This window comes from Kineococcus rugosus (genome assembly GCF_050871975.1).
In the GTDB taxonomy this organism is placed as follows: Bacteria; Actinomycetota; Actinomycetes; order Actinomycetales; family Kineococcaceae; genus Kineococcus.
The window spans coordinates 57,672-158,656 of record NZ_JBJLSJ010000006.1; the positions used below are offsets into that span (position 1 = coordinate 57,672).

The 100,985-nt window shown below is 75.5% G+C and carries 106 protein-coding genes (1 of these 106 only partly in view); 57 read left to right on the forward strand and 49 right to left on the reverse strand.

Annotated elements, in window-relative coordinates:
• The 6 genes from ACRYM6_RS04555 to rplI all read left to right on the forward strand — a co-directional run.
• A protein-coding gene (locus ACRYM6_RS04555) for a transglycosylase domain-containing protein (protein WP_432541498.1) crosses the window boundary here: on the forward strand, positions 1 to 298 show its final stretch. 2,015 nt of this gene lie to the left of the window's left edge; only the last 298 of its 2,313 coding nucleotides appear in the window; its start codon lies beyond the left edge, outside the window; its stop codon occupies positions 296 to 298.
• A gap of 14 nt (positions 299 to 312) precedes the next feature.
• Entirely contained in the window at positions 313 to 1,734 is a 1,422-nt protein-coding gene (locus tag ACRYM6_RS04560) for a glycosyltransferase 87 family protein (protein ID WP_432541499.1), read from the forward strand.
• 218 nt (positions 1,735 to 1,952) lie between these two features.
• Complete coding sequence (gene rpsF / locus ACRYM6_RS04565; RefSeq protein ID WP_106215020.1) at positions 1,953 to 2,249, forward strand: 30S ribosomal protein S6; 297 nt, start codon at positions 1,953 to 1,955, stop codon at positions 2,247 to 2,249.
• Positions 2,249 to 2,833, forward strand: coding sequence for a single-stranded DNA-binding protein (locus ACRYM6_RS04570; RefSeq protein WP_432541500.1), 585 nt, complete (start codon positions 2,249 to 2,251; stop codon positions 2,831 to 2,833). Before rpsF ends, ACRYM6_RS04570 begins: the two co-directional genes overlap by 1 nt.
• A 63-nt stretch (positions 2,834 to 2,896) precedes the next feature.
• Positions 2,897 to 3,133 carry a 30S ribosomal protein S18 gene (rpsR, locus tag ACRYM6_RS04575; protein WP_012085900.1) on the forward strand — a complete coding sequence of 79 codons (237 nt, stop codon included), beginning with the start codon at positions 2,897 to 2,899 and terminating at the stop codon, positions 3,131 to 3,133.
• Between the two features lie 14 nt (positions 3,134 to 3,147).
• Entirely contained in the window at positions 3,148 to 3,600 is a 453-nt protein-coding gene (gene rplI, locus ACRYM6_RS04580) for a 50S ribosomal protein L9 (RefSeq protein ID WP_432541501.1), read from the forward strand.
• 105 nt (positions 3,601 to 3,705) lie between these two features.
• Here the strand turns inward: rplI and ACRYM6_RS04585 are convergent, their stop codons facing one another.
• On the reverse strand, positions 3,706 to 4,260 hold the full coding sequence (locus tag ACRYM6_RS04585) for a M15 family metallopeptidase (RefSeq protein WP_432541502.1): 555 nt from the start codon (positions 4,258 to 4,260) through the stop codon (positions 3,706 to 3,708).
• Between the two features lie 87 nt (positions 4,261 to 4,347).
• Between ACRYM6_RS04585 and ACRYM6_RS04590 the strand changes: the two genes are divergently transcribed.
• Genes ACRYM6_RS04590 through ACRYM6_RS04600 form a run of 3 tightly spaced genes read left to right on the forward strand, consistent with a single transcriptional unit; the run spans position 4,348 to position 7,092 of the window.
• Entirely contained in the window at positions 4,348 to 5,022 is a 675-nt protein-coding gene (locus ACRYM6_RS04590) for a response regulator transcription factor (RefSeq protein WP_432541503.1), read from the forward strand.
• A gap of 29 nt (positions 5,023 to 5,051) precedes the next feature.
• Entirely contained in the window at positions 5,052 to 6,098 is a 1,047-nt protein-coding gene (locus tag ACRYM6_RS04595) for a sensor histidine kinase (RefSeq protein ID WP_432541504.1), read from the forward strand.
• Positions 6,099 to 6,138: 40 nt separating this feature from the next.
• Positions 6,139 to 7,092 (forward strand): ABC transporter substrate-binding protein, encoded by a 954-nt coding sequence (locus ACRYM6_RS04600; RefSeq protein ID WP_432541505.1) that lies wholly within the window; start codon positions 6,139 to 6,141, stop codon positions 7,090 to 7,092.
• Between the two features lie 3 nt (positions 7,093 to 7,095).
• Here the strand turns inward: ACRYM6_RS04600 and ACRYM6_RS04605 are convergent, their stop codons facing one another.
• The gene (locus ACRYM6_RS04605) at positions 7,096 to 8,217 is read right to left on the reverse strand and encodes a serine hydrolase domain-containing protein (RefSeq protein WP_432541507.1); all 1,122 of its coding nucleotides are present in this window, start codon (positions 8,215 to 8,217) and stop codon (positions 7,096 to 7,098) included.
• Positions 8,218 to 8,325: 108 nt separating this feature from the next.
• The gene (locus ACRYM6_RS04610; RefSeq protein ID WP_432541509.1) at positions 8,326 to 9,618 is read right to left on the reverse strand and encodes an MATE family efflux transporter; all 1,293 of its coding nucleotides are present in this window, start codon (positions 9,616 to 9,618) and stop codon (positions 8,326 to 8,328) included.
• 558 nt (positions 9,619 to 10,176) lie between these two features.
• Here ACRYM6_RS04610 and dnaB point away from each other — a divergent pair.
• Positions 10,177 to 12,864: a replicative DNA helicase gene (gene dnaB / locus ACRYM6_RS04615; RefSeq protein ID WP_432541618.1), complete on the forward strand. Its 2,688-nt coding sequence runs from the start codon at positions 10,177 to 10,179 to the stop codon at positions 12,862 to 12,864.
• Here the strand turns inward: dnaB and ACRYM6_RS04620 are convergent.
• Positions 12,834 to 13,628 carry a putative protein N(5)-glutamine methyltransferase gene (locus ACRYM6_RS04620; protein WP_432541510.1) on the reverse strand — a complete coding sequence of 265 codons (795 nt, stop codon included), beginning with the start codon at positions 13,626 to 13,628 and terminating at the stop codon, positions 12,834 to 12,836. The genes dnaB and ACRYM6_RS04620 overlap by 31 nt on opposite strands.
• A 113-nt stretch (positions 13,629 to 13,741) precedes the next feature.
• Between ACRYM6_RS04620 and ACRYM6_RS04625 the strand changes: the two genes are divergently transcribed.
• Positions 13,742 to 14,752: an LLM class flavin-dependent oxidoreductase gene (locus tag ACRYM6_RS04625; protein WP_432541511.1), complete on the forward strand. Its 1,011-nt coding sequence runs from the start codon at positions 13,742 to 13,744 to the stop codon at positions 14,750 to 14,752.
• Here the strand turns inward: ACRYM6_RS04625 and ACRYM6_RS04630 are convergent.
• On the reverse strand, positions 14,721 to 15,320 hold the full coding sequence (locus tag ACRYM6_RS04630; protein ID WP_432541512.1) for an HDIG domain-containing metalloprotein: 600 nt from the start codon (positions 15,318 to 15,320) through the stop codon (positions 14,721 to 14,723). The two genes, ACRYM6_RS04625 and ACRYM6_RS04630, sit on opposite strands and share 32 nt — an antisense overlap.
• Before the next feature lie 224 nt (positions 15,321 to 15,544).
• On the opposite strand from ACRYM6_RS04630, the gene ACRYM6_RS04635 reads away from it, so the two are divergent.
• The 3 genes from ACRYM6_RS04635 to glpX all read left to right on the forward strand — a co-directional run bounded on the left by ACRYM6_RS04635 (position 15,545) and on the right by glpX (position 18,080).
• On the forward strand, positions 15,545 to 15,955 hold the full coding sequence (locus tag ACRYM6_RS04635) for a VOC family protein (RefSeq protein ID WP_432541514.1): 411 nt from the start codon (positions 15,545 to 15,547) through the stop codon (positions 15,953 to 15,955).
• Between the two features lie 55 nt (positions 15,956 to 16,010).
• Positions 16,011 to 17,039 (forward strand): zinc-dependent alcohol dehydrogenase family protein, encoded by a 1,029-nt coding sequence (locus tag ACRYM6_RS04640; RefSeq protein ID WP_432541515.1) that lies wholly within the window; start codon positions 16,011 to 16,013, stop codon positions 17,037 to 17,039.
• 69 nt (positions 17,040 to 17,108) lie between these two features.
• The gene (gene glpX / locus ACRYM6_RS04645) at positions 17,109 to 18,080 is read left to right on the forward strand and encodes a class II fructose-bisphosphatase (RefSeq protein ID WP_432541517.1); all 972 of its coding nucleotides are present in this window, start codon (positions 17,109 to 17,111) and stop codon (positions 18,078 to 18,080) included.
• Positions 18,081 to 18,125: 45 nt separating this feature from the next.
• Here the strand turns inward: glpX and ACRYM6_RS04650 are convergent, their stop codons facing one another.
• The 3 genes from ACRYM6_RS04650 to ACRYM6_RS04660 are packed head-to-tail and all read right to left on the reverse strand — an operon-like array spanning position 18,126 to position 21,161.
• Positions 18,126 to 19,262, reverse strand: coding sequence for a class I SAM-dependent methyltransferase (locus ACRYM6_RS04650; RefSeq protein ID WP_432541518.1), 1,137 nt, complete (start codon positions 19,260 to 19,262; stop codon positions 18,126 to 18,128).
• Between the two features lie 35 nt (positions 19,263 to 19,297).
• Positions 19,298 to 20,395: a winged helix DNA-binding domain-containing protein gene (locus tag ACRYM6_RS04655; protein ID WP_432541519.1), complete on the reverse strand. Its 1,098-nt coding sequence runs from the start codon at positions 20,393 to 20,395 to the stop codon at positions 19,298 to 19,300.
• Between the two features lie 10 nt (positions 20,396 to 20,405).
• Positions 20,406 to 21,161 carry a sulfite exporter TauE/SafE family protein gene (locus tag ACRYM6_RS04660; protein WP_432541520.1) on the reverse strand — a complete coding sequence of 252 codons (756 nt, stop codon included), beginning with the start codon at positions 21,159 to 21,161 and terminating at the stop codon, positions 20,406 to 20,408.
• A gap of 18 nt (positions 21,162 to 21,179) precedes the next feature.
• On the opposite strand from ACRYM6_RS04660, the gene ACRYM6_RS04665 reads away from it, so the two are divergent.
• From ACRYM6_RS04665 to ACRYM6_RS04680, 4 genes are all read left to right on the forward strand, one after another.
• On the forward strand, positions 21,180 to 22,583 hold the full coding sequence (locus tag ACRYM6_RS04665; protein ID WP_432541521.1) for a DNA polymerase IV: 1,404 nt from the start codon (positions 21,180 to 21,182) through the stop codon (positions 22,581 to 22,583).
• The gene (locus ACRYM6_RS04670) at positions 22,580 to 23,410 is read left to right on the forward strand and encodes a DNA-3-methyladenine glycosylase family protein (protein WP_432541523.1); all 831 of its coding nucleotides are present in this window, start codon (positions 22,580 to 22,582) and stop codon (positions 23,408 to 23,410) included. Before ACRYM6_RS04665 ends, ACRYM6_RS04670 begins: the two co-directional genes overlap by 4 nt.
• Positions 23,411 to 23,482: 72 nt before the next feature.
• On the forward strand, positions 23,483 to 24,217 hold the full coding sequence (locus tag ACRYM6_RS04675) for an SDR family oxidoreductase (protein ID WP_432541524.1): 735 nt from the start codon (positions 23,483 to 23,485) through the stop codon (positions 24,215 to 24,217).
• Entirely contained in the window at positions 24,217 to 24,381 is a 165-nt protein-coding gene (locus ACRYM6_RS04680; protein WP_432541526.1) for a hypothetical protein, read from the forward strand. Before ACRYM6_RS04675 ends, ACRYM6_RS04680 begins: the two co-directional genes overlap by 1 nt.
• A gap of 12 nt (positions 24,382 to 24,393) precedes the next feature.
• On the opposite strand, the gene ACRYM6_RS04685 is transcribed toward ACRYM6_RS04680, so the two are convergent.
• A complete protein-coding gene (locus ACRYM6_RS04685) occupies positions 24,394 to 25,989 on the reverse strand; it encodes a GAF domain-containing protein (RefSeq protein WP_432541527.1) in 1,596 nt (531 codons plus the stop codon).
• Positions 25,990 to 26,186: 197 nt separating this feature from the next.
• Between ACRYM6_RS04685 and ACRYM6_RS04690 the strand changes: the two genes are divergently transcribed.
• Entirely contained in the window at positions 26,187 to 26,705 is a 519-nt protein-coding gene (locus ACRYM6_RS04690) for a MarR family winged helix-turn-helix transcriptional regulator (RefSeq protein ID WP_432541528.1), read from the forward strand.
• A 21-nt stretch (positions 26,706 to 26,726) separates the two neighbouring features.
• Here the strand turns inward: ACRYM6_RS04690 and ACRYM6_RS04695 are convergent, their stop codons facing one another.
• Positions 26,727 to 27,638: a LysR family transcriptional regulator gene (locus tag ACRYM6_RS04695; RefSeq protein ID WP_432541529.1), complete on the reverse strand. Its 912-nt coding sequence runs from the start codon at positions 27,636 to 27,638 to the stop codon at positions 26,727 to 26,729.
• Between the two features lie 72 nt (positions 27,639 to 27,710).
• Here ACRYM6_RS04695 and ACRYM6_RS04700 point away from each other — a divergent pair, with 72 nt between their 5' ends.
• From ACRYM6_RS04700 to ACRYM6_RS04710, 3 genes are read left to right on the forward strand one after another with little or no spacing between them, the layout of a single operon-like run.
• Positions 27,711 to 28,961 carry an MFS transporter gene (locus tag ACRYM6_RS04700; RefSeq protein ID WP_432541530.1) on the forward strand — a complete coding sequence of 417 codons (1,251 nt, stop codon included), beginning with the start codon at positions 27,711 to 27,713 and terminating at the stop codon, positions 28,959 to 28,961.
• Positions 28,958 to 29,836: a Sir2 family NAD-dependent protein deacetylase gene (locus ACRYM6_RS04705; protein WP_432541531.1), complete on the forward strand. Its 879-nt coding sequence runs from the start codon at positions 28,958 to 28,960 to the stop codon at positions 29,834 to 29,836. Before ACRYM6_RS04700 ends, ACRYM6_RS04705 begins: the two co-directional genes overlap by 4 nt.
• A 13-nt stretch (positions 29,837 to 29,849) precedes the next feature.
• Complete coding sequence (locus ACRYM6_RS04710; protein ID WP_432541532.1) at positions 29,850 to 30,023, forward strand: I78 family peptidase inhibitor; 174 nt, start codon at positions 29,850 to 29,852, stop codon at positions 30,021 to 30,023.
• On the opposite strand, the gene ACRYM6_RS04715 is transcribed toward ACRYM6_RS04710, so the two are convergent.
• The 5 genes from ACRYM6_RS04715 to ACRYM6_RS04735 are packed head-to-tail and all read right to left on the reverse strand — an operon-like array spanning position 30,010 to position 33,716.
• Positions 30,010 to 30,882 carry an aminoglycoside phosphotransferase family protein gene (locus ACRYM6_RS04715; protein WP_432541533.1) on the reverse strand — a complete coding sequence of 291 codons (873 nt, stop codon included), beginning with the start codon at positions 30,880 to 30,882 and terminating at the stop codon, positions 30,010 to 30,012. The two genes, ACRYM6_RS04710 and ACRYM6_RS04715, sit on opposite strands and share 14 nt — an antisense overlap.
• A gap of 34 nt (positions 30,883 to 30,916) precedes the next feature.
• Entirely contained in the window at positions 30,917 to 31,705 is a 789-nt protein-coding gene (locus ACRYM6_RS04720) for a helix-turn-helix domain-containing protein (RefSeq protein ID WP_432541534.1), read from the reverse strand.
• A gap of 15 nt (positions 31,706 to 31,720) precedes the next feature.
• The gene (locus ACRYM6_RS04725; protein ID WP_432541535.1) at positions 31,721 to 32,494 is read right to left on the reverse strand and encodes an ABC transporter permease; all 774 of its coding nucleotides are present in this window, start codon (positions 32,492 to 32,494) and stop codon (positions 31,721 to 31,723) included.
• Positions 32,491 to 33,321: an ABC transporter ATP-binding protein gene (locus tag ACRYM6_RS04730; protein ID WP_432541537.1), complete on the reverse strand. Its 831-nt coding sequence runs from the start codon at positions 33,319 to 33,321 to the stop codon at positions 32,491 to 32,493. The genes ACRYM6_RS04725 and ACRYM6_RS04730 overlap by 4 nt, the downstream gene beginning before the upstream one ends.
• Entirely contained in the window at positions 33,318 to 33,716 is a 399-nt protein-coding gene (locus tag ACRYM6_RS04735) for a DUF1048 domain-containing protein (RefSeq protein ID WP_432541538.1), read from the reverse strand. The genes ACRYM6_RS04730 and ACRYM6_RS04735 overlap by 4 nt, the downstream gene beginning before the upstream one ends.
• 130 nt (positions 33,717 to 33,846) lie before the next feature.
• Here ACRYM6_RS04735 and ACRYM6_RS04740 point away from each other — a divergent pair, with 130 nt between their 5' ends.
• Together ACRYM6_RS04740 and rlmC are read left to right on the forward strand one after the other, a co-directional pair.
• Positions 33,847 to 34,329: a GNAT family N-acetyltransferase gene (locus ACRYM6_RS04740; protein ID WP_432541539.1), complete on the forward strand. Its 483-nt coding sequence runs from the start codon at positions 33,847 to 33,849 to the stop codon at positions 34,327 to 34,329.
• A 49-nt stretch (positions 34,330 to 34,378) separates the two neighbouring features.
• Positions 34,379 to 35,545 (forward strand): 23S rRNA (uracil(747)-C(5))-methyltransferase RlmC, encoded by a 1,167-nt coding sequence (rlmC, locus tag ACRYM6_RS04745; RefSeq protein ID WP_432541540.1) that lies wholly within the window; start codon positions 34,379 to 34,381, stop codon positions 35,543 to 35,545.
• Here the strand turns inward: rlmC and ACRYM6_RS04750 are convergent.
• From ACRYM6_RS04750 to ACRYM6_RS04760, 3 genes are all read right to left on the reverse strand, one after another.
• A complete protein-coding gene (locus ACRYM6_RS04750) occupies positions 35,499 to 36,137 on the reverse strand; it encodes an acyl-CoA-like ligand-binding transcription factor (protein WP_432541541.1) in 639 nt (212 codons plus the stop codon). The two genes, rlmC and ACRYM6_RS04750, sit on opposite strands and share 47 nt — an antisense overlap.
• Before the next feature lie 63 nt (positions 36,138 to 36,200).
• The gene (locus ACRYM6_RS04755) at positions 36,201 to 37,739 is read right to left on the reverse strand and encodes a chemotaxis protein CheW (protein WP_432541543.1); all 1,539 of its coding nucleotides are present in this window, start codon (positions 37,737 to 37,739) and stop codon (positions 36,201 to 36,203) included.
• The gene (locus ACRYM6_RS04760; protein WP_432541544.1) at positions 37,736 to 39,796 is read right to left on the reverse strand and encodes a methyl-accepting chemotaxis protein; all 2,061 of its coding nucleotides are present in this window, start codon (positions 39,794 to 39,796) and stop codon (positions 37,736 to 37,738) included. The genes ACRYM6_RS04755 and ACRYM6_RS04760 overlap by 4 nt, the downstream gene beginning before the upstream one ends.
• A gap of 62 nt (positions 39,797 to 39,858) precedes the next feature.
• Between ACRYM6_RS04760 and ACRYM6_RS04765 the strand changes: the two genes are divergently transcribed.
• Positions 39,859 to 40,425, forward strand: a complete 567-nt coding sequence (locus ACRYM6_RS04765) for an NYN domain-containing protein (RefSeq protein ID WP_432541545.1) — start codon at positions 39,859 to 39,861, stop codon at positions 40,423 to 40,425.
• Here the strand turns inward: ACRYM6_RS04765 and ACRYM6_RS04770 are convergent.
• Positions 40,385 to 41,917 (reverse strand): ATP-dependent DNA ligase, encoded by a 1,533-nt coding sequence (locus tag ACRYM6_RS04770; protein WP_432541546.1) that lies wholly within the window; start codon positions 41,915 to 41,917, stop codon positions 40,385 to 40,387. The genes ACRYM6_RS04765 and ACRYM6_RS04770 overlap by 41 nt on opposite strands.
• Before the next feature lie 234 nt (positions 41,918 to 42,151).
• Between ACRYM6_RS04770 and ACRYM6_RS04775 the strand changes: the two genes are divergently transcribed.
• Positions 42,152 to 43,471, forward strand: coding sequence for a reverse transcriptase family protein (locus tag ACRYM6_RS04775; RefSeq protein ID WP_432541547.1), 1,320 nt, complete (start codon positions 42,152 to 42,154; stop codon positions 43,469 to 43,471).
• On the opposite strand, the gene ACRYM6_RS04780 is transcribed toward ACRYM6_RS04775, so the two are convergent.
• The 3 genes from ACRYM6_RS04780 to ACRYM6_RS04790 form a co-directional block, all read right to left on the reverse strand.
• Positions 43,416 to 43,772: a DUF3817 domain-containing protein gene (locus tag ACRYM6_RS04780; RefSeq protein WP_432541548.1), complete on the reverse strand. Its 357-nt coding sequence runs from the start codon at positions 43,770 to 43,772 to the stop codon at positions 43,416 to 43,418. The genes ACRYM6_RS04775 and ACRYM6_RS04780 overlap by 56 nt on opposite strands.
• Positions 43,773 to 43,880: 108 nt before the next feature.
• Entirely contained in the window at positions 43,881 to 44,834 is a 954-nt protein-coding gene (locus ACRYM6_RS04785; protein ID WP_432541549.1) for a cation diffusion facilitator family transporter, read from the reverse strand.
• On the reverse strand, positions 44,819 to 45,142 hold the full coding sequence (locus ACRYM6_RS04790; RefSeq protein ID WP_432541551.1) for an ArsR/SmtB family transcription factor: 324 nt from the start codon (positions 45,140 to 45,142) through the stop codon (positions 44,819 to 44,821). Before ACRYM6_RS04790 ends, ACRYM6_RS04785 begins: the two co-directional genes overlap by 16 nt.
• A 38-nt stretch (positions 45,143 to 45,180) precedes the next feature.
• Here ACRYM6_RS04790 and ACRYM6_RS04795 point away from each other — a divergent pair, with 38 nt between their 5' ends.
• On the forward strand, positions 45,181 to 45,996 hold the full coding sequence (locus ACRYM6_RS04795; protein ID WP_432541553.1) for an alpha/beta hydrolase: 816 nt from the start codon (positions 45,181 to 45,183) through the stop codon (positions 45,994 to 45,996).
• 42 nt (positions 45,997 to 46,038) lie between these two features.
• Here ACRYM6_RS04795 and ACRYM6_RS04800 read toward each other — a convergent pair whose 3' ends face one another.
• The gene (locus ACRYM6_RS04800; RefSeq protein WP_432541555.1) at positions 46,039 to 46,596 is read right to left on the reverse strand and encodes a Clp protease N-terminal domain-containing protein; all 558 of its coding nucleotides are present in this window, start codon (positions 46,594 to 46,596) and stop codon (positions 46,039 to 46,041) included.
• An 11-nt stretch (positions 46,597 to 46,607) separates the two neighbouring features.
• A complete protein-coding gene (locus tag ACRYM6_RS04805; RefSeq protein WP_432541556.1) occupies positions 46,608 to 46,829 on the reverse strand; it encodes an RNA polymerase sigma factor sigma-70 region 4 domain-containing protein in 222 nt (73 codons plus the stop codon).
• An 81-nt stretch (positions 46,830 to 46,910) separates the two neighbouring features.
• On the opposite strand from ACRYM6_RS04805, the gene ACRYM6_RS04810 reads away from it, so the two are divergent.
• The 3 genes from ACRYM6_RS04810 (at position 46,911) to ACRYM6_RS04820 (ending at position 49,268) form a co-directional block, all read left to right on the forward strand.
• On the forward strand, positions 46,911 to 47,420 hold the full coding sequence (locus tag ACRYM6_RS04810) for a putative immunity protein (protein WP_432541557.1): 510 nt from the start codon (positions 46,911 to 46,913) through the stop codon (positions 47,418 to 47,420).
• A 271-nt stretch (positions 47,421 to 47,691) separates the two neighbouring features.
• A complete protein-coding gene (gene hflX / locus ACRYM6_RS04815) occupies positions 47,692 to 48,834 on the forward strand; it encodes a GTPase HflX (protein ID WP_432541558.1) in 1,143 nt (380 codons plus the stop codon).
• A 65-nt stretch (positions 48,835 to 48,899) separates the two neighbouring features.
• Entirely contained in the window at positions 48,900 to 49,268 is a 369-nt protein-coding gene (locus ACRYM6_RS04820) for a hypothetical protein (RefSeq protein ID WP_432541559.1), read from the forward strand.
• A 53-nt stretch (positions 49,269 to 49,321) separates the two neighbouring features.
• Here ACRYM6_RS04820 and ACRYM6_RS04825 read toward each other — a convergent pair whose 3' ends face one another.
• Positions 49,322 to 50,830 carry a SulP family inorganic anion transporter gene (locus ACRYM6_RS04825; RefSeq protein ID WP_432541560.1) on the reverse strand — a complete coding sequence of 503 codons (1,509 nt, stop codon included), beginning with the start codon at positions 50,828 to 50,830 and terminating at the stop codon, positions 49,322 to 49,324.
• A 277-nt stretch (positions 50,831 to 51,107) separates the two neighbouring features.
• Between ACRYM6_RS04825 and ACRYM6_RS04830 the strand changes: the two genes are divergently transcribed.
• The gene (locus ACRYM6_RS04830) at positions 51,108 to 52,259 is read left to right on the forward strand and encodes an acyltransferase family protein (RefSeq protein ID WP_432541562.1); all 1,152 of its coding nucleotides are present in this window, start codon (positions 51,108 to 51,110) and stop codon (positions 52,257 to 52,259) included.
• Here ACRYM6_RS04830 and ACRYM6_RS04835 read toward each other — a convergent pair.
• Positions 52,195 to 53,226 carry a helix-turn-helix transcriptional regulator gene (locus ACRYM6_RS04835; protein WP_432541563.1) on the reverse strand — a complete coding sequence of 344 codons (1,032 nt, stop codon included), beginning with the start codon at positions 53,224 to 53,226 and terminating at the stop codon, positions 52,195 to 52,197. The two genes, ACRYM6_RS04830 and ACRYM6_RS04835, sit on opposite strands and share 65 nt — an antisense overlap.
• Before the next feature lie 61 nt (positions 53,227 to 53,287).
• Here ACRYM6_RS04835 and ACRYM6_RS04840 point away from each other — a divergent pair, with 61 nt between their 5' ends.
• Complete coding sequence (locus ACRYM6_RS04840; RefSeq protein ID WP_432541564.1) at positions 53,288 to 54,229, forward strand: SDR family oxidoreductase; 942 nt, start codon at positions 53,288 to 53,290, stop codon at positions 54,227 to 54,229.
• Positions 54,230 to 54,425: 196 nt separating this feature from the next.
• Here the strand turns inward: ACRYM6_RS04840 and ACRYM6_RS04845 are convergent, their stop codons facing one another.
• Both ACRYM6_RS04845 and ACRYM6_RS04850 read right to left on the reverse strand, forming a co-directional pair.
• Positions 54,426 to 54,989 carry a helix-turn-helix domain-containing protein gene (locus ACRYM6_RS04845; protein WP_432541565.1) on the reverse strand — a complete coding sequence of 188 codons (564 nt, stop codon included), beginning with the start codon at positions 54,987 to 54,989 and terminating at the stop codon, positions 54,426 to 54,428.
• The gene (locus ACRYM6_RS04850; RefSeq protein ID WP_432541567.1) at positions 54,986 to 55,144 is read right to left on the reverse strand and encodes a hypothetical protein; all 159 of its coding nucleotides are present in this window, start codon (positions 55,142 to 55,144) and stop codon (positions 54,986 to 54,988) included. The genes ACRYM6_RS04845 and ACRYM6_RS04850 overlap by 4 nt, the downstream gene beginning before the upstream one ends.
• On the opposite strand from ACRYM6_RS04850, the gene ACRYM6_RS04855 reads away from it, so the two are divergent.
• The 3 genes from ACRYM6_RS04855 to ACRYM6_RS04865 are packed head-to-tail and all read left to right on the forward strand — an operon-like array spanning position 55,128 to position 57,728.
• Entirely contained in the window at positions 55,128 to 56,240 is a 1,113-nt protein-coding gene (locus ACRYM6_RS04855; protein ID WP_432541568.1) for a xanthine dehydrogenase family protein molybdopterin-binding subunit, read from the forward strand. The genes ACRYM6_RS04850 and ACRYM6_RS04855 overlap by 17 nt on opposite strands.
• Positions 56,233 to 57,399 (forward strand): XdhC family protein, encoded by a 1,167-nt coding sequence (locus tag ACRYM6_RS04860; protein ID WP_432541569.1) that lies wholly within the window; start codon positions 56,233 to 56,235, stop codon positions 57,397 to 57,399. The genes ACRYM6_RS04855 and ACRYM6_RS04860 overlap by 8 nt, the downstream gene beginning before the upstream one ends.
• A gap of 50 nt (positions 57,400 to 57,449) precedes the next feature.
• Complete coding sequence (locus ACRYM6_RS04865; RefSeq protein WP_432541571.1) at positions 57,450 to 57,728, forward strand: hypothetical protein; 279 nt, start codon at positions 57,450 to 57,452, stop codon at positions 57,726 to 57,728.
• Positions 57,729 to 57,756: 28 nt separating this feature from the next.
• Here the strand turns inward: ACRYM6_RS04865 and ACRYM6_RS04870 are convergent, their stop codons facing one another.
• Positions 57,757 to 58,812: an acetamidase/formamidase family protein gene (locus ACRYM6_RS04870; RefSeq protein WP_432541572.1), complete on the reverse strand. Its 1,056-nt coding sequence runs from the start codon at positions 58,810 to 58,812 to the stop codon at positions 57,757 to 57,759.
• A 152-nt stretch (positions 58,813 to 58,964) separates the two neighbouring features.
• Between ACRYM6_RS04870 and ACRYM6_RS04875 the strand changes: the two genes are divergently transcribed.
• From ACRYM6_RS04875 to ACRYM6_RS04915, 9 genes are all read left to right on the forward strand, one after another.
• A complete protein-coding gene (locus ACRYM6_RS04875; RefSeq protein ID WP_432541619.1) occupies positions 58,965 to 60,167 on the forward strand; it encodes a pyridoxal-phosphate-dependent aminotransferase family protein in 1,203 nt (400 codons plus the stop codon).
• On the forward strand, positions 60,164 to 61,408 hold the full coding sequence (locus tag ACRYM6_RS04880; protein ID WP_432541573.1) for an allantoate amidohydrolase: 1,245 nt from the start codon (positions 60,164 to 60,166) through the stop codon (positions 61,406 to 61,408). The genes ACRYM6_RS04875 and ACRYM6_RS04880 overlap by 4 nt, the downstream gene beginning before the upstream one ends.
• Positions 61,409 to 61,437: 29 nt before the next feature.
• Positions 61,438 to 62,262: a MurR/RpiR family transcriptional regulator gene (locus tag ACRYM6_RS04885; protein ID WP_432541574.1), complete on the forward strand. Its 825-nt coding sequence runs from the start codon at positions 61,438 to 61,440 to the stop codon at positions 62,260 to 62,262.
• Between the two features lie 114 nt (positions 62,263 to 62,376).
• Positions 62,377 to 64,026, forward strand: a complete 1,650-nt coding sequence (locus tag ACRYM6_RS04890; protein WP_432541575.1) for an AtzH-like domain-containing protein — start codon at positions 62,377 to 62,379, stop codon at positions 64,024 to 64,026.
• Between the two features lie 86 nt (positions 64,027 to 64,112).
• Positions 64,113 to 64,790 carry a DUF1275 family protein gene (locus ACRYM6_RS04895; RefSeq protein ID WP_432541620.1) on the forward strand — a complete coding sequence of 226 codons (678 nt, stop codon included), beginning with the start codon at positions 64,113 to 64,115 and terminating at the stop codon, positions 64,788 to 64,790.
• 132 nt (positions 64,791 to 64,922) lie between these two features.
• A complete protein-coding gene (locus ACRYM6_RS04900) occupies positions 64,923 to 65,927 on the forward strand; it encodes a LacI family DNA-binding transcriptional regulator (RefSeq protein ID WP_432541576.1) in 1,005 nt (334 codons plus the stop codon).
• Positions 65,928 to 66,116: 189 nt separating this feature from the next.
• Positions 66,117 to 67,436, forward strand: coding sequence for a histidinol dehydrogenase (gene hisD, locus ACRYM6_RS04905; protein ID WP_432541578.1), 1,320 nt, complete (start codon positions 66,117 to 66,119; stop codon positions 67,434 to 67,436).
• A 38-nt stretch (positions 67,437 to 67,474) separates the two neighbouring features.
• Positions 67,475 to 68,827, forward strand: a complete 1,353-nt coding sequence (locus tag ACRYM6_RS04910; RefSeq protein ID WP_432541579.1) for an MFS transporter — start codon at positions 67,475 to 67,477, stop codon at positions 68,825 to 68,827.
• Positions 68,824 to 69,597: an SDR family NAD(P)-dependent oxidoreductase gene (locus ACRYM6_RS04915; protein ID WP_432541580.1), complete on the forward strand. Its 774-nt coding sequence runs from the start codon at positions 68,824 to 68,826 to the stop codon at positions 69,595 to 69,597. Before ACRYM6_RS04910 ends, ACRYM6_RS04915 begins: the two co-directional genes overlap by 4 nt.
• A gap of 18 nt (positions 69,598 to 69,615) precedes the next feature.
• Here ACRYM6_RS04915 and ACRYM6_RS04920 read toward each other — a convergent pair whose 3' ends face one another.
• Genes ACRYM6_RS04920 through ACRYM6_RS04940 form a run of 5 tightly spaced genes read right to left on the reverse strand, consistent with a single transcriptional unit; the run spans position 69,616 to position 74,926 of the window.
• Entirely contained in the window at positions 69,616 to 70,647 is a 1,032-nt protein-coding gene (locus tag ACRYM6_RS04920; protein ID WP_432541581.1) for a Gfo/Idh/MocA family protein, read from the reverse strand.
• A gap of 2 nt (positions 70,648 to 70,649) precedes the next feature.
• Entirely contained in the window at positions 70,650 to 71,687 is a 1,038-nt protein-coding gene (locus tag ACRYM6_RS04925) for a Gfo/Idh/MocA family protein (protein WP_432541582.1), read from the reverse strand.
• A 13-nt stretch (positions 71,688 to 71,700) separates the two neighbouring features.
• Positions 71,701 to 73,035 carry an ABC transporter substrate-binding protein gene (locus ACRYM6_RS04930; protein ID WP_432541583.1) on the reverse strand — a complete coding sequence of 445 codons (1,335 nt, stop codon included), beginning with the start codon at positions 73,033 to 73,035 and terminating at the stop codon, positions 71,701 to 71,703.
• Between the two features lie 48 nt (positions 73,036 to 73,083).
• Entirely contained in the window at positions 73,084 to 73,974 is an 891-nt protein-coding gene (locus ACRYM6_RS04935; RefSeq protein WP_432541584.1) for a carbohydrate ABC transporter permease, read from the reverse strand.
• A 13-nt stretch (positions 73,975 to 73,987) separates the two neighbouring features.
• The gene (locus ACRYM6_RS04940; protein ID WP_432541585.1) at positions 73,988 to 74,926 is read right to left on the reverse strand and encodes a carbohydrate ABC transporter permease; all 939 of its coding nucleotides are present in this window, start codon (positions 74,924 to 74,926) and stop codon (positions 73,988 to 73,990) included.
• A gap of 242 nt (positions 74,927 to 75,168) precedes the next feature.
• On the opposite strand from ACRYM6_RS04940, the gene ACRYM6_RS04945 reads away from it, so the two are divergent.
• The 3 genes from ACRYM6_RS04945 to ACRYM6_RS04955 all read left to right on the forward strand — a co-directional run bounded on the left by ACRYM6_RS04945 (position 75,169) and on the right by ACRYM6_RS04955 (position 78,019).
• The gene (locus ACRYM6_RS04945) at positions 75,169 to 76,356 is read left to right on the forward strand and encodes an ROK family protein (RefSeq protein WP_432541587.1); all 1,188 of its coding nucleotides are present in this window, start codon (positions 75,169 to 75,171) and stop codon (positions 76,354 to 76,356) included.
• Positions 76,357 to 76,404: 48 nt separating this feature from the next.
• Positions 76,405 to 77,463, forward strand: coding sequence for an ROK family protein (locus ACRYM6_RS04950; RefSeq protein WP_432541588.1), 1,059 nt, complete (start codon positions 76,405 to 76,407; stop codon positions 77,461 to 77,463).
• 139 nt (positions 77,464 to 77,602) lie between these two features.
• Positions 77,603 to 78,019, forward strand: a complete 417-nt coding sequence (locus ACRYM6_RS04955) for a VOC family protein (protein ID WP_432541589.1) — start codon at positions 77,603 to 77,605, stop codon at positions 78,017 to 78,019.
• A gap of 283 nt (positions 78,020 to 78,302) precedes the next feature.
• Here ACRYM6_RS04955 and ACRYM6_RS04960 read toward each other — a convergent pair whose 3' ends face one another.
• Positions 78,303 to 78,614 (reverse strand): DUF4193 domain-containing protein, encoded by a 312-nt coding sequence (locus tag ACRYM6_RS04960; RefSeq protein WP_432541590.1) that lies wholly within the window; start codon positions 78,612 to 78,614, stop codon positions 78,303 to 78,305.
• A 207-nt stretch (positions 78,615 to 78,821) separates the two neighbouring features.
• On the opposite strand from ACRYM6_RS04960, the gene ACRYM6_RS04965 reads away from it, so the two are divergent.
• Positions 78,822 to 79,076, forward strand: coding sequence for a type B 50S ribosomal protein L31 (locus ACRYM6_RS04965; RefSeq protein ID WP_432541591.1), 255 nt, complete (start codon positions 78,822 to 78,824; stop codon positions 79,074 to 79,076).
• 134 nt (positions 79,077 to 79,210) lie between these two features.
• Here ACRYM6_RS04965 and ACRYM6_RS04970 read toward each other — a convergent pair whose 3' ends face one another.
• The 8 genes from ACRYM6_RS04970 to ACRYM6_RS05005 all read right to left on the reverse strand — a co-directional run bounded on the left by ACRYM6_RS04970 (position 79,211) and on the right by ACRYM6_RS05005 (position 87,223).
• The gene (locus ACRYM6_RS04970; RefSeq protein ID WP_432541621.1) at positions 79,211 to 79,639 is read right to left on the reverse strand and encodes a DUF1801 domain-containing protein; all 429 of its coding nucleotides are present in this window, start codon (positions 79,637 to 79,639) and stop codon (positions 79,211 to 79,213) included.
• A gap of 151 nt (positions 79,640 to 79,790) precedes the next feature.
• The gene (locus ACRYM6_RS04975; protein WP_432541592.1) at positions 79,791 to 80,459 is read right to left on the reverse strand and encodes an urease accessory protein UreD; all 669 of its coding nucleotides are present in this window, start codon (positions 80,457 to 80,459) and stop codon (positions 79,791 to 79,793) included.
• The gene (gene ureG, locus ACRYM6_RS04980) at positions 80,456 to 81,193 is read right to left on the reverse strand and encodes an urease accessory protein UreG (protein ID WP_432541593.1); all 738 of its coding nucleotides are present in this window, start codon (positions 81,191 to 81,193) and stop codon (positions 80,456 to 80,458) included. Before ureG ends, ACRYM6_RS04975 begins: the two co-directional genes overlap by 4 nt.
• Positions 81,186 to 81,845: an urease accessory protein UreF gene (locus ACRYM6_RS04985; protein WP_432541594.1), complete on the reverse strand. Its 660-nt coding sequence runs from the start codon at positions 81,843 to 81,845 to the stop codon at positions 81,186 to 81,188. The genes ureG and ACRYM6_RS04985 overlap by 8 nt, the downstream gene beginning before the upstream one ends.
• Entirely contained in the window at positions 81,845 to 83,542 is a 1,698-nt protein-coding gene (locus tag ACRYM6_RS04990; protein WP_432541595.1) for an urease subunit alpha, read from the reverse strand. The genes ACRYM6_RS04985 and ACRYM6_RS04990 overlap by 1 nt, the downstream gene beginning before the upstream one ends.
• On the reverse strand, positions 83,535 to 84,194 hold the full coding sequence (locus ACRYM6_RS04995) for an urease subunit gamma (protein WP_432541596.1): 660 nt from the start codon (positions 84,192 to 84,194) through the stop codon (positions 83,535 to 83,537). The genes ACRYM6_RS04990 and ACRYM6_RS04995 overlap by 8 nt, the downstream gene beginning before the upstream one ends.
• A gap of 55 nt (positions 84,195 to 84,249) precedes the next feature.
• Positions 84,250 to 85,935, reverse strand: coding sequence for a purine-cytosine permease family protein (locus tag ACRYM6_RS05000; RefSeq protein WP_432541597.1), 1,686 nt, complete (start codon positions 85,933 to 85,935; stop codon positions 84,250 to 84,252).
• Between the two features lie 178 nt (positions 85,936 to 86,113).
• The gene (locus ACRYM6_RS05005; RefSeq protein ID WP_432541598.1) at positions 86,114 to 87,223 is read right to left on the reverse strand and encodes a substrate-binding domain-containing protein; all 1,110 of its coding nucleotides are present in this window, start codon (positions 87,221 to 87,223) and stop codon (positions 86,114 to 86,116) included.
• 33 nt (positions 87,224 to 87,256) lie between these two features.
• Between ACRYM6_RS05005 and ACRYM6_RS05010 the strand changes: the two genes are divergently transcribed.
• A complete protein-coding gene (locus ACRYM6_RS05010) occupies positions 87,257 to 87,628 on the forward strand; it encodes a MarR family winged helix-turn-helix transcriptional regulator (protein WP_432541600.1) in 372 nt (123 codons plus the stop codon).
• On the opposite strand, the gene ACRYM6_RS05015 is transcribed toward ACRYM6_RS05010, so the two are convergent.
• Together ACRYM6_RS05015 and ACRYM6_RS05020 are read right to left on the reverse strand one after the other, a co-directional pair.
• The gene (locus ACRYM6_RS05015) at positions 87,615 to 88,631 is read right to left on the reverse strand and encodes a serine hydrolase domain-containing protein (protein ID WP_432541602.1); all 1,017 of its coding nucleotides are present in this window, start codon (positions 88,629 to 88,631) and stop codon (positions 87,615 to 87,617) included. The genes ACRYM6_RS05010 and ACRYM6_RS05015 overlap by 14 nt on opposite strands.
• Positions 88,624 to 89,073 (reverse strand): PH domain-containing protein, encoded by a 450-nt coding sequence (locus ACRYM6_RS05020; protein ID WP_432541603.1) that lies wholly within the window; start codon positions 89,071 to 89,073, stop codon positions 88,624 to 88,626. The genes ACRYM6_RS05015 and ACRYM6_RS05020 overlap by 8 nt, the downstream gene beginning before the upstream one ends.
• 112 nt (positions 89,074 to 89,185) lie before the next feature.
• On the opposite strand from ACRYM6_RS05020, the gene ACRYM6_RS05025 reads away from it, so the two are divergent.
• From ACRYM6_RS05025 to ACRYM6_RS05035, 3 genes are all read left to right on the forward strand, one after another.
• The gene (locus tag ACRYM6_RS05025; RefSeq protein ID WP_432541605.1) at positions 89,186 to 90,394 is read left to right on the forward strand and encodes an NAD(P)/FAD-dependent oxidoreductase; all 1,209 of its coding nucleotides are present in this window, start codon (positions 89,186 to 89,188) and stop codon (positions 90,392 to 90,394) included.
• A gap of 102 nt (positions 90,395 to 90,496) precedes the next feature.
• Complete coding sequence (locus tag ACRYM6_RS05030; RefSeq protein ID WP_432512914.1) at positions 90,497 to 90,709, forward strand: hypothetical protein; 213 nt, start codon at positions 90,497 to 90,499, stop codon at positions 90,707 to 90,709.
• 33 nt (positions 90,710 to 90,742) lie between these two features.
• A complete protein-coding gene (locus ACRYM6_RS05035) occupies positions 90,743 to 90,889 on the forward strand; it encodes an antitoxin (protein WP_432512916.1) in 147 nt (48 codons plus the stop codon).
• A 69-nt stretch (positions 90,890 to 90,958) separates the two neighbouring features.
• Here ACRYM6_RS05035 and ACRYM6_RS05040 read toward each other — a convergent pair whose 3' ends face one another.
• Positions 90,959 to 92,143, reverse strand: coding sequence for a zinc-dependent alcohol dehydrogenase (locus tag ACRYM6_RS05040; RefSeq protein ID WP_432541606.1), 1,185 nt, complete (start codon positions 92,141 to 92,143; stop codon positions 90,959 to 90,961).
• Positions 92,143 to 92,652: a hypothetical protein gene (locus ACRYM6_RS05045; RefSeq protein WP_432541607.1), complete on the reverse strand. Its 510-nt coding sequence runs from the start codon at positions 92,650 to 92,652 to the stop codon at positions 92,143 to 92,145. Before ACRYM6_RS05045 ends, ACRYM6_RS05040 begins: the two co-directional genes overlap by 1 nt.
• A 126-nt stretch (positions 92,653 to 92,778) precedes the next feature.
• Between ACRYM6_RS05045 and ACRYM6_RS05050 the strand changes: the two genes are divergently transcribed.
• The 4 genes from ACRYM6_RS05050 to ACRYM6_RS05065 all read left to right on the forward strand — a co-directional run bounded on the left by ACRYM6_RS05050 (position 92,779) and on the right by ACRYM6_RS05065 (position 96,413).
• Positions 92,779 to 93,234, forward strand: a complete 456-nt coding sequence (locus ACRYM6_RS05050; protein WP_432541609.1) for a hypothetical protein — start codon at positions 92,779 to 92,781, stop codon at positions 93,232 to 93,234.
• Positions 93,235 to 93,288: 54 nt separating this feature from the next.
• A complete protein-coding gene (locus ACRYM6_RS05055; protein ID WP_432541611.1) occupies positions 93,289 to 94,413 on the forward strand; it encodes an FAD-dependent oxidoreductase in 1,125 nt (374 codons plus the stop codon).
• Positions 94,414 to 94,419: 6 nt separating this feature from the next.
• Entirely contained in the window at positions 94,420 to 95,601 is a 1,182-nt protein-coding gene (locus ACRYM6_RS05060; protein ID WP_432541612.1) for an alpha/beta fold hydrolase, read from the forward strand.
• Positions 95,602 to 95,705: 104 nt separating this feature from the next.
• Entirely contained in the window at positions 95,706 to 96,413 is a 708-nt protein-coding gene (locus ACRYM6_RS05065; protein WP_432541614.1) for a haloacid dehalogenase type II, read from the forward strand.
• 34 nt (positions 96,414 to 96,447) lie between these two features.
• On the opposite strand, the gene ACRYM6_RS05070 is transcribed toward ACRYM6_RS05065, so the two are convergent.
• Together ACRYM6_RS05070 and ACRYM6_RS05075 are read right to left on the reverse strand one after the other, a co-directional pair.
• Positions 96,448 to 97,176, reverse strand: coding sequence for a hypothetical protein (locus ACRYM6_RS05070; protein WP_432541615.1), 729 nt, complete (start codon positions 97,174 to 97,176; stop codon positions 96,448 to 96,450).
• 67 nt (positions 97,177 to 97,243) lie between these two features.
• Positions 97,244 to 99,379 carry a RecQ family ATP-dependent DNA helicase gene (locus tag ACRYM6_RS05075; protein ID WP_432541616.1) on the reverse strand — a complete coding sequence of 712 codons (2,136 nt, stop codon included), beginning with the start codon at positions 99,377 to 99,379 and terminating at the stop codon, positions 97,244 to 97,246.
• 207 nt (positions 99,380 to 99,586) lie between these two features.
• Here ACRYM6_RS05075 and ACRYM6_RS05080 point away from each other — a divergent pair, with 207 nt between their 5' ends.
• The gene (locus ACRYM6_RS05080) at positions 99,587 to 100,969 is read left to right on the forward strand and encodes a GAF domain-containing protein (RefSeq protein WP_432541617.1); all 1,383 of its coding nucleotides are present in this window, start codon (positions 99,587 to 99,589) and stop codon (positions 100,967 to 100,969) included.
• Positions 100,970 to 100,985 lie beyond the last annotated feature (16 nt).

Consider the following 100,985-nt stretch of genomic DNA (forward strand, 5'->3'; position numbering starts at 1 on the left):
GTCCACCTCGACCTCGACGGCCACCTCGACGGCGACGGACACCCCCACCGGCACCCCCACGGACACGCCCACCGACACCCCCACGGACACGCCCACCGGCACCCCGACGGACACCCCGACGGGCACGCCCACCGGACCGGCCACCCCGTCGTCGACGGCGGGTTCCTCGGCGGGCTCGACGGCCACCTCCACCCGCGGGTCCGCGGGCGGTGCCGCCGGCGGCGACCCGGACCTGCAGGACGCCGGGTCCGGCGAGGACGGCGCCGGGGCGGCGGCGGGCGCGGCGGCCACCGGGTAGGGGAAGCTGACGGGGTGAGCACGCAGACCCCGGACCCCGCGGACGTGCCGGCCCCCGCACCGTCGGTGCCGCCGACGAGGGTCGACCCCCTCGCCCGCGCCGGCAGCGAGGTCCTCGGCGGCCCGGCGGGCCGGCGCCTAGGCGGCGACGGCCCCTGGTGGGTGCGCGCGCTGCCCGTCTCGGTGCTGCTGGCCGCGGTGGCGTTCGCGGTCGGGGCGGTCACCAAGCACCACTGCCGGGCGCAGGGCTGGAACAGCCCCGACCAGTTCGTGCACGCCTGCTACTCCGACCTGCCGGTCGTCTACACGTCCTCGGGGCTGGCCTCCGGGCTCGGCCCGTACGCCGACGGCGTCTCCCTGGACCAGCCGCCCGTCACCGCCGTGCTGGCCTGGCTGGTGGCGCGGGTGGTGCCGCACGAGGTGACGGTCGCCGCCCAGCGCGCCTACTTCGACGTCGCGGCGGTGCTGCTGCTGCTGGCCGCGCTGACCGTCGTGGTGGCGGTGCGGGCGATGACGGGCCGCCGGCGCGGCTGGGACACCGTGCTGCTGGCCGTCAGCCCCGTCCTGGTGCTGACGAGCCTGCTGTCGTTCGACCTGGTCGCGGTGGCGCTGGCGACGGCGGGGCTGGCGTGCTGGGCCCGTCGCCGGCCCGTCGCCGCCGGGGTGCTGCTGGGGCTCGCGGTCGCGGCGCGCACGTACCCGGTGCTGCTGCTCGTCGCGATCGTGCTGCTGGCGGTGCGCTCGGGCCGGCGCCGCGCCGCGGGGGTGACGGTCGCGGTCGCGGCGGGCGCCTGGGCCGCGGTGAACGTGCCGTTCGCGCTGGCCGACGCCGACGCCTGGGCCGGGTTCGCCGGGGCCTTCCTCGCCCAGCGGGCCGGGTACGGGTCGCCGTGGGTGCTGCCGCAGCTGGTGCAGCAGGCCGTCGGCGCGAGCGGCGCCACCGGGCTGCCCGGGGGCGCCGTCGTGGTCCTGACCCTCGGGGCGTGGGTGGTGTGGACGCTGCTGGTGGCGGTGTTCGTGCTGTGGGCCCCGCGCCGGCCCCGGCTGGTGCAGGTCGCGTTCCTGCTGGTCGCGGGCTGCTGCGTGCTGGGCGCGGCCTTCCCGCCGCAGGCCTCGCTGTGGCTGCTGCCGCTGGCGGTGCTGGCGGTGCCCCGCTGGCGCGACCACCTCCTCTGGTGGGCGGCCGAGGCCGCCTACTTCGGGGCCGTGTGGGCGTTCATCGCGGGGCAGGCGAACACCGACCGGGCGCTGCCGCCGGAGCTGTACGCCCTCGTCCTGCTGGCCCGGCTGGCAGCGGTGGCCTGGCTGGTGGTGCAGGTGGTGCGCGACGTGCGGCACCCGGTCGACGACCCGGTCCGCGCGACCCGCGGCCTGGACGACCCCTCCGGAGGGGACTTCGACCGGGCCCCGGACGCCCTGGTCGTGCGGGTGGCGTGACGTCCCGGTCCCCCCGGGGGCGCGCGGGAGCGCCCGCTGTGGACGGCGGCCGGGCCGTGTCGGACCCGACCGGCACAGTGGACGTCGAAGGGCCGGTAGACTCGTGTGGTTCCCCGACCGTCCCGTGGCCCGGCCACGGGCGCGAGCGGGGGAGACACGCACCGAGACCCTCCTGCCACGGAGAGACCGTGGCCGCCTGAGACCGAAGGAGGTGGGGAATGAGCGCGCGTCAGTACGAGCTCATGGTGATCCTCGACGCGGAGCTGGAAGAGCGGACGGTCGCCCCGTCCCTCGAGCGCTTCCTCAACGTGGTTCGCCAGGGTGGTGGCGAGGTCGGCAAGGTCGACATCTGGGGCCGCCGCCGGCTCTCCTACGACATCAAGAAGAAGTCCGAGGGCATCTACGCCGTCGTCGAGCTCACCACCGAGCCGGCCGTGGCGCAGGAGCTCGACCGTCAGCTGAACCTCAACGAGAGCGTTCTGCGGACCAAGCTGCTGCGAGCCGAGGCTGCCTGATGGCGGGTGAGACCGTCATCACGCTGATCGGGAACCTCACGAACGACCCCGAGCTGCGCTTCACCCCCTCCGGGGCGGCGGTGGCCAACTTCACGGTCGCCTCGACCCCCCGCACGTTCGACCGCCAGTCGAACGAGTGGAAGGACGGCGAGACGCTGTTCATGCGCTGCGCGATCTGGCGCGAGGCGGCCGAGAACGTCGCCGAGTCCCTCACGCGCGGCAGCCGGGTCATCGTGACCGGGCGCCTGCAGTCGCGCACCTTCGACACGAAGGAGGGCGAGAAGCGCACCGTCATCGAGATGCAGGTCGACGAGGTCGGCCCGTCGCTGCGCTACGCCACCGCGAAGGTCAACAAGACCTCCCGCGGCGGTAGCGGTGGGGGCGGCGGCTTCGGCGGCGGCGGCGGTGGCGGGTTCTCCGGCGGCGGCAACGGCGGCGGCAACGCCGGCGGTGGCGGCGGCTGGGGCGGCGGCTCCGGCGGCGGCGCCCCGCAGCAGCAGGACGACCCCTGGGCCACCGGCCCGTCCGCCGGAGGTGGCTCCGGCGGCTGGGGTGGCGCGTCGAACGACGACCCGCCCTTCTAGTCGAAACACACCATTCCATCCCAGGTCTCGAAGCCTGGGCTCTCACGAGAGGGGAGCACCACGATGGCCAAGGTGCCCGTGCGCAAGCCCAAGAAGAAGCAGAACCCGCTGAAGGCCGCCAAGATCGAGGCGGTCGACTACAAGGACACGGCGCTCCTGCGCAAGTTCATCTCCGACCGCGGCAAGATCCGCGCGCGTCGGGTGACGGGCGTGTCCGTCCAGGAGCAGCGTCAGATCGCCAAGGCGATCAAGAACGCTCGCGAGATGGCGCTGCTGCCCTACAGCAGCTCCGCGCGCTGAGAAGGGGTCGCGAGATGAAGCTCATCCTCACCCACGAGGTCACCGGCCTCGGAACCCCCGGCGACGTCGTCGAGGTCAAGGACGGCTACGGCCGCAACTTCCTCCTCCCGCGCAACCTGGCCACCCCGTGGTCCAAGGGCGGGGAGAAGCAGATCGAGACGATCCGCAAGGCCCGCAAGGCCCGCGAGATCGCCTCCGTCGACGACGCCAAGGCCGTCAAGCAGTCGCTGGAGTCCCGCACGGTGGCCTTCGCCGCCCGCGCGGGCCGCGGTGGCCGCCTGTTCGGTGCCGTCACCCCGGCCGACGTCGCCCAGGCGGTCTCGGCCGCCGGTGGCCCGTCGATCGACAAGCGCAAGGTCGAGCTCCCGCAGCCGATCAAGACGACGGGGACCCACAAGGCCCTCGTCCGCCTGCACGCGGACGTCTCCGCGACGGTGACCATCGACGTCGTCGAGGCCACCGCCTGAGGCGGGTCCTGCCGCACGAACCGGAGGCCGGTCGCACCCACGGGTGCGGCCGGCCTCCGGCGTTCCGGGCCCCCGCCCCGTCAGCCCACCCCGTCAGCCCTCCCGTCAGCCCGCGGCGTCCGCCCGCAGCGGCGGGCACGTCCCGCCCGGGACGGTGAGCAGCTCGTAGTGCCAGACCTCGTTGGCGTACACCTGGCACAACCCGAACCGCGCCCCGTGCTCGGCCATCCAGTAGGCCGCGCCGGTGGGACCCACGTCCACGGCCTCGCCCCGCACGTGCCGGGACGCGTCGGGGGTGGCCACCCAGCGGGCGGCCTCCTCACGGCTGCCGTACCGCTGCACGGCGTCCCGCAGCAGCTCGGCCTGGTACTCCCGGCTGCGCCAGCCGCTCGTCACCAGCACCTCCACGCCGTCGGCCGCCGCCGCCGCGCCGGCCGCCCCCAGCGCCTCGCGCAGGGCCGGGTCCAGGCGGGCGACCGCGGGGTGACCGGTGTCGCCGACGGTCACCCGCGCGTCCCCCACGCGGCCGTCGTCCGGGGCCCCACCACCGTGCAGGACCGCGACGGCGACCCCCGCGGCGAGCAGTCCGGCCGGCAGCGCCCACAGCGCCCGGGTCACCGGGCGCACCGGGGGACGGGGAAGGGTCTTCTCGCTGAGCACGCGGCCCAGTGCACCGGCCCGGGGTTTCCGCGGGCGTCTGCGTTTCCGCAGACACCGACGAAACACCCGCCCCCGTACGGTGGGGGAGTGCGCGTGCTGGTCGTGGAGGACGAGACGTACCTCGCGGAGGCCCTCCGCGACGGGCTGCGGCTGGAGGCCATCGCGGCCGACCTCGCCGGCGACGGCGGCCACGCGCTGGAACTGCTCGCCCGCAACGCCTACGACGTCGTCGTCCTCGACCGGGACCTGCCCGTCCTGCCCGGCGACGAGGTCGCCCGCCGGATCGCCGCCGCGGGCACCGGACCCCGCGTCCTCATGCTCACCGCGGCCGACCGCCTCGACGACAAGGTCAGCGGGTTCGAGGTGGGCGCCGACGACTACCTCGTGAAGCCGTTCGCGATGCGCGAGCTCGTCGTCCGGTTGCGGGCGCTGGCCCGGCGCTCGCAGGAGGGCCGGCCGCCGGTGCTGGAGGGCCACGGCGTGCGGCTGGACCCGTTCCGGCGCGAGGTGTCCCGCGAGGGCCGCCACGTGGCCCTGACCCGCAAGCAGTTCGCCGTGCTGGAGGTGCTCATGGGCGCCGGTGGCGGGGTGGTCAGCGCCGAGACCCTGCTGGAACGGGTGTGGGACGAGCACGCCGACCCCTTCACCAACGCGGTGCGGATCACGATGTCCACCCTGCGCAAGCGCCTGGGGGAACCCGCCGTGCTGCACACCGTCCCCGGCGTCGGCTACCGGTTCGGGGACGCGGGGCCCACCCCGTGACGCCGCGCCGGCCCGGCCTGAGCATCCGCGTGAAACTCACCCTGAGCTACGCCGGGTTCCTCGTCGTCGCGGGGCTGGTCACCGGGCTGGTCGGGCTGGTGGTGCTGCGGTACGTCCCCGACACCCACCTCCAGGTCACCCGCGGCGGCGGTTTCGCACCCAGCCGGTCGGACCTGCTGGCCGCGGCCGCACCGCTGTTCGCCGCCGGCCTGGGGGTGCTGGCCCTGGTCGGCCTGCTCGGCGGGTGGGTCCTGGCGGGCCGGGTCCTGCGACCGCTGGAGCAGATCTCCCGGGCGGTGCGGCGGGCGGGGGAGGGGTCGCTGTCGCACCGCGTCGCGCTGCCCGGGCGCCGGGACGAGCTGCGCGACCTGGCCGACGGCCTGGACGACGTGCTGGACCGGCTGGAGCGGGCGTTCGGGGAGCAGCGCCGGTTCACGGCCAACGCCTCGCACGAGCTGCGGACCCCGGTGGCGACCGTGCGCGCGATGCTGGAGGTGGCGCGGGCCGACCCCGGCGGCCGGGACGTCGAGGCCCTGCTGGCCCGCCTGGCCGAGGTCAACGACCGCCAGGCCGCCACCCTGGAGGCGGTGCTGCAGCTCGCCCACGCCGAACGGGCCCTGGAGCGGACCGTGCCCTGCGACCTGGTCGAACTGCTCGAGGACGCCCTCGGGGAGCTCCCGGCCGACGCCGTCGTCGACCTCGACGTGCCCGCGACGCCCGTCCTGGTGCCGGGGGACCCCGTGCTGCTGGAGCACCTCGTGGGCAACCTCGTGCGCAACGCGGGCCTGCACGGCTGGGGCGACGAGGTCCGCGCCGGGGTGCGGCGCGAGGGCCCCCGCGCCGTGCTGGAGATCTCCAACGCCGGTCCCGAGCTGGACCCGGACTCGGTGGCCGCGCTCGCCGAACCCTTCGTCCGCGGTGCCGGGCGCAGCCGCGGCGCCGGGGGCAGCGGCCTGGGCCTGGCGATCGTGGGGTCGGTGGCCCGCACCCACTCCGGCACCGTGCGGCTGACCCCGCGGGCGGGCGGCGGGCTGACCGTCCGGGTCGTCCTCCCCGCCGCGCCGCCGCCGAGTTAGGTTAGGGTGACCTGTCCTCGTCGTCAGCGGAAGGTCCGTCGTGCCGTTCTCCCGTCGTCAGCTGGTCCTGGGGGCCGTCGGCGCCCTCGCCACCACCTCGGCCTGCAGCGGCGGCGCCGAACCCGGGGCCGCGCCGGGCACCGGGCCGGGCGGCGGGTCGGCCCCCGCGCCGCAGCGCGTGGTCGCGCTGGGCTGGGGGGACGCCGAGACCGCGCTGGCCCTGGGGGTCCAGCCCGTCGGAGCCTCGGACTGGCTGGCGTTCGGCGGGGAGGGCGTCGGCCCGTGGGCCGCGGGCCTGTACGACGCGCCGCCGCAGCTCATCGGCACCCTCGAACCGTCCTACGAGGCGATCGCCGCGCTGGAACCCGACCTCATCCTCGACGTGAAGAGCTCCGGGGACCGCGAGCGGTACGACACGCTGTCCGGCATCGCGACCACGGTCGGCGTCCCGGCCGGGTCGGAGAACTACCTGACCTCCCAGCAGGACCAGGTGACCGTCATCGCCGAGGCGCTCGGCCGGGCCGAGGAGGGGCAGCGGCTGCTCGCCGGGATCGACGAGGCGTTCGCCGCCGCGGCCGCCGCGCACCCGCAGTGGGAGGGCGCGACGTTCACCGCCGCCTCCCGCACCACCCGGGGCTGGGGCGCCTACGTCGCCGGCAGCGAGCGGGTGCGGTTCGCCGAGCGGCTGGGGTTCGTGCAGAACCCGGCCGTCGCCGCGCTCCCGGTCGGCGAGACCGGTTTCAGCGTCCAGATCTCCGCCGAGCAGCTCGAGGTGGTCGACGCCGACGTCGTGGTGGTCTTCCCCATCGGCGTCCCGGAGCAGGAGGTCCTGGCCGACCCGGTCCTGGCCTCGGTGCCCGCCGCCGCGGCCGGCCGCCTGCTCGTGTTCGAGCGCGACCTGGCCGCGGCCTACTCCCTCAGCTCCGTGCTGTCGACGCGGTGGGCGCTGGACCGGGTCGTCACCCGGCTGGAGGGGCTCGGCGACCTGCCCTGACGCTCAGGGCCGGGTGCGGGCGAAGATCGTCGAGACGGCCCCCATCACCGCGTCCGCGCCGGCCTGGTCGACGGGCAGGGAGGTGACCGCCACGGTGACCGCCCGCCCGTCGTCGGTGGCCCACCCCCGCGTCTCGCACCCGAAGATGTCCCCGCCGTGCCCCCACCCCTGGCCGCCGCCGGGGAGCGGGAAGCTCATGAGGCCCAGGCCGTACCCGGCGCCGGGGAACTCCTCGGCGGGCACCGTGGTGCGCATCTGGTCCAGCAGCGCGGCGTCGAGCAGGTCGCCGCGCAGCAGGGCCACCGCGAACCGGTTGAGGTCGCTGGGGGAGGCGATCACCGCACCGGCCGCCCACGCCGTGGACGGGTCGAACTCGGTGAACTCCGTGCGGTTCCCGGCGGCGTCGACGAGGTACCCCTCGGGGTGCTCGCCGCGGTAACCGAGTTCACCGACCGCGGGGACGTACGTGTGCTGCAACCCCAGCGGGTCGATGACGCGGCGGTGGACCTCCTCCGACCACGGGCGGCCGGTGACCGCCTGCAGCAGCAGCCCCGCGACGGTGTAGTTCGTGTTCGAGTAGGACCACTTCGCGCCCGGCGCGAACTCCGCCGGCATCGCCAGCGCGTCGTCGAGCAGGTCGCGCGGGTCGGCGTAGCGGTAGCGGAACGCGGCGGGGTCGTCGGCCCACCGCGCCGTGTAGTTCGGCAGGCCGCTGGTGTGCTGCAGGACCTGCCGGACGGAGATCTGCCGCCCGTCGATCCCGTCGCCGCGCAACAGGTTCGGCAGGTGCTCCTCGACCTCGCCGTCGAGGTCAACCCTGCCCTCGCCGACGAGCTGCAGCAGCGCGACGGCCGTGAACGTCTTGGTGTTGCTGCCGATCCGCACCTCCCCGTCCACGGGGACGCGTTCCCCGGCGACGTAGTTGCGGACCGTCCCGTCGGCGTCGCGCAGCGAGGCCAGCGCCCCGGGGAAACCCCGGGCGACCAGCGCGTCCAGCGCGCCGGACACCTCGTCGCGGGGCTGGGCGGCGGCGGTGCTCACGACACCGCTCGAGACGGTCCCGGCGGCGGCCAGCCCGGCGAGGCCGGCCAGCGCGGTGCGGCGGGTGGGGGTCGAGGTGGGCACGGGGTTTCTCCTCCACGGGTTGCCTGCGGTGTGCTCCGACCCTCCCGCGGGCGCGCCGCGACCACGAGGGAGCGACCCCGCCGGACCGGGGTGGGGTTCCCCCCACCCTCAGCGCAGGCTCGCCCCGGTCACCACCCAGGCGTCGTCGCGCTCGCGGCGGACCAGCGTCACCAGCCGCGCCAGGGTGTAGACCCCGGCGAAGGCGATCCACAGCCACACCAGCCCGGCGATCCCGGACGGCGCGAACCACAGCACCGCCAGGGCGGCCGGCGCGTAGCAGAGCAGCGTCACGACCCCGGCCCGGGCCAGGTAGCGCCCGTCGCCGGCGCCGATGAGGACGCCGTCGAGGACGAACACCCAGCCCGCGGCGGGCAGGCACACCGCGAGCACCACCAGCGCCGCCGTCAGGTGGGCGCGCACGTCGGCGCCGGGGGCGAAGAACCCCGCGATCAGCGGGCTGCCGAACCCGATGAGCAGCCCGAGCACGACCCCGACCCCCACGCCCCACTGCGCCATGCGGCGGACCGTGACGCGCACCCCGCCGACGTCCCCGGCGCCCAGGGACCGCCCGACGAGGGCCTGCGCGGCGATGGCCAGGGCGTCCAGCGCCAGCGCGGTCGTCGTCCAGACGGTGTTCGCGACCTGGTGCGCGGCGATGCCCGCGTCGCCCTGGGCGGCGGCGACGTACGTCGTGAGCAGCGCCGCGACGCGCAGGGTGACGGTCCGCACGAGCAGCGGCACCCCGTCGAGGGCGTTGCGCAGGACCCCGAGGGGGTGGGGGCGCACGCGGGCGCCGGTCCGCAGCACCCCGCGTGCGACGACGACGGCCAGGACGAGCGCCATGAGCAGCTGCGTGGCGGCCGTCCCGACGGCCGACCCGGCGATGCCCCAGCCGGCGCCGTGCACGAGGACGACGTTCAGCACGGCGTTCAGGACGGCCCCGCCGGCCGCCACGACCAGCGGGGTCCGGGTGTCCTGCAGCCCGCGCAGGACCCCCGTGGCGGCCAGCACGACGAGCATCCCGGGCAGCCCCGGCAGGCTCCAGCGCAGGTAGGTCAGCGCGTGCGGGCGGGCGGCGTCGCTGACCCCGAGCAGGTCCACGAGCGGTCCGGCGGCGGCCCACGTCCCGGCGGCCACGAGGACGCCGAGGCCCAGGGCCAGCCACATCCCGTCGACGCCCTGGCTCAGCGCCCCCCGCAGGTCCCCGGCGCCGACGCGGCGGGCGACGGCCGCGGTGGTGCCGTAGGCGAGGAAGACGAAGACGCTGACGGCGGTCGTCAGGACGGCCCCGGCGATCCCCAGACCGGCCAGGGGGAGGGTGCCCAGCCGGCCGACGATGGCGGAGTCGGCGAGGAGGAACAGCGGCTCGGCGACCAGGGCGCCCAGGGCCGGGACGGCCAACCGGAGGATCTCGGCATCACGCGGGGTGACCTTGAGTGCGCTCGACAGAGCGTTACCAAACCGCAACAGGACCGGCTTCCTCTCATCCGAACGGGTCTTTTCGTCTCCACACCTGGTGGACAACCTGTGGGTAGACATCGTCGCAGGTCAGGGGCGTGGACCGGGTCCGCCGGGGCCGGTCCGGGTCCCGATCCACCGGGTTGTCCCCAGCCTTGTCCACCCCCTGTGCACAACGGTCCCCACCTCATCCACAGGCTGTCCACCGGCCTGTGCACAGGGCGGTTTGACCTGCCCCTCGGTCGTCGGACAGTGTGCCCGCAGGACGTGTCGGAGCCGTCCTCTAGACCTGGGTCGAGGGATCGTCACGGGGGCGACTCCGGGGGGAAGAGGGGCAGTTCACCAGTGACCACCTACGACGAGCCCCCGGCCGACTTCGGACCCCCCGACGACGGCGACCGCTTCCCCGGCGGCGGCGGGGGTGGCGGCGGTCGCGGCGGCAAGCGCGGCCGCGGCGGGGACCGCGGCGGCGACCGCGGCGAGCCCCCGTCCTTCGACCGGATGCCGCCGCAGGACATCGCCGCCGAGCAGGGCGTCCTCGGCGGCATGATGCTGTCCAAGGACGCGATCGCCGACGTCGTCGAGGTCATCAAGAGCCAGGACTTCTACCGCCCGGCCCACGAGCTGATCTACGACGCGATCCTCGACCTGTACTCCCGCGGCGAACCGGCCGACCCCGTCACCGTCTCCGCCGAGCTGACCAACAAGGGCGAGCTCAGCCGCGTCGGCGGCACCCCCTACCTGCACGACCTCATCTCCACCGTCCCCACCGCCGCCAACGCCGCCTTCTACGCCCGCATCGTCGGCGAGCGCGCCGTCCTGCGCCGCCTCGTCGAGGCCGGCACCCGCATCGTGCAGATGGGCTACGGCGCCGACGGCATGGACGTCGAGGCGGTCGTCAACAGCGCCCAGGCCGAGATGTACGCCGTCACCGAGAAGCGCACCAAGGAGGACTACGCCGTCCTCGGCGACGTCATCGAGGGCACCATCGACGAGATCGAGGCCAGCTCCCACCGCGGCGAGGGCATGGTCGGCGTCCCCACCGGCTTCGCCGACCTCGACAGCCTCACCAACGGCCTGCACCCCGGGCAGATGATCGTCATCGCCGCCCGCCCGGCGGTCGGGAAGGCGCTCGCCCTCGACACCCCGCTGCCCACCCCCACGGGCTGGACGACGATGGGCGAGGTCGCCGTCGGTGACGAGCTGATCGGCGCCGACGGCGAGCCGACCCGCGTCGTCGCCGCCACCGAGGTCATGCACGGCCGCCCCTGCTACGAGGTGCGCTTCTCCGACGGCAGCGCGATCGTCGCCGACGCCCAGCACCAGTGGGCCGTCGACCGCGACGGCCGTCCGCAGGTCGTCACCACCGAGGACCTCCTGACCGCTTCCTCCGCCGGGAACTCCCCGCTGATCGCGCCGGTCCTCGGCCGGGGGGAGTTCCACGAGGTCCGCGAGGTGCGCCCGGTCGACTCCGTCCCGGTCCGCTGCGTCGAGGTCTCCAGCGAGGACCACCTCTACCTCGCCGGGCCCTCGCGCGTCCCCACCCACAACTCCACCCTCGGGCTCGACATCGCCCGCGCCGCCTCCATCAAGCACGGCCTCGCGTCGGTCATCTTCTCCCTGGAGATGGGCCGCAACGAGATCGCGATGCGCCTGCTGTCCGCCGAGGCGCGCGTCCCGCTGCAGAAGATGCGCAAGGGCACCATGGACGACGCCGACTGGACCCGCTTCGCGCGGACCATGGGGTCCATCAACGAGGCGCCCCTCTACATCGACGACTCGCCGAACATGTCGCTCATGGAGATCCGCTCCAAGTGCCGGCGCCTGAAGCAGCGCGCCGACCTCAAGCTCGTCATCGTCGACTACCTCCAGCTCATGACGTCCGGCAAGCGCGTCGAGAGCCGCCAGCAGGAGGTCTCGGAGTTCTCCCGCGCGCTGAAGCTGCTGGCGAAGGAGATCGAGGTCCCCGTCATCGCGCTGTCGCAGCTGAACCGCGGTCCGGAGCAGCGCACCGACAAGCGGCCGATGGTCTCGGACCTGCGCGAGTCCGGGTGCCTCACCGGCGAGACCCGCGTGCTGCGGGCCGACACCGGCGCGGAGACCACCCTGCAGGAACTGCTCGACCAGCAGGCCCGCGACGTCCCCGTGTGGGCCCTGGACGAGTCCCTGCGCTACGTCCGCCGCCACCTCACCCACGTCTTCCCCACCGGGCGCAAACCCGTGTTCCGCCTCCGGACGGCGTCCGGCAAGGAGGTCCGCGCCACGGGCAACCACCCGTTCCTCACCCTCGACGGCTGGAAGCCCCTCGACGCGCTGCGCTCCGGGCAGCAGGTCGCCGTCCCGCGCCACGTCCCGGCGCCCGAACGCCTCACCGCGTGCGACGACGACCGGGTCGTCTCGCTGGCGCGGGCGCTCGCGGACGGGGCAGCGTCCGGCGCGTCGGTGCCCCTGGAGGTGCCCGGGCTGCCCAAGCGGCAGGTCGCGCTGTTCCTGTCCCACCTGTGGGCCGGGCTCGGTGCCGTCGCACCCGCGGACGGTGCGGTGCGGCTCGGGCCGGCGCCCCGTCGCCTCCTCGACGACGCCGCCCGGTTGCTGCTGCGGTTCGGGATCACCGTCGCCGTGCGCCCCGAGGACGGCGCGGACGGCGCCACCTTGGAGATCACCGGCCGTGACGACATCCGCCGCTTCCTGCGGGAGGTCGGTGTCCACGGTCGGTTCGGTGCCGAGTCCGAGGCCCTGGCGGCCGAGGTGGCAGGGCGTGGCCGTGAGGCCCTCGCCGACCCCGTCCGGCTCGCCGACGAGCTGCGGGGTTCCTTCACCGCCCACGCCGGCGGCGGCCTGGCCACCGTCGTCGAAGTCCTGCGCGACGCCGACCTCGACGTGCACGCCGTCAACGACGTCCTGTGGGACGAGGTCGTCGCCATCGAGCCCGACGGCGAGGAGCAGGTGTACGACGCGACGGTCGTCGGTGGCCACAACTTCGTCGCCAACGGCATCGCCGTCCACAACTCCATCGAACAGGACGCCGACATGGTGATCCTGCTGCACCGCGAGGACATGTACGAGAAGGAGTCCCCCCGCGCGGGGGAGGCGGACTTCATCGTCGCCAAGCACCGCAACGGCCCGACCGACACCATCACCGTCGCGTTCCAGGGGCACTACTCGCGGTTCGTGGACATGGCGACCTGAGGTCCGGCCACCAGCACGTGCCCGGTCTCGGCGTCCCAGTCGCCGGGGTCGCCGTCGAGGGTGGTGGTCTCCACTCGCACGCACAGGCCGTGGCGGGTGGCGAGCTCGACGGCGGGCCCGGTCTGGTCCTCGTCGAGCTCGACGAACACCCGCCCGCGCGGGGACAGCCAGGTCCCGGCCGCGGCGAGGACGCGGCGCAGCACCGCGAGCCCGTCGGCGCCGCCGTCGAGGGTGGAGCGGTCCTCGTGCTCGCGCATCTCCACGGGCAGGTGCGCGATCCGCCCGCTCGGGACGTAGGGGACGTTCGCGACCACGACGTCGAGGCGCCCGCGCAGCTGCGGGGGCAGGGCGGTGAACAGGTCGCCCTCGTGGACGTGGGCGCCGGGCAGGTTGCGGCGGGCGCAGGCCACCGCGGCGGGGTCGAGGTCGGCGGCGTGCACGGTCAGCCCCGGCACCCGGTCGCTCAGCGCGCCGATCAGCGCCCCGGTCCCGCAGCACAGGTCCAGGGCCACGTCGCCGGGCCGGGCGTGGGCGGCGGCGACGTCGACGAGGAACCCGCTGCGGTGCCGGGGGACGAACACGCCCGGGGCGATCGCGTAGCGGCGACCGCCGAACCCCGCCCAGCCCAGGACGTCCTCGAGCCGCTCCCCGGCGGTGCGCCGGGCCACGAGCGCCTCGAGGTCCCCGCCGGCGGCGCGCAGCAGACCGGCCTCACGCTCGGCGAAGACGCAGCCCGCGGCCCGCAGCCGGTCGACCAGATCCACGCGGGGGAGTCTGGCAGCCCCCGTCCGGCCCACCCCGGGCCCCGGGCCCGGAACATCCCGGGCACCGCCGGGGTTGGCCCCTGACGGAAGCTCCGCCTCGGAAAGGTCACCTCATGTCGCTCGTGCTCTCGGTCCTCGACCTCGCCCCGATCGCCCCGGGGCAGTCGGCGGGCGACAGCATCGCCGCGAGCGTCGCCCTGGCCCGGGCGGCGGAGGAGCACGGCTACCGGCGCGTCTGGTACGCCGAGCACCACAACATGCCGCACATCGCGTCCTCGGCCCCGGCGGTGCTCATCGCGCACGTCGGCGCGCACACGAGTTCCATCCGCCTCGGGGCGGGGGGCGTCATGCTGCCCAACCACTCCCCGCTGTCCATCGCCGAGCAGTTCGGCACGCTGGAGGCGATGTACCCCGGCCGCATCGACCTGGGCCTGGGCCGCGCGCCCGGTTCGGACGAGGCGACGACGTTCGCGCTGCGGCGGGACCCGTCGCAGTCGGCGCAGTTCCCGGAGGACGTCGCCGAGCTGCGCGACTACCTGGCCGGGCGCTCGCGCGTCCCCGGGGTGCAGGCCACTCCCGGTGGGGGGGCGAACGTCCCGCTGTACGTCCTGGGTTCCTCGACGTTCGGAGCGCACCTGGCGGCTCGTCTGGGGTTGCCGTACGCGTTCGCGTCGCACTTCGCCCCGCAGCAGCTGCGCGCGGCGGTCGTGTCGTACCGCAACGAGTTCCGGCCCTCGGCGCAGCTCGCCGAGCCGTACGTCATCGCGGGCGTGAACGTCGTCGCGGCCGACACCACCGAGCAGGCGCGGGAATCCTTCACGCAGGTTCAGCGGCGTTTCGCGACGTCGTTGTTCGGTCGTGGCCGGACGTTCACCGAGGCGGAGGTCGACATCCTCATGGAAACCGCCGCGGGCCAGCACGTGCAGCAGATGCAGCACTACTCGGCCGTGGGGACGCCCGGGGAGGTCCGTTCCTACCTGGAGGAGTTCCAGCGCGAGGCCGGGGCGGACGAGCTGATCGTCGCCCACCAGGCGCTGTCGACGGACGCGCGCCTGCGGTCGGTGCGGTTGCTCGCCGAGGCGGTCGAGTCCCTCAGTGCTTCTGCGGCAGCGGGATCGCGTTGACCTGACGCGCGGGTCCGAGGCGGGCCTGCACGCGCGCGACCGCGGCCCGCAGGAAGGGTTCGCGTTCGCGGCGGGCCCGCCGTTCGGCCTCAGGGGCTTCGCGGTGGCGGGCGTGGGCGTCCTGCAGGCGTTCGGCGAGGGACACCCGACGCCCGTCCGGGGTCGTCGTCATGTCGCAGTACAGGACGGCGTCGGCGAGGGCGCCGCCCTCGTCGGGGTAGGCGTCCAGGTGGTCCTCCAGGCCGAGGGCCCGGGCCATGAAACGGGATCCGCTGTGGTGGGCGACGAGGCCCACCAGGCGGGGCGGCCACCCCAGGGTTTCGAGGTGCCGGGCGCCGTCGAGGGGGTGGAAACCGGAACGGCGCAGCTGCGGTGCGTACCCGATGTCGTGCAGGGCGACGGCGACCACGAGCAGTTCGCGGTCCGGGGCGGGCACGGTGTGGGCGATCGACTCGGCGGTGCGGGCGGCGACCGTGGAGTGGGCCAGCCGGTCGCCGACGCCGTCGAGGAGTTCACGGGCCAGTTCCAGGGCCGCGTCGACGTCGGTGCCCGTGCTCACGTTGCTCATCCTGACTCCCCGCTGGTGGAGACGCCGTCGTCGCCTGCGATCCGCGTGCAACGATGTCACGGCGCGCAGGGCCGTGCAACAAGTGGTCCCCGGTCCCCGGGGGACCCTCCCGGTCCTTGACGGGGTCTGCGCGTTTCCCGCACATTGCTTCTAGAACTCCCGCGGGTTCCCGCGACCGCGTGCCGCCGTCCGTCGACCGACTGGAGAACGCCGTGCTGCGAGGGATGACCACCGTGGCCCTGCTGGCGGAGGACTTCGAGGGGGCCAAGCGCTGGTACGCCGAACTCCTCGGGATCGCGCCCTACTTCGAGCAGCCCTGGTACGCGGAGTTCCGCGTCGGTGACCACCAGCAGGAGCTGGGGATCCTGAACGCGCGGTACGCCGGTCAGCTCGGCGGGGTGCCGGCCACCGACCCTCCCGGCGGGGTCGTCCTGTACTGGCACGTGGACGACCTGGACGCTGCCCTCGCCCGGGTGCAGGAGATGGGCGCGACGCTGTTCCAGCCGCCGCGGCAGTTCGGCGAGGGGTTCACCGGGGCCTGCGTCGTCGACCCCTTCGGCAACCTCCTGGGCCTGATGCGCAACGCGCACTACCTGGAGGTCCTCGCGGCGGGACGGGGTCGCACGGGATCTTGACAGCGGTCGCGGCCGCTGCCGATGCTCGTCGTCCACGCTCGACGAGGAGTTCCACGTGCACGCTGCCTTCCTGCCCGGCAACCGCGAGGTCGACCTGCGCGAGGTCGACGACCCGCACCCCGGACCGGGGCAGGTCGTCGTCGCCGTGCGGGCCTCCACGATCTGCGGGTCGGACCTGCGGGCCATCTACCGCGAGCACCTCGGGGAGGGGCCGGAGGCGTACCAGGGGGTCGTCGGGGGCCACGAGCCCGCGGGCCGGGTCGTCGCGGTGGGCGAGGGCGTCGGCCGGATCGGGGTCGGTGACCGGGTCGTCGTCTACCACATCAGCGGCTGCGGGCAGTGCGACGACTGCCGCCGCGGGTACCAGATCAGCTGCACGGGGCCCGGCCGCGCCGCGTACGGGTGGCAGCGCGACGGCGGTCACGCGGACCTGCTGCTCGCCGAGGAGCGCGACCTGCTGGTGCTGCCCGACGAGCTGACCTTCCTCGACGGCGCCTGCGTCGCGTGCGGCTTCGGGACGGCCTACGAGGCGTTGTGCCGGCTCGCGGTCAGCGGCCGGGACCGCGTGCTCGTCACGGGCCTGGGCCCGGTGGGCCTGGCCGCCGGCCTGCTGGCGCGGCGGATGGGGGCGGTGGAGGTCGTCGGGACCGACCCCAGCCCGCAGCGCCGGGCGCTGGCCGTGGAGCTGGGGGCCGTGGACCACGCGGTCGCCGGGACCGACGAGGAGCTGGGCGCGCTGCTGGGGGACGGGGCGGAGGCCGCGGTCGACTGCTCGGGCAGCGGGGCCGGTCAGCTGACCGCCCTGCGGCACACCCGCCGCTGGGGGCGCGTCGCGCTCGTCGGGGAGGGGGGCCGGCTGTCCGTCGACGTCAGCGAGGTGATCATCCACCGGCAGCTGACGATCCACGGGTCCTGGGTGTCCTCGACCGTGCGGATGGCCGAGCTGCTGGCGAACCTGGCCCGCTGGGGGCTGCACCCGGAGGTGGTGGTCACCCACGCGTTCGGGCTGGACCGGGCCGGGGAGGCGTACGCCGTGGCCGACTCCGGGGCCGGCGGCAAGGTCGGGATCGTCTGGCCGGACTGACCCGGGCCGGGGGTGGGGCCTCGGGCATGATGGCCGGACACACCGGTGCCAGCAGCCAGGAGCATCCCCATGAGCAGTCTGCCCACCACCCCGGACCGCAACCTCGCGCTCGAACTGGTCCGCGCGACCGAGGCCGCGGCGATCCGCGCCACCCCGTACATCGGGCGCGGTGACAAGAACGCCGCCGACGGCGCGGCCGTCGACGCGATGCGCGAGTTCCTCGGCACCGTGGACTTCGCGGGCGTCATCGTCATCGGCGAGGGGGAGAAGGACGAGGCCCCCATGCTCTTCAACGGCGAGCAGGTCGGCACCGGCCGCGGCCCCGCGTGCGACATCGCGGTCGACCCCATCGACGGGACGTCGCTGACGGCGCTGGGCCGCCGGAACGCGATCTCGATGATCGCCGCCGCCGACCGGGGGGCGATGCTGGACGCCCACACCGTCTTCTACATGGAGAAGATCGTCACCGGCCCCGAGGGCGTCGGCGTCGTGGACCTGCGCCAGCCCATCGGGGAGAACGTGCGGGCGCTGGCGAAGGCCAAGGGCAAGGACGTCTCCGAGATCCAGGTCGGCGTCCTGGACCGTCCCCGCCACGAGCAGCTCATCGCCGACATCCGCGCCGCCGGCGCGGGCACCCGGCTGCTGCTCGACGGCGACGTCATGGGCGGGATCGGCGCGGCGTCGTACGAGGCGCGGCTGGACATGTGCGTGGGGACCGGCGGCAGCCCCGAGGGCGTCGCGACGGCGTGCGCGATCAAGGCCCTGGGCGGGCTGATCCAGGCCCGGCTGGCGCCGAAGACCGACGAGGAGAAGCAGCACGGCCTGGACGCCGGGCTGAAGTTCGACCACGTCTACACCGCCGACGAGCTCGTCAAGGGCGACAACACGTTCTTCGTCGCCACCGGCGTCACCGACGGGGACCTCGTCCAGGGGGTGCGCCGCAAGGGCCCGATCATCCGCACCGAGTCGATCGCGCTGCGCGCGCGGTCCGGGACGATCCGGTACGTCCGGGCCGACCACCTCGTGGAGAAGTGGCTCTGAGGACCCCCCGCGCGGGCCTCGGCCCGCGTCCTGGCCCCGCCGGGGTCAGCGGCGGATGCTGGCCGTGAGGGTGAACTTCGGGGTGCGGGCGAGCTGCCGCGTCGGCCCGACGACCCGGTCCAGCTCGCGCCGGTAGGTCAGGTGGGAGTTCCACACCGCCACGAGGGTCCCGCCGGGGCGCAGCACCCGGGCCGCGGCGCGGAACAGCTTCGAGGCGATCGCGGTGTGGACCGTCCCGCCCACGTGGAACGGCGGGTTCAGCAGCACCAGGTCCGCGCCGCCGTCGGGCAGCCGGGACCCGGCGTCGTCGCGGGTCACCTCGACCCGGTCGGCCAGGCCGTTCGCCGCCGCGGTGAGCCGGGCGCTGGCCACGGCGTCGGCGGACTGGTCGGTGGCGACGACCCGGGCCCGCGGGAACCGGCGGGCCGCGGCGACCGCCAGCAGCCCCGTCCCGCAGCCGAGGTCGACGACGGTGCCGGGGGAGCCGACCGCGCCGGCCACCTCGTCGAGGTGGTCGAGCAGGACGCGGGTGCCGATGTCGGTGCCCGTCCCGGCGAACGCCCCGCCGACGGCGCACACCCACGTCCCGGTGTCCTCGTGCCGGGCCCGGCGGGGTTCGCCGGGGCCGACGCCCGGCCGGGGCCGCGTCGCCGTCAGCACGCGCGCCTTCTGCCGCCCCAGCCCGGCCCGCACGTCCTCGAAGGAGCGCCCCAGGACGTCGTTCATGGCCCGCGTCATGTGCTTCACGCGACCTCCGGCGAACACCACGACGTCGGGGTGGGCGTGCCGGGCGACCAGCCGCGCGGTCGCGTCGAGGGCCTCGAGGCTGCGGGGCAGCTTCAGCAGCACGACCGTCGCCCCGGCGACCAGGTCCGGGCCGGGCTCGGGGTGGTTCCGCACGCGGGCCGGGTCGGTCCCGAGCGCGGCGGCGTTCGCGGCGAGGGCGAGCTCCCCGGACAGCGGGTCCTGGTGGACGCGCACCCGCGGCAGGTCGTGCCGGTCGAGCGCGCCGAGCGTCAGCGCCCCGTAGTCGTCCCCGACGACCGCGACGTCGGCGCCGGGGGCGGCGAGCGCGGCGGCGGCCTCGTCGAGCAGCAGGCGGTCCGCGGCGTCGACGGCGACCAGTTCCGGCGCCTCGATGTCGGGCCGGCGGCGCAGGACGTCGAAGACGGGGGAGGTCACCGGGTCCACGGTACCCACCGCCCGCCGCGGCGCGGTCAGCCCAGCCAGCCCGCCGGGAGGGTCCGCGCCCGCCGCGCCAGGTCCGCGGCGCGGGCCGGGGCGAGGGGGGTGAAGGGGTCGGCGACCACGTCGCCGGCCGGTCCGGTGCCGCCGCGGGTCCAGGTCCCGGCGACCTGCCCGGCCACCACGACGGTCCCGCGGAACACCCCGTTGCCGCCCGGGGTGACCCGGCCGGCGTGCTCGGGGGCCAGGACGTGGGAGCGGTCGCGGTAGCCGAGGAGGAACTCGTCGAAACCGGGCAGCAGGTGCACGCCGCGCAGGGCCCGGCGGTGGGCGGCGACCAGGCCGGGGACCTCCGGGGCCACCAGGTGCTCCACGCCCTCGACGGTGACGGCCTCGAACTCGTCGCGGACCGCGGCGAACCCCTGCCGGGCCCGGCCCAACGGCAGTCCCGTCCAGTGCGCGAGGTCGGCGGGGGTGGCCGGGCCGTGGCCGCGCAGGTAGCGGCGGGTCCACTCGGCCAGCGGGTCGGCGGGGGTCGCGGGGCCGGTGATCCACTCCCGGGCCCGGACGAACAGCTGCTCGCGCCCGCGCAGCGGTCCCTGGCACAGCGTCCCGCTCAGGGACAGGTCGAGCAGGAGGTGGTACCCGCGGCCGGCCCGGGTGGCCTGGCCGGCGGCCTCGAACGCGGCGAGCAGTTCGGCCCGGGTCGCGCCGCCCGGCGGCAGGGAACCCAGCGCGGTGTCCCGGGCGACGTCGAGGTCGGCGGCGGAGATCCCGAGCTCGGCCCGGCGCCGCCGCGTCGCCGTGACCGTCCGCTGCGCGCACAGGTCCAGCACCCAGGGCAGGTCCGCGGCGGCGATCAGGTGCAGCGTCCCGCGCATCGGCCAGGACCGCACCACGGTCCCGGCGTCCAGCGCCGCGGCGAGCCCGTCGACGGTGCCGGCGGCGGTCCGGACGGCCACGGCCGTCGCGGCCGCGCGCAGGTCCTGCGCCTGGACGGCGGCGAGGTGGCGCACCACCCCGGCGGCCGTCGCGGCCGCGTCCGGGGCGTCCGGGGCGTCGGGCAGGACGGGGACGACCCGCTGCGCCGCGAGCCGCCACACCCCCACCTCACCGGACCGCAGTTCCACCCCGCACCCCTCACCTGAGCAGGTTCAGCCCCGAGACCACCGACAACCCCAGGACCCACTTCTCGAACGTCTTGACGTCGATCCGCTTCGCGAGCCACCACCCGACGAACGCCCCGGCGACCACACCGGGGACCAGCAGCAGGTCCAGCCCCAGGGATTCCACGCTGATCAGCCCCAGCGCGACGCTGAACGGCACCTTGAAGCAGTTCACGATGAAGAAGAACCACGCCCCCGTGCCGAGGAAGGACATCACGCCCAGGCCCATCGCGAACAGGTAGATCGACATGGGCGGGCCGCCGGCGTTGGCGACCATCGTCGTGAACCCGGCGAGGAAACCGAAACCCAGGGACGTCCACCGGCGCCGGGCCACCGACATCGGGGGCGCCTCGCCCTGCGCGCGGAGTTTCCGCTGCCGCCAGACGTGGATCACGACGAGCAGGATCAGCAGCGCGCCGATGGAACGGCGCATCACCGTGTCGTCGACGACCCGCACGAACCCCGCGCCGGCCACCACCCCGACCGCGACGTACGGGAACAACCGCACGAGCAGACCCCACTCGGCGTGCCGCCGGTAGACGGCGAGGGCGAACAGGTCGCCGAGGATCAGCAGCGGCAGGATGATGCCCGTGGACTCCTTGGCCGGCAGGACGGCGGCGAAGATCGCGACGGAGATCGTCCCCGCGCCGCCGATGGAGGTCTTGGCGAACCCGATGACGAGGGCCGCGAGGTACAGGGCGACCCAGTCGGTCGGCGTCAGGTCGAGCACCGTGGGAGCGTACTCGTCGTGACCGACCCGACGGTTCCAGGCGTCATGCACCTGGACCTCGACGCCTTCTTCGCCGCCGTGGAGCAGCGCGACAAACCGTCGCTGCGGGGCAAACCCGTCGTGGTCGGGGGGACCGGCGGGCGCGGGGTCGTCGCCACCGCCAGCTACGAGGCCCGCGCGTTCGGGGTCGGCTCGGCCATGCCCACGGCCCGCGCGCGCCGGCTGTGCCCGAACGCGGCGTACCTGGCGGGCCGGTTCGAGGCGTACCGGGCGGTGTCGCGGCAGGTGATGGACCTCGCGCACGAGCTGTCCCCGCTGGTCGAACCCCTGTCCCTGGACGAGGCGTTCGTCGACCTCGCCGCCGTGCACGACGGCCTGGACGTGCGGCGGGTCACGCAGGTCGCCGAGGGGTTCCGCGCCGCGGTCCGCGCGCGCACCGGCCTCACGGTGTCGGTGGGGGTGGCGGCCAGCAAGCTCGTCGCGAAGATCGCCTCGGACCTGCGCAAACCCGACGCGCTGGTCGTCGTCCCGCCCGCCGAGCAGGAGGCGCTGCTGGCGCCGATGAGCGTGCGAGCGATCCCCGGCGTGGGGGCGGTCACGGGGGACCGGCTGGCCCGGGCGGGGCTGCGCACCATCGGCGCGCTGGCCGCGGCCGACGAGGCCGAGCTCGTCCGGATGCTCGGCAGGGCCCACGGCAGCGCGCTGCTCGCGTTCGCCCGGGGGGTCGACCCGCGGCCGGTGGTGGCCGAGCGGGAGGCGAAGTCGGTGTCGGCGGAGGAGACGTTCGCCGTCGACCTCACCGACCGCCGCGACCTGCGCGAGCGGCTGCGGCGGATGGCCGAGCGCGTCGCGGCCCGGCTGGCGTCGGCGGGCCTGTCGGGGCGCACGGTGACGATCAAGGTGCGCCGGTACGACTTCTCGACGCTGAACCGCTCGCGCACCCTGCCGCACGCGACGAGCTCGGCGGCGGAGATCGCGCAGCAGGCCGGGGAACTGCTCGACGCGGTCGACGTCGCCGACGGGGTGCGGCTACTGGGGGTCGGCGTCTCGGGGCTGAGCGGGTTCAGCCAGATCGACCTGCTCGCCGAGCTCGAACCGCCCGCCCCCGAGGAGGACGAGGACGCCGCCGAGGAGGACGGGGACGGGGACGGGGACGGGGACGGGGACGGGGACGACGGGGACGAGGGGGCCGGCGCCTCGGCCCAGCCGTACGGGCCGCCCGCCGCGGCGGGCTGGCGGCCCGGGCAGGACGTCACCCACGCCGGGTTCGGACCCGGCTGGATCCAGGGGTCGGGGGTGGGGCGCGTCACCGTCCGGTTCGAGGGCCCGCACACCGGCGTGGGCCGGGTCCGCACGTTCCGCGACGACGACCCCGACCTCAGCCCCGCCGACCCGCCCGTCTTCGACCCGGAGGTCCCGTGAGACTGCCCGTCCCCGACGGCCTGCCCGCCGCCCCGCTGCGCCGCTGGCTCGCCGCCCACGCCGTGCCCGGCGCCGAGACCCACCTCGATGGCGTGCACCGCAGGGTGTTCCCCGGCGGTCCCGACGGCGGGGTGGAGGTCACCGTGGACCTGGGCACCGCCGAGCGCTGCACGGAGGTCGTCGTCGAGGCCGACGGGGACGTCGACCCCGCCGCCGTCCGCCGCTGGCTCGACCTCGACGGCCACCACCGCGCCGCCGAGCGGCACCTGGCCACCGACCCGCTGCTCGCGCCGCTGGTCGCCGCGAACCCCGGCCTGCGGGTGCCGCGGGCCGTGAGCGGTGCGGAGACGGCGCTGCTGACGGTCCTGGGCCAACAGGTCTCCCTGGCCGCGGCCCGCACGTTCGCCGGCCGGCTCGTCGCCGCCCACGGCAGGCCCCTGCGGTCCCTGACGGCGTTCCCCGAACCCGCCGCGCTGGCCGCCGCCGGACCCGACGCGCTGCGCGCGGTGACGGGCGTGACCGGGGCGCGGGCCCGCACCCTGCACGCCCTCGCCGGCGTCCTCGCCGACGGCCTCGACCTCGACACCGCCGACCCCGCGACCGCCCGCGCCGAACTGCTCGCCCTGCCCGGCATCGGCCCCTGGACCGTCGACTACGTGGCGCTGCGCGTCTTCGGCGACTCCGACGCGTTCCTGCCCTCCGACCTGGTCCTGCGCCGCGCGCTGGGCCGGGTCACGGCCCGCGAGGCCGCCGCCCGCGCCGAGGCGTGGCGGCCCTGGCGCGGGTACGCGCTGCTGCACCTGTGGACCGCGGAGGTCTTCACCTGACCACCCCGGGGCGCCCCGTCCGCCCCGGTCCCGGGGGGCGGGGGTCCCCGGGGGGTTCGCTACGGTCGGTGCGTGAACGGAACCGTGGTGGTCACCGGCGGCAGCCGCGGCATCGGGGCCGCCGTCGTCCGGGCGCTCGCCGCCCGCGGTGTGCGGACGTGCTTCAGCTACTCCACCCGCCGCGAGGCCGCCGACGCCGTCGTCGCCGCCGCGGCCGACCTGGGCAGCGAGTCCCTCGCCGTGCAGGCCGACGTGTCCGTCGAGTCCGACGTGAAGCGCCTCTTCTCCGCCGCCCAGGGCCTGGGGCCCGTCACCGGGCTGGTCAACAACGCCGGCATCACCGCCCCGCAGTCGAAGGTCGTCGACCTCGACGTCGACCGGATCCGCCGCCTGCTCGACGTCAACGTCGTCGGCGCGTTCCTGTGCGCGCGCGAGGCCGTGAAGCACCTGACCGCCGCCGGCGGCGGGACCATCGTCAACGTCTCCTCCCGCGCCGCCGTCCTCGGCAGCGCCGGGGAGTACGTCGACTACGCCGCCTCCAAGGCGGCCGTCGACACCCTCACCGTGGGCCTGGCCCACGAGGTCGCCGCCGACGGGATCCGCGTCGCGGGCGTGCGGCCGGGCCTGATACGCACCGACATCCACGCCAGCTCCGGGGAGCCGGAACGCGTCGAGCGCCTCCAGAAGCACGTCCCGCTGGGGCGCGGCGGGGAGGCCGACGAGGTCGCCGAGGCCGTCGTGTGGCTGCTGTCCGACGCCGCGTCCTACGTCACCGGCACCACCCTCGACGTCTCCGGGGGGCGCTGATGGACCGCAAGCGCCTGGCCGGGTACGTCGTCCTGCTCGTCCTCGTCGCCGCCGGGGTCGTCCTGCTCGGCCGGGGCCGCGACGCGCTGGCGTGGGGCGCGTTCGGCGCCGCGGCCGGCGGCGCGATCGTGCTGGCCCAGAGCCGGCGCCCGCGGGACCGGTAGCGCCGCCCGGCGTCAGCCGAGGATGCTGCGGGTGACGGAGACCTGCTCGGTGAGCACGCCCCCGATGAGCGACTGGGTCTCGTTGATCTGCGCCACGGCCTCGTGGATCTGACCCAGGGACGCGGTGACGGACCCGACCCGGGACTGGATGGCGCCGACCTTCGCGCTGACGTCCGCGGTGGCCCGCTCGGTCTCCCCGGACAGCTCCTTGACCTCCTCGGCGACGATGGCGAAACCGCGGCCGGCCTCCCCGGCGCGGGCGGCCTCGATGGTGGCGTTCAGGGCGAGCAGCTTGGTCTGCGCGGCGATGCCCTGGATGGCGCGCACCACCTCGTCGATGCCCGCGCTGGCTCGTTCCAGGGCCTCGACCTCCGCGTTGGCCTCCACCGTCAGCTGCTCGCCGCGCCCGGCGACCTCACCGGCGCGCAGGACGTTGCGCTCCACCTCGCCGATGGAGTCGAGCAGGTCGGTCCCGGCGGTCGTCAGCTTCCGGCCGGCGGCGAAGCGCTCCATGGCCTGGCCGATGAGGAAGGCGGTGTTGCGCAGCGCGCTCTCCCGGCTGGGGGAGATGATCAGGGTGCGGGTGGCGAAGAAGTCCATCGTGCCGACGACCCGGCCGCCGACGACGACGGGCAGGCAGACGCCGGACTTCACCCCGGCGCGCTGGGCCACGGGGGCCCGCACGCAGTCGGTCACCTCCCCGAGGTCCTCGACGAACACGAGGTCCTGACGGGCCCACGCGCGGCCGGACAGGCCGACGCCCTTGGCGAAGGACGCCGACAGCGTGACCTGGCGGAACTCCTGACCGGCGTCGCCGGACTCCAGCTCGAAGCGCAGGGCGTGGGAGGTGACCGGGCCGGTCTCGTCCAGCCGCCAGAAGGAGCCGTACTGCCAGTCGAACTCGCGGCGGATCGTGTCCAGCGCCACCCGCAGCGCCTGCTCCTCGCTGGTGGACTCGGTCAGCGAGCGGATGAGGGTGGAGACGGCCTCGACGTCCTGCGCCGCCTTCTCCTGGCGGACCGCCTCGCGCAGCCGCGCCAGGGTCGCCGAGACCAGCGTCCCGACGGTCCGCAGCACCGACAGCCGCGCCGGGGAGGGGGCGAGCTCCTCGGTGGCGAAGAAGTCCATCGTCCCCAGGACCGCGTCGCCGTCCAGGACGGGGAAGCAGATGCCGGACTTCACGCCGGCGCGCTGGGCCACGGGAGCCCGCACGCAGTCGGTGACCCGGGACAGGTCGGCCACGAAGACGAGGTCGCGTTCGCGCCAGGCCCGGCCGGACAGGCCCACGCCCTCGGCGAAGGTGGCTTGCAGGGTGACCTCGCGGAAGTCCCGGCCGACGTCCCCGCTCTCCTGGGCGAAGCGCAGGACGTCCCCGCCGCGCGCCCGCCCGGCTGCGGCCGCGGGGGCGCGGTGCAGGCGCCAGTACGAGCCGTAGGCCCAGCCGAAGCGGGTGCGCACCGTCTCCAGGGCGATCCGGACGGCGTCCTCGGGGGTCCGGGCCTTCTCCAGGGCGCGCACCACCTCGGTGAGGGCCTCGACGTCGGCGACCGCCTCGGCGAGCTGACGGGCACTGGCGGCGCTGGTCCTGGCGCTGGAACGAGCGAACACGGCGTATCTGCTCCCCGGGTGGGCGCTGGGTGTGGCCGGGGGTTCGACCTGCAGCGCGCTGATGTCTTTCAGTGCTGAACCATCGGCGGGCGCGGGGTTCGGCTTGACCGTTCCCGCGCGGCGACCACCCGGTCGGTCGATCCGCGACCCCGCCGGCGGCCGTCAAGGGCCCGGGGCCGGGAGCCGATGGAGCACCCGTGACGACCGACACCGCCCCCGCCGCCCCTGGGTCCGCGACCGCGCGCGGCGGTGCGGCGCTGCCCGGGGTGCGGGAGGAGGGCGACCTGGTCGCGGTGGCTCCCGGGACCGGGACCGAGGTCGCCCGCCTCACCCTGCGGGCGGGTCTGCGGGTCCTGGCGATCCTGGACGCCGGCGCCGGCCAGGTCGGTCTGCTGGGCAGCGACCTGCGCGCGATGTACCTGCTGCAGGTCGCGGGCCCGCAGAGCGCCGGGGCGCTCGCCCGCAGCATGCTCGTCCCGCAGTCCGTCGTGACCCTCGTCGCCGACCGCTTGCAGGCCAGGGGTTTCCTGAGCCGCGCGCGGGACCCGCGCGACGGTCGCAAGGTCGTCCTGGCGATCACCGCGGACGGTCGCCGGGTGCTGGACGAGGCGTCCGCCCACGTGCGCGCCGAGCTGAAGTCCTTCTTCGCCCCGTTGTCGCCGGCGCGGGCGGAGGACCTGGCCGCGCTGCTCGCCGAGATCGCCGGACCCGGCTGAGACCCGCACCCGGCGCCGAGCTCACGGGACCAGCAGGTCCCACCGCTCCCGCACGAGGTCGCGGAACGCGGCCGTCACCCGCGGCAGCGGCTCGTCCCGCCACACCAGCCCCAGCACCCGCGTCGACGCCGGTCCCGCCAGGGGCCGCTCGACGACCCCCGCGAACGTCTCCGAGGTGCCGCGCTGCGCCGACGGCAGCACCGCCACCCCCAGCCCGGCGGCCACCAGGCCCCGGAGGGTGTGCGCGTCCTGCCCCTCGAACGCGACCCGGGGCACGATGCCGGCCCGGTCGAACAGCGCGTCGGCGGCCTCGCGCAGCCCGTAGCCCCGCTCGAAGAGCACGAACTCCTCGCCGGCGACGTCCGCGAGCCGCACCGGTCCCGGCACCGCGAGCCGGTGGTCCCCGGGCAGGGCCACCACCAGCGGCTGCTCGGCCAGCGCGGCGGTGCGCAGCCCCGGCCGCTCCGGCACCGGGGACGTCAGCACCAGGTCCACCTCGCCGCGGGTCAGCTGGTCCAGCAGCGCGCCCGCCGCGCCCTGGTGCAGCTGGAACCGCACCCGGGGCCGGTCCTGCCGGAACGCGCGCACCAGCGCCGGGACCGCCGCCGCGCCCAGGGTGTGCAGGAACCCCAGCGCGACCCGCCCGGTGTCCACGGCGTCGTCCTCCCGCACGGCCCGCACCCCGCGCTCGAGGTCGGCGAGCGCTCGCGCCGCGGTCCCCGTCAGCGCCCGCCCGGCCGCGGTCAGGCGCACCCCGCGGCCGTCGGGGACGAGCAGCGGGACGCCCACGGCGCGCTGGACCCGGGCCAGGGTGCGGCTCACGGTGGGCTGGCCGAGGCCCAGCGCCTCCGCCACCCGCGTCACGTGCTCGTGCTCCCCGAACGCGGCGAGCACCTGCAGGGGGCCCGCCAGGACCCGCACCGGATCGTCCACCCGTCGAGTGTGCATGAATCCACCGCGACCGGGGCATTGGACGCATCGGTCGGGGGTTCCTACCGTCGAGAAGTGCGCTCCCCCACCCGGCCGGTCCCCCAGCCCGGCACCCCGCCCGGCGCCCCCTGGACCGGGCACGAGCGCGGCACCCCCGGCTACCGCCGCACCACCGTCGCCCTCTTCGCCGCCGGTGTCGCCACCTTCGCCCAGCTCTACTCCGTCCAGGCCGTCCTGCCCGCCCTCGCCGACGGCCTGCACCTCACCGCCCCCCGGGCCGCCCTGTCGGTCTCCGTCGCCACCGGTGCGCTCGCCGTCTCCGTCGTCGGCTGGAGCGCCCTGGCCGACCGCGTCGGCCGCGTGCCCGTCATGGTCGTCTCCGCCGTCCTGGCCACCGCCCTCGGCCTGGCCGTGCCGCTGGCCCCCGGCCTGGGCCCCCTGCTGGTCCTGCGGGCCCTGCAGGGCGCCGCCCTCGGCGGCCTGCCCGCCGTCGCGATGGCCCACCTCGCCGAGGAGGTCCACGCCCGCGAGGTCGCCCTCGCCGCCGGCGCCTACGTCGCGGGGAACTCCCTGGGCGGCCTCACCGGCCGGATCGTCTCCGCCGGCGTCGCCGACCTGCTCGGCTGGCGCTGGGGCGTGGCCGCCGTCGCCGTCACCGGCCTGGCCGCCACCGCCGTGTTCTGCGCCGTCGTGCCCCGCGCGCGCGGGTTCGCCCCCACCACCTCCCGCGGTGTCGCCGGCCGCGTCCGGCGGGCCCTGACCGACCCGTCGCTGCTCGTCCTGCACGCCCAGGCGCTGCTGCTCATGGGGTCCTTCGTGACCGTCTACAACTACCTGGGGTTCCGGCTCCTGCAGCCGCCGTTCTCGCTGTCGCAGACCGTCGTCGGGCTCCTGTTCGTCGTCTACCTCGCCGGCACCCTCAGCTCCTCCCTCGCCGGCCGCCTCGCCGCCCGCGGCCGGCTGCCGGTGCTGCTCGGGTCCACCGGCGTGTTCGTCGCGGGCTGCCTGCTGACCCTCGCGACCGGCCTGCCCGTCGTCGTCACCGGCCTCGTCCTGCTGACCGCGGGGTTCTTCGCCGCGCACGCCGTCGCCAGCGGCTGGGTCGGCGCCCGCGCGGACCCGGGCATCCGCGCCCAGGCCTCGGCCCTGTACACGTTCGCCTACTACGCCGGGTCCAGCGTCGTGGGCTGGCTCACCGGCTTCGCCTTCGGCGCCGGCGGGTGGGGCGTCGTCGTGGCGGTCGTCACGGCGCTCGCGGCCGGTGCGGCGGTCCTGGCCGCCCTGGGCCTGCGGGGCCGGGACCGGGCGGGCAGCATGGGGTCGTGACGGGTGAACTCGTGGTCGAGGGGTTCGACGGGCTCGACGGGCTCGACGGGCTCGACGGGCTCGTGGACCTGGTCGGCGGGGGCGGTGTCGTCGTCCTGGAGGGCGCCGGGATGTCCACCGGTTCGGGCATCCCCGACTACCGCGGTCCCAACGGGTCGCTGCGGCGGCACACCCCGATGACGTACCAGGAGTTCACCGGGTCGGCGCAGGGGCGGCGGCGGTACTGGGGCCGCAGCCACGTCGGCTGGGAGCACTTCCGCCGGGCCGAGCCGAACGCCGCGCACCGCGCCGTGGCCGCGCTGGAGCGCGCCGGGCTCGTCACCGGGACGATCACCCAGAACGTCGACGGCCTGGACCTGGCCGCCGGGACCCGCGAGGTCGTCGAGCTGCACGGCAACCTCGACCGGGTCGTGTGCCTGCACTGCGGGGAGGTGACGTCCCGCGCGGAACTGGCCGTCCGGCTGCGGGAGGCGAACCCGTCGTTCGAGGCCCGCCTCGGTGAGCTGCACGCCCTGAACCCCGACGGCGACGCCGACCTCACCGACGCCCAGCTGGAGGGTTTCCGGCCCGTCCCGTGCCGCCGCTGCGGTCAGGACGCGCTCAAGGCGGACGTGGTGTTCTTCGGCGAGACGGTGCCGAAGGACCGCGTGCAGCGGTCGTTCGAGCTGCTGGACGCCGGGCGGTCGCTGCTGGTCCTGGGCTCGTCCCTGGCGGTCATGTCGGGGTACCGGTTCGTGCTGCACGCGGCCCGGAACGACCAGCCCGTCGCGATCGTCACCGCCGGGCCCACCCGCGGGGACGCGAAGGCCGCGGTCCGCGTCGACGCCGACCTGCAGGTCGTGCTGCCCGAACTGCTGCGGCGGCTGGGGGTCTGACGTGGAGGGGTGGTTGCGGGAGTTCGAGGGCCTGCCGTGGCCGGAGGCCGTCGCGACGGCCCGGGCGCGGGGGCGGGCGGTGCGGGTCCTGCGGCCCGGGGAGGCCGTGACGCTGGACCTGCGGCCCGACCGGCTCAACGTCCACCTCGACGGCGACGACCGGCTCGACCACCTCAGCGCGGGGTGAGCAGTTCCCCCACCACGTGCTCGCTGTCGTCGAACGTGATGAGCGCCTTCCACAACGCCCAGCCGGCGCCCCGCGCCCACGTCGCGTCGTCGACGCCCAGGGTCTGCCGGTAGACCCGCCGCGCCTCGCCCCGGAACGTCGTCCACGCGATCGCGAGGTCGCACGACGGGTCGCCCACCCCGCACGTCCCGAAGTCGATGACGGCGCCCAGCCGGCCGTCGCGCAGCAGCAGGTTCCCCGGCGCGACGTCGCCGTGGAACCAGCGGTCCACCCCGTCCCACGGCGCGCTGAGCGCCTCCTCCCACACCGCGGCGGCGCGGGCGGTGTCGAGCCGGCCGTCGAGGTCGTGCAGGGCGCGACGGGTCTGCTCGTCGTAGAACTGCAGCGGCCCGCCGCGGAACCAGTTGTGCTGACCGGGCTGCGGGCCGCCGGTGGGGTCGACGCGGCCCAGGGCGAGGAGGAACCCCGCGAGGTCGGCCGCGAACCGGACCGGGTCGGCGGGTCCGGCGGCCAGCGCGGTCCGCCCCTCGATCCAGCGGTACACCGACCACGCGAACGGGTACCCCGCCCCGGGGCGCCCGTGCCCGAGGGGGACCGGGACGGGCAGCGGCAGGTGCGGGGCCAGGCGCGGCAGCCAGCGCTGCTCCTTCTCCACCGCCCCCGCGTACCCCGCCGCGCTGGGCAGCCGGACGAGCATCCCGGGGCCCAGGTGGAACGTCTGGTTGTCCCACCCGGGTCGCTCGACGCGGGTGACCGGCAGGTGGGCCCACCGCGGGAACTGCCCGGCGACGAGGCGGCGCACCTGGTCGGCGGTGACGGTGAGGCGGTCGGGAGGGCCCGCGTCCCCGGTTCCGGTCATCGCCGACGAGCGAACCCCCGCGGTGGGGGCGGGGTCAAGGGGTTTCCGGTGCGGTGGCGCCCTCGGGCCGCGCGCGTTCGAGGCGGGTCCAGCCCTTCCACCCCCGCGCCCGCAGGAGGGTCAGCAGCTGCCGGGCGGCGGGGGTGGACTCGGCCATCGTGGCGTCCAGCAGGGCGACGAAACCGTCGTCGAAACCGTCGTCGCCGACGCGGCCGGACGCCACCGCCCGCGTCGTGATGCGGTCCAGGACGTCGGCCACCTCGACCACGCGCGGGTCGTCGGCCGTCCAGTCGAGCGCGCTGCTGAGCAGGCCGTAGAGCCGCACCTGGTCGGGGTCGTCGAGGTCGCGGTGCTTCTGCGCGATGACGGCGTCGATCTGGTCGGGGATCTGCGCCGCGACCATGATCCAGGCGTCGCGCTCCCTCTCGACGTAGCGTTCGTCGACCCCCAGCTCGCGCAGCCGGCCGAGGTAGCCGACCACGCTCCCGGGCAGCGCCACGTGCTCCCCGGCGGCGAGCCGGGCCAGCCGGGCGCGGGTGTCCTGCAGCCGCCGGACCTCCGCGCGCAGCCGCCGGTCGATCTCCCGGACGGCCTCGGCGAACTCCTCCGGCCCGGCCTCCAGGAGGTCCTCCACCTGCGCCAGCGGGACGCCGGCGCCGGCGAGCAGGTGGATGCGGATGAGCCGGACCACGGCGTCGGCGTCGTAGCTGCGGTACCCCGAGCGGTCGCGGCGCGGTTCGGGCAGCAGCCCGATCCGGTGGTAGTGCCGGACCGCGGCCACCGTCACCCCGGCGTGGGCGGCGAGCTGGCTGATGGTGAGCACGCCGTCCACCCTGCCTCAGGCGCCCCTGCGGCGGTAGGCGGCCGTGGCGGTCGCGCACGCGACCACGAGGACGCCGACGCACCAGGCCAGCGCCACCCACAGGTCCCCGCTCGCGGGCCGGCCGGCGAGCAGGTCGCGGATCGTGTCCACGACCGGCGTCACCGGCTGGTGCTCGGCGAACCACCGCACCGGCCCCGGCATCGACGCGGTCGGCACGAACGCGGAACTCACGAACGGCAGGAGGACGAGCGGGTAGGAGAACGCGGTCGCGCCCTCGACCGACGTCGCCGACAACCCGGCGACGACCGCGACCCAGGTCAGCGCGAGGACGAACAGGGTCAGCACGCCCGCGACCGCGAGCACGGCGGGCAGCCCGGCGCCGGTCCGGAAACCCGTCGCGAAGGCGACCGCGACGACGACCGCGACCGAGACGAGGTTCGCCACCAGCGAGGTCAGCACGTGCGCCCACAGCACCGCCGACCGCGCGACCGGCAGGGAGCGGAAGCGGTCGAGGACGCCGCCGCGCAGGTCGCCGAACAGCCGGTGGGCGGTGTAGGAGACGCCCGTCGCGACGGTCATGAGCAGGATGCCCGGCAGCAGGTAGTCGACGTACGAACCCGAACCCGGCTGCGGGCCGGTGTCGATCGCGCCCCCGAGCACGTGGACGAACAGCAGCATGATCGCGATCGGCATGACCGCGGTGGTGATGAGGGTGTCGGGGCTGCGGGTGACGTGCCGGAGCGACCGCCCGGTCAGGGCGACGGTGTCGGCGACGAGTCGCGTGGTCACGACCCCTCCTCCGGCCCCGGACCGGTGCGGCGGTCGTCCCCGCCGCTGGTGGCCCCGCCCGTACCCGCGCCGACGAGGGCGAGGAACACGTCCTCCAGGGACGGGCGCTGCTCGACGCCCTCGGCCTCCGCGGGCGCCAGCAGGTCCCTCAGTTCCTCCAGGGTGCCCTCCACGACGATCCGGCCCCGGTGCAGGATCGCGATCCGGTCGGCCAGTTCCTCGGCCTCCTCCAGGTGCTGCGTGGTCAGCAGCACCGTCGTCCCGCCCGCGGCGAGCGCCCGCACCGTCCGCCACACCTCGATCCGCGCCTCGGGGTCCAGCCCCGTGGTCGGCTCGTCCAGGACGAGCACCGGGGGGTTCCCGACCAGGCTCATCGCGATGTCCAGCCGGCGCCGCGTCCCCCCGGAGTACGTGCCGGCCCTGCGGTCGGCGGCGTCGGTCAGGGCGAACCGGGTGAGCAGTTCGCCCGCGACCGCCCGGGGCCCGCGGAGGTGGCGCAGCCTCGCGACCAGGACCAGGTTCTCCCGCCCGGTGAGGACCTCGTCGACGGCGGCGAACTGCCCGGTGAGGCTGATCGACTCCCGCACGTCGGCGGCCCGGCGGCCGACGTCGAACCCGCCGACGCTCGCGCTGCCCGCGTCGGCCCGCAGGAGCGTGGACAGGATGCGCACGAGCGTGGTCTTGCCCGCCCCGTTGGGGCCCAGGAGGGCGAGGACGCTGCCCGCGGCGATCTCGAGGTCCACCCCGCGCAGCACCTCCAGCTCCCCGTAGGACCTCCGCAGCCCCCGCACCCGGATCGCCGGGGGCGCGTCCACCGGCGCCGTCACGACCGGCTGCCCGCGGTCCGCGCCTCGGCGGCGGCGATCGCGGCGACGAGCCGCTGCCGCTCCCGGCCGACCCACCCGCCGGTCGCGTGCTGCGCCAGCAGCGCGTCGGCGAACCCGGCGGGGTCGTCGCCGACGACCTCGCGGACCGGGGTGCCCTGCGCCGCCGCCCGTTCGAACGCGGTCGCGAGCTCGTCGTGCAGGTCGAGCAGGACGCCGCCGTCGGTGATGACGCCCCGGTGCGTCAGGTACCGCTCCAGGGCCTCGACCGCCGCCCGGTGGCCCGCGGGCAGCGCCCGCACGCGGGCCCGGTGCTCCCGCCACCGCTGCTTGCCCGCGAGGCCGCCCGTGACCTTCTCCAGGACCTTCTCCGTGATCTCCAGCAGGGAACCGGACATCGTCCACCTCACCGTCGCGGGGCTCGTCCCCGCCCGGTGCGGGTGCCCCACCGGCAGGGTGCGGGGTTGATGCGGCATCAAGGTCAAGCCCCGGTCCGGCGGCCCGCACCCGGCGGGGTAGCGTCGCGCGGTGACCGACCGCACCTCCTCCACCGACCGCGCCTTCTCCATCGACCGCGAACCCTGGGACGCCGCCGACGGCGCGGCCCTGCGCGCCGCCCAGCGCGCCGAGCTGGACGCCCGCTACGGCAACGACGACCACGAACCGGGGACCGCGCCCACCGCGGACGACGTCCCGGTGTTCCTCGTCGCGCGCGACGAGCAGGGGCGGGCCGTGGCGTGCGGGGGGCTGCGTCCCCTGGAGCCGGGCCGGGCGGAGATCAAGCGGATGTACGTCGAGCCGGGCAGCCGCGGCAGCGGCGTCGCGACCGTGGTGCTGCGCGCGATCGAGGACGAGGCGCGGGCCCTGGGCGTGCGGCGGCTGCTGCTGGAGACCGGCACCCTGCAGCCGGAGGCCCTGCGGTTCTACCTGCGGGAGGGGTACGAGCGCATCGACAACTTCGGCCCGTACGCGGGGGAGGAGCTGTCGATCTGCTGCGCCCGGGACCTGTGAGCCCGCGCGGGCGGTGAGACCCCGCGGGCGGTGGGACACTGGGGGAGCCATGCAGTGCTCCTACTACGACGCCCACGCGTGCCGGTCGTGCACCCTCATCCAGGTCCCGTACCCGGACCAGTTGCGCGACAAGGAGGAGCGCTGCGCCGAGCTGCTCGCCGGCCACGCCGGCCTGGAGTGGCTGCCGAGCGTCCCCAGCCCGCAGACCGGGTACCGGAACAAGGCGAAGATGGTCGTCGGCGGCACCGCCGAGCACCCCACGTTCGGGATCCTCGACGGCGACGGCCGCGGGGTGGACCTGCGGGACTGCCCGGTCGTGGCCCCCGGCATCCGCGCCGTGCTGCCGCTGCTGGCCCGCTTCGCGGTGCGCGCCGGGCTGGCCCCGTACGACGTCCCGCGCCGGCGCGGTGAGCTCAAGCACGTCCTGGTCACCGAGTCCCCGACCGGCGACCTCATGGTCCGGTTCGTGCTGCGCACCGAGCGGCCGCTCGCGCGGCTGCGCGAGCACCTGCCGCAGCTGCTGGAGCAGGCGCCGCGGATCCGCGTCGTCACGGCGAACCTGCTGCCCGAGCACAAGGCCGTCGTCGAGGGCGACGTGGAGGTCCCGCTCACCGAGCGCACCACGCTGACCATGCCGCTGGGCGCGGTCGCGCTGGACCTGCGCCCGCAGAGCTTCTTCCAGACGAACTCGCACGTCGCCGCGCAGCTGTACGCGCAGGTCGCGCGCTGGGTCGAGGAGATCGGCCCGGCGAGCGTGTGGGACCTGTACTGCGGGGTCGGGGGTTTCGCCCTGCACTGCGCGGCCCCGGGCCGCCGCGTCCTGGGCATCGAGGTCAGCGCCGAGGCCGTGCAGAGCGCCCGGCAGGCCGCGCGCGACCTGCCGGACGTCGAGTTCGCGACCGGGGACGCGACCCGGTTCGCGCTCGGGTCGGACCCCGGCCGGCACCCCGAACTGGTCATCGTGAACCCGCCGAGGCGCGGCATCGGACCGGAACTGGCCGGGTGGCTGGAGGGCTCGACGGCGCGGCACGTCGTCTACTCCAGCTGCAACCCGGTCACCCTCGCCCGGGACCTGGCGGCGATGCCGTCGCTGCGGCCGGTGCGCGGGCAGGTCCTGGACATGTTCCCGCACACCCCGCACGTCGAGGTCGCGACGCTGCTGGAAAGGGTCAGCCCGCGGGCGACTCGTCCAGCCAGCTCTGCAGCACGCGGCTGAGCGGCTGCAGTTCCCGGTCGAGGTCGGGCAGCAGGTCCCGGCCGGGGTTCTCCACCAGCAGCCAGCGCCGCAGCATCGCGACGTAGGCGCCGTGGACACCACCGGCGATGGCCTGCGGGGCGACGTCACCGGTCGAGAACCCGTGCCGGCGGGCGACGAACGAGGCGACGTGCTCGGTCCAGGCGGCCCACTGCTCCGATTCCCCCGAGCGCAGTTCCGTGGACTCGTCCAGGACCCTGAATCGTTGCATCCACAACCCGTCGGGGTCGATGACCCGTTCCAGCGCGCCGATGATGCAGCTGCGCACCAGGTCCAGCGTCGCGCCCTCGGCGGTCACGGCCGTCTCCAGGAGCTCGGCGAAACCCGCCGTGAACTCGTCGAAGCGCCACCAGATGATGGAGCCCTTGGAGGGGAAGTAGCGGAAGAAGCTGGTCTTGCTGACGTTCGCCGCCGCCGTGATCTCGGCGAGGGTCGTCTCCTCGAAACCCTTGTCCAGGAACAACTCGATCGCGACGGTCTCGATCTCCTCGCGGGAGGACGCGGGCGGCCTCCCGCGGCGTGGGGCGGTCTTCTCCACCGGCTGCTCAGTCACGTCAGACAGCGTGCCACAACCGTGACCCCCCGCAGGGGGTCATCGGCGCGACCGAGACCGGCGTCACCCCCGGTGCGCGGCGTACCCAGTGGCGGCGGGGTGCACCAGCCGCGCGGCGAGCGCGTGCAGGTCGACGCAGGCCAGCAGCGGGCCCGTCGCCGAACCGGTGCGCACCAGCGGCGACCGCTCCTCGGCGGCGGCCTCGGCGAGGTCCTCGCGCCACACCGGCCGCTCGATGTCCGACAGCCCCTCCACCACGAAGCCCACCCGGCGCGGTGCCGCGTCCGGGTCCGGCGCGGGCGGCCGGACCAGCAGGACCACCCCCGAACGGGGCTCCGGCGACCGGCCGCGCCCCAGCTCGCGGGCCAGGTCCACCAGCGGGACCACGTCGTGCTCGGTGACCAGCGCCCCCAGGTCGGAACTGCCGCCGATCCACGGCACGGGGTCGGCGGGGAACGGCACCACCCCGTCGACCTGGGCCAGCGGCGCCGTCAGGGCGCCGTGGGCGCGGAACACCACGACCGGGTCGTGCGGCGCGTGCTCCGCGGCCCGGTCCGTCCCCGACCCGGCGCGGGCCGAGGTGTTCAGCGCCGTCAGCGCGCTGACCTCCTCGTCGGCCAGCAGCGCGGCGACGTCCAGCACGAACGCCGGCCCCTGCGGCAGGCGGGCCACCGACCGCACCGCGCCCCGCACCCGCCCCCGGCCCGGCGGGGGCGGCGACTGCGCGCCCGCCCCCACCCGGACGATGTCGAGCGCCTCGTCGAACACGAGGGCCAGCAGGCCCCGCTCGGAGCGCACCAGCAGGGCCTGCCACGACCCCGACGGGTCCGCGGGGGTCAGCTCCAGCAGCGCCAGCGGGTCCACGACCGGCAACCGGACGTCGCCGTAGTCGGTGACGCCCAGGCACAGGTCCGACGACAGCTGCGACGGCCGCGGCGCCAGCGCCGGCAGCGTCGTCTGCACGTCGGCGACGTCCACCGCCAGCAGCACCTGCCGGCCGTCGCGGGAGGTGCAGCGCACCACCAGGCACGCCGGGTCCTGCACCGAGCCCACCGTCGAGCCGACCGCCGGGCCGGCCGCCGGGCCGTCGTCGCCGGTGAACACCGCCCCGCCGACGTCGCCGGCGCTCACGGCCAGCACGCCGGGGGACCCGAGCACCGCGGCCGGGTCGAGCAGGCTGCCGATCTCGTCGGTCCCCGGGCGGACGAACGTCGCCGCGAACAGCCGCGGCCGCTCGCCGGGGCCCGCCGCGTCCGCGGTCGCCTGCAGCGCACCGGGACCGAGGTCGACGACGTCGTGCACGGAGTCCACGAGCAGACCCAGCGCCCGCCCCTCGTGCACGAGCACGACGACCCCCATCGCCGCCCGCACCGCCTCCTGCACCGCCGTGGCCGTCCGCGCCCGGCCGGTCAGGGCGCCGAGGTCCAGGACGGGCAGCACGCGGTCGCGCAGCAGCAGCGCCCCGACCAGGCCGGGGGCGTCGGTGGGCAGCGCGTCGAAGCGCTCCGGCACCGGGACCACCTCGCGCAGCACGTCGACCGGCAGGGCCACCAGCGCGCCCCCGACGCGCAGCAGCCCCACCCGCGTGGGGCCCGCGCTCACGAGTCCCTGCTGGTCCGGCACGCCAGGTCACCGATGAGGGCGCGGACGACGGCGGAGGTGTCCTGCTGCAGCTGCGTGGCCCCGGCGATCGTCGAGATCGACTCCGACGTCCGCGCGACGCTGGCGACGATGCTCTCGAACGCCTCCTGCGCCGCCCGCGACACCTCCGCGCCCTCGGTCACCCGGGTCTCGGACTCGGCGATGAGCTCGGCGATCTGCCCGGCCGCCGAGGAGGACCGCTCGGCGAGCTTGCGCACCTCACCGGCCACCACCGAGAAACCCACCCCGTGCTCGCCGGCGCGCGCGGCCTCGATCGAGGCGTTGAACGCCAGCAGGTTCGTCTGCGCGGCGATCTCGGTGATGACGCGGACGATCTCCGCGATCGACCCCGAGGACCGGCGGATCAGCTCGATCGCGGCGATGGCGCTCTTGAGCGCCTCGAACCCCGCCTCGGCGTTCGTGTGGGTCTGCGACGCGAGGTCGCTGGCCTGCAGCGCGTTGCTGGCGATGGAGTCGATGGAGTGCGACAGCTCGGCGACCGTCGCGTTCATCTCCCCGCTCTTGGACGTGATGAGCTGCTCCAGCTCGGCCTGGGCCGTCACGTCGTAGGCGTACTTGATGACCTTGAACGGCTCCCCGCGCAGGTCGAAGATCGGGTTGTACGTCGCCTGGATCCACACGTCGCGGTCGAACTTCCCGACCCGGTGGAAGCGGCCGGCGATGAAGTCGCCCTTGCGCAGCCGCAGCCAGAAGTCGCGGTACTCCGCCGACACCCGGTACTCCGGGGAGCAGAACAGGCTGTGGTGCTGGCCCTGGAGCTCCTTCAGGGAGTACCCCATGGTGCGCAGGAAGTTCTCGTTCGCGGTGAGGACGTTGCCCTCGAGGTCGAACTCGATGACCGCCTGACCGCGGTCCACGGCCTGCGAGCGGCTGGCGTACTCGGCGCTCTCGTTGCGGTTGCGGGTCACGTCGACGGCGTACTTCACGACCTTCAGCGGCCGGCCCTCGGGGTCCAGGATCGGGTTGTAGGTGGCCTGGATGAAGACGTCCCGGCCGTCCTTGGTGATCCGCCGGTAGGTGCCCTCGTCGAAGTTCCCCTTCGACAGCTTCTCCCAGAAGCGCTGGTACTCCGTCGACACCGCGTCGTCGGGGTCGACGAAGATCCGGTGGTGCTGCCCCACGACCTCGGCCAGGGAGTACCCCAGCAGGCCCAGGAAGTTGTCGTTCGCGTGCAGCACCGTGCCGTCGAGGTCGAACTCGATGACGGCCTGCGAACGGTCGATGGCCGAGACCCGGCCCTCCAGCTCCACCGAGCGGCGCGCGGAGTCGGTGACGTCGTAGGCGTACTCGATGACCTTGACGACCTTGCCGTCGGCGCCGAACACCGGGTTGTACGTCGAGCGGACGCGGACCTCCTGGCCGCGGGCGCCGTAGCGGGTGAACTCACCGGCCTCGGTGCTGCCCGCCCGCAGCCGGCGCCAGAACGCCACGTACTCGGTGCCCGCCGCGTACGTCGCGTCGCACAGGATGCGGTGGTGCTGGCCGACGACGTCGGCGGCCTCGTAGCCCAGCAGTTCCAGGAAGTTGTCGTTGGCCCGCAGCACGGTGCCCTCGGGGGAGAACTCGACCACGGCCTGCGCGCGCTCGATGGCGCGGGACTTGCTGCGCAGGTCGTACAGCTCCGCCCGGGCCGCGGTGACGTCGCTCACCAGGACCAGCGTCGCGGTCGTGCCGTCGACGCGGCGCGAGGAGCAGCGGGCCCAGCGCTCGTCCGCGGTGCTCTGGACGAGCAGCTCCAGCGGCTGCGTGCGGTCGCCCAGCAGCTCGGCGACGTCACCGTCGCCGGGGGCGGCGAAGAGGTCGGCCAGGGTGCGGCCCGACAGCCCCTCGACGGACGTGCCGCACAGCTCCGCGGCGCGGGGGTCGGCGTGCAGGACCGCGCCGCTGGCGCCGTCGACGACGAGGACGGCCTCCCGCTCGGCGACCAGGGCGGTCATCGTCTGCTGCAGGGGTGTCGCGCCGAGGTCTACAGCGCGGACGGCGGGGCGAGGGGTCATGGTGGTGGATCGGCTCCCCGGGTCGCCGGGTTGAGGCCGCGCCGATGGAATAGCCTCACGGGGTGACTGACGCGGGCAGGACGACGTACGTCGTCGTCGACGGCGAGAACATCGACGCGACGCTGGGCGCCTCGATCCTGGACGGACGGCCCGGGCCGGAGCAGCGGCCCCGCTGGGAGCGCCTGCTCAACTTCGCGCGGACCACGTTCCAGCAGCCCGCGAAGGGCCTGTTCTTCCTCAACGCCTCCAACGGGCACCTGCCGATGTCCTTCGTGCAGGCGTTGCTGGCCCTGGGCTACCAACCCATCCCGCTGGCCGGGGGCCCGGGGGAGAAGGTCGTCGACATCGGCATCCAGCGCACGCTGGACGCCCTCGTCGACCGCGACGGCGACGTCCTGCTCGGCTCGCACGACGTCGACTTCCTCCCGCAGGTCGACCGCCTGCTCACCGGCGACCGGCTCGTCGGCATGGTCGGCTTCCGCGAGTTCATGAACTCCCAGTACGCGGGGCTGGCCGAGCGCGGGCTGAAGGTCTTCGACCTCGAGGACGACGTCCGCGCGTTCAACGTCGTGCTGCCCCGCGTCCGGATCATCCCGCTGGCCGACTTCGACCCGACGCGGTACCTCTGACCGTCTCGATCGTGTCCGCCTCCCCGGCGGTCTTGTCCTCGCGGTACCGGACGACCCGGGCGAACCGCAGGGCCACCCCGCCGGGGTAGCGGGTCGAGCGCTGCAGGCCGTCGAACGCGATCTCGACGACCTGCTCGGGCCGCACCGTCACGACGTGGCCCTCGACCCCGGTCTGCAGCTCCCGGAACCGCCTCGTCTGCCACTCCAGCACCTCGTCCGTCATGCCCTTGAACGTCTTGCCGAGCATGACGAAACCCCCCGTCCCGGGGTCGCGGGCGCCGAGGTGGATGTTCGACAGCCACCGCGCGCGCCGCCCCGACCCCTGCTCCACGGCGAGGACCACCAGGTCGAGGGTGTGGACGGGTTTCACCTTCACCCACGCCCCGCCGCGCCGGCCCGCGGCGTACCCGGACGCGAGGTCCTTCACCACGACGCCCTCGTGCCCGTCGGCGAGGGCGTCGCGCGAGAACGCGGTCGCCGCGCCCGCGTCGTCGGTGACCAGGCGCCGGACGCGGTGCCGCTCGGGCACGAGGGCGTCCAGGACGGCGAGGCGCTCGCGCAGCGGCGCGTCCAGCAGGTCCGCGCCGCCGGAGTGCAGGACGTCGAAGAAGAACGGCGTCACCGCGCTGCCGGTGGCCTGCGCGGTGCGGGAGGCGGTGTCCTGGAACGCCTGGGGGCGGCCCGCCTCGTCCAGGGTCAGCACCTCCCCGTCGAGGACGAGGTCGCCGCCGGGCAGCGCCCGCACGACCTCGACGACCTCGGGCAGCCGCGCGGTGATGTCCTCCAGCGTGCGGGTCGCGACGCGGACCTCGCCGTCGCGGCGGTGGACCTGGACGCGGATCCCGTCGAGCTTGACGTCGACGGCGACCGGGCCGGGGGACCCCGCCACGGCCTCCTCGACGGTGGTGGCGCTGGAGGCCAGCATCGGCAGCAGGGGGCGGCCCACCACGAGCCCGAACCCGGCCAGCTCCGCGGCCCCGCCGCGCAGCGCCGCGACCGCCGCGGCCACCGTGGACCCGGCGAGCATCGCGGCGCGGCGCACGTCGGCCGCCGGGACCCCCGCGACCTGCGCGGCGGCGTCCTGCACCAGCGTGTCCAGCGCGCCCTGCCGCAGCTCACCGGTGACGACCCCCCGCAGCCACCGCTGCTCGTCGGCGGTGGCCGCGCCGAACAGCTCCGCGACGGCCGCCTCCCGGCGCCCCCGCGACCCCGGGCCCTCCAGCGCCGCGACCTCCTCGAACCGCGCGTGGACGTCCGGGACGGTCAGGGACGGCGTCCCGGCGGGCTCGGGCAGCGACGTCAGGGACCGCCAGCCCAGGCCCGTGCGGCGCTGGCGCAGGCTGCCGCCGAGGTAGGCGGTGACGGTCGTGGCGAGCTCGGCGTCGGCCGGGTCGAGGCGGCTCAGCAGCCCGGCGATCGCGGCGACCTTGGCGGTGCGGGCGCGGGTGGCGGCCACGGCGGCCGAGGTGGCGACGACGTCGGCGAGCAGCACGGGACCCATCCTGCCCACTTCCGCCCCTCCCGCCACCGTGGCAGGGTGGCCGCGTGCGGTGGTGCCGGGGCGAGAGGGCTCACCCGACGCCGGTGCGCCGGCGGGGGGAGGGCAGCTCCGGGGTCACCCCGGGGACGGCACGAGCAGGTCGGCACCACGTCGCAGGATCCGCCGTGCGCTGCGCGCACCAGGGATCCCGCACTGCGGGACGGGTCGCCCGGCACCACCGCGCCCGTGCGTGAACCCGACCCCGTCGCCGCCGCGCTGACCGCGGCGTTCCTCGACGGGCCGTGGACGGTCCCGGCGCTCACCGACGGGGCGCGCCGGGCGGTGGGGCGGCCCCGGGCGCGGTGGGCCGGTCAGCTCGCGGCGCGGGTCGTGGAGCGGTTCCCGCGCCCACCGGCCGACGCGCCGCGCGAGCTGGACGCGTTCGTGCGGGACTGCGCCCCGTACGCGGCGGCCCGCGCGGCCGCGGTCCGGGCGGGGAGCCCGCTGCGGGTGGCGCACCTGGCGACGGCGACGACGCGGATGGGCCGCAACCGGTTCGGCGTGCCGGAACTGGACACCGTCGCCGACCTCGCGGGTTTCCTCGGGATCGGCGTCGGTCAGCTGGAGTGGTTCGCCGACGTGCACCGGTTCCAGGTGCGCGCGGGTGGTTCGGCGCTGCACCACTACCGGGCCCGGTGGGTCGGCAAGCGGGGTGCGCCGCGGCTGCTGGAGGTCCCGCGGCCGCGGCTGGTGGCGCTGCAGCGCCGGGTCCTGCGCGAGGTCCTGGACCGCTTCGAGGTGCACGACGCCGTGCACGGTTTCACGGCGGGCCGCTCGGCGCTGACGGGGGCGCGCGAGCACGTGGGCGCCCGGACGGTCGTCCGGTTCGACCTGGAGGGTTTCTTCGCCTCCGTCCCGGCGTCGGCGGTCCACGGGTGCTTCCGCTCCACGGGGTACCCCGAACCGGTGGCGCACCTGCTGACGGGGCTGGTGACGCACGTGACGCCGTGGCGGGACCTGCGCACGATGCCGGACGGGGGGTCGCCGGAGGAGCGGTTCCGGCTGCGGCGCAACCTGTCGCGGGCCCACCTGCCGCAGGGGGCGCCGACGTCACCGGCGCTGGCGAACCTGTGCGCCCGCGGGCTGGACCGGCGGCTGGCCGGGCTGGCGCGGTCGGTGGGGGCGACGTTCACCCGGTACGCCGACGACCTGACGTTCTCCTCGCCGACCGGTCTGCACCCGGACCGGCTGCGCCGCGCGGTGGAGGCCGTCGTGACGGACGAGGGTTTCACGCTGAACCCGGCGAAGACGCGGGTCCGCGGCGCCGGTTCCCGCCAGGTCGTCACCGGCCTCGTCGTCAACGAGCGCCCGAACGTCCCGCGGGAGGAGTTCGACCGGCTGAAGGCCGTGCTGCACAACTGCGTGCAGCACGGCCCGGGCACCCAGGACCGGGACGGTCACCCGGACTTCCGGGCGCACCTGCTGGCCCGGGTGTCACGGGTGGAGCACGTCAACCCCGCGAAGGGGCGCCGGCTGCGGCGGAGCTTCGAGCGGATCCGGTGGTGAGCCGTCCGCGGCGCAGCATCCACCGCTCGAACACGACGGTCCCGAACGGCGGGACCCCGGAGGCCAGGCCGGCCGCGATGTTCCAGATGCTCCAGCGCAGCGTGATCCCCGCCCACAGCGTCGACAGCAGGTAGACGACGAACGCGATGCCGTGGACCATCCCGACGACGGGGACACCGCCCTCGTGCGGCGCCTCGACGACGTACTTGAGGAACATCGCGATGAGCAGCGCGGTCCACGTGATCGCCTCGAAGATCGCGATGACGCGGAACCAGCGGGCGGCGAGCGGCCCGGACGACATGGGGGTCCTCCTCCTGGGGTGGGTCGTCCTCCAAGTCTGACGCTCGGCGGGGGAGGGCGGGGACGCGGGCGGTGTGTGATCCCTCACCCCGGCCCGGTGGCCGCCGGTTCAGTCGTGCGTGGACGTCTCGTGCCTGGCGTGCCCGACGGGTTCGAGCTGGAACGTGGCGTGCTCCACGGCGACGGGGAAGTGCTCGGCGACGCAGGCCTGCAACCGGTCGAGAATCTCCGGGGCGTGCCCGTCGCGGAAGCAGGAGTCGTCGAGCACGACGTGCGCGGACAGGACGGGCAGCCCGGAGGTGATGAGGCTGGCGTGCAGGTCGTGGACGGCGTGGACGTGGGGCAGCTCGAGCAGGTGGCGCCGCACGTCCTCCAGGTCCAGGCCGGGCGGGGTGGACTCCAGCAGCACGGAGGTGGTCTCCCGCAGCAGCTTCACGGTCCGGGGCACGATGAGGGCGCCGATGACGAGGGACACGACGGCGTCGGCGCGGGTCCAGCCGGTGGCGGCGATGACGGCGGCGGCGACGAGGACCGCGACGGATCCGAGGCCGTCGTTGACGACCTCCAGGACGGCGGCGCGCACGTTGACGTTGCCCTGCCCGCCGCCGCGCAGCAGCAGCCACAGGGCGACGGCGTTGCCGGCCAGGCCGACGACGCCGAAGACGAGCATGGCCGTGGAGTGCACCTCCGGCGGTTCGAGGAGCCGGCGGACGCCCTCGACGAGGACGAACACCCCCACGGCCAGCAGGGCCGCGGCCTGGAACGTGGCGGCGAGCACCTCGGCCCGGCGGTACCCCCAGGTCCGCTGCGCAGAGGCGGGCCGGGCGGCGAGGGTCGCGGCGAGGAGGGCGACGGTCAGGCCCGCGACGTCGGTCAGCATGTGCCCCGCGTCGGCCAGCAGCGCCAGCGACCCGGACACGAACGCCCCGACGGCCTCGGCGACCAGGACGGTGGCGGTGACGGCGAGCGCCCCGGCCAGCCGCCGCCGGTCCTGACCGCCGTGCCCGTGGCCGTGGCCGTGTCCGTGCCCGTGGCCGTGGCCCGCGCTCACGAGGCCGCGCACAGGTCGTCGTTGACGGCCACCACGACGCCCAGCAGGTCGTCGAGGGCGTGGGCCAGGCGCTGGTCGGCGATCTCGTAGCGGACGCGGCGGCCCTCGGGGACGGCGACGACGAGCCCGCCCCCGCGCAGGCAGGACAGGTGGTTGGACAGCGACTGGCGCGAGACGCCGAGCAGGTCGGCCAGCTCGGCGGGGTAGCCGGGGGCCTCGCGCAGCGCCAGCAGCAACCGCGCCCGGGTGGGGTCCGACAGGGCGTGGCCGAAGCGGGCGAGGACCTGGGCGTGGGTCGCGATCACCCTCCGACAGTACATCGAGGAATGGATCGACGGGGGGTGGGTACGGTGACCCCGTGATCGTCCACGACGAACGTGTCCCCGGTCCGCACGGCGACGTCGCCGTCCGGGTCTACGAACCCGTCGGCACCCCGGTCGCCGCCCTCGTGTGGGCGCACGGGGGTGGCTTCGCGGCCGGGGACCTGGACATGCCCGAGTCCGACGCGGTCGCCCGCCGCCTGCAGGAGAACGGGGTCCTCGTCGTCGCCGTGGGCTACCGGCTCGCCGGGCCGGGCACGTACTACCCGGTCCCCTCCGACGACGTCCTGGCCGCCTGGCGCTGGGGCCGGGAGTTCGCCCTCGCCGCGGGCGTCAGCCCCGGGCTGGTCCAGCTCGGCGGGGCCAGCGCGGGCGGGAACCTCGCCGCCGGGGCGGTGCTGCGCCTGCTGGCCGACGGCGAGCAGCCGCCGGCGGCGGTGTTCCTCGCCTACCCGACCCTGCACGACGTCCCGCCCGAGCCGTCCCCGGCGGCCGCCGCGGCCGTGGCGGGCCTGCCGCCGGACCAGCGCTGGACCGCGGCCGACGTCGCCGCCATGTACGCCGGGTACCTGGGGGGACCGGCCGGCCCCGACGGCGCGCCGGCGCCCGCGGTCCCCGGCACGGCCGACCTGACGGGTTTCCCGCCGACCTTCGTGCTCACCAGCGAGGCCGACGGGTTGCGGGCTTCGGCCGACGAGTTCGCCCGCCGGCTCGTCCTGGCCGGGACGCCGGTGTTCTCCTGCTGCGAACCCGGCACCGAGCACGGGCACCTGAACCGCCCCGGCCCGCGGTTCGACGCGAGCCTGCGCCGGGTGCTGCGGTGGATCGAGGCGGCGCCCGACCTCACGGCGTGACCTGCCGCGGCGGGACGAGCCCCTGACCGGGGTTCCCGGCGGTCAGGCGCTCTTGCGCAGCTCGGCCAGCACGAGGTCGGTCGCCGTCGCGCGGTCCAGGGTCACCCCCGCCTCGCGCAGGGCCCGGACCCCGCGGCCCTCGGTGTGCCCGAGCGCCGCCAGCAGCACGTGCTCGGTCCCGATGTAGTCGTGCCGCAGCGAGAGCGCGACCCGCAGGGCGTCCTCCAGGACCTTCTTGCCGCTGCGGTCGAACGGGATGTGCCCCGGCAGCCCGCGCCCGAACAGGCGCCGGCGGCGCGGCGCCCGGTCCAGCGCACCCGGGCCGAAGGTCTCCTCGGCGCGGCGGCGGACCTCCTCCAGGTCGATGCCCAGCGATCGCAGCGCCTCGGCGTCGTCGGGTGCGGTGCCCCGGTGGACGACCTCGCGGACGGTCGTGAGGTCCGCCCCGGCGCCGGTGAGGATCCGCTGGGCGACCGACGGGGTCGCCAGGCACCCCAGCAGGACGTGCTCCTCGCCGATGCGGTCGTGCCCGAGCTGCCGGGCCTCCTCCTGGGCGGCGACGACCGCGGCGCGGGCGTCGCGGGTGAAGCGTTCGAACACGGGTTTCCTCCTCAGGTGCGACGGGCGTGCTTCTTGTGGACGGCCTGCTTGGTGACCCCGAGGACTCCGGCGATGTCGGCCCAGGACCACCCGAGGCGGCGGGCCTGGGCGACCTGCAGGTCCTCGAGCTGCTCCAGCAGCCGGTGCAGGGCCGCGACGGCCCGCAGGCCGACCGCGGGGTCGGGGTCGGTGCCGCGGGTGACCAGGTGGTCCTGGTCGGTGGTTCCGCTCATGGGTCAACTGTGGTTGACGATCGGCGATTCGTCAACCCTTGTTGACGATCGGGTTCCTCGCGGTGGTGGCACCCTGGTCCGGTGATCCTCCCGGCGGTCCGCGACCCGCGACTGGTCACCGTGCGCCGCGGCGGCACCCTCACCGACGCCGACCACCGCCTCCTCGCCCGGTGGGCCGCCGAGTGCGCCGAGCACGTCCTGCCCCTGTTCGAGGACGAGAACCCCGGCGACCCCCGCCCGCACGAGGCCGTCGGGGCCGCCCGCGCGTGGGCCGCCGGGGACCTGCGGATGATGGACGCCCGCGCCCGTGGCGGCCACGCCATGGGCGCGGCCCGCCCCCTGCGCGGCGCCGCGCGCTGGGCCGCGTACGCCGCCGGGCAGGCCGCCTGCGTCCCGCACGTCCCCGAGCACGACCTCGGCGCGGCCGCGTACGCGATCAGGGCCGCGCAGGCGGCGAACCCCGCCGAACCCACCGCCGGTCGCGCGGAACGGGACTGGCAGCGCGAGCGGGTCCCCGAGTCGCTCCGTGCGCTCGTGCTCGAGGACCAGGCCCGCCGCAACGCGATCTGCTGGTCCGCCTTCGACGACTGACCCCCGGGTTCTCCGCCCCCGCACTCGCCAGGCCACCGGACGGGTTGGGTGTTAGCCTTCACAGGGTCCAGGCGAGGGCGCGGACTCAGCCCCTGGAGGCGAGTGTGACCCTCCCGCCGATCGGAACTCCCCGCTCAGGCCGACGCGCTGCGCGCCCGACGGGAACTCCCCGCCGACGTCGTCGCCGACGACGACGCACCCCTCCCCCCTGCCGGCCCGCCGCGGCCGCCGGGAACCCCCACTGCTGACCCTGGAACCTCAGGAGGACACCGTGCCCGGAGCCTGGCTCGTCGGGAGGACCCCCGGAACCCCCGCCCCGGACGAGGCGCTGACCGCCGTCGCGCTCGCCGTCGACACCGGTGAGCACGACGTCGACGACGCCCTGCACGAACTGCACCGGCTCGCCGAGACCGACGGCGTCGAGATCACCGCCGACGTCCGGCAGACCCGCGACCACCCCGACCCCGCGACGTACGTCGGTCGCGGCAAGGTGGCCGAGGTCGCCGACGCCCTCCAGCGCACCGGCGCGCGCCTGGTCATCGCCGACGACGAACTCACCCCCGCGCAGGTGCGTTCCCTCGAGGGGGAACTCGGGGTGCGCGTCGTGGACCGCACCGCCCTGGTGCTGGACATCTTCGCCCAGCACGCCCGCAGCAGCGAGGGCCGGACCCAGGTGGAACTGGCGCAGATCGCGTACCAGCTGCCCCGCCTGCGGGGCGGTTCCCGGAACCTGTCCCGCGTCGGTGGTGGCCGGGTGGCGGCCGGTCAGGGCATCGGCGTCCGCGGGCCCGGTGAAACCCGGCTGGAGTCCGAGCGGCGCCGGCTGCGGCGCCGGGCGAGCGACCTGCGCCGGCAGGCCGCCGCGATCGCGGACCGCCGGCAGCGGACCCGGGACCGCCGGGCCCGCAACGCCGTCCCCTCCGCCGCGCTGACCGGGTACACCGACGTGGGCAAGTCCGCGCTGCTGAACCGGCTCGCCGCGGCGGACGTCGAGGTGCGGGCGGAGTTGTTCGCCACGCTGGACCCCACGGTGCGCCGGATCGTCGTCGACGACGTCGCGTTCACCCTCACCGACACCGTGGGTTTCGTGCGGAACCTGCCGCACCAGCTCGTGGACGCCTTCCGCTCCACGCTGGAGGAGGTCGTCCAGGCCGACCTGGCGGTGCACGTGGTGGACGCCGCGGCCCCCGACGCCCTGGACCGGGTGAGCACGGTGCGCGGGGTCCTGCGGGAGATCGGCGCCGCCGACGTCCCCGAACTGCTCGTCCTCAACAAGGTGGACGTAGCCCCGCCGGACTGGGTGACGGCGCTGCAACGCCTGTACCCGCAGGCGCTGACCGTCTCCGCGCTCACGGGCGAGGGAGTTCCCGACCTGCGCTCGGCCCTGGCCCAGCGGCTGCGCCGCAGCCGCTGAGCCGGGGCGGCTCGACCGCCCCCGACCGCGGGGCGCACCCCGGCGGTCACCGACGAAGGAGAATCATGACCCTCACCCCGCACACGCCGGACGAGGTCCACCTCGTCCTGGCCCCCGACGCCGAGGCGCTGTCCCAGGCCCGGCGGTTCCTCGGCCTGTACGCCCAGCAGAGCGGTGTGCTCGACGACTGCGCCGGCGACGTCGTGCAGGTGGCGGCGGAACTGATGGCCGTCGGCGGGCGGACGCGCCACGTCCTGGCCCTGGCGGTGCAGGACCACCCCGATCAGCTCAGCGTCCTCGTCGACCTGGCCGGCTCGGCCGACGTCGAGGTGAGCGCCGAGGCGGAATCGCTGCTGAACGGCCTGAGCGCCCAGTGGGGCTGGCGCCAGCTGCCGGGGGTCACCCAGGTCTGGTGCGACGTGCCCAAGCACTAGCCGCCGGGGCCGTCCCGGTCGTCCGGTCCGGGCGGGAACCTGCCGCCGGCCGGTCAGTGACCGCCGCCGAGGTGACCGGCCAGCCGTTCGAGGCGGGCGGAGCTGTCGGCGTTCAGCCCGGTGACGTGCACGGTCTTGCCGCGGGCGGCGTACTTCGCCCGGACCGCGTCCAGCGCCGCGACGGTGGAGGCGTCCCAGACGTGCGCCGCGGACAGGTCGATCTCGACGTGCCCGGGGTCGCCGGGGTAGTCGAACCGGGTGACGAGGTCGTTGGAGGAGGCGAAGAACAGCGCGCCGGAGACCGAGTACACGCGGGTGGTTCCGGCGGGGTCCAGGACGCTGGTGACCTCGACCAGGTGCGCGACGCGCCGGGCGAACAGCAGGGCGGCGATCAGGACCCCCACGACGACGCCGATGGCCAGGTTGTCGGTGGCCACCACCACGACGACGGTGGCGACCATGACGGCGGTCTCGCTCCGGGGCATCCGGCGCAGCGTGGCGGGGTGGACGGAGTGCCAGTCGAAGGTGCCGACCGCCACCACGACCATCACCGCGACCAGGGCGGCCATCGGGATGACGGCCACCACGTCGCCCAGGCCCACGACCAGGATGAGCAGGAAGACCCCGGCCAGGAACGTCGAGGCGCGGGTGCGGGCCCCGGCCTTCACGTTGATCATCGTCTGGCCGATCATCGCGCAGCCGCCCATCCCGCCGAAGAAACCGGTGATGACGTTCGCCGCGCCCTGCCCCCACGCCTCGCGGCCCTTGCGCGAGGGCGTGTCGGTGACGTCGTCGACGAGCTTGGCCGTCATGAGGGATTCCATCAGCCCGACCAGGGCCATGCCCAGGGCGTAGGGGGCGATGACCGACAGGGTGTGGAAGGTCAGCGGCACGTCGGGGATGAGCAGGAACGGCAGGCTGTCGGGCAGCTCCCCCTGGTCGCCGACGTTCGGGACGGCCAGGTGCGCGGCGACGGTGACGACGGTGAGCAGCACGATCGCGACCAGCGGGGCCGGGACGGCCTTGGTCAGGCGGGGGAAGAAGACCATCAGCGCGATGCCGGCGGCGACCATCGGGTAGACGACCCACGGCACGTCGCGCAGGTGCGGCACCTGCGCGAGGAAGATCAAGATGGCCAGGGCGTTGACGAAGCCGACCATCACGCTGCGGGGCACGTAGCGCATCAGCTTGGCCACCCCCAGCAGGCCCAGGGCCACCTGCAGCACGCCGGCGAGGATGACGGTGGCCAGCAGGTGGTCCAGGCCGTGCTCGCGCACGACGGGGGCGATGACCAGGGCGATCGCGCCGGTCGCGGCGGAGATCATCGCCGGGCGCCCGCCGAGGACGGCGATGGAGACGGCCATCGTGAAGGAGGCGAACAGCCCCACGCGGGGGTCGACGCCGGCGATGACGGAGAACGAGATCGCCTCCGGGATCAGGGCCAGGGCCACGACGAGGCCGGCGAGGGCTTCGGTGCGCAGCACCCGGGGCGTCAGCCACGGCGGCCGGCGGCGCCGGGTGGCCGGTGCGGCGGTGGCCGGGGGAGCGGCGGGAGGGGCCAACGGGTGCTCCGTTCCACGGGGTCGTCGGGCGCTCGGCGGGTGGGTCGGTCGCGCCAGGGCGTAGTGGCTCGTGCGCTGGCTGCGACGACGTCGTGACGAACTGACCCGATCGGTTGACGGTGTCTCGTCCTGCCCGCAACTCTACCCTCACGTAAGGGTAGAGTCCGGGTCGCGGTCGCCGCCGCCAGCGGCCGTCCGCCCGTGCGGGGGACCTCCCCGGGCGGCGCATCGCGCTGCCCCGCAGCCGGTCCCACCCAGGTCGACGAGATGAGGACGAGTGAGCACCACTCCCGGCCGGCCCGCCGGCCGCCGCGACCACCAGCGCCACACCCGGACCCCGCAGACGCTGGCCGAGGCCTTCGACCCGCGCAGCAACGCCCTGGACCTGCTGCGCCTGCTGCTGGCCACCACCGTCGCGGTGGTGCACACCGCGCTCATCGGCACCGGCCGGCAACCCCAGGCCGGTTCGACGGACCTGGGCAGCCTCGCCGTGGACGGGTTCTTCGTCCTCAGCGGGTTCCTCGTCGCGCGCAGCTACCTGCGGCTGAACTCCCTGCGGCGGTACCTCTGGCACCGTGCGCTGCGGATCCTGCCGGGTTTCTGGCTCTCCCTGCTGCTCACCGCCGGAGTCGTCGCACCGCTGCTGGCCGTCCTCGAGGGCCGCCCGGCGACCTCGGTGCTCACCGGGCCCGACTCCGCGCTCGACTACCTGACCCGCAACGCGTCCCTGCAGATCCAGCAGTTCGGCATCAGCGGACTGGCCGGGGGTTCCGGCGCCCCGGACGTCGTCAACGGGTCCCTGTGGACGCTCTTCTTCGAAGCCTGCTGCTACGCCATCATCGCCGTCCTCGGCGTGGTGGGGGTCCTGCGCCGGCAGCGGTGGCTGGTGCTGGCCCTGCTGACGGTCCTGTGGGTGCTGACCGTCGCCGCCACCGCCGGTTTCAACCCGCTGGGGTCCGAGCTCATGCTGCGGCTGGGTTTCGTCTTCCTGCTCGGCACCGCCGGGTACCTGTTCGCCGACCGGGTCCCCGTGCGGGGGTGGCTGGCCGCGGTCAGCCTGCTCCTGGTCGTCGTCGGGTTGCACACCCTGCCGGACTACCGGGCGCTGGGAGGCCCGGCGTTCGCCTACCTGTGCCTGTGGGCCGTGGTGCGCTGCCCGCTGCGCCCGCGCCTGCGGTGGGACCTGTCCTACGGCACGTACGTCTGGCACTGGCCGGTCGCCCAGGTGCTGTTCGCCCTCGGCGCGGCCACGCTCACCGCGGTCCCCTTCGTCGTGCTCGGCCTCGCGGTGACCGCGGTGGTCGCCACCGCGTCGTGGCTGCTCGTCGAACGTCCCGCGCTGGGCTGGAAGGACGCCGCCTGGATCACCGGGACCTCCGGGTCCCCGGGTCGCGGAACCCGGCGGGAGGAGCTGCGGTCGCGGTCGTGAGGCCGGTCCCCGTCCGCCGGTGCGCCCGGGCCAGGTGCTCCCCGCGCTCGCGGAGGAGTTCGCGCAGCTCCGGCGGGTCGAGGACCTCCACCCCGGGGACCGCGCACAACTGGTCGGCGGCGACGTCGACGCCCTCCACCCCCAGCCGCACCTCCACCCGGCCGCCCGGCAGCGCGACGGCGTCCTGCGCGGCGGCGGCGGTGAGCCGGCCCGGGACGTGGCGCACCAGGTCGGGCAGGTTCGCGGCGGGCAGGGCGAGGCGGACCCGGACGCGGCGCAGGTCGGCGTCGAACGCATCGGCGGCGTCCTGCCAGTAGCGGTGCAGGTCGAAACCCGCCGGGCGCACCACCGCCTCGGCCCGCACCGTGACGGCCTCCACCCGCGCGGTGCGGTACGTGCGCGGCGCCCCGCGGTGCGCCGCGACCAGGTACCACCGCCCCGCCTTGAGCACGAGGCCGAGCGGGTCGAGCCGGCGCGCCACGGAACGCTCGGCGCGCCGGTAGCGCACGTCGACGCGGCGGCCCGTCCAGACGGCCCGGGCGAGGTCGCCCAGCGCGCCCTCCGGCGCCGCGGGGCGGAACCAGCCGGTGGTGTCCAGCAGCACGCGCTCGTTCACGACGTCCAGCTGCGCCTGCACCCGCGCGGGCAGGCCGGACCGCAGCTTGGAGCGCGCGACGGCGAGCACCGCGCCCAGGCCCAGGTCGGCGGCCGCCCCGCCGCCGAGACCGAGCGCGGTCACCTCGTCCGGCGACAGGCCCTCCACCGGGGACCGCCACCGGTCGACGATGCCGATCCCCCCGCCCGCGCCCTGCACCGCGTACAACGGCGCCCCGGCCAGCTGCAGCGCCGCGACGTCGCGGTAGACGGTGCGGACCGAGACGCCCAGCTCCGCGGCCAGCGCGGGCGCCGTGGTGCGGCGGTCGCGCTGGACGCACAGCAGCAGGGCCACGAGCCGGGAGGACCGCACCCCCCCGACCGTAGCGGCGGACCTGACAGCAGGTGTCAGGTCCGCGCCGGAGGATCGGTCCATGACCTCAGCGGAGAAACCCCTGACCGGTTCCGTCGCACTCGTCGCGGGCGCCACCCGCGGCGCCGGCCGCGGGATCGCCGTCGCCCTGGGCGCCGCCGGCGCCACCGTCTACTGCAGCGGACGCAGCACCCGCGGGAAGCGGTCGGACTACGACCGGCCCGAGACCGTCGAGGAGACCGCCGGACTGGTCGACGCCGCCGGCGGCACGGGCGTCGCCTGCGTCACCGACCACCTCGACCCGGCCCGGGTGCGGGCGCTGGTGCAGCGCATCGACGACGAACGGGGACGGCTGGACGTCCTGGTCAACGACATCGGCGGCGAGCACTACGTCGACTTCGGCAAACCCCTGTGGGAGTACGACCTCGACCGCGGCCTGGCCCTGCTGCGCGCCGGCCTGGAGACCCACCTCGTCACCAGCGCCGTCGCGCTCGGCCTGCTCACCCGCCGGCCCGGCGGCCTCGTCGTCGAGGTCACCGACGGCACGACCGCGTTCAACACCCCCCGCTTCCGCGAGACCGTGTTCATGGACGTCACCAAGCACGCCGTGAACCGCCTCGCCTGGGCGCAGGGGCACGAACTGGAACCCGTCGGCGGCACGGCCGTCGCCGTCACGCCCGGTTGGCTGCGCTCGGAGATGATGCTCGACGTCTTCGGCGTGCGCGAGGACAACTGGATCGAGGCGACGCGGCGGCCGCGCACCGACGGCCCCGACCCGGCCGACTTCGCCGTCTCCGAGTCACCGGTGATGATCGGTCGCGCGGTCGCGGCGCTGGCCGCCGACCCCGGCAAGGCCCGCTGGAACGGGGCGTCGGTCACCTCGCACCAGCTCGCCGAGCACTACGGCACCACCGACGCCGACGGTTCCCGGCCGGACGCCTGGCGGTACGTCGAGGAGGTCCGCGAGAAGGGCCTGCCCGCCGACGTCACCGGGTACCGGTGACGGGTCCCGCGGTGCAGGGGCTAGCTCCCGCCGTCGTGGCCGGTCGGGAACTGCTCCAGGGGCGGTGCGGTGGTCGGCGAGGTGGCGGCGCCACCGGGAGGTCGCTGCGGGCCGGAAAGCCCCCGCAGCCGGGCTCAGCTCACTGTCTCCTCGTCGTGTTTCGTCGGTGTTTCGATCACGAAACGATCTGTGGTGGTTATCGTTCGTAGCGCGCGGTCGTCAGCAGGACCACGGAGGCGCAGTGCGGGGAAGCCATCCGGTGCTGCCGGGTGGCGTCGTACCAGAGGCTGTCGCCGGCCTCCAGGTGGTGGACCTCGCCGTCCAGCTCCAGGTCCAGGCACCCGCTGAGGACGTGCGTGTGGTCCTCGCCCCGGTGCCGGAACGGCGCGGGGTCGCGGTAGCCGCCCGGCATCTCGATCCGGTAGGCCTCCAGGAGGTGCCCGGGACCGACGTGCAGGAGGGTGGTCGCGGCGGCCTCCCCGGCGCCGGACGCGGGCAGTGCGGGGGCGTGGCCGTCCCCGAGCCGGCCCTCGCCGCGGGGCAGCAGGTCGGCGGGGCCGGCACCCAGGGCCTCGGCCACCACGTACAGCGTCATGACGCTGGGCAGGACCGCGCCGTTCTCCACCCCCGACAGCATCGACTGCGAGACCCCGGCCTGCGCCGCCAGCGTCCGGGTGGACAGGCCGAGGCGCTCCCGCCGCTGCCGGATCGCCGCCCCGATCGCGGCCCGCAGGTCCTCGGTGTCCGTCCCGGCGCTCACGCGTGGGCACCCGCGGCGACGCCCGTCGCAGCGGCCACCGTGACCAGGGCTGTCGCCGGCCCGTCGACGGAGGCCAGCCGGTGCGGGACCGGGCCCTCCACCCGCAGGGCCTCCCCCTCGAGCAGGCGGACCGGGTCCGTGCTCTCGCGCAGCACCTCCGGCGACCGCTTCGTCGCCACCACCGACCCCGCCGTCACCGGCGAGGACGACGGCCTGCGCTTCGGCAGCTACGGCCTGGACCAGTGCCTGGACCTGGTGGAGCGGGAACTGCCGCGCGGCGGGGAACCCGTCCCGCGGGGCCCGGGCTGGCGCACCGGCTCCGGGATCGCCCTGTCGATGATCGCCACCGTCCCGCCGCGGGGGCACTTCGCGGAAGCCTCCGCCCGCCTGCTCGCCGACGGGACCTGGCAGCTGGACGTGGGAACCGCCGAGTTCGGCAACGGCACGACGACCGTCCACACCCAGATCGGCGTGCAGGCCCTGAGCACCACCGCCGACCGGTTGCGGTTGCGGCAGGCCGACACCGACGTCACCGGCCACGACACCGGGGCGTTCGGTTCGGCCGGCTCCGTCGTGGCCGGCAAGGCGCTGCTGATCGCGTGCGAACGCCTGGCGGGGCAGGTGCGGGCGCTGGCCGCCGACCTGCTCGGCACCGACGTGACCGCGGCCGTGCTGGGACCGGAGGGGGTGCGTTGCGGGGAACGCCTCGTCCCGCTGGCCGAGCTGCACGCCCACGCGGTGCGCACCACCGGCGCCGCGCCGCGGGCCGACGGAGCCGACGACGCCGCGTTGCGCTCCGTCGCGTTCAACGTCCAGGGTTTCCGCGTCGCCGTGGACACCGGCACCGGCGAGGTGCGCGTCCTGCGCTCGGTGCACGCCGTCGACGCGGGGGTCGTCCTCAACCCGGTGCAACTGCGCGGTCAGGTCGAGGGCGGTGTCGCGCAGGCGATCGGATCGGCCCTGTTCGAGGAGGTGCACCGCGCGGACGACGGCCGCCCCCTCACGGTGTCGCTGCGGGAGTACCACGCCCCGCGCGCCGCCGACCTGGGCGTGACGGAGGTGCTGTTCGCCGACACCGTCGACGCGGTCGGCCCGCTGGGGGCGAAGTCGATGAGCGAGGCGCCCTACAACCCCGTCGCCCCCGCCCTGGCGAACGCGGTGCGCGACGCGGTCGGGGTGCGGTTGCGGGAGCTGCCGATGCGCCCGGACCGCGTGTGGCGCGCCCTGCGGGGGGAGGCCGGCCGTGCGTGAGGTGTTCCCGCAGCTGCGTCGGCTGCTGGCCGCCGGTGAGCCCTGCGCCGTGGCCACGGTGTTCCGGACCGAGGGGTCGGCCCCGCGCCCGGCCGGGGCGTCCCTGGTCGTGACCGGCGACGGGGCCGTGGTCGGCAGCGTCTCCGGCGGCTGCGTCGAGAGCGCGGTGTACGAGCTGTGCCGGCAGGCCCTGGAGGACGGGCGCGCGCGCACCGAGCGGTTCGGGGCCGACGACGACCCGTTCGCGGTGGCCCTGACGTGCGGCGGCACCCTGGACGTCCTGGTCCGGGTCGTCACCGGGGCCGCGGACGACCCGCTGCGCCGGGCCGTGCGGGCCGAGGCGGACGGGCGGGCCGTGGTCGTGGCCACCGTCGTCGGTCCTGCGGGCAGCGCGCTGCTGGGGCGGGGTCTGGTCGTCGGCGGGGCGGGGGCCGAGGGCACGACGGGCGACGCGGACCTCGACGACGCCGTGGTGCGCGGCGCCGGGGAGGTGCTGGGCGCCGGTGACGACGCGCGCGTCCTGCGCCTGGGGGCTGCGGGTCCTCGCGGTGGCGCCGTGGAGGTCCTGGTCGAACCGGTGGCCCCGCCGCCGCGGATGCTGCTGTTCGGGGCCGTCGAGCCGGTCGCGGCGCTGACGCGGCTGGGGAGGTTCCTCGGGTACCGGGTCACCGTCTGCGACGCGCGGGCCGTGTTCGCGACGCCGGAGCGCTTCCCCGACGCGGACGAGGTCGTCGTGCGGTGGCCCGTCGAGTACCTGCGCACGACCGCCGTGGACGAGCGCACCGTGGTCTGCGTCCTCACCCACGACGAGAGGTTCGACGTCCCGCTCCTGGAGGAGGCGCTGCGCGGGCCCGCCGGGTACGTCGGCGCGCTGGGGTCGCGCCGGACCCACCGCGAGCGGGTGGACCGGCTGCTGGCCCGGGGCGTGAGCCCGGTGCAGCTGGGGCGGCTGTTCGGCCCCGTCGGGCTGGACCTGGGCGCCCGCAGCCCGGAGGAGACCGCGGTGTCGATCGTCGCGGAGCTGATCGCCCACCGGAACGGGGGCAGCGGGGCACCGCTGCGCTCCACCGACGGGCCGATCCACCGGAGCGGTCAGCGGGGTGGGCGTCCGGCCGCGGTCGGTGCGCACCCCCGGCCGGCGGTGGGGTGCGGGCGGTGACGACCCCGGTGCGGACGGGACGGAGCACGAGCGCGGGAGCAGGAGGAGCGGTGACCGGTTCGACGGCGGGCGGGGCGCGCGAGGTCGTCCTCGCGCCGGACGAGGTCCTGCGGCCGGGGCCGGTCGACACCCACGTCCACGTCGACGAACCCGGCCGCACCGGGTGGGAGGGTTCCGCCTCCGCCACCCGGGCCGCGGCCGCCGGTCGGTGCGTCGTCGACGTGGGGTCCCGGGGCGGCGGTTCACCGGGCTGGTCCGCTCGGCCTGGCGGCGGGGGGCGCCCCGACCTGGACGGCGAGCCGCGCGGGGAGCTCCTGACCCGCCCGTGAGCCGTCGCCGCCCCGGTTCGGGACGGCCTCAGGCCGGCCGGATCCCGGTGAGCTCGACGAGGTCGCTCTTGCGGATCAGGCCGTGGACCCCGCTGACCCGGTCCACGACCTGGGAGACGGCGAAGTCGCCCGCGGCGGAGAGGTAGGCCAGGGCGTGGGCGGGGTCCATGCCCAGGTCGACGAGCAGCGCGACGGCGGTGCGGACGGCGATGCGCATCGCCTCGTCGAGGTCGGCGTCGATCCCGATGGGCACCAGCAGGTCGGGGGTCTCGCCCCACAGCGCGTCGCGGACCCGGACGGCGTCGGCGGGCACGAGGTCGAGGCGCAGGCGGGCGCGCAGCGGGGCCTCGAACGCCGTCAGCGCGACCTCCCCGTCCCCCTGGGAGTAGTGCGGGTCGCCGACGTGGAGCAGCGCTCCGTCCACCTGGACGGGCAGGTGCAGGGTCGAGCCGACGCCCAGGGCCGAGACGTCGAGGTTGCCGCCGTGCGTGCCGGGCGGGACGGAGTGCAGGCGCGCGGGGCCGGGGGTCGCGACGCCGACGAGGCCGAGGAAGGGCTTGAGCGGGAAGCGGACCCGGGCGCCGGTGCGCGCACCGGCGGGCATGCTGCCGTGCCGGGCGCCGGTGACCGGGTCGGTCTCCACGCGGGCCAGCACGGACACGACGTCCACGCCGCCGGCGGGGAACTCCCCGGGCAGCGCGCCGCGGCCGTGCCGGTTGCTGACGACGCCGTAGTCGGCGCGCAGCCGCAGGTCCTGCACGGTGACGGACAGCACGTCGCCGGGCCGGGCGCCCCGGACCCGCACGGGGCCGGTGACGACGTGCGGCCCCTGGGTGGCCGGGTCGTGCGGGACGGTCCGGGCGATCTCGACCGCGTCGGGGAGCACGGCCGCGGCCTCGATGCCGAGGGCGGTGAAGAACGTCAGGGGGTCGCGGCCCTGGTCCTCCAGGAGGCCCTCGTGGCTGACGGTGTCGACGACGACGACGTCGCCGGGGTCGACCTCCAGGGCGGGCCGGTCGCCGGCGCGGGGCAGGTCGCCCCAGCGGACGGTGCCGGGGGTCGAGGGCAGCAGGTGGACCGTCACTCGGGGCTCCCGGGGTCGGTGGGGGGTGGCCGGTGGAACGTTAGTTGCATAGTATGGCGATCGTGGAACAGTTGATCCAGCGCCCCCCGGTGGACCCGGCCCTCCGGCGCACCTCCGTCGGATCTCCCGTCGCCCCGCCCCCGCGGCTGCTCATGGGCCCCGGCCCCATCACCGTCGACCCCCGGGTCCTGCGGGCCATGTCCGCCCAGCTGGTCGGGCAGTACGACCCGGCCATGACGGCCTACATGAACGAGACGCAGGCCCTCTTCCGCGAGGTGTTCGCCACCACCAACGAGGCGACCGTCCTGGTCGACGGCACCTCCCGCGCCGGCATCGAGGCCGCGCTGGTCTCCCTCATCACCCCCGGCGACACCGTCCTCGTCCCCGTCTTCGGCCGGTTCGGGCACCTGCTGCGCGAGATCGCCGAGCGGTGCGGCGCCGACGTCCACGTCCGCGAGGTGCCGTGGGGGCAGGTGTTCACCCTCGAGGCCCTCGAGGAGGCCGTCCGCGAGGTGCGCCCGAAGCTCGTCGCCCTGGTCCAGGGCGACACGTCCACGACGATGAACCAGCCCCTGGAGGGCGTGGGGGCGATGTGCCACCGCCACGGCGCCCTGCTCTACGTGGACGTCACGGCGTCCCTGGCGGGCAACCCGTTCGCGATGGACGCCTGGGAGGTCGACGCCGCCACCGCCGGCCTGCAGAAGTGCCTCGGCGGGCCCTCCGGCAGCGCGCCGCTGTCGCTGTCGCCGCGGGCCGTGGAGGTCGTCGACGCCCGCCGCAGCGTCGAGGCCGGCCTGCGCACCGACCCCGGCTCCGACGACGGGGCCGCACCCACCGGGGTGCGGATCCGGTCGAACTACTTCGACCTCGCCATGATCCTGGACTACTGGGGCGAGGAGCGGCTGAACCACCACACCGAGGCCACCACGATGCTCTACGGCGCGCGCGAGTGCGCCCGCCTGGTCCTGGAGGAGGGGCTGGAGAACACCGTCGCCCGCCACCGGCTGCACGGGGACGCGGTGCTGGCCGGGGTCCGCGGGCTGGGGCTGTCGGTGTTCGGCGACGTGGCGCACAAGATGCACAACGTCGTCGCCGTCGAGATCCCCGCCGGGGTGGACGGGGAGGCGGTGCGCGCCGAGCTCCTCCACGACTACGGCATCGAGATCGGCACCAGCTTCGGCCCGCTCGCCGGACGGGTGTGGCGCATCGGCACCATGGGTTACAACGCCCGCAAGGACGCCGTGCTGGTGACCCTCGCCGCGCTGGAGCAGGTGCTGCGCCGGCACGGCGCGCCCGTCGCGCCCGGCGGCGGGACCGTTGCGGCGCAAGAGGTCTACTCGGGGTTTCCCGCGTGAGCCCGGAAACTCCCGCCGACGCCCGGCGGGTCCTGGACCGCTGCGACGAACTCGCCGCGGTGTCGTCCTCGGCCACCGGGGTCGAACGCGTCCACCTCTCGCCCGAGCACGCCCGCGCCAACGCGATCGCGGCGGACTGGATGGCGCAGGCCGGCCTGCGCACCTGGTGCGACCAGGCCGGCAACCAGTGGGGGCGGCTGGAGGGCCGCGAACCCGGCCTGCCCGCCCTGGTGCTCGGGTCGCACCTGGACACGGTCACCGACGCCGGGCGCTACGACGGGATCCTCGGGGTGCTGTCCGCGATCGAGGTCGCCCGCCGGCTCGCCCCCCGGGCGGGTGAGCTGCCCTTCGCGCTGGAACTCGTCGCGTTCTCCGACGAGGAGGGCACCCGCTTCTCCACCGCGCTGACGGGCAGCTCCGCCGTCGCCGGGACCTGGCACGAGGACTGGTGGGAGCGGACCGACCGCGACGGCGTCACGGTGCGGCAGGCGGCCGAGGCGTTCGGGCTGGACCCCTCCCGGATCGGCGAGGCCGCGCGGGAACCGCAGGATCTCGTCGGCTACCTGGAACTGCACATCGAGCAGGGCCCGCAGCTCGAGGCCGCCGGCCGCGCCCTCGGCGTCGTCGCCTCCATCGCCGGGGCGCGCCGCTTCACCGGCCGCGTCGTCGGCGAGGCCCGCCACGCCGGGGGGACCCCCTACCCGAAGCGCCGCGACGCCCTCGTGGGGGCCGGCGAGGTCGTGCTGGCCGTGGAGCGCCTCGCCGTCGAGCTCGACGGGATCGCGACCGTCGGCCGCCTCCAGGCCTTCCCCGGTGGCGTGAACGTCGTCCCCGGCCTCGTGGAGTTCTCCCTCGACGTCCGCGCCGAGCACGACGCCGACCGCGACGCCCTCGTCGAGGCGATCACCGCCCACGCCCGCGCTGCCTGCGCGCGCCGGGGCCTGGGTCTGGAGCTGACCGAGACCCACCGCGCCGCCGGCGTCTACTGCGACGCGGAGCTGACGGCGTCGGTGGTGGCCGGCATCGCCGCCACCGGCGACCACGACCCGCTGCGGACCTGGTCGCGCGCCGGGCACGACGCGATGGCGATCGCCGCGATCACCCCCGTCGCCATGGTCTTCGTGCGGTGCGAGGACGGCATCAGCCACGCCCCCACCGAGGCGGTCACCCTCCCCGACGTCGCCGCGGGCATCGACGCGCTGGAGGCGGCCGTGCTCGACGTCGCCGCGCGGCGCTCGTGACCGGTCCCGAGCGGTCCCCCGGGGGCGGCGTGCGCGAGCGCGTCGAGCGGGCGTGGCCGGACCTCACCCCCGCCGAGCGGCAGGTCGCGCGGTTCGTGCTCGAACGGGCCGACGACCTGGCCGGGTTCAGCGGCGCGGAGGTCGCCGAGCGCGCCGGGGCGTCGAAGGCGACGGTCAGCCGCTTCTTCCGGCGGCTGGGGTTCTCCTCCTACGCCCAGGCCCGGGCCGACGCCCGCTCGCCCCGGGCCCGGGGCGTCCCCACCGGCGGGCTGCCGCCCGGCAGCGCGGACCCGGCCGCGGTCCACCTCGCCCACGACGTCGAGAACCTCACCCGCACCGCGGCGGCCCTGGCCGCCGCGGACCTCGACGCCGTGACCACCCTCCTCGCGCGGGCCCGCCGGGTGCTCGTCCTGGGCTGGCGCAACAGCTACCCCGTGGCGCTGCACCTGCGCGAGCAGCTCCTGCAGGCCCGTGACGACGTGGCGGTGGGGCCCCAGCCGGGGCAGACCGTGGCCGAGGAGCTCGCCGGGCTCGGCGGCCGGGACGTCCTCGTCGTCGTCGGGTTCCGCCGCCGCACCCCGGCGGTGCCGGCCGCGCTGCGGCTCGCCTCCGGTCTCGGCGTCCCCTGCGTCGTGCTCACCGACCCCGCCGCCACCCCGCCGCCGGTCCCGGTGGCCCACCGGCTCGTCGTCCCGGTCGAGGGCCCCGGGGCCTTCGACAGCTACGCCGCGGTCATGATGACCGTCGCGGTGCTGGCCGAGGGCGTCCTGGCCCGGCGGGGCGGACCCGGCCAGGAGCGGGCGCGGGCGGTGGCGTCGGTGCACGACGCGCTGGGGGAGCTCGAGCAGCACTGATCCGGCGGCCCGGCCACCACCCGGCCACCACCCGGCCACCACCCGGCCCGTCGGCCACCAGCCGCCCGGTGCCACGGCCCGCCCACGCGGTGGGCCCACGAGAGGAGAGGACACGTGCGCGACGTCGACGAAGGCGGCCTGCTGGCTGCGGCGGCCCGCTACGAGGAAGCCCTGCGCGAGGACGACCTCGACGCGCTGGACGCCTCCTTCGCCCCCGGGCCGGGGACCCTGCGGGCCGAGGGCGGGACGGCGCTGGTCGGGCACGACCTGATCTCCGCGTTCCGGCGCGACCGCGGCGGGGCGCCCGCGCGGTGGCTGCGGCGGGTGCACCTGCGCGCGCTCTCACCCGACGACGCGGTCACCGTCTCCGAGACCGAGCGGCGCGACGGTGGCCGCGGGCTGCAGACCCAGGTGTGGCACCGCGGGCCCGCCGGCTGGCGGGTCACCGCCGCCCACGTCTCGGGAGCCGCGCCCCTCGCCCCGGCCGAGCCGATCGGGCCACCCGTCCCCGGTGCCGCCCCCACCCCCGCGACCACCGCAACCTCCGCGACTTGGCGCACCCCCGACGGTGCGACGGCCCTGCCCGCCGGGACGGGGACCGGCCCGCTGGCGGGGGTCCGCACCGCCGTGAAGGACCTCGTCGCCGTCGCCGGGCAGCGCACCGGGGGCGGGGTGCCGCGGTGGCTGGACCGGGCGCGCCCCGAGACGGCGAACGCCCCGGCGCTGCAGGCGTTGCTGGACGCCGGCGCCGAGGTCGTCGGCATCGCCCGGACCGACGAGCTGGCGTTCTCCCTCATGGGCGTCAACGCCCACCACGGCACCCCGCCCAACCCCGCCGCCCCCGGCCGGGTCCCCGGCGGCTCCTCCTCCGGCTGCGCCGCGGCGGTCGCCTCCGGAGCCGCGGACCTGGGCCTGGGCACCGACACGGCGGGATCGCTGCGCGTGCCCGGCTCCTTCACCGCGCTCTACGCCTGGCGACCCACCCACGGCGCCGTCGACACCACCGGGGTCCTGCCGCTCGCACCGTCCTTCGACACCGTCGGCCTCCTCGCGCGGGACGCCGGGGTGCTCGCGGCGGCCGCGGCGGTCCTGCTGCCCCCGCCGTCGGTGCCCGTGCAGCGGCCCGCGGCCCTGCTGCGCAGCCGCACCCTGCTGCAGCTGGCCGAGCCCGCCACGGCGCTCGCGGTGGAGGCCGCGCTGAGGGCGCTGGCCGTGCAGACGGGTCTGCCGCTGCGCGACGTCGACGACGTCGGCGCCGACTTCACCCCCGGGGAGGTCGCGGCCTGGACGGAGGCCTTCCGCACCGTGCAGGCCGCCGAGGCGTGGGCCGCTCACGGCGCGTTCGCCACCGCCGACCCCGGCGCCCTCTCCCCGGCGGTGCTGGCCCGGTTCCGGGCCGGTGCCGACGTCGGCCCCGGCGCCCTCGCGGCCGCGCGGGCGGTGGTGGCCCGGACCCGCCGGCGGGTGGACGACCTCCTGGGCCACGGCTGGTTGTGCCTGCCGAGCACCGCTTCCCCGGCGCCGCCGCTCGACGCCACCCCCGAGGAGTTCGAGGCCGCCCGCGCCGGGACGCTGGCCCTGTCGACCCTCGCCTCCCAGGCCGGGACCCCCGCCCTGGGCCTGCCGTGGGGCCGGGTCGGGCAGCTGCCCGTCGGCCTGTGCGTGCTGGCGCCCCGCGGCGCGGACCGGTCGCTGCTGGCCCTGCTGACCGAGGTCGCGCCCACCACGCCCCACCCGACCCAGAGCACGACGGAGGACCCGTGACCCGCGACGGCGACGAGCCCGGCACCACCCCCACCCCGACCGCCGGCCGGGCTCCGTCGCGAGCGGCGTCGTGGCACCTGGCGCTGATGCTGGTCCTGACGTTCTCCACCGGGATCGTCGACGCGGTCGGGTACCTGGGGCTGGACCGGGTGTTCACCGCGAACATGACCGGCAACGTGGTGATCCTGGGCATGGCGTTGACCGGGGCGCAGGACCTGCCCGTCCTGGGCCCGTCCCTGGCGCTGGTGGGTTTCGTGCTGGGGGCCGCGCTGGTGGGTCGGGTCCTGCGGCGGGCGGCGACGGGGTGGACGACGGCCTCGAGCGTGGTCTTCGCGGTCGTCGGGGCCGGGCTGGGGGTGCTGGCCGGGGTCGTGGCCGGCCTGGGGGACGCGGTGCCGGTGGAGGTGGGGTCGACCCCGCCGCCGGCGGCGCTGGCGGTGACCGGGGTGCTGGGGGTGCTGATGGGGGCCCAGGCCGCGGCGGCGCGCCGGCTGGCGGTCAAGGACGTCACCACGGTCGTGGTGACCTCGACCCTGACCGGGTTGGCTGCCGATTCCCGCCTGGCCGGGGGGACGGGGGAGGGGTGGCGGCGCCGGCTGGGGGCGGTGGTGCTCATCCTGGCCGGTGCGGCGGCGGGGGCGGCGTTGCTGCGCTGGCACATCGGTGCGGGTTTGGGCGTGGCCGGGGTGATCACCGTGGTCTGCGCCTTGCTGGGGCACCTGCGCGCCCACCACCGGCGGGCCGCGGTCCCGGCCGCCCGGTAGCGCTCCGCCGGAGCGGGGCCACCCCCACCGCCGGCCGAGCGGGAGGTGCCGGTACCGGGCCGCCACTAGGCTCCACGGCGTCGACGGGGCACGGCCGGCCTCGCCGCCCACCCACCTCCGAGGAGCGACACGATGGCTCGGCGACCGGCCGTCTCCAGCGTCCAGATCGCCCGCGAGGCGGGGGTCGCGCAGTCGACGGTCTCGCGCGTCCTCAACGGCGGCAGCGTGGCGCCGGAGACCCGCCGCCGGGTGCTGGAGGTCCTGGCCCGGCACGACTACCAGCCGAACTCGGCGGCCCGGGCGCTGGTCGCCGCCCGCAGCGGCCTGGTCGGGGTCGTGGTCCGGGACCTGACCAACCCCTTCTACCCGGTCATGGTGCGGGCGGTGGAGCGCGTCCTGCACGAGCGGGGGCTGCGGTTGCTGCTGCTCAGCGACGTGACGACGGCGCAGGAGAGCCTGGCGGTGCTGCGCCGCGAGCGCGTCGACGGGGTGGTGTTCACCTCCGCCGTCCGCGACGACCCGCTGGCGTGGCCGGTGAGCGAGCACGGCATCCCGGTGGTGCTGTGCCACCGGACCATCGCGGGTTTCCCCGGCGACCAGGTCGAGGCGGACAACGTCGGCGCGGCGCGGCTGGCCGCCGACCACCTGCTGGACCTGGGGCACCGCCGGCTGGGGATGCTGTGCGGCACCGCGCAGGCCAGCACCGCCGAGCAGCGCGCGGCGGGTTTCCGGGCGCGGGTGGCCGAGCGCGCCCCGGGAGCGGAACTGGTCACCGTGCAGGGCGGGTACGACTACGCCACCAGCCACGCGGCGGTGCGGGAGCTGCTGGCCGGTCCCGGCCGTCCGAGCGCGCTGTTCTGCCACAACGACGTGATGGCCCACGCGGCGCTGAACGCGGCCACCGCCGAGGGTGTCGACGTGCCCGGCGGGCTGAGCGTCGTCGGCTGCGACGACGCGCCCGCGTCGGCCTGGGAGCGGATCGCGCTGACGACGGTCCGCCAGCCGCTGTCCCGCATCGCGGAGGTGGCCGCGCGGCTGCTGCTGGAGCGGCTGGAGGACCCCGAGGCGCCGCTGCGGCACGAGGTGCTGCCGGTGGAGCTGGTGCGGCGCAGCACGACCGCGCCGCCGGAGGGCTGAGCGCGAGCGGGTGGCGGTTGACGGGTCGCGAACCCGGCGCCTACGGTGGCACCACTCGTTGGATACGTATCCAACGCCCGTGACCCACCGCCCGGACGGCCCGGGACGACGGCGCCGCGCCGCAGCGGGCCGCGACCAGCAGGACCGAGACCAGCAGGACCGAGACACCGACGTCACCACGGAGCTGAGATGTCCCACACCCTCAAGGCCGCCACCTCGACCCCCACCACGTTCGCCGGCGACGACGCCGTCGCCGGGACCGTGCGCGGGATCATCGCCGACGTGCGCACCCGCGGCGACGAGGCGGTGCGCGAACTGTCCGCCCGCTTCGACCGCTGGGAACCGGCGTCCACCCGCCTGAGCCCCGAGCAGGTCGACGAGATCGTCGCCACCCTGCCCCAGCAGGTCGTCGACGACATCACGACCGTCCAGGCCAACGTCCGCCGCTTCGCCGAGGCCCAGCGCGCGTCCATGACCGACATCGAGGTCGAGACCGAACCCGGGGTGTTCCTCGGGCACCGGCACCTGCCCGTCGCCGCCGTCGGCGCGTACGTCCCCGGCGGCCGCTACCCCCTGACCGCCTCCGCGCACATGACCATCGTCACCGCCAAGGTGGCCGGGGTCCCGCGCGTCGTGGCCTGCACGCCCCCCATCCGCGGCGAGGTCCCCGCCGCGACGATCGCCGCCATGCACCTGGCCGGCGCCGACGAGATCCACGTCCTGGGCGGGGTGCAGGCGGTCGCCGCCATGGCCGTCGGCACCGAGAGCATCGCGCGCGTCGACATGCTCGCCGGCCCGGGCAACGCCTACGTCGCCGAGGCCAAGCGGCAGTTGTTCGGCGAGGTCGGCATCGACCTGTTCGCCGGGCCCACCGAGATCCTCGTCGTCGCCGACGACAGCGCCGACCCGTTCGTCGTGGCCGTCGACCTGCTCTCCCAGGCCGAGCACGGCCCCGACTCCCCGGCCGTCCTCGTCACCACCAGCGCCGAACTCGGCCGCCGGGTCCTGGAGCACGTCGAGCAGATCCTGCCCGGGATGCCCACCGGCGACATCGCCGGGCCCGCCTGGCGCGACCACGGTCAGGTGATCGTCGCCGACGACCTCGACGAGGCCTACCGCATCGCCGACGGCTTCGCCTTCGAGCACGTCCAGGTCCTCACCGCCGAACCCCGCCTGGCCCTGGAGAAGATGAACGCCTACGGGGCGCTGTTCCTCGGCGAGGGCACCTGCGTCTCTTACGGGGACAAGGTGATCGGCACCAACCACGTCCTGCCCACCCGCGGCGCCGCGCGCTACACCGGGGGGCTGTGGGTCGGGAAGTACCTGCGCACCGTCACCTACCAGGAGGTCCGCGACCAGGACGCCTCGGCGCGGCTGGGGACCCTGTGCGGGCGGGCCGCGCGCGTCGAGCTGTTCGAGGGCCACGCCCGGTCCGGCGACGTGCGCGCCGCCAAGTACGCCGGCGCACCGCTGACCTGGAGCGACCACTACCAGGGCGCCCCCGCCTGAGGGAAACCCCTCCCCCCACCGATCGACGGAGATCCGCGATGGAGCAGACCCCACCCACCCCTCAGCAGTTGCGCCGCCGGTCCCTGCAGTCCGGGACCATCGGCGCCGTCGTCGAGTGGTACGAGTACACGATCTACGGGACGGCCGCCGCGCTGGTGTTCGGCACGCTGTTCTTCCCGAACCTCTCCAGCGGCGTCGGGCAGATCGTGTCCCTGGCCTCCTTCGGCGTCGGGTTCCTGGCCCGGCCGCTGGGAGCGGTCGTCGCCGGTCACCTCGGCGACCGCATCGGGCGCAAGTCGACGCTCATCCTCACCTTCTCGGTGATGACCGTCGCCACCGCCGCCATCGGCCTCATGCCCACCTACGCCCAGATCGGGGTGGCCGCGCCGCTGCTGCTGTGCGTGCTGCGTCTCGCGCAGGGTTTCGCCGTCGGCGGTGAGTGGGGCGGGGCCGCGATCATCGCGGTCGAGAACGCCCCCCGGGACCGGCGGGGTTTCTTCGGCGCCTGGCCGCAGATCGGCGTCTCCGCCGGTCTGCTCCTCGGCACCGCCGCGGTCTCGCTGTCGGCCTGGGTCTCCGGCGACGCCTTCGAGACGTGGGGGTGGCGCCTGCCGTTCCTGCTGGCGATCGTCCTGGCCGCCGTCGGCCTGGTGATCCGCCTGCGCGCCACCGAGAGCCCCGCCTTCCTGGCGGAGAAGGCCAAGATGGACGCCGAGGTGGAGCAGCGCAAGGCGCCCGCCGTCGTGCTGTTCCGCGAGCACAAGCGCCCGCTGCTCGTCGCGATCTTCGGCCGGTTCGCCGAAGCCGGGAACTACTACCTGTTCACCACGTTCGTCCTCTCGTACGTCACCACGAACCTCGGCGCCCCGCGCAGCTACGGCCTCGTCGCCTCCATGGCCGGGGCGGCCGCGAACATCGCGCTCATCCCCGTCTTCGGGGCGCTGTCGGACCGCATCGGGCGGCCCCGGACGTTCCTCATCGGCGCCGGGATCATCGCCGTCACCACCTGGCCGGTGTTCGCGCTCGTGCAGACCGGGCAGTGGTGGGCCATCACCCTCGGGGTCGTCGTCTTCATGGCCCTCGGGCACGCGATGGTCTACGCGCCGCTGCCCGCGCTGTACTGCGAGATGTTCCCCACCGCCGTGCGCTACTCCGGCATCTCCATCGGGTACCAGATGGCCTCGATCCTGCTGGCCAGCTTCGCCCCCGCCCTCGCCGCCGCGCTCGTCCTGTGGGCCGACGGCAGCCTGTGGGCGGTCGCCGTGTTCGCCATCGCCTGCACCCTCGTGGCGATCGTCGCGGTCTCCTTCGCCCCCGACCGCCGCCACCTGGAACTGGAGGAGATCGGCGTGACGACCCTGCCCGGCACCGGCGCGGTGAGGACCCCGTGAGGGCCCCCGGCGACGTCGTCGGCGGCCGCACCGCCCTCGTCACCGGAGCCGGCCACGGGCTGGGGCGGGCCATCGCGCTCGCCCTGGCCGGGCACGGCGCCCGGGTCGTCCTCGTCGGCCGCGCCGAGGACGCGCTGCGCCGGACCGCCGCGGAGATCGGCCCGGCGGCGCGGGTCGCGATCTGCGACGTGTCCGACCCCGCCTCCGTGGACGCCCTCGCCGCCGACCTGGCCGACGAGTCGATCTCCATCGTCGTCAACAACGCCGGCGTCGCCGGCCCCGTCGCCGACCTCGTCGACGTCCGGCCGGACGAGTGGGACGAGGTGTTCGCCGTCAACGTGCGCGGCACCTACCTGGTGTCCCGCGCGTTCCTGCCGCCGATGCTCGCGCGCGGGTCCGGGGACGTGGTGAACATCGCCTCCGTCAGCGGCAAGCGCCCGCTGCCCGGGCGCACGCCCTACACCGCCTCCAAGATGGCCGTCCTCGGGCTGACGACCACCCTCGCGCACGAGGTGGGCCCGCGAGGGGTCATGGTGAACTCGATCTCCCCGGGGCCCGTCGCCGGACCGCGCATGGAACGCAACTTCGCCCGCGAGGCCGAACGTTCCGGGACGACGCCGGAACAGGCCGAGGCCGAGTTCGTGTCCCGCGCCGCGCTGCGGCGCATGGTCACCGAGGAGGAGGTCGCCACCGCCACCGTCGCCGTCCTGTGCGTGCCCGGGCTGTGCGGCGCCGACATCGACCTGTCGGCGGGCATGGTCGCCCGCTGAGCCGGGCCGGTGCGCCGCTCACACGCCCGCCAGCGTCACCGTCCGCCCGGTGGCGGCCGACTCCTGCGCGGCCAGGACGATGTCCAGGGTGCGCATCCCGACGGCGAGGTCCGGCTGCGGCTGGCTCCCGGTGCGGACCGCGTCGAGGAACGTGGCCAGGACGGCCTCGTCCGTGTCGGCTCCGTACGGCAGCTGGATCGGGCGTCCGGTGCGGCCGTCCAGGCCGCGGACGGAGGGGCCGAAGAAGTCGACGTCCACCGTTCCCCCGGTGCCCGCCACGCTCAGCTTGAGACCGCCCCACGTGGGAGCGGTGTCGGGCTGGCTCCAGGAGCAGTCGATGGCGGCGACGACACCGTCGGTGTAGGTGACCGTCACCAGCCCGGCGGTCTCGGCGCGCGCCCGGTCGGCGTGCAGGACGCGGTTGGTGACGGCGGTGACGGAGGCCGGCGCGCAGCCGCGCAGCGCTTCGAGCAGGTCGGCGATGTGGACGACGTGGTCGGTGAGCGCGCCGCCGCCGGCCAGTTCGGGGTCGGTGAACCAGGACCGCGACGTCGGGAGCATCCCGTTGTTGCTGCCGCGCACCGAGAACACCTCTCCCAGACCGCCCCCGTCGTGGGCGGCCCGGAGCCTGGCGAAGGAGCTGGAGAACCGGACGGGGAAGGCCATCATGAAGACGGTCCCGGCGCGCTGCACCGCCGCTGCGATCGCGAGGGCGTCCTCGCGGGTCGTGGCGAGCGGTTTCTCGCACAGGACGTGCGCGCCGGCCGCGGTGGCCCGTTCGACCAGCTCCCGGTGCCGGGAGGTCTCCGAGGTGATGACGACGGCGTCGGGGCCCCAGGCGAGCAGTTCCTCGTAGGTGTCGACGTGGCCGACCCCGAGCCGGTCGGCGAGCTCGCGCCCGCGCAGCTCGCCGTCGGCGGCGTGGGGGCCGGGGTCGCTGCTGAGGAGCTCGACCCCGGGTGCGCGCTTCAGGACCTCGACGTACCCGGCGGCGTGGACGTGGGCGAAGGACATGACGGCGACCTTCACGGGGGCCGGCTCCGTGGGCATGATCAACCTTCCGCGGGGGTCGTGGTGGGGGTCAGCGCGACCGGCTGCCCGGTGTCGATCGAGGCGAGGGCGGCGTTGCCGATGCGGACCGCCTCGGCCCCGTCGGCGGCGGTGACCCGTGCGGCCGGTCCGCCGGAGAGGGCGCCGATGAACTCGCGCAGTTCCACGTAGTAGGGGCTCTCGGCGGGGTCGACGTCGGGCATGAGCCCCCCGCTGCCGGGGGCGGTCCGCAGGTCGGCGCTGAAACCGCGCTCGGCGGCGGAGTCGTGGCTGAGGGTGCCGAGCGTCCCGGCGACGGAGAACGACGTCGTGAAGGCGAGGTGCGGCGGCCCCCAGATGCCGCTGACCTGGCTGATGGCCCCGGAGGCGTGGGTGAGCAGGACGTGGGCGCCCGCGACCGGCTCCTGCGCGGTCCCCGCGGTCCGGGAGACGGCGGACACCTGGACGACCTCCCCGGCGACCCAGCGGGCGATGTCGAGGTCGTGGATCATCTGGTCCAGCACGATGCCGCCGGACAGGGCGACGTCGGCGAACCACGGGGTGCGGGTCGGGTACGCCCCGGAACGGGAGAAGCGCAGCACCGCGAGGTCGCCGAGCCGCCCGGAGTCCACGCTCGCCTTGAGGTGGGCGTACTCGGGGAAGAAGCGGACCACCTGCGCCGGGTACAGCGTCCGGCCCAGGTCCGCGGCCAGGGCCGTCAACGCGGCCGCGTCCTCGTCGGTGCGGGCCAGCGGCTTCTCGGAGATGACGTCCTTGCCCGCGCGCAGCGCCGCGGCGACGTAACCGGCGTGGGTGAACGTCGGGGTGGCGACGTCGACGACGTCCACCCGTTCGAGCAGCTCCTCGAAGGAGGGGACGACGGTCCCGGCGCCGTGGGCGGCGACGAGTTCCGGAGCACCCACCTCGGAGAAGACGACGACCTCACGGCCGAGGTCCAGCAGGGCGGGCATGTGGGCGTGGCTGATGACTCCGGCACCGACCAGGCCGATGCGCGGCCGGCGATCGGTGGTGGTGGCGGGGTTCTCCTGGAGCAGGGTCACGGTCGTCTCCCGGTCAGCCGGCCAGCGCGGCGCGGGCGTTGGCGGCGGCGGTGGCGATGGCCTGCTCGGGGGTCTGCTGCAGCAGCATGGCCTTCTCGATCTCGGTGCTCAGCGCGGCGCTGACCTCGGCGTACTCGCTGATCGAGGGCCGCGTCCGCGCGTACTCGAGCTGGTCGACGAACACCTTGATGTCGGGGTCGTCGGCCAGGTAGTCGGCGTAGGCGGCCGAGGTGGTGGTCGCCTGGTTGGTGGGCAGGAACCCCGTGGCGATGTCCCACTCCGCCTGGACGTCGGGCTGCAGCCACCACGACAGGAACGCCCACGCGCCGGACTGCTTCTCGTCCGTGGTCTGCAGGATGTAGGAGACGTTGGTGCCGGTGTTCATCGCGGGCTGGGTGATCCGGGGGAAGGTGAAGACCCCGACGTTCTCCTTCCCCAGGCCCTCGCGGACGACGCCGAGGTTGTAGGCGCCGCCGATGAACATGGCGTACTCCTGCGCGATGAAGCCGGGGAACCCCTGGTTCTGGTTCGAGTCGGCCATGCTGGAGGGGTAGGCGTGCCCGGCGGCGACGATGTCGGTCCAGGTCTTGAGGGCCGTGACGCCGGCGGGGGTGTCGAAGGCGACGTCGCTGTTGTCCGCGGTGAGGAACTCCCCGCCCGCGCTCCACAGCATCGACTGCCAGGTGAAGGACGTCCACTCCCCGTAGCCGCCGCTGCCGATGGGCAGGTAGATGCCGTAGCGGTCCGCGGTGGTGAGCCGTCCGGCGACGTCGGCGAGTTCGGCCCACGTGGTGGGCGGGGTGGTGATCCCGGCCTCGGCGAACAGGGCCTTGTTGTAGAACACGGCGTAGTCGCCGCCGTCGGTGGGCAGCGAGTACAGGGTGCCGTCGAAGGTGGACGCGTCGAGCATCCCCTGGGGGATGGCGGCGCGGTCCAGCGGGGTCTTGCCCGTGCCGAGCAGGTCGTCGAGGGCGACGACCTTGCCCGTCTCGATGACCTGCCCGAGGCCCGAGGGGTTGCCGTTGCCGAGGACGAGGTCGGGTCCCTGGTCGTTGGTGATGGCGTTGACCAGGCGCGGGATGAACTCCACCTCGGTCCCGGGGATGAACTGCGCGGACACGGTGTAGTCGGCCTGCGCGTCGTTGAACTGGGCGATGAGCTCGTCCAGCTTGGTCGCCGCCTCGGCGGTGCTCTGGTGCCAGACCGAGATGGTGGTCCGGCCCTCGGAGTCACCGGTGTTGCCGGTGACGGAGCCGCCGCTGCAGGCGGCCATCCCGAGCGCGGAGGTGCCGGCGGCGAAGGACAGGAACGTTCGGCGGGGGAGTCGGCCCTGGGGGCGGGAACGCACGGGGAACCTCCGGTGGGGTGGGCGGGGCGGGCGGGGCTTGCGGGCAGGTCAGCGCAGGCCGGTGGCGATGGCGCTCACGATCTGCCTCTGGAAGACGAGGAAGACGACGAGGACGGGGATGACGGCGAGGGTGGAGCCGGCCATGAGGACGTTGAAGTTGGAGGCCCCCTCCTGGGACTGCAACTGGCTGAGGCCGATCTGCACCGTGAACATCTCCGTGCGGGTGACGGCGATGAACTGGAAGAAGAAGTTGTTCCAGTTGTAGACGAACGACAGGATCGTGAAGGCGCCGATCATCGGCCCGGCCATCGGCACCATGATGCCGACCAGCCGGCGCCACACCCCCGCACCGTCGACGCGGGTGGCGTCCTCGATCTCGGAGGGGAAGTTGGAGAAGAACTGTCGGAAGAGGAAGGTGCCGAGGATCGAGGGGACGTTGGGGATGATCAGGCCCTGGTAGGTGTTCAGCCAGTTCAGCTGCGACAGCAGGCTGATGAGGGGGGTGAAGACGATCTCGAAGGGGACCATCAGCGCCGCGAGCAGGACGACGAAGAGGACGTTGCGGCCGCGGAAGCGCAGGCGGGAGAAGGCGTAACCGGCCATCAGGCTGGTGACGACCTGGCCGGCGGTCGCCAGGACGGCGACGACGGTGCTGTTGAGGTAGTAGCGGCCGAACGGGGCGGTGCGGAAGACGTCGACGTAGTTCTCCCACTGCCACTGCTCGGGCAGGAACGTGGGGGGCGAGGCGAGCGCCTCGGCGGAGGACTTGAAGCTGGTGAGGATCATCCACAGGAAGGGCCCGAAGAAGACGACGGCCGCGACGGTGAGGACGACGTGGCGGGCGACGGCGACCGTGGTCCGGCGTCGGCCCCCGACGCGCCCGGTGGTGTGCGTCGCCGGGTCGTGGCGGGTCGTGGGTGCGGGGCTGGCGAGTGTCACGGGTTCCCTCCCCTCAGGACAGTTCGACGGTGTCTCGGCGGTTCAGGACGAGCAGCTGCACGAGGGTGACCGCGATCCCGATGAGCAGCAGCACGACCGACGCGGCCGTCGCGAGGCCGCCGTTGAAGAACACGAAACCCTGCTGGTAGATCCAGTGGATGACGGTGGACGTGCTGCCGAGCGGACCACCACCGGTGAGGACGTACACCTGGGTGAAGACCTGCAGGGCGCCGACGATCCCGGTGATGGCGAGGAACCCGCTGGTGGGGGCGAGCAGCGGCAGCGAGATGGAGAAGAAGCGGCGCACCGCACCGGCGCCGTCGATCGTGGCGGCCTCGTGGTAGCTGCTGGGGATGCCGGAGAGCGCGGCGGAGTAGATGACCATCATGTACCCGACCTGCTGCCAGATCGAGAAGACGAGGACGGAGACCATCGCCCACGGGGTGGTGGTGAGGAAGGCGATCGGGCGGGCCCCGAAGAGCTCGACGACGGAGTTCACGAGGCCGCCGAGGGGGGTGAGCAGGTAGGTGAAGATCAGGGCGCTGCCGACGGTGGGGGCGATGTAGGGCGTGAAGATGAGCGCCCGGTAGACCGACCGACCGCGGAAGGGGGTGTTCAGCAGCGCGGCCAGGAACAACCCCACGGCCATCGACACGGGGACGACGACGAGGACGTAGAGGCCGGTGTGCCCGAGGGCGGAGAGGAACCCGCCGGTGTCGGTGAGCGCGGCGTAGTTGTCGAGCCCGACCGCGGAGGGGACCTCGGGTGAGGCGGGGTTCCAGTCGGTGAAGCTGAAGACGACGGTCTGCGCGAGCGGGTAGAGATAGAAGATCGCGAGCAGGACCGTGGTGGGGGCGACGAGCACGTAGCCGGCGCGGCCCTCGCGCTCGTGCAGGCCGGCTCCGCGCCGGGGTGCGCGGACGGGCGGTCGGGCGGCCACGGCGGAGGCCATCAGCGCGCTCCGGTCCTGGACGGGTCCTGCGGTCGCCTCATGGCTTTCTCCTCACTGCGCTGTTCCACCGTCGAGAGGTCTCCGAGGTCGGGCTGCGGTGCCCGGCGGCGACGGCTCTGAAGCTAGGTGTGTGCTGTTTCCGGCGTGTGAAGGTGCCGTTGCTCGAAGGTTACTCTTCGACGCTCGAACGAAGTCAAGCGTTCTTCGGCTCTTTCTCGTCGGTGGTGGGCTATCGTTCCGGCATGAGCACGGCACCCGGCGTGCGGCGTCTGGACGGTTCCGGATCGCCGGGCGACGTCTTCCAGCTGCTGCGCGAAGGCGTGGCCACCTCCCGCTCCGCCCTGGCCCGCGCGACGGGCCTCGCCCCCTCGACGATCTCGCTGCGGGTGGAGCAGCTGCGCCGTCAGGGACTCGTCGTGGAGGACGGCGACGAGGGTTCCCGCGGCGGGCGACGAGCTCGCCGCCTGCACGTCAAGGCCGACGCCGGGCTCGTCGCGGCCGCCGACGTGGGCGCGCACCACGTGCGGATCGGGGTCGCCGACCTCCTGGGCCACCGGCTCACCACCCGCGAACTCCCGCTCGACGTCGCCCAGGGCCCCGACGTGGTGCTGCCCGGGCTCTGGCGGGCCGTGCTCGAGGTCCTCGGCGGGGCCGGCCTGGACCCCTCCCGCCTGCTGGGCCTCGGGCTGGGGTTCCCCGCTCCCATCGACGCCACCACCGGACGGGTCGTCCTCCCCTCGGGCATGCCCGGCTGGCACGGCACCGACGTCCTGACCGCCTTCGGCGCCCTCACCGACGTCCCGGTGTTCGTGGAGAACGACGCCAACCTGGTGGCGATCGCCGCCCACGCCGCCGCCGGCCCCGGGGTCGAGCACCTGCTCGCCGTGAAGCTGGGCACCCGCATCGGCTGCGGCATCGTCTCCGCCGGCCGCCTGCACCGCGGAGCGGGCGGCGCGGCCGGGGAGGTGAGCCACGTCCCCGTCGCCGGCACCGCCGTCATCAGCTGCTCCTGCAGCGTCCAGAACTGCCTCGAGTCCGTCGCCAGCGGAGGCGCCCTCGTCCGGCGCCTGCAGCTGGAGGGCCACCCCGTGCAGGCCCCGGCCGACGTCACCGCGCTCGCCGCCCACGGCGACGTGCACGTCATCACGACGCTGCGCGACGCGGGGAACCTCGTCGGGGAGGTCCTCGCCGGGGTCGTGAACTTCTTCAACCCCAAGGTCGTCACCCTCTCGGGTGCCATGTCCGCGGCGGAACCCTTCGTCGCCGCGGTCCGCGGAACCCTCTTCCAGCGCTGCCTGCCCCTGACCGCCGGCGTGCTGGAGGTGCAGGTGACCACCGACGGAGCCGACGCCGGGCTCAGCGGCGCCCTGCGCCTGGTCCTGGAGAACGTGCTGTCGGCGGACCGCATCGACGGACTCATCCACCCCTGAACCCACCGGCGGGTGCCAGCCGCCGACGACCCCGACAGGTGAGGCGCCGTGACGACCCGTCCCCCGCAACTCCCCACCGGCGCCCCGCCGGTCCCCGCCGTGCTCGCCGTCGACGTGGGCGGGACCTCCCTCAAGGCCGCCGTCGTGGACGCCTCGGGTCGCCCGGTCCACCGCGAACGGCGCACCACCCGCACCGGCACCCGCGGAGTCGCCGACCTGACCCGGCTCCTCGGCGACCTCGCCGCCCACGCCGCGGCCCGCGGGTGGCGACCGGTGGCCGCGGGCGTCGTGACCCCCGGGGTCGTGGACGACACCACCGGCGTGGTGGAGTTCGCCGCCAACCTGCGGTGGCGCTCGGTCCCGCTGCGCGCCGAACTGGAACGGGCCACCGGGTTGCCCGTCGCCGTGGCCCACGACGCGCGCGCCGCCGGCCGCGCGGAGCACCTGCTGTCCCGGTCGCGCGCCGAGACGTACGCCTTCGTCCCCATCGGGACGGGGATCTCCGCCGCCGTCCTCACCGGGGGCACGCCCCTGGCGGGCGCGACCCGCTCGGCGGGTGAGTTCGGGCACGTGGCGGTCCACGACGGCGGGGAGGAGTGCGGCTGCGGGCAGCGCGGGTGCCTGGAGGCCTACGCCTCCGCCTCGGCGGTCCTCCGCCGCTACCTTGCCCGCGGCGGCCGGGGCGCCACCTCGGCCGCCGACGTCGTGGCCGCCCTGGGGCGCGACACCGACGCGGACGCCGTGTGGGCCGACGCCGTGGAAGCCCTCGCGATCGGCCTGCAGGGCATGACGATGCTGCTCGACCCCGAGGAGATCGTCCTGGGCGGCGGGCTGTCGCGGGCCGGGACGGCGCTGCTGGGGCCGGTGACCACGGCGCTGGAGGGACGCCTGGCGTGGCGCCCGGCGCCTCGGGTGAGCGCCTCCCGGCTCGGCCCCGCCGCGGGACGGGTCGGCGCGGCGCTGCTGGGTTTCGAGCGCGCCGGCCTCGCCGACCACGTCCACCGGTGGTCGGCGTCCGAGGTCTGCGGGCCGGACCCCGATCCCCGGCGCGTGGACGTCCCGGCGCCGGCAGCGGTGGACAGCGACGGGCAGGTCGTCGGGCGCTGAGGTGGCGTGCCCGGCCCGTGCGGCGCCGGCACCGACCTGCCGGCGGGCACGGTCGCCCGTCGAGGGCGACCCGCCGCGGCCGATGAGTTCCACCGCCGGGCGCGGTCGGGAGGTCGTCGTCGCAACGGAGGAGGAACCGGTGGACTGGACCCTGGAAGTCGTCGTGGTACCCGTGGCGGACATCGACCGGGCCAAGGCGTTCTACGCCGGGCAGGTCGGTTTCGCGGTGGACCACGACCGCACGCTCGGCCCGGGGCGGCGGGTCGTGCAGCTGACCCCGCCGGGGTCGGGGTGTTCCGTCGTGATCGGGGAGGGCGTGGTGCCCGCCATGCCCCCCGGGTCCCTGCAGGGGTTGCAGCTCGTCGTGGACGACGTCGTCCGCGCCCGCGCCGAACTCGCCGGGCGGGGCGTCGACGTCAGCGAGGTCCAGGCGCTCGACGGGGACGACGAGAAGGTCCGCCGCGGCGGTCGCGCGCTGGACGACGTGGGGTTCGCCTTCTTCCGCGACCCCGACGGCAACGGCTGGGCCGTCCAGCAGATGGCCGGGCGCCGCTGACGGCCCATCGCCGTCGACGGCCCGGGGTCCCACCGCTGCGCTGCGCGCTCACCGGTCACCCGGGGGACCGCCCACCCTGCGCGAACGGCTCGCGCCGGGCACCTCGCGTGGATCCCGCCGAACGGGTGCGGCTGCTCGACCGGTGCTCCCCCAGCACTGCTGCACGAGCTCGGCCGACGACAGCCGCACGCCACCACCGCCTCCCGGCGACCGGGCGGGACTGCCCGGCTGAGACCGGCCAGGCCGGGACCGACGGGCTCAGGCCCGGGTGCCGGGGGAGGTGTCAGTCGGCGCAGTCGTTGCAGATCAACTGCCCGTCGCTGCTGCTCCGGCCGGCGTGCAGCTGGCTGCGGTGCTTGACCAGGAAGCAGCTGGTGCAGGTGAACTCGTCCTGCTGGCGCGGCAGCACCCGCACCGCCAGCTCCTCACCCGACAGGTCCGCCCCGGGCAGCTCGAAACCCTCGGCGGCGTCGGCCTCGTCGACGTCGACGCTGGAGGAGGACGTCGTGTCCGTGCGGTGGGCCTTCAGCTCCTCGATCGAATCGGTGTCCAGGTCATCGTCGGTCTTGCGGGGTGCGTCGTAGTCGGTCGCCACCGGTTCCCTCTCCTCGCGTCCTGACGTGTCGGGCCACGTCGTGCCTCGACCACCCTGCTCAACCACGTCGGGGTCCTGGGCATGCCCGCGCCACGCCGCGTCCCCCGGCGCCCGTCGTGCTCGGTCCTGCGCCGGAGCCGGGAACAACACCCGGTCGGGAAGGGTTCTCACGAGGGCGAGTACACGTCGTCTGGCCCGGAGGCCGTCATGAAGTCGAACACCCACCCCACCTACGGTCCGGTCGCCTTCCGCGACAAGTCCGCCGGCACGACGTTCCTGTCGCGCTCCACGCTGAGCACCCGCGGTGACCTGCCGACGCAGACCGACGAGGACGGGACCACCTACCCGGTCTTCGACGTCGACGTCTCGGCGGCCAGCCACCCGTTCTGGACCGGCAACGCCCGCGTCCTGGACAGCGAGGGGCGTGTGGAGAAGTTCCGCCGCCGCTACGGCCGCCGCTGACCGGCACCGCCCCGAGGCCCCCGCACCGACAGGTGCGGGGGCCTTCGTCGTCCCCGCCACACCGCGGTGGACGACCCGGGCGCCGGTGAGGGTTCGAGCACGGTGGAGACTGACCGGGAGGTCCCACCCACCGCTCACCGTCCCGGGGTGTTCCCCGCGGCCCGCGCGACCAGCTCCCCGACCCGTTCCCACGTCGCCTCGTCCGCGTCCGTCGTCAGCGCGTACGACGTCGCCCACAACCCACCGGCCTCGTCGAGGTCGGCCTCCGGGCTGAACCCGAACGTCGAGTACCGGAGCTTGTCCACCTGCCCGCTGCGGAAGAAGCACACGACCTTGCCCTCCCTGGCGTACCCGGGTTGCCCGTAGTACAGCTTCGGCGCCAGGTCCGGCGCCGCCGTCGTGACGACCTCGTGCACCCGCCGGGCCAGCGCGCGGTCCCCGTCGGGCATCGCGTCGATCTTCGCCAGGACGTCCGCCGCGTCGGCCGCGGCCCGCTGCGCCGCCTTCTCCGCCGCGCGGCCGCGCCGGGCCTGCGTCTTCAGCTCGGCCGCCCGTTCCCGCATCGACGCCCGTTCCTGCTCCGAGAAACCCGCCTCCACCGCCACCCCTCCCTCGTCGTGGTCCCGCGACCGGGCCCACCCCGACGGTAGGACCGGTGCGGGCGCGGCGGCTTCTCCGATCCTGACCGGTGTCCCGGGCCGGGGTGGGCGCTCGTCAGCCGAAGCGGCGCACCAGGGTCCCGGGACCCTCCAGGTGCAGGGCCCCGGGGACCTCGTCGCGCTCTCCCAGCACCACGACGGTCTCCAGGCGCCGGTGGGCACCGAGGACGGCGGGGGAGCGGCGCACGCGGGGGTCCCGCAGGTCGAGGTCCTCCACCAGCAGCGGACGCCCCCCCAGGTGCGCGCGGGTCCGCAGCCGCACCGAGCCCCCGGCCTCCCCGCTGCGGCCGAGCACCAGCGTCTCGCGCAGCCGGGCCACGGCGCCGGCGGCGAGGTCGAGGTCGGTGCGGCGCTCGACGTGGGCGCCGTCGGCGACGACCAGCGGTTCGGCGTCCCAGCGCAGCCGGGCCCCGGCGTCCAGCCGGACGCGGGTGGTCCACGTCGCCGCCGGCCCGCCGCGGCCGTCGTAGGCGACGGTGGCCGCGACCTCCACGAGCTCCAGGGCGCAGCCCGGCCCGACGTGGACGTCGACCGCGACCCGGTCCCCGGCCAGCAGCAGCGCCCGGGCCCCGACCAGCGCGATGCGCACGGCGCGCCCGTCGGGGCTGCGGGACAGCAGCTTCGGGGCGAACGCGCCGGTGCGCAGCCGCAGCCCGCCGGCCGTGACGCCGACGCGGGTGGCGTCACCGGTGTCAGAGAGGGGGTCGGGGTCCGGCGCGTTCACGCGTGGCTGTGCACGGTCCCGTCGGCGTGGGAGTGCGGGGCCATCGGCCCGGGGTCGACCGGTTCGTGGCGGCCGGTGCGGAACTCCTGCAGCACCCCCAGCAGCCAGCCGGTGAGGTGGTCGATGGAGTGCCGGTCGGTGCGGGACAGGGCGATGACCGGCCGGCCGTCGCGGGCGGCGGAGGCGTCGGCGTGCATGCGCTGCACGTCGACCCCCACGTGGGGGGCCAGGTCGGTCTTGTTGACCACCAGCAGGTCCGCGCGCGCGATGCCGGGTCCGCCCTTGCGGGCCACGTCCCCGCCGCCGGCGACGTCCAGGACGAAGATCTGCGCGTCGACGAGCGCGGGGGAGAAGGTGGCGGTGAGGTTGTCCCCGCCGGACTCGACCAGCACCACGTCCAGGGGGGCGAAGTCGGCCTCCAGGTCCTCCACGGCGAGCAGGTTCGCGGTGACGTCGTCGCGGATGGCGGTGTGCGGGCACGCGCCGGTCTCCACCGCCCGGATCCGCTCGGGGTCCAGCACCCCGGCCGAGCGCAGGAACCGGGCGTCCTCGTCGGTGTAGATGTCGTTGGTGATGACGCCCAGGCGCAGCCGGGTGGACAGTTCCCGGCAGATCAGCGCGATGAGGGAGCTCTTGCCGGTGCCGACGGGGCCGGCGACGCCGAGGCGGAACGCGCGGGTCCCGGGGGTTCCGGGAGTTTCGGGGGTTTCGGGGGTTTCAGGGGTTTCAGGCATGGAACAACCTCATCGTGGTGGTGGTGTGCAGGAGGGAGAAGTGCTCGCTCAGGGGGCCCCCGGCGGCGGGGACCTCGTCGGGGTCGGTCAGGTGGGCGAGCTCGGCGACCAGGGGCTCGGCGACCTCGTGGGCGGCCAGCGTCCAGGTCACGGTGTCCACCGGGTCGGTGGGCAGCAGCTTCAGCGCGGCGGCGCTGACGGTGGCCGCCTCGTCGTGGACGCACAACCGGACGAGTCGGGCGGCGTCCAGCCCGGCGACGGCGGCCAGGGCCCCCAGCACCAGCGGGCGCGGCGGGGTTCGCCCGAGCGTGTCCCACACCGGGTGCGGCCACACCCGCCGCGCCGTGCGCAGGTAGCCGCGGCCCAGGGTGCGGGACGCCTCGCGCAGCGGGGGGCTGGGGGTGCGGGCCGCCCAGGCGTCCTGCACCGGGCCCAGGGGCAGGCCCGCCAGGGCGTGGTGGCGCGCGACGACGGCGGTGCCGGCCTCCACGGCCACCGCGGTGCGCAGCCGCCCGTGCAGGAACTCCGGCACGTCGCCCGGGCCGAGGCCGCCGTGGGTGACGGCCGGTTCCAGGCCCGCGGACTGGGTGTGCGCCCCCACGGGGAGGCGGGCGTCGGCCAGCAGCGCCAGCAGCAGGTCGGGGACGGCCATCAGAACAGCTGGTAGCGCTGGGCCAGCGGCAGTTCGGTGGCCGGGGCGGGGACGACGAGGTCGCCGTCGATCGTGATGGCGAACGTCTCGGGATCGACCTCGATCCGGGGCAGGGCGTCGTTGTGGACCATCTGCGCCTTGCCGACGCCGCGGGTGTCGCGGACCGCTTCCAGCGCGCGCCGCAACCCGAGCCGGCCCTCCAAGCCGTCCGCGAGCGCGGCGGGGGAGACGAAGCTGAACGAGACGTCCGCGCCGTTGGGGTGCGTGAGCGCCGGGCGCAGCAGCACCGGTTGCGGGGTGGGGATGGAGGCGTTGGGATCCCCCAGCGCGCCCAGGACGAGGGCACCGCCCTTGAGCACCACCGAGGGCCGGACGCCGAAGAACGCCGGGTCCCACAGGACCAGGTCGGCCAGCTTCCCGACCTCGACCGAGCCGAGCAGGTGGTCGACGCCGTGGGCGATCGCGGGGTTGATCGTGTACTTGGCGACGTACCGCTTGGCCCGCTCGTTGTCCGCGCGGGCGTCGAGGCCGCCGCGGGCGTGCTTCATCACGTGCGCCACCTGCCAGGTGCGGGTGATGACCTCCCCGATGCGGCCCATGGCCTGCGCGTCCGAACTCGTGATGGACAGCGCGCCGAGGTCGTGCAGGACGTCCTCGGCGGCGATCGTCGTCGCGCGGATGCGGGACTCGGCGAAGGCGAGGTCCTCCGGGACGGCGGGGTTGAGGTGGTGGCAGACCAGGAGCATGTCCAGGTGCTCGGGGACGGTGTTCACGGTGTGCGGCAGCGTCGGGTTCGTCGAGCCGGGCACCACGTTGGGGTGCGAGGCCAGGGTGATGATGTCGGGGGCGTGCCCGCCCCCGGCGCCCTCGGTGTGGAAGGCGTGGATCGAGCGGCCGCCGATGGCGGCGATCGTGGAGTCGACGTACCCGGCCTCGTTGAGGGAGTCGGAGTGCAGCGCGACCTGCAGGCCGAACTCGTCGGCGGCGCGCAGGGCGGCGTCGATGGCGGCCGGGGTCGAGCCCCAGTCCTCGTGGACCTTGTACCCGGCGGCCCCGGCGAGGGCCTGCTCGGCCAGGCCCTGCGCGCTGACGGTGTTGCCCTTGCCCAGCAGCAGCACGTTGACGGGCAGGTCGTCCAGCGCCCGGTGGGCCTGGGTCAGGTGCCAGGCGCCGGGGGTGACGGTGGTGGCCTTCGTGCCCTCGCTGGGGCCGGTGCCACCGCCGGCGATGGTGGTGATCCCCGACGCCAGGGCCTCGTGGACCTGGGAGGGGGAGATGAGGTGGACGTGGGTGTCGATGCCGCCGGCGGTGAGGATGCGGCCCTCGCCGGAGACGACGTCGGTGGACGGCCCGATCCGCAGGCCGGGGTGGACGCCGTCGGCGACGTCGGGGTTCCCGGCCCGCCCGATCGCGGCGATGCGCCCGTCGCGCAGGCCGACGTCGGCGCGGTAGATCCCGGAGTGGTCCAGGACGAGCGCGTTGGTGATGACGGTGTCGGGAGCGCCCCCGGCGCGGGTGGTGACGCCCTGGGCCATGGACTCGCGGACGGACTTGCCGCCGCCGAAGACGGCTTCCTCCCCGCCGGCGGTGAGGTCGGCCTCGACCTCGATCCACAGGTCGGTGTCGCCGAGGCGGACCTGGTCGCCGGTGGTGGGGCCGTACAGGGCGGCGTAGGCGGAGCGGTCGATCTCAACCATCGAGGGCACCGCCTTCCCCGAGCCCGGAGCGGTCGGTGCGCAGGCCCGGGACGCGGCGGTCCCCGCGCAGCGCGACGGCCGCCACGGTGCGGGCCACCCCGGGCTCGAAGCGCACCGACGTGCCGGAGGGGACGTCGAGCCGGAAACCCCGGGCGGCGGCGCGGTCGAAGCGCAGGGCGGGGTTGGCGTCGGGCAGGTGCAGGTGGGACCCGATCTGCACGGGCCGGTCGCCGGTGTTCTCCACGTGCAGCTCCAGGCGTTCGGCCGCGGTGCGGTCGGCGTTGAGGACGATCGTGCCGGGGCGGACCCGGACGGCCCCGGGGGCTTCCCCGGGACCGTCGCCGGCGGGGCCCTGGACGGGGTGGTGCAGGGTGACGAGCTTGCGCCCGTCGGGGAAGGTCGCCTCCACCTGCACGTCGTGCAGCATCTCGGCGACCCCGGGCATGACCTGCTCGCGGGTCAGGACGTGCCGCCCGGCCTCCATGAGGTCGGCGACCAGAGCGCCTTCGCGGGCGCGCTCGACCACCCAGGTGGACAGCAGGGCGACGGCTTCGGGGTGGTTGAGCCGGACGCCGCGCTGCAGGCGGTCGCGGGCGACCATGCCCGCGACCGCCAGGAGCAGCTTCTCGGTGTCGGCCGGGCTGATGTTCACGACGCGGACAGTAGCCCTTCGGGAGCAGCGCGGCGGGTGGGTGCGTCCACCGGGTTCACCGGGGCGAGGGGACGGCCGGTGCCGGTGCGGCGGGCAGCACGTGGTCGCCGACCTTGTCGGTGCTCAGGCACAGCGAGCAGACGACGTCGTCGTGGGTGAGGCAGGCGGTGACGTCGGGACGCTCGAAGTCCTGGCGGCACACGTGGCAGGTCATGACCGTGCCGGAGGGGTTCCCGTCGGCGTCGTACATCGGCTCGTCGAGGCCGTCGTCGGTGCGGCGCAGGTAGTACTTCCCCTTCGTGGCCAGGGCCAGGACCGGGGGGCAGACGACCGCCAGGACGATGGCGACCACGGGGGAGTAGGGCTGCAGGGTCTCGCCGAGGCCGCCGAAGAAGACGACGATCGACAGGCCCGCCGACAGCAGCACCGAGACGAACCCGACGGGGTTGACCGGGTACAGCATCCCGCGGCGGAACTCGGCCACGGTGGGGGAGATCTTCAGGATCCCCTTGTTGACGACGATGTCGGTGGCCACGGTGATGACCCAGGCCATCGCGCAGTTGGCGTAGAAACCCAGGACGGTGTTGAGGAAGTCGAACATGTTCGCCTCCATCAACGTCAGGGCGATGACGAGGTTCACGATCACGAACACGAGGCGCCCGGGGTAGCGCTTGGTCACCCGGGTGAAGGAGTTGGTCCAGGCCAGCGAACCGGAGTAGGCGTTGGTGACGTTGATCTTGATCTGGCTGATGACGACGAGGACGACGGCGAGGGCCATGGCGAGCCAGCCGGGCATCATCTCCTCGTACACGCCGAGGAACTGGTGCACGGGCTCGTTCGCGGTGGCGGAGGCCTGCGGGTCCAGGGAGGCGATGAGGTACACGGCCAGGAACAACCCGACCGCCTGCTTGAGGGCGCCGAACACGACCCAGCCCGGGCCGGCCAGGACGACCGCGGTCCACCAGCGGCGCTTGTTCTCCTCGGTGCGCGGGGGCATGAACCGCAGGTAGTCGATCTGCTCGGCGATCTGCGCCATGAGCGACAGGCAGACCCCGGCGGCCAGCAGCACCGACGCGGCGCTGACCGAGGAGCCCGAGCCGTCGGCGCCGGTGTAGGCGAAGAACCGGCCGACGGACTCGGGGTGGGTGGCGACGAGGTAGACGAAGGGGATGACCATGAGCACCAGCCACAGCGGGGTGGTCCACACCTGCAGCTTCGACAGCGCCTTCATCCCGAAGATCACCAGGGGGATGACGATGAGGGTGGAGACGGCGTACCCGATCCAGCGCGGGATCCCCAGGCCCAGTTCCAGGCCCTGGGCCATGATGGCGCCCTCGAGGGCGAAGAAGATGAACGTGAAGGTCGCGAAGATGACGTTCGTCAGGACCGACCCGTAGTAGCCGAACCCGGACCCGCGGGTGATGAGGTCGAGGTCGATGTTGTACCGGGCGGCGTAGTAGGCGAGCGGGAAACCGCTGACGAAGATGACGACCGCGGCCAGCGCGATGCCCAGCAGGGCGTTGGTGGTGCCGTGGGCGATGCCGATGTTGGCGCCGATGGAGAAGTCGGCCAGGTAGGCGATCCCGCCGAGGGCGGAGGTGGCGACCACGGCCGGGGTCCACCGGCGGTAGCTGCGGGGGGCGAACCGCAGCGTGTAGTCCTCCAGCGTCTCGGAGGTCGCGGCGCTGACGTGGTGGGCTCCCGCCACGGCGGGTGGGGCGCCCTCGGTGTTCTGGGTCATCACTGGCCTCCGGGAACCGGCGTCGGATCGCTTCCACATGGAAGCGATCCGAAACTAGGTGGCCCGGTCCGGCCCGGTCAACCCGCGATGGTCGGGACAACCGTTGCCGCACAACGGCTCTCGACAATTGATCCACCGGAAAAGCGGGCGAAACACCGCTGTAACACGGGACCCGGCCTCACGGGGGCGGTGCCGTCGGGCGGCGGACCTCGGCGAGCACCTCGAACTCGGCCCCCACCGCGGCCGCCACGTGCACGTGGTGCCCGGCCCTGGCCCGGCGCAGCTGCACCGTGCCGTGCGGCGTCTCCCACGCCCAGTGCGCGCGGGCGCGGTCCAGCTCCGCCGGCTCCGGGGCGCCGCGCCCGCCCACGTCGGCCAGCAGCGTCATCGCCAGGTAGGTGCTCTCGGCCATCGTCCCCGGCGAGGGGGCCGCCAGGCCGGGCGCGTCCCCCGCCACCCGGTCGAACGTGCGGGCGAACCCCGCGGTGAACTCCAGCGCCGCCGCCGAGGTCAGGCCCGCGAACCAGCCCGCCGACGCGAAGAGCCCGCGGGTGGCGTCCGGACCGCTGGCCAGCAGCATGGTCTCGTCCATGAAGGGGCTGAACCGGGCGAACCGGGCGTCCAGGCCCGCGGCGGAGAACTCCCGGTTGAACCGCACCCCGTCGGACCCCACCAGCAGCATCACCACCCCGTCGACCTCCGGGCCGCTGCGCCCCAGGGCCCCGACCAGCCCGGACCACGTCTCCTCGTCGTCGCACCCCAGCGGCAGCCAGTGCTGCCCGCTCAGCTCCACGCCCCGCCCCCGCAGCGACCGGGCCACCCGTGCCGCCGTGGCCCGCGGCCAGACGTAGTCGTCGCCCACGACGACCCAGCGGCGCCAGCCGAACTGCTCGCGCAGGAACTCCAGGGCGGCCACGACCTGCTCCCCGGGCAGTTCCCCGGTGCACAGCACCCCGTCGCGCCGCTCCCCGCCCTCGTACGCGGTGGCGTACACGTACGGCACGCGACCGGCCACCGCGGGGGCGACGGCCTCCCGCACGCTCGACAGGTGCCAGCCCACGACGGCGTCGACCTCCCCGCGGCGGACCGCGAGGCCCAGGGTCCGGGCGACCCGGCCGGGCTCGTCCCCCGCGTCGACGTCGAGGACCTCCACGGGACGGCCCGCGATCCCGCCCCGCTGGTTGATCTCCTCCACCGCCAGGTGGCCCGCGACCCGGCACGGCAGGCCGAACATCCCGGCCGGCCCGCGGCGGGGGACCGCGAGCGCCACGCGGAAGCCGTCTGGCATGCTGACGAGGATCCCACGAACGAGGAGGTCGGCGTGTCTGCTGCTGTCCCGGCGGGAACCGCGGTCGGGGTGAGCGCGGAACTGCTCGACCACCTGCGCGCGGCGGCGCTGCTGCAGAACGCCGTGGCCGACGCGGTGCGGGACAGCGACCTGACCCTCGACCGGTGGCGCTGCCTGGCCCAGGTCGGCCAGCGGCCCGGGGCGTCGATGAGCGACCTCACCGAAGCCCTCGTGATGGCCCCGGCCACCGCCAGCCGGGCCGTCGACGCCCTCGTCGACCGGGGGTTCCTCTACCGCGGTCTCGACCCGGCCGACCGGCGCCGCGTGGTGCTGCGCGTCACCGGGGAGGGGCGGCAGGTCCTGGCCGACTGCGAGCACCGCCTGCCCGTCGTCACCGGGCGCTGACCCCCGGTCCGGCCGGGTCCGCGAACGGCCGGAGGGCCCGCCCGACGGCGTCGTCCAGACCCGGGCCCTCGTCGTTGGACAGCACGACCAGGTCGGCGTCGCCGCCGCGCGGGTGCGCCAGCAGCGACCGGTACCCGGGGTTGTCGCCGGGGACGAACCACGCCGGGCGGCCGCCGACCCGCCCGAGGAACGTGCCGCAGCCGTAGGCGTCGGCGGTGGTCGACGCGGTGGTCGCCGGGACCGGCAGCCGGACGTGGGGTTCCCACAGCGCGGCGGCGGTGCCCGGGTCGAGCAGCCGCCCCGAGCGCAGCGCGCGGGCGTAGCGCAGCAGGTCCTCCGCGGTGGTCCACAGGTCCCCGCTGCCGGGGATCCGCGTCCACCCGGGGTCCACCGGCACGCGGTGCCCGCCGCGGTGGCCGGCGGCCGCGTCGGCCCACCCCGGCGGGAACCGCCCCGAGGTCGTCGACGCCATCCCCGCGGGGACGAGGACGAGGCCGGCGACCAGGTCGCGGTAGCGCTCACCGGCCGCGGCCTCCAGGACCCGCGCGGCCAGGGCGAACCCCGGACCGCTGTACCGCCACGACGTCCCCGGCGCGGTGGCGAGCCCCGCCTCCACGGTCAGGGCCGGCAGCGCGTCGGCCGCGGGCGGGCCCGCCCCCGGTCCCCACCCGGGCAGGTCGGCCCAGTGACCGGTCCCCGCGGTGTGGGTCAGCAGGTGGTGCAGGGTGATCGCCCCGAAACCGCGCGGCAGGCCCGGCAGCCACCGGGCGATCGGCTCGGCCACGTGCAGCCGGTCCCGCTCCTGCAGGGCGAGGGCGACGACCGACAGGACCTGCTTGCCGACCGAAGCGGCCTGGAAGCGCAGGCGCGGGCCGCAGGGGGTGCTGCCCGGGCCGTCGGCGGAACCCGCGGACTCCTCGTGGACGACGCGGCCGCGGTCGGCGAGCACCGCCGTCCCCGACCAGGCCGGGGTCCCCGCGGGCAGTCCCGTCGCCTCAGGCACCGGGCTCGCCCCGCGCGGCCCCCAGCGCGTCCGCCAGCCGCTGCGCGTCCGCGGCGGGGACCCCCGGCAGCGCGATCCGCCGGTCGCCGCGCACCACGGCGGTGCTGTGGTCCTGCCAGCGCGTCTGCACCTGCACCTCCAGCACGTCGTCCCACGGCACCGGCGGGGGAGTGCGCAGGAGACGGCGCACCCGCAGGCCGTCCTGGTCCAGGAACACCGTCGGGGGCCGCCAGAACCAGACGACGAACCCCAGCCCGTACGCGAGGACGTACCCCGTCGAGACCGCGACGCTGGACCACGTCGGCTCCCGCACCACCCGGACGACCTGCACGGCCGTCAGCGCGACGGCGACGACGACGAACACCCGCAGCGCCGTGCGGGACTGCTGCACCCGGTAGCGGGGTTCCAGGCCGGACAGGTCCACACGTCCCGCGCTGCCCACGGTCCTCCCGTCGATCGGCGACTCGTCGGGGCCAGTGTCGCCGCGGTGCGGTGGTCCCGCTCCCCGGCCGCACCGACTGGCGGCCCCGGGGACCGGGGACGAGGGTTGGACGGTGCCGACCCCCGCGCCCGTCCCCCCGCCCGTCACCCGCGCCGAGGTCCTCGTCGTCGGCGCCGGCAACGCGGGCGTCTCACTGGCCGCGAAACTGCTGCGGGACGGCGCCCGGGACGTCGCGATCGTCGAGCCGTCCCCCGTCCACCGGTACCGGCCGCTGCTGAACTACGTGGGCGCGGGCCGGGCCACCCCCGCCGACGTGGAACGCCCCACCGCGTCGGTCGTCCCGCCCGGGTGCCGCTGGGTGCAGGACGCCGTGGCGTCGGTCGACACCGCGCAGCGCACCGTCCGCACCCGGCGGGGAGCGAGCATCGGGTACGGCACGCTCGTCGTCTGCCCGGGGATGCGCGAGGACTGGGCCGCCACCCCCGGGCTGCAGGACGCCTACGGCGCCGGGTGGGCGGGGTCGACGTACGTCCCCGGGTCCGCACCGCTGGTGTGGCCGGCCCTGTCGGGGTTGCGGGAGGGCCGCGTCGTCTTCTCCGTCCCCCCGGAACCGGCACCGTGCGGGCCCACCGCCCTCAAACCGGCCCTGATGGCCTGCGACCACTGGCGCCGCCGCGGGGTCCTGGCCGACCTCGACGTCACCGTGGTGCTGCCCGAGGAGCACGCGCTCGGGGTGCCCGGTGCCGACGAGCACGTGGAGGAGGCGTTCGCCGCGTACGGCGTGAGCGTGCTGCGCGGTTCCCGGGTGCTGGCGGTCGACCCGGTGCTGCGGTCGGTGGACGTCGCGACCCCCACCGGGACCCGGCGGCTGGACCCGGTCGCCTACGCGCACCTGGTGCCGCACTACCGCGCCCCGGAGTGGATCACCGCCAGCGGGCTGGGCGACGCCTCGCCCGCCGGGCTCGTCGACGTCGACCCGTCCACGCTGCGCTCCACCCGGCACCCCGACGTGTGGGGGCTCGGGGACGCCGCCGCGATCGCCACCCGGTCCTCCGGCGGGGCGCTGCGCAAGCAGGTGGAGGTGCTGTCCCACAACATCGCCGCCGCGGCCTCGGGCCGCCGGCTGCACCGCTACGACGGGTACACCGTGATGCCGGTGACCACCTCCCGCGACCGGCTGGTGCTGGCGCAGTCCGACCGGCGGGGGCCGCGCCCGCTGCCGCTGCCGAACCCGTTCGCCCCGCGCCGCTGGGCGTGGTGGTTCGACCGTCACGTCCTGCCGCGCATCTACTTCCAGCGGCTGCTGCGCGGCAAGGTCTGACCCCCGCGCCGGACCCGGCGGTTTCGAGTGGCGCGCCCGTCGGGAGGGCGATGGACTGAGGGGGAAGAACTCGTCTCCGACACCACCGGACAAGGGAGAACCATGATCAAGGCACTGCACGAAGCCGGCGTGAAGTCGGAGTGGGCCTACACCGCCGGTTTCGCCAGCATCGGCCTGTCGTTCCTGGCGTGGGGCATCTCCCGCCAGGCCGAGAGCGCGGGCATCGACCGCGCCGACCGGTGGGGCATCTTCGTCGGGCACTGGGCGCCCACGTTCTTCGGCGTCGGCCTGGCGCTCAACACGTACGAGAAGTGACGACCACCACCCCTACTGCTGGAGGAGTTCCCCGTGCCCGACTTCGGTGACATCAGCGAGAAGGCCAGCGACGCCGCGATCGACAAGGCGGGTGACGCCGCCGACGAGAAGACCGGTGGCAAGCACGCCGAGCAGGTCGACAAGGCCCAGGAGGCCGCGGACGGCAAGATCGGCGGCTGACGCCGCCACCCGCGCAGGAGAACCCCGGCCCCTCGGGCCGGGGTTCTCCTCGTGCGTCCGGGCTGCGCCCTACGGGGTCGCGGGGGCGGGGGAGAACACCGCCCGCAGGCACCCGTCGGTCTTGTCCTTGAACATCTCGTACCCGCGCACCGCGTCCTCCAGCGGCATCGGGTGGGTGGCGAGGAAACCCGTCTCCAGCTCCCCGGCCGCCACGTGCTCCAGCAACCTGGGCACGTACCGCTGACCGTGCTGCTGCGCCGCCCGCACCGTCAGCCCCTTGTTCAGCACGATGCCCGTGGGGAAGCTGTCGGTCAGCCCGTACACCCCCAGGACCGCGACCGTCCCGGCCTTGCGCACCGCCAGGATCGCCTCGCGCAGCGGGGTGGCCCGGTCGGTCTCCAGGCGCAGCGCCTGCTTGGCCCGGTCCACGACCTGCTGCGCGCCCGTCCCGTGGCCCTCCATCCCGACCGCCTCGATCACCGCGTCCGGGCCCCGGCCCCCCGTGGTCTCGCGCAGGAACTCCTGCACGCTGTCGACCTCGGAGTAGTCCAGCGTCTCGGCCCCCACGTGGGTGCGGGCCAGGTGCAGCCGCTCGGGCAGCCGGTCCACGACGATGACCCGCTCCGCGCCCATCAACCGCGCCGAGGCCGCGGCCATCAACCCCACCGCGCCGGCGCCGAAGACGGCGACCGTGTCGCCCGGCGCGACGTCGCACAGGTCCGCGCCCGTGTACCCGGTCGGGACCGCGTCGGACAGGAACACCGCCGAGGCGTCGTCGACCCCGTCCGGCACCGAGAAGCAGTTCACGTCGCCGAACGGCACCCGGATGAACTCCGCGTGCGACCCCGCGTACCCGCCGAACGGCTGCGTGTACCCGTAGATCCCGCCCGTCGGGTACCCCAGCACCGGCTGCTGCGCGGCGGCGTGCGGGTTCGTCGTGTCGCACAGCGAGTACAGCTCGCGCTCGCAGTACCAGCAGTTCCCGCAGGCGATGAACGACGGGACGACCACCCGGTCCCCGACGCGGACCCGCGACACCTCCGGCCCGACCTCCACGACGCGGCCGGTGAACTCGTGCCCGATCACGTCACCGGGCAGCGCGCCCGGCAGGTAGCCGCCGATGAAGTGCAGGTCCGAACCGCAGGTGCTGGTCAGCGTGACCTGCACGATGACGTCGCGCGGGTTCACCAGCACGGGGTCGGGGACGGTCTGCACGGCGAGGTCGTTCACGCCGTTCCAGCACAGCGCGCGCATCAGCGCCCCACCCCCGCGCGGCCGCTGGGGTTCTCCGCGAGCGTCGGCACCTCACCGGTCTGCAGCAGCGCCCGCAGCCGGTAGGCCATCGTGAACGCCAGCGCCCCGTCGAGCAGATCCGGCGTGGCGGGGACGGCCAGCCGCACCACCACCTCGCACCCGTCCCAGCGCGGCGCCGGCCACGCCTCCACCACGAGGGGTTCGGCCGGGCCCTCCCCGTCCGTGGCGAACACCACGCGGTTCGGCTCGGCGTGCACCTGCGTGGTGCCCGTCCAGCCCGCCACGTCCCACTCCAGGCGGCCCGGGCCCGCCTCCCGCACGCTGCCCGCGTCACCGAGCAGGGTGGCCAGCACCTGCGGGTCCTGGCAGGCCCGCAGGACGGTGCCGACCGGCCGGGCCACCGTCAGCGTCTGCCGCTGCGCGCCCGGCGGGTCCCCCCGCCGCAGCAGCGCGCGCCCCGCGGTCACCGCCGCGTCCACGACCTTCTTGCCCGCTCCGCTGGAGTTCATCCGTCCCGTCCCCGTCCCCGTCGTCGTGGTGCTCGTCTCGGTGGCTCCACTCTCACCGCGCCCCCCGTCGCCTGCACCCCGGGGAACGCGCGGTTGACCGGCCGTGCGAGCGGGTAGGAGCCGTTCATGCGCCGCACCCACGCCCTGCTCGGCATCGCCGCCGTCACCCTGACCCTGCTCGCCGGTTGCACCCGCAACGCGAACAACCAGGACGACGAGCCCAGCGCCGTCCCCTCGGTCAGCGACGTCCCCAGCACCGTGACGGCCCCCGCCCAGCCCACCCAGGGGCAGCCCGCGACGGAGACCGAGCCGCCCGCGGTCATCACCGCCAGCCCCGACGCCGCCCAGACCACCGCGCTGATCACCGCGCTCAACGCGATCTCCCCGGGCCTGGCCGAGGACCGGGACCGCGCCGTCCTCGCCGCCACCGCCGTGTGCCGCCAGGTCGTCCAGGGCGACGACGAGGCCGCGCTGTCCAGCGACGCCGCGCAGCAGTTCGCCGCCGACGGCGGGCCGCAGCTGAGCGACGAGCAGAGCCGCGCCGTGGTCGACGCCGTGCAGTCCACCTTCTGCAAGCAGTGAGGCCGGTGGGAGGATCCCCGGGCACCTGACGAGGACTCCCGAGAGGCACAGCGCATGCGGTTCGACGCCGACGTCATCGTCGTGGGGGGCGGGGTCATGGGCTCGGCCGCCGCCTGGCAGGCGACGCGGCGCGGGCTGTCGGTGGTCCTGCTGGAGCAGTTCGAGCCCGGCCACACCCGCGGCGCCTCCCACGGCGCGACCCGGAACTTCAACACCGCCTACGCCACCGACGACTACCTCCGGCTCGTCCTGGAGGCCCGGCGGCTGTGGGACGAGCTGGCCGAGCAGAGCGGCACCGTCCTGCTCGACCTCGTGGGCCTGGTCAACCACGGCCACGTCCCCGCCCTGCGGGACACCGCCGACGCCCTGGACCACCACGGCATCGCCCACCGCGTCCTGCCCCCCGGGGCCGCCGCCGAGCGCTGGGCGGGCCTGCGGTTCCGCACCGAGGTCCTGCACGTCCCGCAGGCCGGGCGGATCCGCGCCGCCGCCGCCCTCGACGCCTTCCGCGCCGCCGCGACGACCGCCGAGTTCCGCTACCGCACCCCCGTGCGGGAGGTCCGCACCGACCGCGGCACCGCCCTCGTCGTCACCGACGCCGGGGAGCTGCGCGCCCCGCGCGGCGTCGTGACCGCCGGGGCGTGGACCCGCACCCTCCTGCCGGCGGACGTCCCGCTGCCCCGCCTGGTCGTCACCCAGGAGCAGCCCGCGCACTTCACCCCCGTCGCCGACGGCCTCGACTGGCCCAGCTTCAACCACGCCCCCGACCCCGGCGAACCCGCCGACGCGTACTGGTGCAGCCCGGTCTACGGGATGCTCACCCCCGGCGAGGGCGTCAAGGCCGGCTGGCACGGCGTCGGGCCCCGCACCGACCCCGACCACCGCACCTACGAGCCCGAACCCGCCCAGCTGGCCGCCCTCCAGCGGTACGTGGCCGAGTGGGTCCCCGGCGTCGACCCCGCCACCGCCGTCCCCATCAGCTGCACCTACACCAGCACCGACGACTCCGACTTCGTCCTGGACCGCGCCGGGGCGTGGGCCGTGGGGGCGGGGTTCTCCGGCCACGGGTTCAAGTTCGCCCCCGCCATCGGGCGGACCCTCGTCGACCTCGCGCACGGCGTCGTCGCCCCCTCCCGGTTCCACGCCGCCCGCGCCGTCGCGCACGCCGGCTCGCGCTGAACCGCCGTGGACGGGGTCGCGGGGGTCGGGAGGGTCGCGCGGTCGCTGCGCGAGGCCGGGGGCGGCACCGTCGAGCGCCCCCTGCGCGGCGGCGGCACCTTCGCCCTGTCCCACGTCCGCACCGGGCCCCGCACCGGCACCCCCGTCGTCGTCGTCCCCGGCGGCCCCGGGCTGGCCTCCGTGCTGCCCTACTGGTCGCTGCGCTCGGCCGCGGCCCGCCGCGGCCTGGACGTCGTCATGGTCGAGCACCGCGGCGTCGGGCTCTCCCGCCGCGACCACCACGGCCGCGACCTCCCCCCGGCCGACGTCACCGTCGAGGACGCCGCCGACGACCTCGCCGCCGTCCTCGACGCCCAGCACGTCGACCGGGCCGTCGTCTACGGCAGCTCCTACGGCACCTACGTCGCGCAGGCCTTCGGGGTGCGGCACCCGCGGCGGGTGGCGGCCATGGTGCTGGACTCCCCGCTGCTGTCCGTCACCGGCGACCTCGCCGACAGCCGCGCCCACCGCCGCCGGCTCCTGTGGGACGGCCCCGGCCCCACCGCCCGCGCCGTCCACGCCGCCGACGCACCCGCCGCCGAGCTCGCCGCCGTCGTGCAGGCCGTCCACGAGTTCGCCGGCCCCGACGTCCTGCGCCGCCTCCTGACGGCCCGCGCGCGCGGCCGCCTGGGCCGGACGTGGCGGCTCCTCACGCACGCCGGCGACCTCGGCGAGCGCGTCGTCCGGTTCGTCGACGAACCCGACCTGGTCGCCGGGATCGCCTACGGCCAGCTCGGGTTCGGGCTGCCCCCCGACGGCGGCCCCCTGGACCCCCAGCTCCCGCCCGCCGCCGTCGCCCCCTCCCGACCGGACTACCGCGGCGAACCGTACGACCTGCCCGCCCTGCTGCCCGGGTTCACCTGGCCCACCGTCGTCGTCTCGGGGGAGTGGGACCTGCGGACGCCGCCGCCGGTCGCCGAACGGCTCACCGGGCTGCTGCCCCGCGGCGTCCTGCTGCGGCTGGACCGCCTCGGGCACAGCGCCCTCGACAGCCACCAGCTCGCCGCGCTGCTCGTGGCCGCCGCCGCGGTCGCCGGGACCACCGACCGGCTGCCGGCGCTCGCGCCGCGGATCAGCGCCCTGCCGCGCCGGGGCCCCTCCCGGTTCCTCGGGGCCGCGGTGTCGGCGGCCGTGCGGGTCGGCGGCTGAGCGGGGGTCCCACGGGGGAGGACGCGCCCGGCCCGCGGCGGGGTGCGCGAGCGCGGAGGAGCCGCCGGCCGCAGGATGGGCGGACACCCCTGGAGGAGTTCCGCATGAGCCCGTCACCGCTGGTGATCGTCTTCGACGTCAACGAGACGTTGTCCGACCTGCGCCCGATAGCCGACCGGTTCCTCGCGGTGGGTGCCCCCGCGCACCTGGCCCCGCTGTGGTTCGCCACCGTGCTGCGCGACGGGTTCGCCCTCACCGCCGTGGGGGACGCACGCCCCTTCGCGCAGCTGGGCGCCGAGGCGCTGCGGACCCTGCTGCACGGCGTGGAGCTGCGCACCGATCCCGCGGCCGGCCTGGACGGCAGCCTGGAGGGCGCGGTCGAGCACGTGCTGGACGGGATGGGGCGGCTGCCGCTGCACCCCGACGTCGTCGACGGTGTCCGGGGCCTGCGCGCCGACGGGCACCGCCTCTTCACCCTGAGCAACGGCTCGTCCCGGGTCGGGGAGCAGCTGCTGACCGCCGCGGGGGTGCGGGAGGAGTTCGAGGCCGTGCTCTCGGTGGACGAGGCGGGGGCGTGGAAACCGGCGCCCGCCGCGTACGAGCACGTCCTGCGGGTCGCCGGCAGCCGGCCGCAGGAGGCGCTGCTCGTCGCGGTGCACCCGTGGGACGTGGACGGCGCGGCGCGGGCGGGGCTCGGCACGGCCTGGGTCGACCGGGACGGGGCGCCGTACCCGGCGTCGTCCACCTCGGCGCGGGTGCGCGCGACGGACCTGGTGGACCTGCGCGCTCAGCTCGCCGCCGGGAGCAGGTGACGAGGCGAGGGGCGCCGATCGCCGGCCGGGGAACTCAGCGGATCCACACGCGCAGGTCGCCGACCGCTTCGAAGCCGCCGGCGAGGGCGGCTTCGAGGTCGGTCCCGCGCTGGTAGCCGACCAGGGGGCGGGCGGGGAACAGCGCCGCGACGGCACCGGCGAGTTCGGCCCAGTCCAGCCGGTGGCCCTCGACGGCGTAGGTGTTGGAGACGTCGACGGCACCGCTGCCCAGGCGTGCGACGGCCCCGGCGACGATCCGCCCGTCCACCCGCCGGGCCAGGACGGCGAAGTGCCCGCGCTGCAGCAGCCCCGGGAGGAGGACCGCGGCGGTGTCGTGCAGCGCGGTCCACTCCGCCAGTTGCTCCGCGGTCCGCACCGGTGCCCACGGACCGCGGTCGGTGGTGCGGGCCGGTGCCGCGGCCGGGCGGCGGTGGATCCAGGTGGCGGAGAACAGCGGTCGCAGCCCAGCGCCGGACAGGTCCAGCGTGGCGAAGCTGTCCTTGACGCCGGCACCTCCACCGCCGGTGAGGCGTTCCTCGACGTGCCCGGCCCTCACCCCCGGTTCCACCACGACGACACCGGAGTGCAGCGGCGGGGGTGTGCCCACAGCGCTCCACACCCCCTGCGCCAGCACGGACCCGACGCCGTGCAGGGCGCACAGGTCCTCGTACCAGCCGACGCTGGCGTCGACGGCGGTGCGCAGCCGGGGGTCGAGCGCTGCGGGTTCGGCCGGAACCGCTGGACTGTCGCGCGTGGTGCTCACCGGCGCCATCCTGCGGCACCGGCCCGCGGGCGCGCTCGCCGATTTCCCGCGCGAGCCGGGGGGACCCTCACTCCCCGGCGGCCAGCACGAACGGGAACACCGCCTCCGCCCCCGCCCGCCGCAGCTGCCGCGCCGCGACCGTCAGCGTCCACCCGCTGCGGGTCCGGTCGTCCACCAGCAGCAGCGTCCGGCCCCGCACCGCGTCGGGGTCGGGCAGCTCGAAGCGCCGGGCCACCTGCGCGAGCCGGTGCGCGGAGTTCACGTCCGTGCGGGTGGGGGAGTCGTCCAGCTGCCGGAACGTCGTCACCAGCGGCAGCCCCGTGTACCGGGCGAGCCCGTCGGCCAGGTGCGCGACGAGCTGCGGCCGCGACGCCGAGCACATCGCGACGACGCCGTCGATCCCGAGGTCGCGGGCCCAGTCGTCCAGGACGGTCGCCGCGGCGTGCCGCAGCGGCACCGGCGTCTCCCCGTCGGCGGCCCCCGGGGCGAAGAGTTCCCGGACGGCGTTGCCCCAGCCCAGGTCGGTGACCCGGGCCACGGCCCGGCCCGCCCCGGGCTGCTCGGTGGGCGCGATGCGCCCCGACACGGCGACGTCGAGGCCCTTCATGCCCGTGGGCCACACCTTCTTCGGTTCCAGCGGGACGCCCGGGCGGTCCAGGTCCGCCCCGGCCGCCGCGACCGCCGACTCCGGCACCTCCCGGGGCACGTCGTACCCGCCGCAGTTGTCGCACCGCCCGCACGGCGCGGCGTCGGGGTCGTCCAGCGCCCGGCGCAGGAACTCCAGCCGGCAGCCGGTGGTCGCGACGTAGTCGACCATCGCCTGCTGCTCGACCTCGCGGGTCTGCGCGACCCGGGCGTACCGCTCGGTGTCGTAGGCCCAGTCCTGCCCCGTCGCCTGCCAGCCGCCCCGCACCCGGCGGACCGCGCCGTCGACGTCGAGGACCTTGAGCATCATCTCCAGCCGGTTGCGGCGCAACGTGACCCGCGACTCCAGGGCCTGGGTCGACAACGGCTCACCGGCGTCGGCCAGCACGCTCAGCGCCAACCGGACGTCGTCCTCGGCGGGGAACCCGATCGAGGCGAAGTACCGCCAGATGTCGCGGTCCTCCGCCCCCGGCAGCAGCACCACCTCGGCGTTCTCGATGCCGCGGCCCGCGCGCCCGACCTGCTGGTAGTACGCGATGGGGGAGCTCGGCGCGCCCAGGTGCACGACGAAACCCAGGTCCGGCTTGTCGAAACCCATTCCCAGCGCGCTCGTCGCCACCAGCACCTTGACGCGGTCGTTGACGAGGTCGTCCTCGGCCTGCAACCGCTCCGCCGGTTCCGTCTGGCCCGTGTACGGCACGGCCTCCACCCCGTGCGCCCGCAGGTGCTGCGCCACGTCCGCGGCCGCCGACACCGTGAGCACGTACACGATCCCCGACCCCGGCAGCTCCGGCAGGTGCTCCACCAGCCACGCCAGCCGGTGCGCGTGGGTGGGCACCCGCACCACCGCCAGCCGCAGGGACTCGCGGTCCAGCGAACCGCGCAGCACCAGGACGTCCTCCAGCGTGCGCGTCCCCGTCACCGACAGCTGCTCGGCGACGTCGGCGGTCACCCGGGCGTTCGCCGTCGCCGTCGTCGCCAGCACCGGGATCCCGTCGGGCAGGTCCGCCAGCAGCGTCCGGATCCGGCGGTAGTCCGGGCGGAAGTCGTGGCCCCAGTCCGAGACGCAGTGCGCCTCGTCGACCACCAGCAGACCCGTCGTCGCCGCCAGCGGCGGCAGCACCTCGTCGCGGAAACCCGGGTTGTTCAGGCGTTCCGGCGAGACCAGCAGCACGTCGACCGCGCCCGCGCGGACCTCGTCGTACACCTGCGCCCAGTCGTCGGCGTTCGTGGAGTTCACCGTGACCGCCCGCACCCCGGCCCGCCCCGCGGCGGCGATCTGGTTGCGCATCAGCGCCAGCAGCGGCGACACGATGACCGTCGGGCCGGCGCCGCGGGCCCGCAGCAGCGCCGTCGCCACGAAGTACACCGCCGACTTGCCCCAGCCCGTGCGCTGCACCACGAGCGCGCGGCGGCGGTCCGCGACGAGCGCCTCGATCGCCGTCCACTGGTCCTCGCGCAGCGACGCGCTCGGGTCGCCCACCAGGCGGCGCAGGACCTCCTCGGCCTCTGCGCGCAGCGCGGTGCGGTCGAGCGTGGCGGACGGCTGGGGCGACATGGCGACGATGCTGCCACCGCGCTCCGACACGCCCCCCGGCCCACCCCCGCCCGTCCACGGGCCAGCCGGCCCCCGGGAGCTGTGGAGCCCGCGCGGCCCGCACCCCGGGGGATGCCGGGACACCGGGCGGCGACCCGCACCGGTCGTTACCCTTCCCCCGCGGGGACCGCGCCGCGCAGCACGTCCCGGACGGAGGGGTTGGACCGGTTGGAGCCACTGCCCGAGCCCGACTTCCGGCGCGTCTTCGACGAGACCCCCGCCCCGCTGCTGCTGCTGACGCCCGACCTCGTCATCGTGCGGGCCAACCGCGCCCGGCTGGAGGCCACCGCCACGACGCTGGAGGGCACCGTCGGCCGCGGCCTGTTCGAGGTCTTCCCGATGAACCCCGACGACCCCGGCGCCGACGGGCTGGTGAACCTCCACCGCTCGCTGACCCTGGCCCGCGAGACCCGCCGCCCGCACACGATGGCCGTGCAGAAGTACGACATCCCGATGCCCGACGGCACCTTCGAGGAACGGTTCTGGAGCCCGCGCAACGTCCCGGTCCTCGACGAGCACGGCGAGGTCGTGCTGCTGCTGCACCGCTCCGACGACATCACCGGCTACGTCCACGCCCGCGACGAGGCCCGCGCCACGGCCGAGCTGAGCGAACGCCTGCGCGAGCGCGCCGAACGCGTCGAGCACGACCTGTTCGACCGCACCCGCGAGCTGGAGCAGCTCGTCGCCCACCTGGGGCGGGCCACGGCCCGCGCCGAGCTGCTGGCCGGCGTGACCAGCGAGCTGACCAGCACCCTGGACGGCGAGGAGGCCGTGGGCCGCCTCGCGACGCTGGTCGTCCCCCTCCTCGCGGACTGGTGCATCGTCAGCCTCGTCACCGACGAGCGGCGCCCCGGGGCGCGCGCCCTGCGCGACGTCGGGAGCTGGCACGCCGAGGAGGCGATGCGCCCCGTCGTGGCCGAGTACGCCGCCACCCGCCTGCAGGTGCTGCAGCCCGGGTCGCTGCTGGACACGGCCCTGTCCACGGGCCGGCCGCAGGTCCAGCCGGCCCGGGCCCTGGACTACCTGACCTCGGTGCTGCCGCCCGGACGGGCCCGCGACCTCGTCACCGAGCTGGCACCGGAGTCCCTGCTGACCCTGCCGCTGCGGGCCCGCGGCCGGACCCTGGGTGCGCTCATGCTGGCCAACGGCCCCGCCCGCAGCCCCCTCACCCCCGAGGAGACCGCCACCGCCGCCGACATCGCCGGGCGGGCCGGGCTGGCCCTGGACAACGCCCGCCTGTACCGGCAGCAGCGCGAGCTCGCCGAGGCGCTGCAGCGTTCGCTGCTCACCGAGCCCGCGCAGCCGGACCACCTGGAGGTCGTCGTCCGCTACACCCCGGCCGCGGAGACCGCCCGGGTCGGCGGGGACTGGTACGACTCCTTCGTCCAGCCCGGCGGGACGACGGTGCTCACCATCGGCGACGTGCTCGGCCACGACACCGACGCGGCCGCGGCCATGGCCCAGGTCCGGTCGCTGCTGCGCGGGATCGCCGTCGCCGGGGCGCGGGGGGCCCCCCCCCGCCATCACCCCGGGCCTCGGGGCCTGGTTTAACTCTCCGACTCGGCCC

Excerpts from the sequence above, each read along its gene's own strand:
- rpsF (WP_106215020.1), top strand. The coding sequence starts at position 1,953 with ATGAGCGCGCGTCAGTACGAGCTCATGGTGATCCTCGACGCGGAGCTG.
- ACRYM6_RS04570 (WP_432541500.1), top strand. The coding sequence starts at position 2,249 with ATGGCGGGTGAGACCGTCATCACGCTGATCGGGAACCTCACGAACGAC.
- rpsR (WP_012085900.1), top strand. The coding sequence starts at position 2,897 with ATGGCCAAGGTGCCCGTGCGCAAGCCCAAGAAGAAGCAGAACCCGCTG.
- rplI (WP_432541501.1), top strand. The coding sequence starts at position 3,148 with ATGAAGCTCATCCTCACCCACGAGGTCACCGGCCTCGGAACCCCCGGC.
- dnaB (WP_432541618.1), top strand. The coding sequence starts at position 10,177 with ATGCCGCCGCAGGACATCGCCGCCGAGCAGGGCGTCCTCGGCGGCATG.
- ACRYM6_RS04625 (WP_432541511.1), top strand. The coding sequence starts at position 13,742 with ATGTCGCTCGTGCTCTCGGTCCTCGACCTCGCCCCGATCGCCCCGGGG.
- ACRYM6_RS04630 (WP_432541512.1), bottom strand. The coding sequence starts at position 15,320 with ATGAGCAACGTGAGCACGGGCACCGACGTCGACGCGGCCCTGGAACTG.
- ACRYM6_RS04635 (WP_432541514.1), top strand. The coding sequence starts at position 15,545 with ATGACCACCGTGGCCCTGCTGGCGGAGGACTTCGAGGGGGCCAAGCGC.
- glpX (WP_432541517.1), top strand. The coding sequence starts at position 17,109 with ATGAGCAGTCTGCCCACCACCCCGGACCGCAACCTCGCGCTCGAACTG.
- ACRYM6_RS04680 (WP_432541526.1), top strand. The coding sequence starts at position 24,217 with ATGGACCGCAAGCGCCTGGCCGGGTACGTCGTCCTGCTCGTCCTCGTC.
- ACRYM6_RS04715 (WP_432541533.1), bottom strand. The coding sequence starts at position 30,882 with ATGACCGGAACCGGGGACGCGGGCCCTCCCGACCGCCTCACCGTCACC.
- ACRYM6_RS04735 (WP_432541538.1), bottom strand. The coding sequence starts at position 33,716 with ATGTCCGGTTCCCTGCTGGAGATCACGGAGAAGGTCCTGGAGAAGGTC.
- rlmC (WP_432541540.1), top strand. The coding sequence starts at position 34,379 with ATGCAGTGCTCCTACTACGACGCCCACGCGTGCCGGTCGTGCACCCTC.
- ACRYM6_RS04760 (WP_432541544.1), bottom strand. The coding sequence starts at position 39,796 with ATGACCCCTCGCCCCGCCGTCCGCGCTGTAGACCTCGGCGCGACACCC.
- ACRYM6_RS04780 (WP_432541548.1), bottom strand. The coding sequence starts at position 43,772 with ATGTCGTCCGGGCCGCTCGCCGCCCGCTGGTTCCGCGTCATCGCGATC.
- ACRYM6_RS04790 (WP_432541551.1), bottom strand. The coding sequence starts at position 45,142 with ATGTACTGTCGGAGGGTGATCGCGACCCACGCCCAGGTCCTCGCCCGC.
- ACRYM6_RS04805 (WP_432541556.1), bottom strand. The coding sequence starts at position 46,829 with ATGAGCGGAACCACCGACCAGGACCACCTGGTCACCCGCGGCACCGAC.
- ACRYM6_RS04820 (WP_432541559.1), top strand. The coding sequence starts at position 48,900 with ATGACCCTCACCCCGCACACGCCGGACGAGGTCCACCTCGTCCTGGCC.
- ACRYM6_RS04840 (WP_432541564.1), top strand. The coding sequence starts at position 53,288 with ATGACCTCAGCGGAGAAACCCCTGACCGGTTCCGTCGCACTCGTCGCG.
- ACRYM6_RS04875 (WP_432541619.1), top strand. The coding sequence starts at position 58,965 with ATGGGCCCCGGCCCCATCACCGTCGACCCCCGGGTCCTGCGGGCCATG.
- ACRYM6_RS04895 (WP_432541620.1), top strand. The coding sequence starts at position 64,113 with ATGCTGGTCCTGACGTTCTCCACCGGGATCGTCGACGCGGTCGGGTAC.
- ACRYM6_RS04900 (WP_432541576.1), top strand. The coding sequence starts at position 64,923 with ATGGCTCGGCGACCGGCCGTCTCCAGCGTCCAGATCGCCCGCGAGGCG.
- hisD (WP_432541578.1), top strand. The coding sequence starts at position 66,117 with ATGTCCCACACCCTCAAGGCCGCCACCTCGACCCCCACCACGTTCGCC.
- ACRYM6_RS04910 (WP_432541579.1), top strand. The coding sequence starts at position 67,475 with ATGGAGCAGACCCCACCCACCCCTCAGCAGTTGCGCCGCCGGTCCCTG.
- ACRYM6_RS04920 (WP_432541581.1), bottom strand. The coding sequence starts at position 70,647 with ATGCCCACGGAGCCGGCCCCCGTGAAGGTCGCCGTCATGTCCTTCGCC.
- ACRYM6_RS04940 (WP_432541585.1), bottom strand. The coding sequence starts at position 74,926 with ATGGCCTCCGCCGTGGCCGCCCGACCGCCCGTCCGCGCACCCCGGCGC.
- ACRYM6_RS04945 (WP_432541587.1), top strand. The coding sequence starts at position 75,169 with ATGAGCACGGCACCCGGCGTGCGGCGTCTGGACGGTTCCGGATCGCCG.
- ACRYM6_RS04965 (WP_432541591.1), top strand. The coding sequence starts at position 78,822 with ATGAAGTCGAACACCCACCCCACCTACGGTCCGGTCGCCTTCCGCGAC.
- ACRYM6_RS04970 (WP_432541621.1), bottom strand. The coding sequence starts at position 79,639 with ATGCGGGAACGGGCGGCCGAGCTGAAGACGCAGGCCCGGCGCGGCCGC.
- ureG (WP_432541593.1), bottom strand. The coding sequence starts at position 81,193 with ATGCCTGAAACCCCTGAAACCCCCGAAACCCCCGAAACTCCCGGAACC.
- ACRYM6_RS04985 (WP_432541594.1), bottom strand. The coding sequence starts at position 81,845 with ATGGCCGTCCCCGACCTGCTGCTGGCGCTGCTGGCCGACGCCCGCCTC.
- ACRYM6_RS04990 (WP_432541595.1), bottom strand. The coding sequence starts at position 83,542 with ATGGTTGAGATCGACCGCTCCGCCTACGCCGCCCTGTACGGCCCCACC.
- ACRYM6_RS05000 (WP_432541597.1), bottom strand. The coding sequence starts at position 85,935 with ATGACCCAGAACACCGAGGGCGCCCCACCCGCCGTGGCGGGAGCCCAC.
- ACRYM6_RS05005 (WP_432541598.1), bottom strand. The coding sequence starts at position 87,223 with ATGCCAGACGGCTTCCGCGTGGCGCTCGCGGTCCCCCGCCGCGGGCCG.
- ACRYM6_RS05030 (WP_432512914.1), top strand. The coding sequence starts at position 90,497 with ATGATCAAGGCACTGCACGAAGCCGGCGTGAAGTCGGAGTGGGCCTAC.
- ACRYM6_RS05040 (WP_432541606.1), bottom strand. The coding sequence starts at position 92,143 with ATGCGCGCGCTGTGCTGGAACGGCGTGAACGACCTCGCCGTGCAGACC.
- ACRYM6_RS05045 (WP_432541607.1), bottom strand. The coding sequence starts at position 92,652 with ATGAACTCCAGCGGAGCGGGCAAGAAGGTCGTGGACGCGGCGGTGACC.
- ACRYM6_RS05050 (WP_432541609.1), top strand. The coding sequence starts at position 92,779 with ATGCGCCGCACCCACGCCCTGCTCGGCATCGCCGCCGTCACCCTGACC.
- ACRYM6_RS05055 (WP_432541611.1), top strand. The coding sequence starts at position 93,289 with ATGCGGTTCGACGCCGACGTCATCGTCGTGGGGGGCGGGGTCATGGGC.
- ACRYM6_RS05065 (WP_432541614.1), top strand. The coding sequence starts at position 95,706 with ATGAGCCCGTCACCGCTGGTGATCGTCTTCGACGTCAACGAGACGTTG.
- ACRYM6_RS05075 (WP_432541616.1), bottom strand. The coding sequence starts at position 99,379 with ATGTCGCCCCAGCCGTCCGCCACGCTCGACCGCACCGCGCTGCGCGCA.